Consider the following 113129-nt stretch of genomic DNA (forward strand, 5'->3'; position numbering starts at 1 on the left):
CGGGCCACGAAGCGCGGGTCGCGCAGGTCGACGCCGGCCGCCGCCAGGATCGCCGCGGCACTCCACGCTCGTCCGTCCGTCGAGGTCAGCACCCGGATCACCCCGTCGTCGGAGAGGTGGTTCCGGGCCTCACGAAAAGCGCAGAACCAGGTCCCGGCGTGCCGGACGAGGTCGGTGAACGCGCTGTGCGGGGCGCCGTCGCCGATCCGGTGTACGGCGACGACCTCGGCGGTGGTGCGACGAGTGGGTGACGACGTCATGCGCGACGGGCCTCCTGGCGCTGGTGGGCGGGACGCCCCAGGGACGACGGCCGACGGTAGCCGCCGCCGTCGACGCCCGGACGGCCGTGCGGCGAACGGCGGACGAACGATGGCGTGTCGGATAGACGTCGCTGTGGGCGGCGTCGGCGCGCGGGGCCGGGGATCGGTGGCGGCGGCCGGTCACGATGACGGTGGTCGGACGCGTCGGTCGGGAGGTGGCAGCGTGTTCGCGTCGTTCCTGCAGCAACTGGCCAGCAAACTGGTCGAGGAGATCCTCAAGAAGATCGTCGAGTGGCTGGCGCCGAAGGCGCTGGGGTCGGTGCCGCACGCCGCCTCGCCGAACTGCCCCCGCTGCGGCGGGTACGGAGTGGCCCGCTGGGCGCCCGGCGGGGTGTGGCCGCTTTTCCTCCCGTCGCTGCTGACGTTCACCTGGGGTTTCGTGGCCCTGCTGCTCAGCCTGCCGGTGCTGCTGTTCGGGGTGGTCGGCGCGCTGGTGACCGGCGAGGGAATGTCCGCTCTCGTCGCGCTGCTGGGTCTGCCGGTCTGGGCGACCGTGATGCTGCTGGGCGCGTTCGGGCTGGCCCACTACCACAGCTATCCGCCCAAGCGTTGCCACCGCTGCCACGGAAGCTGGCCCCGGCGCACGCGCGAGGAGTACCTGCGCGCGGCCCAGCCGGTGTTCGTCTGCGCGTGCGGCCAACGGCTGCGGGTGCCCCGCGCCGCCGGCTCGCGGCTGCGCTGCCCGCGCTGCCGCACCGAACACGCCACCCCGGCGGCGGCCGGCCGCTGACGGCTCAGCGGCGTTCGCGCAGCAGCTCGTCGATAACCCGCCGGGAACCGGCGGGGTCGGGACCGTCGAGGGTGATCAGCGCCTTCCACAGGGCCCAACCGCGCCCGCGCGCCCAGGTGCCCGCGTCGACGTCGAGCGCGTCCTGGAACGCGGCCCGGCTTACGCCGTGCAGCAGGGTCCAGGCGATCACCGTGTCGCAGGCGGGATCGCCGACGCCGCAGCAGCCGAAGTCGATCACCGCGGCGAGCCGTCCGTCGCGCACCAGCAGATTGGCGTACGCGACGTCGCCGTGGAACCACACCGGCGGCCCGGCCCAGGTGGCATCGAGCGCGTCCTGCCAGACCGCGGTGACCGCGTCGACGTCGAGCCGGTCGCGGTGTGTCTCGATCGCCTCACGGGTCTCGGCGTCGTAGGTGGACAGCGGTCCGCCCCGCCAGAAGCTGTGCGGGCCGGCCGCCGGACCGCCGGTGGGGTCGACGGCGCGCAGGGCCCGCAGGAAGGCCGCGAGGTCCGTCGCGAACCGGGTCAGATCGTCGATCCGCTCGGGGCGCGCGGTGTGCCCGTCGATCCAGCGGTAGACCGACCAGGGGTACGGGTAGCCCGCTCCCGGCCGGCCCTGGGCCAGCGGCACGGGGATCTCCCACGACAGCCGCTCGCCGAGCACCGGCAGCCAGCGCTGCTCCTTGGCGACCTGGAGCACGTACCCCTCGCCGCTGGGCAGCCGCACGGTCATCTCGTCGCCCAGGTGGAAGGTGCGGTTGTCCCAGCCGCCCACCTCGACGGGACGTATCGGCAGGTCGGCCCAGCGCGGGAACTGCTCGGCGACCAGGCGGCGCGCCAACGCGGCGTCGATCGGTGGGACGGCCGGCTCGTCGGGGTGCGGCACATCGGATGCGGGTTGTGCGCTCATCCGCCCGAGCCTGCGGGCTCCGCCGGCCGGCCCGCAACCGATTTGCGTCCGGTGGGGACCGGTCGGCCAATGCTCGAGACAGGTGCCGGGAGGTGCCGGGAGGTGCCGGGCGGCCTGGCCCTACCTCAACTGCCGCCTTTGCTCTGCTTCAACCCACGCAACGCCGAAGCCTCGAAAGTGTTGCGTGGGTTGAAGCAGAGCAAAGGGGGCGCAGCAGACGGTGGTGGGCCGCCGGGAAGCAGGACATCAGGCGGCGGCAGGTGTCGGCCGTGTCGGCGTCTTCGGGTTGGACCCCCTGGCCACCAGCGGCAATGCGGTGACGAGCAGGCAGGCCGCCGCCATGAGCAGCAGCGCCGGGGTGAGGCCGAACGCGTCCACCGACCAACCGCCGAGCAGCGCGCCGACCGGCAGGCCGACGAACGCCAGCGAACCGGCGATGCCGAGCACCCGGGTCTGCAGATCCGGCGGCACGCGCTCGTAGAGCGCCACCCCGAGCAGCGGGTTCACCGCCGCGATGCCGATCCCGGACACGAAGGTCACCGCGAGGACGACCGGCAGTTCGTCGCTGACCGCCAGCGCCACCAGCCGAGGTGTGCCGGCGACGGTAGCCCCGATCAGGAACGTCAACCGGCCGGGCAGCCGGGGCCCGAGCGCGGTGAACGCCACGTTGCCCAGGAGCGCGCCCGCCGAGAACGCCGCCAGCACGAGACCGAGCCCGCTCGGGCCGTGCAGCTCCCGGGCGACCCAGAACGGGATGTAGACGGCCACGCTCGCGTTGGCCACCATGTTCAGCGCCGAGACGACCACCAGCATGCCCAGCAGCGGCCGGTCCCGACCGAGGTAGCCGAAGCCGTCCCGCAGCGCGCGGAGGTAGCCCACCGGCGCCTCGGGCGTCGTCGGTGCGGCCGGCGGGCGGACCAGGAGGCCGATGAGCAGCGCGCAGATCGCGAAGCTGGCCGCGTCGATGAGGATCGCCTGGGTCACCCCGAACGCGGCGATCAGCAGACCGCCCACGGCGGCGCCGAAGAGCGTCACCACACGGCTCAGCCCGTCGTACGCCGAGGTGAGGCGGATCAGCGGTACGCCGGCGGCCTCGGCGACCGGCCGGAACATGACGTGCTTGACCCGGTCCCCGATGCCGCGCAGCGCCCCGGCCACCGCGACCAACGCCACCAGGGGTACGAAGCCCAGCCACGGGGTGAGCGCCACGACGACCATGGCCAGCGCGCTACCCGCGTCGCAGAGGATCGACGTCCGGCGCAGGCCGATCCGGTCCGCCCAGGGCGTGCCGAGGGCGCTGGACAGCAGGTACGGCAGCGTCTCGGCGAACGCGACCAGACCCATCTTGGTGGGGCTGCCGGTGGTGACCAGCACCAGCCAGGGGATGGTCACCACGGAGATGCGGGTGCCCAGGTTGGAGATCAGGTCCGCGCCGACCAGGACGACCAACTGCCGACGGGGGGTCACGCCCCGACCGCCGCCGCCCGCCGCGCGGCGTACTCGGCGCGCAGCGCCCGCTTGTCCACCTTGACCGACCGGTTCACCGGTAACCGGTCGACGAACTCCACCCCGGCCGGCGCCCACATCTCGTTCAGTTCGGCGGTCACCAGGTCGATCAGGTCCGCCGCGGTGACCGCCGCGCCCGGCGCGGGCACCACGTACGCGTACGGCACCTCGCCGACCTCGTCGTCCGGTACGCCGATCACGGCGGCGGCCCGCACCTGGGGGTGCCCGGCCAGCGCGTCCTCGATGGGCCGGCAGAAGATCGCCCAGTTCCGCCGGTGCGTGACGATCATGTCGTGCGCCCGGTCGACCAGGTAGAGGTAGCCGTCCTCGTCGAGGTGGCCGATGTCGCGGGTGCGGACCCAGCCGTCGACGAGCGTCTGCGCGGTCAACTCGGGCTGCCCGTGGTAGCCGGCGAAGCTGAGTCGGCTGCGCACCCACACCTCGCCGTCGTGGCCCGGCGGCAGCACCACGCCGTCGTCGTCCCGGATCTCGATCCGCACGTCGCCGTAGGGACGCCCGCAGGAGCGCAGCCGCTCCGGGTGCTCCGGATCGTCGGTCAGCCCGGGCAGCGCGGTGATGACGACCGCCTCGCTGAGGCCGTACACGATGCGCAGCACCGGGCCGATCCGCGCGATCGCCTGGCGCAGCCGGGCGGGCGCGGCGGGCCCGGCGCCCACGTTGAACATGAACATCGCCGAGAAGTCCGCGCCCACCAGCGCCGGATGGTCCAGCAACTCGTAGAGCATCGGTGGGGTCACGAAGGTGGAGTTGATCCCCTCGCGTTGCACGGTGGCCACGAACGCGGTTGGGTCCCAGTCGTCGCGCAGGAACAGCACACCGCCGGTGAACAGGTTGAACAGGGTGGTGATCTGGCCGCTGGCCAACCACATGGGAGAGTGCGACAGGTGCCGCAGCAGCGGGAACCCGGCGGCGCGGAAGTCGGCCGCGAGGGTGAGGATCTGGGCGTAGAAGCTCTCCGTGTGGTGCACCAGCTTCGGCGCTCCGGTGGTGCCGCTGGTCTGTAGGAACGACTCCGGGGCGGGGACCGTCGCCGGCAGCGGCACCGCGCCCGCCGGGTCCGCCGTGAGATCCGGGCCGGCGCCGCCGGGGCCCAGGCAGCACACCGGTACGCCGGGCAGCGCGGCGGCCAGCTCCGGGCCCAGGCTGGCCGGGTCGCGGGCGTCGTAGACCAGGGCGTCGGGGCGGGCCAGCCGGACGAACTCGTCGACCTCCCGGCGGGCGGTCACCGGGGCGACCCACATCGTCCGGCAGCCGAGCAGGTGCAGCGCGAGCTGGAGCAGCGGACCCTCCACGGCGTTGGCCATGGTGACCAGCACCGCAGCGCCGGGTCGTACACCGTGCCCGGTCAGCGTCGCGGCCATCGCGCGGACCCGCGCGGCGGCCTCGGTGTAGGTCAGGCGGCGGCCACCACCGACCAGCGCCTCCCGATCGCCGAAGTCGGCGAACAGGTCCAGAACCGTGTCCACATAGGTCGCGTGCCCGGGTCCGTCAGTCATCCGGCAAACCCCCATCGCAGGAAAGCGGCGGTCTCCGGGTCGGTTTCCCGGCGACGTCGCGGGCGGTGGGCGCGCGGTCGGCGACCGCACCGCCGCCGCCTGCGAGCCTAGGCCGGCCCGGGCGCGGCGGGACCGGGCCGAAGGGCGAAACCGCAGGCCCGGTGGACATTTGATCGTGTCGATCAGTCGATTGACGCCCGTCATCGGCGACGGCTAGGTTTCTGGACCATCGTCCAGCGGGAGCCGTCAGCGGACGGCCCTGGGCTGCCACACGATGGAGGTTCAATGTCGACCCCGAAGAGATGGCATGTCGTCACCGCCCTCGCGGCGCTACTGGTCACCGCAACACCCGCCGTCGTCGCCACCGCCGGCGGATCGGCCACCGTCGCCGGCCGCCCGGACCGGGGCGAGTGGGCGGGCAGTTGGGCCGCGGCGGTCACCCGGGGCAACTCGGTCGGCCTGACCAACACCGGCCTGAACGACCAGAGTGTCCGGATGGTCGTGCACGTCTCGGTGGGCGGCCCGGCGCTGCGCGTACGACTGAGCAACCTCTACGGCGAGCAGGCGGTCCGGGTCGGTCGGGCCACCGTGGCCCGGCCGAACACGGCGACCGCCGACGACGTCTCCGACATCGACCCGGCCTCGCTGCGCCCGCTGACCTTCACCGGCGCGGCCTCGGCGACCATGAACCGGGGCGCCGAGTTGCTCAGCGATCCGCTGACCTTCGCCGTCGCGGACGACAGCGACCTGGTGATCACCCTGCACTTCCCGACGCCGACCGGGCCGACCACCTTCCACGGGCAGTCCCAGCAGACGAACTTCATCGGCGCGGGCGACCTCACCGGGGCGGCGGACGGCGCCGGTTTCACCATCCGACCGAACTGCTGCTGGTTCTTCCTGTCCGGCGTCGACGTGCAGCGCAAGGGCACCCCCGGCGCGCTGGTGGTGCTCGGCGACTCCATCGGCGACGGCAACGGCAGCACCGTCAACGCCAACCGGCGCTGGCCCGACCTGCTCGCCGACCGGCTGCTCGCCGACCGGCCCGACAAGCGCACCCCGGGCGTGCTCAACCTGAGCCTGGCCGGCAACCGCCTCAACCACGAGGGCACCGAGCCGGGCGCCGGCGACTACCCCGGCTACTTCCAACTCGGCCCGAACGCGGCGGCCCGCCTCAACGAGGACGTCTTCGCCCAGACCGGGGCGCGCACCGTCGTCACCCACCTGGGCATCAACGACATCTGGATGTCCAACGACTCGTCCGAGGCCATCATCGCCACCCTGCGGCAGATCAACCAGCAGCTCCAGCAGCGCGGGCTGACCAGCCTGGTGGCCACCCTCACGCCGTACGAGGGGCACGGCGCGCCGGGGGTGTGGACGCCGGAGAAGGAGGCCACCCGGCAGGCCGTGAACGCGTACCTGCGCGGCAGCCGGGAGTTCGACGGGCTGCTCGACTTCGACCGGGTGCTGCGGGACCCGGCCAAGCCCAGCCAGTTGCTGCCCGCGTACGACTCGGGGGACCACATCCACCCGAACGACGCCGGCAACAAGGCGATGGCCGACGCCGTGCCGTTACGGCTGCTCGGCCTGTGACACCACCGGGGGCGGCGGGGTGATCCCCGCCGCCCCCGGGCACCGACATCCTGGGGAGGAGTACGTCGTGACGGTGCAGGACCTGCTCACCGGCCTCTACAGCGAAGAGGGCCGCCAGAATCCGTACCCGTGGTACGCCCGCCTGCACCGGCTCGGTCCGGTCAGCGCGGTGCCGCCGCGCGCCGAGCACCGCACCGTGGCGGCGGTGGCGGTCGGCTACGACCTGATCGACGGCATGCTGCGCGATCCACGGTGGACCAAACAGCCGCCGCCCGGCTGGGAGGAGCACGAGATCCTGCGCACCTTCCAGACGTCGATGATGTTCATCAACCCGCCCGACCACACCCGGATGCGGCACGTCTTCTCGCGTACCTTCACCCCGCGCCGGCTCGGCGCCCTGGAGCCGGTGATCCTGCGTGTCGTCGACGACCTGCTGGACAGCATGGCGGACGCCGGTGACAGCGTCGTCGACTTCGTGGCCGACTTCGCGTACCCCATTCCCGCGCTGGTGATGGCCGAGTTCATCGGCATCCCGGTGGGGGAGTTGCCCTGGTACCGGGAGCGGGTGGAGCGCATCGACGAGTTCCTGGACGTCGCCGGGAAGACCCCGCAGCGCCTCGCCGCCGCGAACACCGCCGCCGAGGAGCTGCGGGCGTTCTACCGGGAACTGCTGGCCCACCGCCGTCGGACGCCCGGCGAGGACCTGATCAGCGCCCTGGTCGAGGCGGTCGGCGCGGGCGAGGTGGAGCTGACCGAGGAGGAGCTGATCAGCAACCTGATCGTGCTCTTCAACGCCAGCTTCGTCACCACCGTCTACATGTTCAGCAACGGCCTGCCGCTGCTGCTGGCCCACCCGGGCGCGGTCGCGGCGCTGCCCACCGACGACGCCCTCGCCATCGGCTGCGTCGACGAGGTGCTGCGCCTGCAGAGCCCGGTGCACTTCCTCGCCCGGGCCGCGCCGGAGGACACCGTGCTGTCCGGGGTGCCGGTCGCCGAGGGCGACAACGTGCTCATCATCATCGGCGCGGCCAACCGGGACCCGGCGCGGTTCCCCGACCCGGACGTCTTCGACCCCACCCGTACCGGCCCGCCGTCGCTGGCCTTCGGGGTGGGCCTGCACTTCTGCCTCGGCGCGGCGGTGTCCCGGCTGGAGGGACGCCTCGCGCTGCCCCGCCTGTTCGCCCGGTTCCCCCGGCTCGCGGTCACCGAGACCCCGACGTACAGCGGCAGCCTCTTTTTGCGCGGCATCGACAAGCTGCTGGTCAGCACCGGCGGATAGGAGATCAGCATGGCCCTGCACCCGGAGGTGGCGGCCTACCGCGCCGCCCGCGCCGCAGCGGGCACGCCGCCGCTGTACACGCAGACCCTCGCCGAGGCGCGCGCCGCGGACCTGGCCGCGATCCGCGCCGGCGGCGGCGCGGTCGAGCAGGTCGCCGAGGTACGCGACGAGCACCTCCCCGGTCCGGACGGTGACCTGCCCATCCGGGTGTACCGGCCGGCCGGGTCGGGTCCGCTGCCCACCCTGCTGTACTTCTTCGGCGGCGGCTGGACGCTCGGCAGCATCGACACCGCCGACGGGATCTGCCGGCGGCTTGCCAACGCGGTGCCCTGCCAGGTGGTGACCGTCGGCTACCGGCTCGCCCCGGAGCACCCCTTCCCGGCCGCGGTGCACGACTGCCACGCGGCGACCGTCTGGGTCGCCGGGAACGCCGACCGGCTCGGCGTGGACCCGTCGCGGCTGGCGGTGGGCGGCGACAGCGCGGGTGGGAACCTCGCCGCCGCGGTGAGCCTGCTCTGCCGGACGGACGGGCCGACGCTCGCCGGGCAACTGCTGGTCTACCCGAACACCGACATCGGCGGTGAACCGTCCGGTCCGGTCGGCGACGACCCGACGCTGTTCAACCGGCACTCGGTGGCCTGGTACCGGACGCACTACCTCACTGACGAGGCGCAGGCGCGGGACCCGCTGGCGTCCCCGCTGCGCGCCGACGACCTGTCCGGCCTGCCGCCGGCCCTGGTGATCACCGCCGAGCTGGATCCGCTCTGCGCCGAGGGGCAGCGCTACGCCGAGCGATTGCGCGCGGCCGGCGTGTCCGCCCGACTCGACCACTACCCGGGGATGATCCACGGGTTCTTCGCCATGCCCGGCGTGTTCACCGACGGCCGGCGCGCGCAGGACAGCGCCGCCGCGTTCCTGCGGGACCGGTTCGGGCTGCCGGCGGACCGGGAGGCGACGCCGGCCGAGCCGGAGGGCACGGCGGTGCCCGGTGCGTGAGCCGGCGCTGGCCGACCGGCCGGTGACGTTCGCCGACTACGCGGAGCGGGCGCGGGCGGTGCTGGCACCGGACGTGTGGGACTACGTCGCCGGTGGCGGCGCGTACGAGGTGACCCTCGCTGCCAACCGGAGCGCGCTGGACCGGGTCGCCGTGCTGCCCCGGGTGCTGCGCGGCCGGGAGGCGGTGGACACCGGCGTACGGCTGCTCGGTGAGTCGTACGCGCTGCCGGTCGGGGTGGCGCCGATGGCCTACCAGCGGCTCGTGCACCCGGACGGCGAGGTGGGCCTGGCGGCGGCGGCCGGCGCGGCCGGGGTGCCGTTCGTGGCGAGCACCCTGAGCAGCACGCCGATCGAACAGATCACCGCCACCGGTGCCCCGGTCTGGTTCCAGCTGTACTGGCTGCGCGAGCAGGCGCTGGTGCGCGACCTGCTGGACCGGGTCGTGGCGGCGGGCTGCCGTGCCCTGGTCGTCACCGTGGACGTCCCGGTGCTCGGTCGACGCCCCCGCGACCTGCGCAACGCGTTCCGGCTGCCGGCCGACGTGGTCGCCGCGAACCTGCCGTACGGCCGGGACACGCTCGCCCACACCGGCGTCCCCGGTGAATCGGCGATCGCCGCGCACACCGACGCCTCGTTCGAGTCGGCCCTGCGCTGGGCGGACCTGGCCTGGCTGCGCGAGCACGTCGACCTGCCGCTGGTCGTCAAGGGGGTGCTGGACCCCCGCGACGCGGTCGAGGCGGTCCGGATCGGGGCGGACGCGGTGGTGGTGTCGAACCACGGGGGCCGGCAGTTGGACGGCGCCCCGGCCAGCGTCACCATGCTGCCCGAGGTCGTCGACGCGGTCGGCGACCGGTGTCAGGTGCTGCTGGACAGCGGCGTCCGCGGCGGCACCGACGTGCTGCGGGCGCTGGCGCTGGGCGCGGCGGGTGTCCTGGTCGGCCGGCCGCTGCTCTGGGCGCTGGCCGTCGGGGGGCAGCGTGGCGCGCAGGACGCGTTGGCGCTGCTCGCCGCCGAGGTGCGGGATGCACTCACCCTCGCCGGCTGCGCCGACACGGCGGCGGCGGGCGGGCTGCGGACGCTGACGGTGGGTTGAGCGGTGGCCGCGACCGAGCCTGCCGACCTGAGCGTCGCCGACCTGCACCCCGCCCTGGGCGACCCGGCGCTGACCTCGATGAACTTCCTCAACGAGGTGTCCGAGCGGTACCCGGCGGCGGTGTCGCTGGCGGCCGGCCGCCCGTACGAGGAGTTCCTCGACGTCGCCGCCGTGCACCGGCACCTGGACACGTTCCACCGGCACCTCGTCGACGAGCGGGGGCACTCGCCCGAGCAGGCGCGCCGGCTGCTGTTGCAGTACGGCCGGACCAAGGGCATCGTGCACCACCTCGTCGCCCGTAACCTCGCCCTGGACGAGAGGATCACGGTCGACCCGGAGGCCGTGGTGGTGACCGTCGGCTGCCAGGAGGCCATGTTCCTGGTGCTGCGGGCGTTGCGGGCCGGACCGGCGGACGTGCTGCTGGCGGTCGCGCCGACCTACGTCGGGCTGACCGGGGCGGCCCGGCTGGTGGACCTGCCGGTGTGGCCGGTCGCCGGCGGACCCTCCGGAGTGGACCTGGCCGACCTGCGGGCCCAGGTCCACCGGGCCCGGCAGGCGGGTCTGCGGCCGCGTGCCTGCTACCTGATGCCGGACTTCGCCAACCCCTCCGGGGTCAGCATCGACGTGGCCGACCGGCAGCGGCTGCTGGCCCTGGCCGTCGAGGAGGACCTGCTGCTGTTGGAGGACAACCCGTACGGGCTGTTCGCCGTCGCCGACGGGCCGCGTCCGCCCACCCTGAAGGCGCTGGACACCGACCGGCGGGTGGTCTACCTCGGTTCGTTCGCCAAGACGGTGCTGCCCGGGGCGCGGGTCGGTTACGTGGTCGCCGACCAGCGGGTGGCCGGACCGGACGGCCGGGTCGGCCCGCTCGCCGACCAGCTCGCCATGATCAAGAGCATGGTCACCGTGAACACCTCACCGATCGCGCAGGCGGTGATCGGTGGGCGGCTGCTGGAGCACGGGTGCAGCCTGGTGCCGGCGAACACCCGGGAGCGGGCCGCGTACGCCCGCAACCTGCGCCACCTGGTGGCCGGCCTGGCCGGGCGTTTCGCGGACCGACCGGAGGTGCGGTGGACGGTGCCGGCCGGCGGCTTCTTCGTGGTGGTGACCGTGCCGTTCGCCGTCGACGACGCGTTGCTGGATCGCTCGGCGCGGGACTACGGCGTGCTCTGGACGCCGATGGCGCACTTCTACGACGACACCGCGCCGGTGTGCGCGCTGCGGCTGTCGGTCAGCGCGGTGACGCCGGAGCAGATCGACGTCGGGTTGGACCGACTCGCCGCCCTCGTCACTGACGTGCTCCTGGATGGACGGTCATAATGGGCCGCATGGTTGCCTGGGAGTACGCCCTGCTCGTCCGTCGCTATCAGGGACAGGGTCGCAATTTCACCGTCTCGTTCGTCTGGTACGGCCCGGACGGGTCGCGTAAGGACATCACCGCCTACGGCGACACGGCCATCGCGCACCTCAACCGGGCCGGCCGGGAGGGCTGGGAGTTGGTGTCGGCAGCCGAGGACGTCAACAACGTCCAGGGCAGCACCGAGGTCCACCGCTACCACCTCAAACGCCCCCTGAACTAACCCCCGGGGCTCCGCCCCCCGCCGCCCCCGCGCCCGCCCCCGTCCGCGTCGATCATGAAGTTGTGGTGGTGGACAACTGTCGCCATCCCCCCGGATTCGGGCACCACGACTCCATGATCGACGCGGACTTCCGCGCGCGGCGGCCGTCAGGTCAGGTCGACGGCGGGGTAGAGGGGGTGGGGGGCCAGCAGGTCGGCCGCCTGGCGGGAGATCTTGTCGGCCAGGTCGGCGTCGAGCGTGTACTTGGCCTTGGACGGGGTGCCGTCGGCGTTGGCGCCGGCCGTGGTCTGGGTCAGCACGGTGTGGATCAGCTCCGCCGTCTGGTCCATCTCGGCGGTGCCCAGCCCGCGGGTGGTCAGCGCCGGGGTGCCGATCCGGATGCCGGAGGTGTACCAGGCGCCGTTCGGGTCCTGCGGCACCGAGTTGCGGTTGGTGACGATGCCCGAGTCGAGCAGCGCCTGCTCGGCCTGCCGGCCGGTCAGCCCGTACCCGGAGACGTCGATCAGCACCAGGTGGTTGTCGGTGCCGCCGGTGACCAGCGTCGCGCCCCGGCGCAGCAGTCCGTCGGCGAGGGCCTGCGCGTTGTCCACGATCCGCTGCGCGTAGTCGGCGAAGTCAGGGCGGCGGGCCTCGGCCAGGGCGACGGCCTTCGCGGCCATCACGTGCGGCAGCGGACCACCGAGCACCATCGGGCAGCCCCGGTCCACCTGGTCGGCCAGCTCCGGCTGGCAGAGCACCATGCCGCCGCGCGGGCCGCGCAGCGACTTGTGGGTGGTGGTGGTGACGATGTGCGCGTGCGGCACCGGGTCGAAGTCGCCGGTGAAGACCTTGCCGGCCACCAGGCCGGCGAAGTGCGCCATGTCGACCATGAAGGTGGCGCCGACCGAGTCGGCGATCTCCCGCAGGATCCGGAAGTTCACCTTCCGGGGGTACGCCGAGTAGCCGCCCACCAGGATCAGCGGCTTGAACTCGCGGGCCGCCTCGGCCACCCGGTCGTAGTCGATCAGCCCGGTCGCCGGGTCGGTGCCGTAGCTGCGCTGGTCGAACATCTTGCCGGAGATGTTCGGCCGGAAACCGTGGGTGAGGTGACCACCGGCGTCCAGCGACATGCCGAGCATCCGCTGGTTGCCCAGCTCACGGCGCAGTGCGAACCAGTCCGCCTCGGTGAGGTCGTTGACCTGGCGTACCTGGGCCTTCTTCAGGGCGGGGGACTCCACCCGGTCGGCGAGTACCGCCCAGAAGGCGACCAGGTTGGCATCGATGCCCGAGTGCGGCTGCACGTACGCGTGCGCGGCCCCGAACAGCTCGCGGGCGTGCTCGGCGGCGAGCGCCTCGACGGTGTCGACGTTCTGGCAGCCGGCGTAGAAGCGACGGCCGACGGTGCCCTCGGCGTACTTGTCGCTGAACCAGTTGCCCATGGCCAGCAGCGTCGCCGGGGAGGCGTAGTTCTCGCTGGCGATGAGCTTGAGCGACTCCCGCTGGTCGGTCAGCTCGGCGCCGATGGCGTCGGCCACCCGCGGCTCGACAGCCCGGATCACCTCGAGGGCGCTCCGGAATGCGGTGGACTCGGCGTTGCGCGACATGCGACCTCCTACGAACGTGCGGAAGGCCCAGGCGCTCGGCGAACGTCCTCGTGACGGGGCCGCTCCCCGATGGTTCTCCATCCCAACGCGCCAGTAACGGCCCGGGCCGATCCTACCGGGCCGACCCCGGCCGGCCCGGCCGACCTCCCGACGGGTGGTTGAACCGTCCCCGCCCGGGCATGGGATCAGGGGGCGTCGCGCTGGCACGGGCGCGCTGGTCCCGTCCACGAGAGGAGTCGACTCCCATGACCACACCGACCACCGGCCGGCCGTTAGCCCTGGTGACCGGGGCGTCCAGCGGAATCGGGTACGAGCTGGCCGGGCAGTTCGCCGAGCACGGCTTCGACCTGGTTGTCGCCGCCGAGGACGACGGCATCGCCGCGGCCGCCGACAAGCTGCGCCGCGACGGCGGCGCCCAGATCCATCCGGTACGCGTCGACCTCTCCACCGAGCAGGGCGTCGAGGAGCTGGTGAGCGCCGTCGCCGCGACCGGACGCCCGTTGGACGCGCTGGCGCTCAACGCCGGCCGGGGTGCCGGCGGCGCGTTCGTCGGCGGCACCGACCTGCGCGACGAGTTGGAGATCGTCGACCTCAACGTACGTTCGACGGTGCACCTGGCCAAGCGACTGCTGCCCGGCATGGTCGAGCGGGGCGCGGGCCGGGTGCTGTTCACCTCGTCGATCGCCTCGACGATGCCGGGTCCCTTCCAGGCGGTCTACAACGCCTCGAAGTCGTTCGTGCAGTCCTTCGCCGAGGCGTTGCGCAACGAGTTGAAGGACACCGGCGTCACGGTGACCGCGCTCATGCCCGGGCCGACCGACACCGCCTTCTTCGACCGGGCCGAGATGCGGGACACCCGGGTGGGGTCCGGCAAGAAGGACGACCCGGCCGAGGTCGCCGCGCAGGGCTTCGCGGCCCTGATGAAGGGTGACCAGACCGTCACGGCGGGTTCGCTGATCAACAAGGTGCAGACCGCCGCCGGCAAGATCATCCCAGACAAGCTCAAGTCCGAGCAGCACCGCCACATGGCCGAGCCAGGCTCAGCCGACTGACCCCCCGCCCCCGCCCCCGCCCTCCGCCCCCGCCCTCCGCCTCCGCCCTCCGCGATCTTGCACTTTCTGTCGCGACAAAACGACACGAAAATTCACCAATCAGCAACAGAAAGTGCAAGATCGCGGGCTGCGGGCTGCGGGCTGCGGGCTGCGGGCTGCGGGCTGCGGGCTGCGGGCGGCGGGCGGCGGGCCGGGGGCGGGGCGGCACGACGAAGGGCCCGGCGATGTGCCGGGCCCTTCGGTATGAACGCCTCGCCTCAGGCGGTCGCCGCGTCGAGCGCCTTCTTGATGGCCTTCGGCTGGGTGGGGGTACGCGGCGCGTCCGCGCGCAACGCGATCATCTTCTCGCCGATCTCCTGGAGCTGCTTACGACCCAACGCCTCGCGGACCTTGGGGAACCACTCCTGCTCCTCCTCCTCGACGTGGTGCGTGACGTTCTCGATCAGCACCGTCGTCTTGGCGACGAAGCGCTCGTCGTCGGCGTCCATGCTGGCCAGTTCGGCGCAGAGCACGTCGGCCACGTGGTGCTCCTCGTACGACTCGAGGATGTCGTCCTCCAGGTCGGGCAGGAGCCGGCGGACCTCCGGGTACATCACCTCGTTCTCCAGGTAGGTGTGCACCGTCAGGGCCTCCAGGATCGCATCGACCAGCTTCTGTCGCCGGCTCGCCGGCCCCTCCTCGGCATCCTGGAAGGCCTTGAACAGACGGCGCATCTCCTTGTGGTCCTCTTTGAGCAGGACGATGGCATCGGTCGACACCGGTGTGCCCCCCTTGTTCGGTAACTCGGCTGGTGTCGATCCGGTACCCCGAGCCCGGGAGGCGAAACAGCCGAACTCCGCTCACATCTCCTGGTCAGACGGTGGCTAGGGTACGCGGGATCTCGTCGAGCAGTTCCCGGGCCAGGAAACCGATCCGGCCGTACCGGGGGATCAGTCGTTGGCCGCTCACGGCGTGCGCGAACGCCCCCCAGCAGGCGGCCCGCGCCGGGTCGGCGCCCCGGGACAGCAGCCCGGCCAGCAGGCCCGCGAGTACGTCGCCGCTGCCGGACGTGCCGAGGCCGGCGTCGCCGCTCTCCTCGCGCCACCCGCGCCCGTCCGGGGCGGCCACGTGCCCGTAGAGCGAGACCACCGCGTCGTACCGGTGCGCCAGCTCGGCGGCCTCGGCGCTCAGGTCGTCACCGGGGTCGCGGCCGAGCAGGTGGCCGGCCTCGGTGACGTTGGGGGTGAGCACCACCGGGCGACCGGAGCCGACCAGCAGCTTCGGCTCGTGGCTCAGCGCGCCCAGCGCGTACGCGTCCAGGACCAGGGGGGTGCGCGGCCCGGCCGCCGCCAGGACGAGGTCGAGCAGTCGGCCGGTCTCCTCGATGCCGGTCAACCCGGGGCCGAGGGCCACCACGTCGGCCGCCGCGACCAACTCGCCGAGCTGGCCGGCCCGGTCGGCGGCGACCGCGCCGTCGGACGTCTCCGGCAGCCCCACCACCAGCGCCTCCGGCACCTGGATGCTCAGCGTGGCGGCGGTCGACTCGGCGAGGGCGAGCTGGAGCACCCCGGCGCCGGCGCGCAGCGCGGCCACCCCGGCGAGCAGGACCGCACCGGGGGTGAAGCGGGAGCCGCCGACCACCAGGACGGTGCCGCGGCTCTCCTTGCCGCCGGCCGGCACCGGCAGCGCCCAGTCCCGCAGCAGCGCCGGCGTGATCACCTGCACCTCAGACCGGTTCGGCATGGATCTCGTCCTCCCTGGTCGCCTCGGTGCCCTGCCGGTGCAGGTGGCCGACCTCGTTGAATCCGCCCAGCCGCAGGCTGCCCCGCTCGTCGGCGGACCAGTCGGTGATCGAGCAGTTGGCGATCACGTGTTCGCGGGTCAACGCCATCAGCTCCGGCTCGGTCAACCCCTCGATGAGGTAACGCAACAGGAAGACCAGCGCGTCGTGGCCGAACAGCAGGACCCGCTGGCCCTCGTGGTCGCGGCGCAGGTCACCGAGGAGCGTCCGCAGGCGCAGCGCCACGTCGGTCCAGGACTCGCCGCCGGGCGGTCGGTAGTAGAACTTGCCCAGCCGGTCACGGCGCTCCGCCTCGTCGGGAAACCGCCGGCGCACCCCGTGCCCGGTCAGGCCGTCCAGGATGCCCAGCTCCCGGTCCCGCAGCCGCTCGTCCCGGCTCACCGGCACCTCGGTTCCGTGCAGCGCCAGTTCGGCCGTGGACACCGCCCGCAGGTACGGCGACACCACCGCGACGTCGGGCCGTCGGTCCTCGGGCAGCCCCGCGAGCCAGCGGCCGGTCGCCCGCGCCTGCTCCTCGCCGGTGTCGGAGAGCGGGACGTCGGCGTCGCGGTGGCTCAGAGCGATCAGGTCCGCGCCGGTCTCCTCGGCCCGGGTGGCCGCCACGTTCGCGGTGCTCTCCCCGTGCCGGATGATCCAGAGCGTCGACAGTTCCGCCATGCCGACCCCCTACCCGGGCGCGGCACGGGGTAACCGTGCCGCGCCGGGCGTCGACTCAGCCGCGCCGTTGCAGCAGGGCCACGGTCATCCCGGTCACGTGGTCGACGCGGACCACCTCGTAGCGCTCGGTGAGCACGGCGGACTGCTTCTTCGGCAGGCTGGCCAGCGGTGTGTCGGTGACGGCCGGCAGCAGCACCCACAGTCGCGGCTCGTCGTGCAGGCAACGGGCGGGGTTGGTGCAGGCCGAGTTGAAGAGTTCATTGCGTTGGATCGCGGAACGCTGCTCGAAGACGTTGCGCAGCTTCACGTCCTCGGGAAGGTAGTACCGGACCCCGCCCTCGGCCGCCCACCACCAGGCGCCACCGACCACCAGCCCGTCGCCGGGTTGGTAACCGGCCTCGACCACCTGCGCCGCCTCGGAGTACCCGAACGGCGCGAACGCCCGCTTCTGCGGATAGGTGTACCAGCTGTGCGAGTACTCGGCGCGCAGTGCGAGCTGGCCGGGCACGCTCAGGGCGGCGAGCACCACCAGACCCACCACGACCAGTGGGACGCGGCGCAACGCGGCGAGACCTGCGCCGGTGAGCACCGCCCAGGCCGGCAGGACGAAGAGCAGGTACTTCGAGAAGAAGTAGTTGATGTCGCCGGTGGAGGCCAGCAGGACCACCGGCAGCGGCACGGCGGCGATGAGCGTGAACATGACGGTCCGCGCGGCGGTGTCGCGGCGCAGGTGGGTCAGTACACCGACGACGGCCAGCGCGGCGACGGCGAAGGCCAGCAGCACGGAGCCGAGGACCTGTTCCCAGACCGTCCAGGGCGCGCTGTCCGGGATCCAGCTGATCTGCCGGCCCGCCTGCTTCATGCCGCGCAGGATCACCGGGGCGGCGATGCCCACGCCGGCCAACGCGGCGAGCCCGAACCAGACCACCGACCACCACCGACGCTCCCGCCAGCAGTGGATCAGCACGGCCAGGCCGTGCCCGATCAGGAGGGTGAGCCCCACCACATTCGCCAGGCCGATACCGGCCACGGCGAGCGTGTACGGTGCCCAGCGCAACCACCCCGGCCGTTCCAACGCCCGGAGCAGGAACAGCGTGGCCGCGGCGGCGGCGAGGACGACGAAGGCGTACGACCGGGTCTCCTGCCCGAAACGGGTGACCGTGGGCACGAGGGCGAAGGTGAACCCGCCGGCGATCCCGGCTGTCTGGCCGAAGATCCGTCGCCCGGCCAGCGCCACGCACGCGGTGGCCAGAATCATGGCCAGCGCCGACGGCACCCGCAGGGTGGTCGGCCCGCTGCCGAAGACGGTGGCCCAGGCGTGCATGAACAGGTAGTACGCACCGTGCACGGCGTCGACGTTCTTCAGCATTCCCAGGATCTGGCTGGTGGAGCGGTTCGCCAGGTCGGCGGTCACCAACTCGTCTTGCCACATCTCCGGGCTGCCGAGTCGCCAGCCGACCGCGAGGGCCGCGAACGCCGTCGGCCAGAACCAGACACTGAGCGCCAGCCGGCGGACGAAGGGAAGTCGTCGGCGGGCCGGCTCGGTGGTCGGCGGGGGTGAGCCCACGTTGGTCTGCGCGGGGGGCGCGTCCGTGATGGCGGCACGGTCTGGCATCGGCGTCCAATCCGGGGGCGTGCGGTGGGCGCGACGATGATAGCCCCGGGAAAGGCGTCAGCGGAGCCGTCGTCCCGGTGCGCGAAGGCGGTGTCGCGACGACCGGCGGGCCGGTTCGCCGGTACTGGATCCGGACGCCATGCCTGATAATGTGGCCCGCGCCCGTCGCGCACGTCCACCACGCACAGTAAGGCCCGGGGAACCGATGATTGTCGACATCATGTTGCCGTACTACGGGAGCGTGCCCCTCATGCAGGCGGCGGTGCGCAGCGTGCTGGCACAGACCGACCCGGGCTGGCGGCTGACCGTGGTCGACGACGGCACCGAGCCGGGCGTGCCGGAGTGGTTCGCGCAGATCACCGACGAGCGGGTGCGCTACCAGCGCAACGAGCGCAACCTCGGCATCACCGGCAACTTCCGCAAGTGCGTCGGCCTCGCCGAACACGAGTACCTGGTGATGATGGGCACGGACGACATCATGCACCCCAACTACGTGGCGACGGTGCGGTCGGTGATCGAGCAGTACCCGGGCGTCGGCATGGTGCAGCCGGGAGTCGAGATCATCGACGCCGACGGCACGGTGGTCAACACCATCGTCGACGAGGCCAAGCGGCGGCTCTACGCACCGCGCGTCGAGTCCCGGGCGCTGATGGGTGGCGAGGAACTGGCGGCCAGCCTGCTGCGCGGCTGCTGGTTCTACTTCCCGTCGATCTGCTGGCGGACGGACGCGCTCAAGGCCGTCAACTTCCGCGAGGAGCTCCAGGTCATCCAGGACCTCGCGCTGGTGATCGATCTGATCCAGCGGGGCGAGCAGATGGCGGTCGACACCACCCTGTGCTTCCAGTACCGGCGGCACGCGGTCAGCAAGTCTTCCGCCGACGCGATCACCGGCTCCCGGTTCGACGAGGCGCGGGCGTTCTTCGTCGACGTCGCCAGGCGGATGGACGAGCAGGGCTGGCCCCGGGCGGCGCGGGCGGCCCGCCGCTACATGTCGTCCCGGCTGCACGCCATCACGCTGCTGCCGACGGCGATCCTCGCCGGCCGGATGACCGGTGTGAAGAGCCTGTCGCGGCACGCGTTCGGACCGGGCCGGTAAGCGACCACGACCAGGGGGCGGCCACGACCGTCGAACGGCGGCAGCGCCCGTGACATGGTCCACCTCCTCGTCGACACGAGCGAGGTGCCGACCGACCTGATCGAGGCCGAACAGACCGGCGGTCCGGCCGCGCAGCAGCACGCCACGCTGGCCACCGGCCGGTAGCCCACCGGCTCCGCCGCCACGTCGTACCCTCGGGGGCGTGGCCACGGCGGCGGAGGAGATCCGGGTGGGGGAGCGGCTGGTCCGCGTCTCCAGCCCCGACAAGCCGTACTTCCCGGAACGCGGGCTGACCAAGCTGGACGTGGTCCGCTACTTCCTGGCGGTCGGCGACGGCATCCTGCGGGCGCTGCGCGACCGGCCGACCATGCTGGAACGGTGGCCGCGTGGCGTCTTCGAGGGCGCGACGATCGCGACCCGGCAGACCAACCGGGGGGACGCCTTCTACCAGAAGCGGCTGCCGGCGGGCGCCCCCGAGTGGGTGCGCACCGCCCACATCACCTTCCCCAGCGGCCGGACCGCCGACGAGGTCGCGCCGAGCGAGCTGGCCGTGGTGATCTGGGCGGCCAACCTGGGCACCCTGCGCTTTCATCCGTGGCCGGTGTCCGCCCGTGACGTGGAGCGGCCGGACCAGTTGCGCATCGACCTCGACCCGCTGCCCGGCGTCGGCTTCGAGCAGGTGGTGCCGGTGGCCCGGGAGGTGAACGCGTTCCTCGCCGAGCTGGGCATGACCGGCTACCCGAAGACCACCGGTGGGCGGGGTCTGCACGTGTACCTGTCGATCGAGCCCCGGTGGAGTTTCGGCGAGTGCCGCCGGGCGGTGCTCGCGCTGGGGCGCGAGATGCAGCGCCGGCTGCCGGAGCTGGTCACCACGACCTGGTGGCGCGACCAGCGGGACCGGCCGGTCTTCGTCGACTACAACCAGATGTCCCGCGACCACACCATGGCGTCGGCGTACTCGATCCGGCCGACGCCCCGGGCGTTGGTGTCGGCGCCGTTGGACTGGGCGGAGCTGGACGACGCCCGTCCGGAGGACTTCGACGTGCTCACCGTGCCGGCCCGGTTCGCCGAGCGCGGCGACCCGCACGCCGGCCTGGACGGTGACCGGCACTCGCTGGAACCTTTGCTGGAGCTGGCCGACCGCGAGGGCCTGGAGGCGCCGCCGGAGCGGTGACCCGCCGCGGCCGGTCTACCGCCACGGGCTCTGCGTCCCGTCGAACTCCTCGAAGACCAGCCACGACCGGGTCGACAGCACCCCGGCGATGCGCTGCACCCGGTCGAGCACGACGTCCCGCAGGGCGGCGTTGTCCGGTGCCCGGACCAGAGCCAGCACGTCGTGCTCGCCGCTGAGCAGCGCGACGTGCTCGACGTAGCGCACCTGGGCCAGCTCGGCCGACACCTCCCGCCAGGTGTTCTGCTCGATCGTCAAGGCCATGTACGCCGAGGTGCCCAGCCCGGCCGCCTCCGGCGCCACCTGGGCCCGGAACCCCGTGATCACGCCGTCACGCACCAGGCGCTCGACCCGGGCGTACGCGTTGGTGCGTGAGATGTGGATCCGCTCGGCCAGGGTGCGCACCGAGGTTCGCCCGTCGCGGACCAGCTCGGCCAGGATCCGCCGGTCGACCTCGTCCATGGCTCGGGCCGATCGTCCCGCGCCGGGCGTCCGGCCCTCCTCGTCTTCGGTCTCCTGGCTCACCGATCTGTCTCCCACATGCCAAACGTCCCGCCTTCTTCGTGGATCTTGAGTCAATCATCCGTCAGGCGGAAGCATAGGCTCACCACACGTCCCAGGAGGTCCCGCCGTGACGACCACACCCCAGGCGGTCCGCAGGGCATCCCCGCGCGCCCGTCGGACGGTCACCCCGCCCGACCCGGCGCGTCCGCTGCTGCCGGCCGCCGACCCGGTCCGCCTGCTCGACGAGACCGGCACCCCGTTGCCGGCCCGCACCGACTACCCGGAGCCGCCCGTCGAGGCGCTGCGCGAGCTGTACCGCCGGATGGTGCTCGGCCGCCGGTTCGACACCCAGGCGACCGCGCTGACCAAGCAGGGCCGCCTCGCCGTCTACCCGTCGTCCCGGGGCCAGGAGGCGTGCCAGGTGGCCGCCACCCTCGCCGTCCGGGACACCGACTGGGTGTTCCCCACCTACCGGGAATCGATGGCGCTGGTTGCCCGGGGCATCGATCCGGTCGAGGTACTCACCCTGCTGCGCGGCGACTGGCACTGCGGCTACGACCCGACCGAGGTACGCACCGCGCCGCAGTGCACCCCGCTCGCGACCCAGTGCGTGCACGCCGCCGGCCTCGCCCACGGCGAGGCGTACCAGGGCCGCGACACCGTGGCGCTGGCCTTCATCGGCGACGGCGCGACCAGCGAGGGCGACTTCCACGAGGGCGTCAACTTCGCCGCCGTGTTCAAAGCGCCGGTCGTCTACTTCGTGCAGAACAACAGGTACGCCATCAGCGTCCCGCTGTCCCGGCAGACCGCCGCGCCGTCGCTGGCGTACAAGGGCGTCGGCTACGGCGTACCCAGCGAGCAGGTCGACGGCAACGACCCGGTGGCGGTGCTCGCCGTGCTCACCCGCGCGGTCGCGCACGCCCGCGCCGGCAACGGGCCGTTCCTGGTGGAGGCACACACCTACCGGATGGAACCGCACACCAACGCCGACGACGCCAGCCGCTACCGCGACGGCGCCGAGGTCGACGCCTGGCGCGACCGGGACCCGGTCGCCCGCCTCGAGACGTACCTGCGCGCCCGTGGGGTGCTCGACGACGCGGCGGTCGCCGAGATCGCCGAGCAGGCCGAGGCGTACGCGGCGGACCTGCGGACCCGGATGAACAGCCAGCCCACGGTCGACCCGCTGAGCCTGTTCGAGCACGTCTACGCCGAGCCCACCCCGCAGCTCGTCGAGCAGCGCGAGCAGGTCCGTGCCGAGCTGGCCGCCGCCCGCGACGAGGAGGGTGACGCCTGATGGCCACCACCATGGCGAAGGCCCTCAACACCGCCCTCGCCGACGCGCTCGCCGCCGACGACAAGGTCGTCGTCTTCGGTGAGGACGTCGGCCAGCTCGGCGGCGTCTTCCGGATCACCGACGGCCTGCAGGCCCGCTTCGGCGAGGACCGCTGCTTCGACACGCCCCTGGCCGAGGCCGGCATCGTCGGCTTCGCCGTCGGCCTGGCCATGTCCGGGCTGCGGCCGGTCGTCGAGATGCAGTTCGACGCGTTCGCGTACCCGGCGTTCGAGCAGATCGCCTCGCACGTGGCGAAGCTGCGCAACCGCACCCGGGGCGCGCTCAGCGTGCCGATCGTCATCCGGGTGCCGTACGCGGGCGGGATCGGCGGCGTGGAGCACCACTGCGACTCGTCCGAGGCGTACTACGCGCACACCCCGGGCCTCAAGGTGGTCACCCCGGCGACCGTCGACGACGCGTACTCCCTGCTGCGCGAGGCGATCGACGACCCCGACCCGGTGGTCTTCATGGAGCCGAAGAAGCTCTACTTCGCCAGCGCCGACGCGGACCTGCCGACGCGGACCGCGCCGTTCGGCCGGGCCGTCGTGCGCCGGCCCGGCCGCGACGCCACCCTCGTGGCGTACGGGCCGGCGGTACCGGTCGCCCTGGAGGCCGCCGAGGCCGCCCGCGAGGAGGGCTGGGACCTGGAGGTCGTCGACGTGCGCACCATCGTGCCGTTCGACGACGCCACCATCACCGCGTCGGTCCGCCGGACCGGCCGGTGCGTGGTCATCCAGGAGGCCCCCGGCTTCGCGGGTGTCGGCGCGGAGATCGCCGCCCGGGTGCAGGAGCGCTGCTTCCACGCGCTGCACGCCCCGGTGCTGCGCGTCGCCGGGCTGGACATCCCGTACCCGGCGCCGATGCTGGAGCACACCCACCTGCCCGGCGTGGACCGCGTCCTGGACGCGGTCGCCCGCCTCCAGTGGGACGACCAGCCGGATGCGCGTTGGGCGGCGGCATGACCACCGTCGAGCGGACCCAGGTCTTCCTCCTGCCCGACCTGGGCGAGGGGCTGAGCGAGGCCGAGATCGTCGAGTGGCGGGTCGCCGTCGGTGACGTCGTCGAGGTGGACCAGAGCGTGGTCGAGGTGGAGACCGCCAAGGCGGTCGTCGACGTGCCCTGTCCGTACGCCGGACGGGTGGTGGCCCTGCACGGCGCGGCCGGCGAGGTCCGCCCGGTCGGCCAGCCGTTGATCACCATCGCGCCGCTGGACGGCGGCGACGAGCCCCCCGGGCACGCCACCTACCGCGAGGAGGAGCGGGCCGGCTCCGGCAACGTCCTGATCGGGTACGGCACCGGCCACGGCGGCGCCACCCGGCGTCGACGTCGACCCCGGCTGGCCCTCGCCCCCGAGCCGACCGACTCCGCTGCGCGGGACGCCGCCGCGACCGTCGTCGACCCGGCCGACGCCGGGGCGGCGCAGGGTGCCACCCGGGTCGCGCCCGGATCGGCCGGCGTTGCCCGGTCCGACGCGGGCACGCCGACCGGGACCGGGCCAGCGTCCCACGCCGGCGGCAGCTCGTCGTCCGCCCTGGTCATCTCGCCGATCGTGCGCCGGTTGGCCCGCGAGCGCGGCGTCGACCTCGCCACCGTGCGGGGCACCGGGCCCGGCGGCGTGATCCGTCGCGCCGACGTGGAGGCCGCGCTCACCGCGCCCACCGCCCGGCTCGCCGCCGTGCCCGACCCGCACGTCGCCCTGGCCCCGGCCGGGGACGGCGACGTGATCGTTCCGCTCACCGGCGTCCGCAAGGCCATCGCCGACAAGCTCTCCCGCAGCCGGCGGGAGATCCCCGAGGTGACCATCTGGGTCGACGTGGACGCCACCGGGCTGCTGGAGACCCGGGCGGCGATCAACGCGGCGACGCCCGACGCCCCGGTGAGCATCCTGGCCCTGCTGGCCCGGATCTGCCTCAGCGGCCTGCGCCGGTACCCGCAGCTCAACGCCCGCGTGGACACCGAGGGCCAGCGGATCGTCCAGTCCGCCGGCGTGCACCTGGGGATCGCCGCGCAGACCGACCGGGGCCTGCTGGTGCCGGTGCTGCGGGACGCCCAGCGGCTCAGCACCGCCGAACTGGCCGCCGCGCTGGCCGAGACCACCGCGGCGGCGCGGGCCGGTACGCTCGCGCCGGCCCGGCTCACCGGCGGCACCTTCACCCTGAACAACTACGGGGTGTTCGGCGTGGACGGCTCCACGCCGATCATCAACCACCCCGAGGCGGCGCTGCTCGGGGTGGGGCGGATCGTGGACAAGCCGTGGGTGGTCGACGGGCAGTTGGCCGTCCGCAAGGTCACCCAGTTGAGCCTCACGTTCGACCACCGGGTCTGCGACGGCGGGGTGGCCGGCGGCTTCCTGCGGCACGTCGCCGACTGCGTGGAGCGGCCGGCGCTGCTGATCGCCGCCGTCTGACGCGTACCCGCCGAGCCCCGGCGTCGCCCGCGCGGCGTCGGGGCTCGGCGCGTGCCCCGGGGTTTCCCGGCGGTGTCACCGGGAAGTCGGCCCCGCCGGTACGCGCCGGACGCGTCGAAGGGAGCCGACAGGTGGGCGTGGCGAACGAGCTGCTACTCAACTCGATCCGGGTTCGGCGGCCCGCCGCGGCCGGCGCGCCGCTCTACTGCGACGCCCGGGAGTACGGCCTGACCGGTGACGGCGCGACCAACGACCAGCCGGCCCTGGCCGCCCTCGTGGACCGCCTCGGGGAGGGGTACGCCTCGGACGGCCGGGCCCGCGTCATCTACTGCCCGCCGGGCATCTACTCGATCCGGGACGCCGGAACGGTGTGGCGCAGCGGCGTCTCCCTGGTCGGCGCCGGCCCGGCGGCGACCCGGTTCATGCTCAGCAACGAGGGCAACCGCGCCGACCCGACCCCGCTGGCCTTCTGGACCACCGTGCAGCACGGCGCGGACCGGGACCGCCACATCGCCGACTGCACCTTCGCCGACTTCCAGATCGACGGCTCCGGCGTCGCGATGGCCGAGTACAGCTACCTCGCCAAGGGCCTCGGTCTGCAGTACGTCGTGCGCGGCGTGTTCCGTAACCTCTACATCCACCACACCGCCGCCACCGGGCTGGGCTGCGACTTCCTCCAGGACTCCCTGATCGACGGCGTGGTGGTGGTCGGCTGCGGCCGGCTGGACAACGGCGAGCAGATCGGCGGCGCCGGGATCGGCGTGGGCATCGGCGGGTGGGGCGCGGTCGAGCGCCTGACCATCGCGAACTGCACCACCCTGGCCAACGGCACCAACGGCATCTTCCTCGAACTGCAGAAGGACTACTGGACGCCACCGCGCGGCTACCGCATCGTCGGCTGCCACAGTCAGGGCAACCGGTTCGGCATCTCCGACTGGGGCGCCGACGGTCTGATCGTCTCCGCCTGCACCATGGTCGGCAACCTGGAGGCCGGCTTCGACATCTCCGCCATGGGCACCGCCGGGGTGGCCGGGCGCGGCGGGCTGGTCGCCGACTGCGTCATCGACGGCAACATCCGCGACGGGGTCAGCGTCGGCAACACCCCGGGCCCGTACACCATCCGGGGGAACCGGATCAGCGGCAACGGTCAGCACGGCTACCACGCGCACGACCTCGGCCGGGGCTACCAGGGCCCGGTGCGGGACGTCGTGATCGAGAGCAACGACTTCTGGGGCAACGGGCTGGACGCCATCCGGATCGACCACCAGATGACCGACGCGGTGCTGCTCAACAACCGGATCCGTAACAACGGACGGCAGTACGCGGAGGCCGCCAGCGGCAGCGGCGAGACCGTCCGCTACTCCGAACGGTCGGTGGTGGACCGGTCCGCGAACTGGCCGCACGACGGTCACCGGGGCAAGGTCCTGCGGGTGGGGCGGGCCGTGGCCATGGTCGCCGCGAACACCGGTGACGAACTGACCCTCGCCCCGGTGCGTCCCGACGGCATCAGCGCGTGGAGTGGGGACATCCCGCCTCCGGGCTGCGGGTACGAGCTGTCCGCCGCGCCCGAGCGGCGGGCCGGCATCACCATCGACGCGGCGTTCGACTCGGCCACCATCCGTGGTAACCGGATCTGGGACAACCACGACGATCGGACCCAGACCCACGGGCTGTGGATCACCGGGCGGGGAAGCTGCGTGGACTGCCGGGTCGAGGACAACGACCTGGCCGGCAACGCCGAGGACGGGATGTGCCTGGACACCCCTCCGGTGGGTGGACGGTGGCGCGACAACCACGTCGACAGCGACTGGGAATGAACGCCGAGGCGGCGGCGACCGGAACGTTCTCCGGTCGCCGCCGCTGGTGTGGTGGGCCCGTCAGCCGGCCAGGCCGGCCACCGGGGTCGGATCGAGCACGACCGTCGCCGAGGCGGTCTGCGGCGGCACACCGGGCTCCGTCGGCGCGTCGGTGTACTCCGCGACGAAGACGGCGGTCAGGTTGTCGGCACCGCTGTGCCCGCCGTCCACGAAGGTCGGGATGGTGCCGGAGCACCCGGTCGCCGTGGAGAGCGGGTGCCCGTGCTCGTCGTGGCCGAGCACGTAGGTGACCTTCACCCGGGAGCAGTCCACCGGCAGGTCGTCGGTGACCTTGACCTCGTACGCCACCGTCTGGCCGAACTGGAAGGGCTGCCCGGCCACCGGGGCGACGAACTCGACGACCGGCGCGGTCGGCCCGATCAGCAGCGGCAGGGTCGCCGCCGCCGACCGTCCGGTGCGGTCGGTCACCTTCAACGTCGGCGTGTACGAGCCGTTCTCCTGGAACGTCCACGACGGGTTCGCCTCGGTGCTGTCCACCGAGCCGTCCGCGTCGAAGTCCCACGCGTAGCTCAGCTTGTCACCGTCCGGGTCGGTGGTACCGGCGCTGGAGAACGCCACGGTCAGCGGGGCCTGCCCGACCGTCGGGGTACCACTGATCTTCGGGATCGGCGTCCGGTTGCCGCGCACGAAGTCGATCCGCGAGAGCTGGGCGTCCGGGTTCTCGGCGAAGTACCCGTCGCCGTACTCCAGCACGTAGAGCGCGCCGTCCGGGCCGAACTCCATGTCCATCGGGTTGTCCACCACGATCGACGGCGCCACCGGCCGGATGTCCGTGACGTCGCCGTCGGTGTCGAGGCGGAACTCCTTGATGTAGTCGCGGCTCCACTCGTAGAACAGCGGCACCCCGTCGTAGTAGGCCGGCCACCGGGTACGCGACGTGCTGGTCCCGTCGTAGTCGTACGCCGGGCCACCCATCGGGGCGATGCCGCCGGTGCCGAGCTGCGGGAACTCGGCCGAGGCGGCGGCCGCGTACCAGACCTGCGGGGCCTCGACCGGCGGCAGTTGCCGCTTGCCGGTGTTGTGCGGTGAGTCGTTCACCGGGCGCTTGCAGTTGAACTTCGGACCGGACTCGCCGGTGGCGAAGTCGTAGTCGCGGTAGGCGATCGTCGGCGTCACGCAGTACGGCCAGCCGTAGTTCGCCGGCTTGTCGACCACCATCCACCGACCGTGCCCGGCCGGCCCGCGCTCCGGGTTGGCCGTGGACGCGTCGGGGGAGTAGTCGCCCAGGTACACGTTGTCGGTACGCCTGTCGACCACGAACCGGAACGCGTTACGCAGCCCCATCGCGTAGATCTCCGGCCGGGTCTTCGCCGTGCCCGGCTTGAACAGGTTCCCGGCCGGCACCGTGTAACCGCCGCCGGGCTTCACCTTGATGCGCAGCAGCTTGCCGCGCAGGTCGTTGGTGTTGGCCGCGGTGCGCTGCGCGTCGTACGCCGGGTTGCGGTCGGCCCGCTCGTCGATCGGGACGTAGCCGTCGGAGGCGAACGGGTTGGTGTCGTCACCTGTCGACAGGTACAGGTTGCCCTTGCTGTCGAAGTCGATCTGGCCGCCGACGTGGCAGCAGATGCCCCGGTCGGTCGGCACGTCGATGATCTGCTGCTCGCTGGCGAGGTTGAGCTTCATCCCCTCCAGCTTGAAGCGGGACAGCCGCAGCGCGCCCCGGAACCGCTGCCAGTCCGCCTCGGTGCCGACCAGCGGGGCGTCCCCCTCGTTGACGTCCGGCGTGGCCGGGTCGTCCACGGGGGTGTCCAGGGGCGGGGAGTAGTAGAGGTACACCCACTTGTTCTGGGCGAAGTTCGGGTCGATGGCGATGCCCTGCAACCCCTCCTCGTCGTGCTGGTACACGTCGATGTCGGCGGCGAGGGTGTTCAGCCCGGTACGGGGGTCGTGGATGCGGACCTCGCCGGTCCGGGAGGTGTGCAGCACCCGCAGGTCGGGCAGGACGGCGAGGCTCATCGGCTCGCCCGGGAAGTCGTTGAGCGTCACCTTCTGGAAGCTGCTGTCCGGTGGCGGGGCCGGCGCGGCGGTCGCCGTCGTCGGCGCGGCCAGCCCGGCGGTCACCAGCAGCAGGGCGGACGCGAGTGCGGTCCGGTTCATCTGGTAGCCCTTCATGATGCTCAGTACCGGAGTGCGGCGAGGTAGTCGAAGCCGACCCGGGCGGTGTCGAGGGCGTCGGCGGGCAGCCGCGGCGAGGTGCCCGCGTCGTCGCGCTCCACGATGTACTCCTCGATGCCCGCCTCCCGCTCGTGGGCGAAGATGCGGCCGAAGTCGATGACACCGTCGCCGAGGTCGGCGAAGCCACCCTCGACGTCCAGGTCCTTGACGTGCACCTGACGGATCCGTCCCCGGTTCTCCCGGATCACGTCGACCGGGTCGTGCGCGCCACGCCAGGTCCAGTACAGGTCCAGTTCGAAGTGGACCAGCCGGGGGTCGGTCTGGCTGGTGAGGATCTCGAAGCCGGTCGAGCCGTCGGTCAGCGGCACGAATTCCAGCTGGTGGTTGTGATAGCCGAAGTCGAGGCCGGCCCGCTCGGCGAGCCGGCCGGCCTGGTTGAGGTCGCGGGCCAGGGCACGGTAGATGGCCGGGTCCCGGTACGGGCGGCCCTCGGCGTCCCGACCGAAGTACGGGTGGACGATCTTCTTGCAGCCCAGCGTGTTGGCGTCGGCGAGGGCGCGTTCCCAGGTGGCGGCATCGAACGGTTGCGGGATGCCGGTGTGCCCGGAGGTGGCGCGCAGCCCGGCGGCGTCGAGTGCGGCGCGGAACTCCGCGGCCGTACGTCCGACGAAGCCGGCGTGCTCCACCCGCCGGTAGCCGATGCGACGCAGGGCGGCGAGGGTGCCCGGCAGGTCGGCGGTGAGCTGGTCGCGCAGGGTGTAGAGCTGGATGCTGATGCGGTCCACCGGCACCCGACGCCGCCCGTGGGACTGGCCCGCGGCGGCGGTGTCACCGGCGGGCGCCGCGCTGGCCGGGCCGGCGAGAATCCCGGCGGCGCCGACGGCGGCGGCGGAGACTGTCGCGGCACGGAGCAGTCCGCGCCGGCTGACCGGCTCGGAGGTCACGGTCGGCTCCGAGCGGTTGGCCTGGTGATCCATGGTGGTGGTTCCTTCCTGACGGATGGCGTGCCGTCGGCAGCGGTCAACCGGCCGTCCGGACCGGGGCGCGCCGAACCGGCCGGAGGCGTGCTCCGGCGGGACGGTGAGGTTGACGCGTTATGCGCGGTCGGTGACCCGGCGGGTGGACCGCGGCCGACCCCGGCAAGGGCGGCAGGCAGGCTGATCGACGAATGGGCAACCCTCTATCTGGAACGCGACCCTACCCTTGACTCCGGACAAAGGCAAAGCTCCCTCGCGATCAGCAGAAGTTTCGCTCCACCTGACAAAAGTCCACCCACCAGGTGCGGGCGCGTGAGTCCCACACCCCACCCGCCGTGCCGATCTTGCACTTTCTGCGCCGACATACCGGGGCATTCCGCCCTTATCGGCGACCGAAAGTGCAAGATCGACGGGGGAGGGGGTCGGGCGGGGCGGGGGCTCGCGTTTTGTCCGGCTTGTTCCGTGCGCCCGGGGCGGGCTCGTCAAGATCTGCGCAACTTCGGGGATGTTGCTGTGTCCCGCGCTGCGGAGGCAGCAACATCGGGGAAGTTGCGCGGATCTTGCCCGCCCCCCCGCCCAGCCCTGCCGCCCGCCCAGCCCCGCCCGCCCTGCCGCCCAGCCCCGCTCGGCCTGCCGGGCTCTTGTGCCTGCTGTGGGAGTCGTGCGATCGGGGGCGATAGGTGGCGTCGGGGTCGGACCGGACGTTGCGGGTCGGCGGGCATGCGGACGGGCGGAGGGTGCGCACAGCCGGCAGTGGTGCGCTTTTTCGACAACCGGCGCAGTGCGGGAAAATGTGTCGATAAATGCGCGCGCGATTATCTCCGAATGCCTGAATGCTCCTGTCGAGGCGACCAGAATGTGACCGAGGGAAGCCGAAAACGGGGGGACTGAACATGACGTCTAGGCGGCGATTGACGCTGTTGGCGGTAACTATCGCAGCCGCACCGCTCGTGCTGGGCGGGTGCACCGTCGGCCGGGACTCGGCGGCCGGGCCGGCGAAGGGACACGCCGCCCCGCCGGAACTCACCGTCACACCGGGCGACAAGACCCGCGACGTACCGGTCAGCGCCGAGGTCGGCACGGTGGTCAAGGGTGGACGGGTCACCGCCGTCCGACTCACCGATGACAAGGGCGCGCAGGTCAAGGCGGAGCCGCGCGAGGACGGCTCGGGTTGGGTGCCGAGCGCGCCGCTGCAACCTCGGCGTACGTACACCGCGGAGGTGACGGCGACCGGCGACTCGGGCGCGACGACGACCCGGACCACCACGTTCACCACCATGGCCGCGTCCACGAAACCGCAGGTCACCAGCACGCTCTATTTCGTCGGCAACCGGACGTACGGCACCGCCATGCCGGTGACCGTCGCGTTCGACCCGGCAATTCCGAAAGAGGCCAGGGCGGATGTGCAACGTCGATTGTTCGTGAAGACGAATCCGCCGCAGCCGGGCACCTGGTCGTGGCTGGACGACGGAAGTCAGGTCTATTACCGGGCGCCTGATTTCTGGCGTCCGGGGACGACTGTCAGCGTCCGGGCCGGCCTCCAGGGCCTGCCGATCGGCAAGAACCTGGTGGGGGACGCCGAGCGGACCGCGACGTCGAAGATCGGCAAGCAGGTCTCGTTGGAGATCGACAACGCCACGAAGCAGATGTCGGTGCTGCGCGACGGCAAGCTGATCCGCCGCATCCCGGTCAGCCTGGGCAAGCCGAGCACGCCGAGTTCCAGCGGCAAGATGGTGATCATGGAGAAGCACGAGCGGACCACCTTCGACACCCGGGGTGAGCCGAACGGCGGCTACGTGGTCGACGTCGACGACGCCCAGCGGCTCACCTGGGGCGGCGAGTTCATCCACTCGGCCCCCTGGTCGGAGGGCGAGCAGGGCTACACCAACACCTCGCACGGCTGCGCGAACGTCTCCGCCACGGCCGCGGACTGGCTGATGGGGGTGACCCAGGTCGGCGACCTGGTCACCGTCAAGGGCACCGAGGTCGAGTTGCAGCCCGGCAACGGCTGGACGGCGTGGAACGTGAGCTGGGACGAGTTCGTCAAGGGCAGCGCGCTCCCGGTGCCGCCGGGGCTCAAGCCCGCGCCGGTCGCCCCGGCGCACCCGGGCGCGGTCGCCGGCGGGTCACCCGCCCCGGCGCCCTCGGTGAGCGGTCGCTGACACGTCCTCGCAGGCCGGTCCACCCCACCCGGTGGGCCGGCCTGCCCGCGCCCGGGGGCGGGCCCACCCGCCCGCGTCGGGGTCGGGCGTCGCAGAGGGCGCGGCCCGAACGCCCGACCTTTTCACCCCAGGGGTACGCGGGCCACGCCGGACCCGGTCAGGCTGCCCAGCCAGAGCTGGTCGCCGTGCTGTCGTACCCCGGTGATCATCGAGTAGCGCCCGGTCGGGCCGTGCAGCGTACGACGGACCGTGCCCTCGCCGTCGACCAGCGCGACCAGCCCGTAGCGGCGTGGCTGCGGCTGCAGGGCGTCGGGCAGCAGCGCGGCGAGCTGGCGCAGCCGCGGGTGCGGCAGCAGCCGTTCGGCGATCGGCACGCGGGGGCTGGGCAGGGCGATCCAGTACGTCCCGTCGCCCACGGCGCAGAGATTGTCCGGGTACGCGGGCAGGTCGGCGAGTACCCGCACCCCGCCGCCCAGCTCGACGCGGAGCAGCCGGTGGGTGGTGGTCTCCACCAGCATCAGCGCCGACTCGTCGGGCGTCAGCGCGATCCCGTTCGGGAAGTACAGCGCCTCGGCCACCACCTCGGTACGCCCACTGCCCGGGTGGTGGGCCAGCACGCGACCGTTGGGGCGGTGCTCCAGCAGGTCCCGTTTCCAGTGCGAGACCGGAAACCGGTCCGACGAGTCGGTGAAGAAGACGGTGCCGTCGCGGGCCACGGTCGCGTTGTTCGCCAGGTGCACGGGCGGCGCCGTTCCGGTCAGCTCGCGGACCGCCCCGTCCGGCGTGACCCGCAGCAACCCCCGGTACGCGTCGCAGACCACCAGAGCCTCCCCGGCCGGGTCCAGCTCGATGCCGAGCGGCCGGCCGCCGGTCTCGGCCAGCAGCCGTCCCCGGGTGCCGGCCGGCGCGTCCACCGGCCACCACCAGAGGTTGCCGTCCTCGTCGCCGCTGACGACCCGACCGGTCGGGTCGACGAGCACGTCCTCGGGCCCGACGGCTCCCTCGGGCAGGGGCAGGAGGTCGACCTGGTCGAGGCGGCGGTCGGTGGCCGCCCACACGCCGCGCAGCGGAGGCGGGACGGTGGCCGTTTCGCGGACCGGCCGGATCAGCCGGGGCGGCCGGGGTCGGGGGATCACCATCGGCTCATTCTCCAACGCCGATGTGCGGCGTGCCCGTGCGGCACGCCACCGGCCGTTCGGCCGACCCCGAGGGCCCTGGCCTGCGCCTTCAGGCGGATGGGGGGAACCCTGGGGGATGACCCTGGACGTACCCGGAATCACTCCCCGGACGGGCGAAACTGTCGGTGGTGGCGGCTAGATTTCAGGGCATGGGAGAGCGCAGCGACCGGATCGACGTGCAGGTCAGCGTGGGTGACCAGGTGGTCCAGGTGCGGGTGGCCGGCGAGGTCGACATCGCCACGGTGGCCGCGTTCCGGTCCGCGTTGTGGTCCGTGCCGGTGCGCCCGGTGGTCCAGCTCGAGCTGTCCGGGCTGCGGCTGCTCTCGGCCGCCGGGGTGCGGGCCCTGCTGGCGGCGCATCTGCGCGTCCGGGCGCGGGGCGGCGAGCTGGTGGTGGTCGACCCGACGCCGGTGGTGGCCCGCGTGTTGCGCGCCACCGGCCTGCACCGGGTGATGCCGATCCTCGAGCCGGCCCGGGTCGTCGAGGCCGCCCGCCGTGGGGCGCCCGCCGATCTGGTCGCCGGTGTCCGCCGTCCGCCGGCCGCGGCCGGTGACCTGGTGCTGGCGGCCTGACCCGACCGGGCGGTCCGTCCGAAGAGGGTGTCCGGACGTCGACTCAGACAGGGACAGGGGCCGTCCCGCGTCGCGCCGGACGGCCCCTGTCCCTGTCGATCAGCGCACGCCGAGCAGGTCGACGATGAAGATCAGCGTCTCGCCCGGCTTGATGACGCCGGCGGCGCCGCGGTCGCCGTAGCCCAGGTGCGGCGGGATGGTGAGACGACGACGGCCGCCGACGCGCATCCCGGCCACGCCCCGGTCCCAGCCGGCGATGACCTGACCGCCGCCGAGCGGAAACTCGAACGCCTCGCCCCGGTTCCAGGACGAGTCGAACTCGCCGCCGGTAGAGTGCGACACGCCGACGTAGTGGACGCTCACCAGTTGGCCGGGCTCGGCCTGCGGGCCGTCGCCCACGGTGATGTCCTCGATCACGAGGTCGGCCGGCGGCGCACCCTCGATCGGACCCACCTCGGGCTTGCCCGATCGGGCGCCTGCTGCCTGGTTCATGCGGGATCTCCTGCCGTGTCGTGGTGATGTCTGCGGTCACCGTCGATCCTGCCGGATCGCCGGTGACCGATGGCGGCACACCCCGAACCCGGCGCACACGACGGTGGCGGGCGTCACCCGGAGGTGACGCCCGCCACGCGGGGATGTTCACCGCAGCCAGGGCGCCTGCCGGACGATCGGCAGCCTCGCCCACACCTTCCCGAGGCCCAGGGTGTCACCGGCGTTGAGCAGCGCCAGGACGGCGAGCACCGCGGCGTAGATCAGGTGGTCGTCCATGAAGAGGTTGTTCTCCGGAGGCAGGACGGCGGTCCACATGAGGACCAGCAGCAGCCCGCCGGTGACGGCCGCGACCCGCATCCCGACACCGAGCAGCAGCGCGATGCCGATCCCGGCGAGGCCGGCCATGAACAGCCAGTCCGCCCAGGCGGCGCCGGCGATGTTCGTGTACACGTCCTTGAACGGGCCGGCGACCCCGAAGGTGAGGAAGCCCTTGGTGGGGCTGCCCCCGTTGATCCAGGCGTTCTTCGACTCGGTCTCGTGGCCGAGGCCGAACAGCTTGTCGAGGAAAGCCCAGAGGAAGATCCAGCCGAGCGCCAGCCGGGTGCCCGCCAGGACGTACCGGGCGGCCCTCTCCCGGGTGGTGCCGGCCGCCGGAGCGGTGGTCTCGGCGGTGGTCCGCTCGATCGTCGCGGTCATGGTGTCCACGTCCCTTCTCAGCCTCGCACCGCGCTTCCCGGTGGCATCTCCATTGGACGCCCGGTGGGCGGCCCGGCAGCAGGGTCGACCGGACCGCACCGGCCCGGGACCTTGGACCCCAGTTGGCCCGGCCGACGGACCCTGAGCACGGCCGCCGTCCGGCCGTAGCGTCGGGAGTGCAGGCACGAGAGGGAGGCCGTGATGAGGACCTGGCAGGTGGGTGACGTGATGACCCGGGAGGTCGTGACCGTGACGGCCGCGACGCCGTACCGGGAGATCGTCGACGTGCTGCTGCGCCGTGGCGTCAGCGCCGTTCCGGTGATCGACGGGTTCCGCCGGGTGCTGGGTGTGGTGTCCGAGGCGGACCTGCTGCACCGGATCGAGCGTGCCGGCGAGCCGGCGCAACGGCGGATCTTCGAGAGCCGTCGTCGCCGTGGCGCCCGGGGCAAGAGCGAGGCGTTGCTGGCCGGCGACCTGATGACGGCGCCCGCGGTGACCACCGGGCCGGACGCGACGCTTCCCGCCGCCGCGCGGCTGATGGACCACGAGCAGGTCAAGCGGCTGCCGGTGCTGGACGACCTGGGCCGGCTGATCGGCATCGTGAGCCGCGCCGACCTGCTGCGGGTGCACCTGCGTTCGGATGCCGAGATCCGCGAGGACGTGGTCCAGGAGGTGCTGCGCCGGGTACTGGCCGTGCGGGACGGCCTGGTGACGGTGGAGGTCCGGCACGGTGCGGTCACGCTGGCCGGCCGGCTGGACCGCCGCTCCGCCGTCGACCTGGCCGGTCGGCTGGCCGGCCAGGTCAGCGGCGTCGTGCAGGTGATCAACGCGATCGCCTACGAGGCCGACGACACGGCCGCCGATCCGGGCCAGTTCATGCCCGTCGCCTGAGCGGCCCGGCCGCCCTGCCGGTCTGGCCCGCGACCGGGGCCCTGACCGGCGGGTGCGCTTCGCCGGAGCGCCGACGGCCGGTGCGTCGTTCGCATAGGCTCGGGGAGCGCCGGCCGGCCGACAGCGGGCGGTGCGCCGTGGTCGATGCGGGGGGCACCGGTGGCGGAGGCGACGGTCGCGGTGCCGCCGTGGGCGTGGGCGGCGATCGGCGGTCTGCTCGCCCTGCTGCTCACGGTCGACGTGGTGGCCCACCGTGACAACCACGTCATCGAGCTGCGCGAGGCGCTGCTCTGGAGCGGGGTCTGGGTCGGCGCGGGCCTGCTGTTCGGGTTGGTCGTCTGGTGGGGGTTGGGTGGCGACCCGGCCATCGCGTACTTCTCCGGCTATCTGCTGGAGAAGGCGCTCTCGGTCGACAACGTGTTCGTCTTCGCCCTGCTCTTCGGCTATTTCCGGGTGCCACCGGGCTATCAGCACAAGGTGCTGTTCTGGGGCGTCGTCGGGGCGCTGACCTTCCGGCTGTTGTTCATCCTCGCCGGAGCGGAGCTGTTGGCCCGGCTCACCTGGGCCGGGTTCGTGCTCGGCGGGTTCCTGGTGTGGACCGGCTGGCGGTTGGCCGTACGCGGCAAGCCGGACGTCGACCCAAAGCGCAACCTGGCGGTGCGGCTGTTCCGCCGGGTGGTGCCGACGGACGCCCGGTACCACGGGGACCGCTTCACCGCCCGGGTCGGCGGGCGACGCGTGGCGACCCTGCTGCTGGTGGCGCTGATCGCCATCGAGGCCACCGACGTGGTCTTCGCCGTCGACTCGGTGGCGGCGATCCTCGCCATCACCACCACCACGTTCCTGGTCTGGACGGCCACCGCGTTCGCCGTGCTCGGGTTGCGGAGCCTCTACTTCTGCCTCGCCGGTCTGCTGCGGCACTTCGGTCACCTGCGCTTCGGACTGGCGCTGCTGCTCGCGTTCGCGGGGGTGAAGCTGATCCTGGCCGAGACGCCCGTGGGCAAGCTGCCGGTGTGGTTGACCCTCGCCGTGGTGGTGCTGACCCTGGCGGTCTCCATCTCGTCGAGCGTCGTGGCCGGCCGTCGCGCGTCGCGCTGACCCGCGCACGCCCGGTTCAGGGCCGGTCCGGCTCGATCCAGGCCGTCACGTCGAGGTGCGCCGGCCGGCAGTCGGCCGTCCTGGCGAACCGGCGCACGGCCGCGTGCACATACGGGTGGACCGTCGCGGCGCGGGCGTCGCCGGCCAGGTCCAGGTGGACCTGGACGTCGGGTCGCGGTGCCGCGCCGCTGAGCACGACCCGGGCCCGGCGCACGCCCGCTGCCTGGACCAGATCGCGTTCCAGGGCGCGGACCAGCACGTCGCTGGCCAGGCGGGTACGACCGGGACGGACGCCCGGTCGGGTCAGCACGCCCCGCAGGGTTCCCTCCGGCCTGCGTACCGTCCGGTGCAGCAGGCGCTGGCCGGCGACGGCGCACAGCAGCCCGGCGACCGCCGCGGCCAGGGTGCTCCACGGTGTCGCGAGCCGCCACGCCTCCCGCAGTCCGGCGCCGAGCAGGACCGGGTCGGCGTCGACCGTCAGCACGGTTGTCCCACCTGCCACCAGCAGCAGCCCGACGACCGTCCACAGCAGGCGGTGCGCGGCGTCGGTCATGCCGACCGCCGGTGGGGCAGCAGCCGGAGATCGACGCGGTCGGCGCCCGGTGCGGCGAGGTGGCGCAGTTCCTGCCGTACGGCGAACTCGACCTCGGCGCGGGCCGCCGGGTCGCCGGTCGCGCGCAGCCGGGGCCGCCACCGGTCGCCGTCACGTCGGACCCGTACCTGGGTCCGCCGGACGCCGGGAACGGTGTCCACGGCGTCGGTGAGTCGGCGTTCCACGCACCGCCGGTACAGGTGCCAGCCGTCACGCTGGTCGACCCGCAGCCGCACCGGCGTCCAGCGCCGGAGTTGCGCGGCCAGGACGACGAGGCCCAGTCCGACGGCCACGCCGGCCGCCGTCCGGACGCCCGGATCGTGCCAGCGGGTGGTGGTCAGCGTGTCGGCCCAGCCGGGGCGCAGGAGCAGTGTTGTCAGGCGACCCACCGCGGCCAGCAGGGCCTGCGTGGCCAGCAGGACGCCGCCGACCAGCAGCGTGACGGCCAGCAGCGCCGACGCCACCCGGTTGACGGTCGCCATGGTCAACTCCCTGGGCGTGGCGGCAGGGCGCGGCGTGGCCGGGCCCGAGTCGGGCAGCACGAGATCCCGCACCGTGATCGTCACGGCGGCCACGGCGTGCCCCGTGTCGGCGTACACCCGCGCGGCGACGGCCCGGCGGACCGCGTCGGCCAGAGCGGGTACGCGGTGGCCGTACTCGGTGACGAGGTCGAGATCGAGGCCCACGGACCGGTCGTCCAGGCGGACGGTGACCGGGCGGACGTCGCAGACGCCCGGCACCCGGCCGGCCGCGTCGACCGCGATCCGCCCGACCCGGGCCGCCGCGTCGCGGCCTGCCGCGGCAGGGCGCGGGCGGTACCTGTCGAGGCGGCGGGGAGCCGGTCGGCGCGCGGCGAGGGGCCCGAACTGGTGACGCGACATGTGCTGACCTCCCAGCCGGTGCGCTACGGGCGACCTCGCTGGATACACCTCGACGGGCCTCCCGGAACCCGCAAGATATGTGACTCAGGTCACATCATGCGGATAAGTGCGTCGTCCAAGGGCTGGTCATGGGGTTTTCGAGCAGTGTCCGGCCTTGACGTCCGACGTCGGCCGGACCACGATCCCAGTGACGAATATCGATGACGGGGGTCGTTGATGAGGAATCGGGTCATCCCGCTGGCCGTCGTGGCGCTCGTCGCCGTCGCGGGCGCTCTCGCCGTGGTCCTCCCGGCCTCCGCCGCCAGTGGGTGCGCGGCGCAGCTCGTGATCAATACCCGGCACCCGTCGATCCTGCGTGGCGAGCTCAGGGTGCACAGTGCCGGTCAGTCGCTCGCGGAGTGGACGCTGCGGTTCCCGCTGCGATACCCGACCGAGCAGGTCAAGAACGTCGACGGCGTGCGCTGGGAACAGCACGGCGGGCAGGTCACGATCCGTAACCTGCCCGGTGTCACGCTGCCGGCCGACCGGACGGTGTCCTTCCCGTACGTCATGACGCACGGGGTGGTCTGGACCGACCAGCCGCAGGACTTCACGCTCAACGGCGTCACCTGCACCACCGCCGTGCCCGCGCCTCCGCCTCCGTCGACCCCACCGCCGACCTCGCCGAGTCCGACGCCGAGCGGTTCACCCAGCCCCACCCCCGACCCGAACCGCCCGTCTGTGCGGATCACGAAGCCCGAGGAGGGTGACCATTTCTTCGCCCCGGCCACCATCACCGTGCAGGCCGTCGCCACGGCCGCGCCCGGCCGGCGGATCACCCGCGTCGAGTTCTTCGGCTGGGGCAACGGGTCGGGCACCATTTCGCTCGGCACCGACACGACCGCGCCGTACACCGTCCAGTGGCGCGACCGGCCGGCCGGCTTCTACGGCGTGTACGCCCGGGCGTACGACGACCAGGGCGCGACATCGACCAGCAACGCAAGCGGCTCGGTACGCGTGCTGACACCGGGCGAGGAGCGGCAGGCCCCGTACGTCAGCGTGGTCCGCGACCAACTCTGGGGCATCTCCCCGGTCATCGACGCGGCGGCGCCCCGACCCTTGAGGCCGCTCGTGCGCACCGGCGCGGAGGCCCGTTGCGTGCAGGGGCGCGGCATCTGGGACGGCCCGGTCGACGCCGCCGCCGTGGCCCGGCTCGTCGCCCGCGACGTGCAGGCGGTGTACCTCCCGCTCAACGAGGCATGCTGGCTCGGCCTGTCGTACGTGGACACCCGCTACGGCGGCGAGCCGTACCGGCAGGAAGTCGTCGCGTACACGCAACGGTTGAGGGCCGCCGGCATCACGCCCATCGTCGCGCTGGCCTGGAGCCACGGCCGCTACACCGGGCCGGGGGCGGCCTGCCGGGACGAACGTGCCGTCTGCGCCAAGCCGATGCCCGACGCCGCGTACGCCATCGACTTCTGGCAGAGCGTCGGTCAGACCCTCGGCACCGAGGCGGTGGTGTACGACCTGTTCGCGGCCCCGTACCCGGATCGGGCCATCGCCGACCCGGAGCTGGCCTGGACGTGCTGGCGCTGGGACGACCAGGCGTGCGCCGCGCTCGGCTATCCGACGGTCGGCATGCTGCAGTTGCTGGCCGCGCTCCGGACGGGATCCCCCGGCGTGGCGCTCGCCAGTGGCCTGGACGGCGGCACCGACCTGTCCCAGTGGGCCGCGTACGTGCCGGACGACTGGTATTACAACGTCGCGGCGGCGTGGCGGCCGGCCGTACCCGGGGACTGCCACCCGCCGACCCTGCCGCAGGCGCCGGTCGTCGTCACGGCGGTCTGCCGGTAGCGGACCCGGGCGTGGCGCTCCGGTGACGGGCGGGCCGCGCCGCCGGACCGGGTGGCCGACCGCCTAGACTCGGCGCGGTTCGACCGACCGGCGGATGGATCAGGCAGATGACGAGCAGCGACGACCGCGGCTGGCTGCGGGCGTTGCCCGCCGATGGTGGACGCGACGCGCTGTTCAGCCGCGCCGGCCACCGGGTGTACGGGCCGCGCCGGCTCAGCGAGCTGGTGCAGGGACGCCCGCCGGGAGTCACCGGCAGCCAGTGGGGCTCGGCCAGCCGGACCGCGTTCGACCTGGTGGTCTGCGCGGCCGACACGCACCGTCCGGTGGTCGCCGTGACGATCGGGCCGGTCCCGCTGCCCGGCTCGGCCGAGCAGCGCGCCGAGCGACTCACCGACGCCGTGAGCGCGGCCGTCGGCCTGCCCGTGCTGCGCATCGGGTCGCCGACGCTGCGGGCCGCCGAGCACGGCCGGCGCCTGATCGAGTACGTGCTCGACGCGCGCGCCTACGCGGCGGGCGGCACCGGCGACGAGCCCGCACCGGTGGGCTTCCGCGACATCCTCGGCCGGCTGCCCGACGGGCGGACCGGCCCGGTGAACGACCTCGGCGCGTTGGCCCGGGCGGCGGCCGTCGAGGCGTACGTGGCCGGGCAGCTCGCCGACCCGATCGTGCGCGGGCTGCACGTGCACTGGACCGACGGCCCGGCGCAGGGGTGGAGCTGGGTCCAGCCGCGACTGGACAGCTGTCTCGTCGAGCGGGTGTCGATCACGGCGCAGCGCTTCTCCTGCGGCGTCGACGAGGCCCGGCTCGCCGAGGACCTCGCCACCGTCGCGATCGGCGAACGGCTGCGCGCCGCCCGGTCGGACGGTCCGGATCTGCTCGCGCGCGTGGACCTCACCGCCGAGATCGCCGCGTTGAGCCGGCGGCGTGACGAGCTGGTGGGCGGTTTCGCCTTCGATCACCTCTGCGCGGACTGACCGGTCACTGTCCGTCGCTGGACGCTGCTCCGCACCCGATCCGATCGGTGCGGAGCATTTTTCTGTGCGTGGGTTGAACCTTCCCCGCCGTCGTCCCGTACTCCTGCGCGAATGAAGAGGATCTCCCCAACCGCGTCGACCGGGCGCGGGCGACGGTGCGGAAAGGGCATCGTCGGCCATCGACACGTTACCGGGTAGGTCGCGGTGGCCGCCGCCATGGCGTGCCATCTCACATCCGTCGGTCCGCCGAGGGCAGGAATCCACTACCGGATCGAGAAGGAGAGCAATTCGATGCGCAGGTCCACTCGGGCGCGCCGGTCACCCGGCATCGCGCGGAGCAAGCGTCTGCTGGCCGTTGTCGGCACGCTGGTGGTCTTCGGTGGAGTAGTCGCCGTCACCCAGATTTCGTCGGCCCAGGACCGGCGGACGAACAAGCCGCGGCCCGCCGCCGGGCAATGCGTGGAACCGAGCCCGGGCTCGACCGCGCCGAGCGGCACCTCGACCAGCCGTACCTGGCAGAACGGTCGGTGGGTGCGCAACCACTGGGGTGACGGTCAGGAATCGGTGGCGGAGTGCGAGGACGGCAAGGACGGCACGGTCGGCACCGGCTCGGCCATCGCCTGTCCGGATGTCCTGTCGAAGCTGCCGCAGGTGCCGGAGCGGGCGCGCGCCGAGGTCGACCGTAACCTCGCGCAGCTGCAGAGCCAGATCGCCGAGGCCGACCGCCGGCTCGCCGCCGAGGGCAACAAGGGTCAGGGGTTCATCAACAACGCGATTCTGCGGCCGTTGGCCGACAAGCGTAAGGCGGTGCTGGACCGGATCACCACCGCCATCGACCGGGTCGGGCCGCGCCCGCAGGGTCTGGCGCAACTCGCCCAGTGCCAGGTGCAGCCGACCGGCAACAACAACGGTGGCGGCAACAATGGCGGAAACACCGGCGGTGGCAACAACAACGGTGGGAACACCGGCGGTGGCAACAACAACGGTGGGAACACCGGTGGCGGCAACAACGGTGGGAACAACGGCGGCAACGCTCCCGGCGCGGGCCTCGGCGTCCTGGCCAACAACTGCGACGAGAGCAGGTTGGAGCCGCACAACGGTTTCCAGCTCGGCAACCGCTGTGTCAGCACTGAGTTCGGTGAGGTCGGCGCCGCCGCCAACAACCCGTCGCTGCTGATCACCCAGTTCCCGCAGCAGGTCGGCCGCAACCAGCCCTTCACCCTGCGGGTCAGCACCAAGAACCTGGTGCGGGACCGGTTCCTGGCCGCCGGCCAGGGTGGCTACTACGTGGAGAGCTCGCTGCTCAACGACCAGGGCCTGGTCCGGGGTCACTTCCACACCGCCTGCCGGATGCTGGACAGCCTGACCGCGCCGCCCGAGCCGCAGGAGGTGCCGGCGTTCTTCGTCGCCACCGAGGACGGCCGCGGCGGCGCCCAGCCGGACGAGGTGACCATCCAGATTCCGGGTCTGCCGGAGTCGGGCACCGCGCAGTGCTCGGTCTGGGCCGGTGACGGCTCGCACCGGCTGCCCATGATGGAGCGGGCGAACCAGACCCCGGCGTTCGACTCGATCCGCATCACCGTCAACTGATCGGCGGCCGGCCACCCGGGCGGACAGCACCCGGGTGGCCGGCCGCGCACACCGCGACGGGGTCCCACCGAAACCGGTGGGACCCCGTCGCGGTGCTGCGTGTCAGCGGTTCTTGTACGCCTCGACGACCTCGACCGGGATCCGGCCCCGCTCGGAAATCTTGTAGCCGTTCTTGACGGCCCATTCCCGGATCGCCCGGTTTTGTTCGCGGTCCATTCCCGCGCCGGTGGGTCGCCCGGGCCGCCGAACTGTCCGTGCGTTGTCCGCCGGGCCCCGACCGATCCGCCGGCCCGCATTGATGTATGGGTCCAGCGCCTTACGCAGGACACCCGCATTCTCGTCCGAGACGTCGATGGTGTACGCGACACCGTCGAGACTGAACTCGACCGTCCGATCGGCCTTCCCGCCGTCGAGGTCGTCGGTCAGCACCGTGATTACTTTTCTCGCCATTGCCGATTACTCCCTGTGTGTGGCGGGATGTGTCCAAAGTCTGACCCACCACCCGGGGAATCCGCAACAATATGCGTCTCATTCATTTCGGCGCGTCGCGATTGCGTGCCGCACAAAACAGCGAACCGGCCGTAATCGCAGGTGTCGGTGCGGTGTCAATCGGTGAGCAGGCCGGCGTGGCCGGCGACTGCCGCCGCCTCCGCCCGGTTGGTCACCCGCAGCTTGCGCAGCAGCGCGGCGGTCATTCGTTTCACCGTCCGTTCCGAGACGTGCAGTTCCTCGGCGATGTCGACGGTGCTGCGTCCGGCGGCGATCGCCCGCAACAGGCGACGCTCCTCGCCGTCGAGGTCGACGGCCGCCGCCCGGGTGGGTCCGAGCAGGGCGCGCAGCAGGTCCGCCGGCAGGACCGCCCAGCCGTCGAGGATCGCCAGCAGCGGGGGCAGCAGTTCCTCCGGTTCGCTGGTCTTCGGCAGGAACCCCTCCGCGCCGGCCCGCAGCGCCTCCAGGGCGGGCGTCGGGTCGGTCGAGCCGGACATGGCGACCACCCGCACCCGGGGCGTGGTCCGCCGGATGGCGGCCACCGCCCGGACGCCACCAGGCGGTGGCATGTGCAGGTCGACCAGCGCGAGGTCGGGATGACACCGGCTGATCATGCTGGCCGCCGCGGCGGCGTCCCCGGTCGAGCCGACCACCTCGGCGCGTCCGTCGGTGGTCACCGGAAGCAGCAACTCCAGGCCACGGACGAACAGCGGGTGGTCGTCCACGACGGCGAGCCTGAGGTTGGGGGCGTCCGGCATGTCTGGGCCGTTCCCCAGCGGGTACCGATCATGCGGGTATGCACCGATCGGGGGGAGTCGGATGGATGCGCGCACGCCACGGCTGGCAGGGCTTGTTGCGAGGATTGCGGCGGACCGGACCCGGATCGGGCAGCGCACCCTCCCCGGCCGTCGACGCCGACCTGCTGCTGCGGGTGTTGTGTCACGAGTTCCGTACCCCGGTCAGCGCGCTGACCTCGCTCACCCGGGCGCTGGCCGATGACCACAAGCCGTTGACCGCCGCGGACCGGCGGGCGGTCAGTGCGCTGGCCCGCGACCAGGCCGTCCACCTGCAGGCCCTGCTGCGCGACGCGACGGCCGGCACCGGCGCGCTGACGCCGGCCGCCCGACCGGAGGTGACCGTGCCCCTGGCCGGCCTCCTGCGCGAGGCGGCCACGCTGGTGCCGGCGGGCCGGCGTCGGGTCCGTGCCACCCGACGGGCGGCCGCCTGGCCGGTGCCGGCCGGCCGTACCCGGCAGGTGCTGGTGAACCTGGTGGAGAACGCGCTGCGGCACGGGCCGGCCGGTGGGCACGTCGGGCTCTACGCCGCGCTGCGCGGCCCCGGCCTGAGCATCGTGGTCACCGACGAGGGGCGGGTGGACGAGGGGCTGCTGGTGGCGCTGCGCCGTACCGCCCCGGCGGTCGGGATGTCCGGGCTGGGGCTGTGGATCGTGCGGCACCTGGTGGCCGTGGACGGGGGAGCGTTGCGGGCGCACCGGTTGCGCCCGCGGGGCGTGGCGCTGGAGGTGCTGCTGCCGGCGGTCCGCCCGCTGCGCTGACCCGCGCGGGACACGGGTTGGCCCGGCCGGGTCAGGGGGATGGGAATCGTCCTCGGTGCCAGCACTCCGGGGCCGAGGAGGTCGCATGTTCAGCCACGTCAAGGACCTGCAGTTCGAGGCGAAGCCGGACGCTCCGGACGCCGCGTTCGCCCGCCGTCTACAGGAGGTGCTGGGCGGCAGGTGGGGCGAGATGACGGTGGCCAACCAGTACCTCTTCCAGGGCTGGAACTGCCGACTCCCGGGCAAGTACAAGGACCTGCTGCTCGACGTCGGCACCGAGGAGGTCGGCCACGTCGAGATGATCGTCACGATGATCACCCGGCTGCTGGACAACGCGCCACTGGCGCTGTCGGACGCCATCGCGGACAACCCCGACGGCGGGGCGGTCTATGCCGCGTCGAACCCGGCGCACCTCATTCATGGCGGGGGCGGCGCGCTGCCCGTCGACGCCAGCGGGGTGCCCTGGAACGGCGCGTACATCACCGCCAGCGGCAACCTCCTGGCCGACTTCCAGCTCAACGTCACGGCCGAGGCGCAGGGCCGGTTGCAGGTCGCCCGGCTGTTCAACATGACCGACGACCCCGGGGTCAAGCAGATGCTGCGCTTCCTGCTGGCCCGCGACACCATGCACCAGAACATGTGGCTGGCGGCCATCGAGCAGCTCAAGGAGGACGGCCTGGAGGAGATGCCGGTGCCGGAGGCATTCCCGGACTCGGCGGAGTTCACCGCCGAGTTCGGCTACACCTACCTGGGTTTCTCCTCGGGCACCGACGCCGCCCCGGGGCGTTGGGCGTCCGGGCCCGCGCCGGACGGCAGGGGCGAGTTCCGGTACGACGGCAACCCGCGCGCGAACGCCCCGGAACCGGTGCTGCCGCCCGGTGACCCGCGGCTGTACGGCACCAACCCGGGCCTGGCCGGCGGTGTCGTGAACACCGTCAAGAGCAAGCTCACCTGAGATCGTCCCGTCGGGCCGGCCGTCCCCGCGCGGGCGGCCCGACGAGGCCGCCCACCCAGCGGATGAGGAGAACCGCATGTCTGTCGTCGCGCCCACCCGCGATTCCGCGGTGGTCCCACTGTCGCGTACCCGGGTGAAGTTGGTCGTCTGCACGGTGCTGACCGCGCTCGCCGTGGGGGTCGGGTTGCCCGCCCGGGTGGTCCTCGCCCTGGCGCTGACCAGCCTGGCCATCCCCGTCGCCGTGGCGCTGGCCGGGGGTGGCCGGGCGGTCCGGGACCTGCTGCTGCCGACCCGCCACCGGACGCCGGACAGTGGTCTGGGTCACACACCGGAACAAGGGGAACGCTTTGTTACTTGAGTGAGACACGCTCAACTCAACGCGATAGCAGGTGTTCGATGGCAACTCTTCCGGTACTTCCGCTGACCGACGCCGTGCTGCTGCCCGGCATGGTCATCCCGGTGACCCTCGACCCGACCACCCAGGCCGCCATCGACGCGGCACGGGCGACCGGCGACCGCAAGCTGCTGGCCGTCCCGCGTATCGACGGCGAGTACGGCCCGATCGGCGTGGTCGCCACCATCGAGAAGGTCGGCCGCCTCCCCGACGGTGAGCCCGCCGCCGTCGTCCGTGGCCTGTCCCGCGCGCGCATCGGCTCCGGCGTGCCCGGTCCCGGCGCGGCGCTCTGGGTCGAGGCGACCGAACTCGACGAACCCGCTCCCGCCGGCCGCGCCCGGGAACTCGCCCGCGAGTACCGCGCCCTGGTCACCTCGGTGCTCCAGCAGCGCGGCGCCTGGCAGGTCATCGACGCCGTGGAGCGGATGACCGACCTGTCCGAGCTGGCCGACTCGGCCGGCTACGCGCCCTGGTTGACCCTGGACCAGAAGACCGAACTGCTGGCCGCGCCGGACGTCACCGCCCGGCTGGAGCTGCTGGTCGGCTGGGTGAAGGACTACCTGGCCGAGCAGGAGGTCACCGAGCAGATCAACAGCGACGTCCGCGAGGGCCTGGAGAAGTCGCAGCGGGAGTTCCTGCTGCGCCAGCAGCTCGCCGCGATCCGCAAGGAGCTGGGTGAGGAGGAGCCGGACGGCTCGGCCGACTACCGCTCCCGGGTGGAGAGCGCCGAGCTGCCGGACAAGGTCCGCGAGGCGGCCCTGCGCGAGGTCGGCAAGCTCGAGCGGGCCAGTGACGCCTCCCCGGAGGCGGGCTGGATCCGTACCTGGCTGGACACCGTGCTCGAGATGCCGTGGAGCACGCGTACCGAGGACAACACCGACCTGGCCGCGGCCCGGGCGGTGCTGGACGCCGACCACGCCGGCCTGGCCGACGTGAAGGACCGCATCCTGGAGTACCTGGCGGTGCGCAACCGGCGGGCCGAGCGCAACCTCGGCGTGGTCGGCGGACGCGGCTCCGGCGCGGTGCTCGCCCTCGCCGGCCCTCCCGGGGTGGGCAAGACCAGCCTCGGCGAGTCGGTGGCGCGTGCCCTCGGACGCAACTTCGTCCGGGTGTCGCTCGGCGGCGTCCGCGACGAGGCGGAGATCCGCGGCCACCGGCGCACCTACGTGGGCGCGTTGCCCGGCCGGATCGTCCGCGCGCTGCGCGAGGCCGGCTCGATGAACCCGGTCGTGCTCCTCGACGAGGTGGACAAGCTGGCCGCCGGCTACGCCGGTGACCCGGCCGCCGCCCTGCTGGAGGTGCTCGACCCGGCCCAGAACCACACCTTCCGGGACCACTACCTGGAGGTCGACCTGGACCTGTCCGACGTGCTCTTCCTCGCCACCGCCAACGTGGTGGAGTCCATCCCCGGTCCGCTGCTGGACCGGATGGAGCTGGTCATGCTGGACGGGTACACCGAGGACGAGAAGGTCTCCATCGCCCGCGACCACCTGCTGCCCCGGCAGCGGGAACGGGCCGGGTTGACCGCCGACGAGGTGACCGTGGCCGACGAGGCGCTCGGGCTGATCGCGGGGGAGTACACCCGCGAGGCCGGTGTCCGACAGCTCGAACGGGCCCTGGCCAAGATCCTGCGCAAGGTGACGGTGGCGCTGGCGACCGACCCGTCGCCGGTACGCGTCGACACCGACAACCTCAGCGGCTACCTGGGGCGGCCGAAGTTCACGCCGGAGTCGGCCGAACGGACGGCGGTTCCCGGTGTCGCCACCGGGCTCGCGGTGACCGGCGCCGGCGGTGACGTGCTCTTCATCGAGGCGACGAGCATGGAGGGCGAGCCGGGGCTGACCCTGACCGGCCAGCTCGGCGACGTGATGAAGGAGTCGGCGCAGATCGCGCTGTCGTACCTGCGCTCCAACGGGCGACGGCTCGGCATCGACCCGAACGCCCTGGCCGGGCGGCGCATCCACGTCCACTTCCCGGCGGGCGCGGTGCCCAAGGACGGCCCGAGCGCCGGCATCACCATGGTCACGGCCCTGGCGTCGCTGGTCACCGGCCGCCCGGTCCGTCCCGAGTTCGGGATGACCGGTGAGGTGACGCTCTCCGGTCGGGTGCTGCCGATCGGCGGGGTGAAGCAGAAGCTGCTCGCCGCGCACCGGGCCGGCCTCACCGAGGTCATCATCCCGAAGCGCAACGAGCCGGACCTGGACGACCTGCCGACCGAGGTGCGCGAGGCGCTGACCGTGCACACCCTGGCCGACGTGGCCGACGTGCTCGCCCTGGCGCTGCGCCCGGCCGACGTCGAGGCGCTGGACGGACCGGCGCTCTCCACGGTCTGACGCTCCACATCGATGACCCCCGCCGTCCCCGTGACGGCGGGGGTCATCGATGTCCGTACTGTCTCGCGGTGACGCTCCTGCGCACCCTCCGCCGCGAGGCGGTTCCCCCGGAGGTAACCCGTGAACCTGCCGCTCTGGGTCATCCAGATCCTGCTCGCCGCCGTCTTCGCCGGCGCCGGACTGGCCAAGCTGACCCAACCCAAGGACAAGCTGCGCGAGATGATGCGGTGGGTGGACCCCGTCCCGCCGTCGCAGGTCAAGGCCCTCGGCGCGGTGGAGGTGGCGGCCGCGCTCGGGCTCGTTCTGCCCCCGCTCACCGGCATCGCCACCGTGCTCACCCCGCTCGCCGCCGTCGGGCTCGTCATCGTCATGACCGGCGGCATCCTCGTGCACCTGCGCGACCGGAAGAGGCGCGACACGGCCGCCGAACGTCAGCGGGAGATCCAGGGCGCGATCACCTGCGCGGTGCTGCTCGTCCTCGCCGCCGTGGTGGCCTGGGGCCGCTTCGGCCCGTACTCCTTCTGAGGCCCCGTACGCCTTCTGAGGGCCGCGTCGGCGACCGACGGTCGCCGACGGCTCGGCTCAGCGCTCGTCGCGGCCGCGGTCGCGGCGCACGGTGGCCTTGCGGCCCTTGATGGTGCTCTGGCGCAGCCCGGAGATCACCTCGTCGGCCACGCCCTGCGGCACCTCGACCAGGGAGAACCGGTCGGCGATCTCGATCGAGCCGATGTCCCGGCCCCGGATGCCGGTCTCGCCGGTGATCGCGCCGACCAGGTCCTGGGGGCGTACCCCCGCGCGCCGGCCCAGGCCGACGAAGACCTGGACGGTGTTGCCGCCGCCGGAGCGTGGCCGGCCCCCGCCGCGTCGGTCGCCGCCCCGGCCGCCGAACTCTCCTCGGCCCTCGCGGGGAGCGCGGACCGGGACCTGCGGGATCTCCTCCTCGTCGTCGGAACCCGGCGACGTCACCTCGTGGGCCAGTTTGACGGCGGCGAGGGCGACCTCCATCAGGTCGAACTCGTCGGTGAGGGTCTCCACGATGACCCGGTACGGGTCGAGGTCGTCCTCCAGCAGGCTCTCGCGCAGCGCCGCCTGGGTCAGCTCCAACCGGCGGGTCCGCATGTCCGCCACGGTCGGGATCTTGTCGATGGTGATCCGCTGGCCGGTCACCCGTTCGATGGTCTTGAGCATCCGGTGCTCGCGCGGCTCGGCGAGGGTGATCGCCACGCCCTCGCGTCCGGCCCGACCCACCCGACCGATCCGGTGCACGTACGACTCGGGCGCCGACGGCACGTCGTAGTTGACCACATGGGTGAGCTGTTCGACGTCCAGCCCACGGGCCGCCACGTCCGTCGCCACCAGCAGATCCGCCGTGCCGGCGCGCAGCCGGCCCATCACCCGGTCCCGCTGTTCCTGGCTCATCCCGCCGTGCAGCGCCTCGGAACGGTAGCCCCGGCCGTTCATCGTCTCGGTGAGCCGGTCCACCTCCTCGCGGCTGCGGCAGAACACGATCGCCGCCGTGGGTGACTCCACGTCCAGGACCCGGCCCAGCGCGGCCGGCTTGTGCGCGCGGGTCACGATGTACGCGCTCTGCCGCACCCGGGGCGCCTCGCCCGCGACCGGCTGTTCCCGACCGATCTCGATGCGGACCGGGTCGGTCAGGTGCTGGCGCGCCATCCCGTCGATCCGCGACGGCATGGTGGCCGAGAAAAGCACCGTCTGACGCTCGGCGGGCGCGTGCTCCAGGATCGCCTCGATGTCCTCGGCGAAGCCCATGTCGAGCATCTCGTCGGCCTCGTCGAGCACCACCGTGGCCAGGCCGCCCAGGCGCAGGGTGCCCCGGGCGATGTGGTCCAGCGCGCGCCCCGGGGTGGCCACCACCACGTCGACGCCGCTGTCGAGTGCCCGCAACTGCCGCCCGATCGGCTGCCCGCCGTAGATCGGCAGCACCCGCGCGCCCAGGTCCTTGCCGTAGCGGTGGAACGCCTCGGACACCTGCACCGCCAGCTCCCGGGTCGGCACCAGCACCAACGCCACCGGGTCCCCGCCGTCGCGGTGGGCCGGCATCCGGTGCAGCAGGGGCAGCGCGAACGCCGCCGTCTTGCCGGTGCCGGTGGCGGCCTGACCCAGCAGGTCCTGACCCTCGATGAGCGGTGGGATGGCCTCCCGCTGGATCGGGGTCGGCTCCTCGTAGCCGAGAGCGGACAACGCGCCCAGCAGTTCGGCGCGCAGCCCCAGGTCCGTGAAGGCGGTCACATCGGGGTCGCTGGCGGTCGGTGCGTCGTGCTGTGCAGGTGCGGAACTCATGTGCCAAGCCTTTCATCACCCCGTCGGGGCCGCTGCGCCGACCGGCACAACACGGCTCGCGGGCATCCCGGCGCCCTGGTGATCAAGAGGTTCGCGTCAGGAATCGTGGTCAGCCTGACGCGAACCTCTTGATCACCTGCTGGGGAAGCGGCCGGGGGAACGGCGGGCCAGCGGCGGATCACCGTTGGCGCGTCGTGGTGGCCGTGCCGCGCCGCCACCAGACCATTGCCGGCACCCTCAGCAGGTGCCCGCCAAGCAGCAGACCGTCGCCGTCGAGCAGGCCGGCCCAGAACCGCGCCCCCGCGCCGGTGATCATGAAGTTGTTGTCGTGACACGCCGAGTGAACGGGCAATAACTTCATGATCACCGGAGTGGGGTGGGTCGGTAGGGGGGCGGTCGGTAGGTTGGGTTTGTGCGTACGGTCGAACTGGTCTGTTCGCCCGGGTTGGACGTAGCTATCCGGACGGTATGGACGCGGCTGGCGGCCTCTGGGCTGCCGAGCCTGGCTCGCAACATCCACCCGACCAACCGGCCGCACCTGACCCTCGCCGCCGTGGACGATTTCCCGTCCGGCGTCGCGCATCGCCTGGCGCAGTTGTTCGACGCGGCGCTGCCGGTGCCGGTCACGCTCGACCGGGTCGTCGTCCTCGACGGCAGCGCCCCGCTGGTCTGGCTCGTACGGCCGACGCCGGCGTTGACCGCGCTGCACGCCGCCGTCTGGGACGTGCTGGGCGCGGCCGAGGGTCAGCGTCCCTGGCACACCCCGGGCGCGTGGGTGCCGCACCTGAGCCTGGCGCTGCGGTTCCGCGACGCGGACCTGCGGATGGCCCGTGCCGTCGCCGGTGGGCAGCGCCCGACCGGCGCGTTCGACGGTGCCCGCAGCTACGACGGCACGGACCGGACGGTGACAGCGCTGACCCTCCGCGCGTGACGGCACGGACAGTCCCCGCGAGCGTGGCCGACACCGCCGACCCCAGCTGCCGATCAGCCGGTTGAGGACGGGAAGGCCGACTTGCCGGTGCACACGACGATCGACCACCCCACCGTCGACTTCCGGATCGTCCCGGTGCGGCATCGCATCCCGTGATCCACCACGGCGGCGAGGCGGCGAAACAGCGGCCCTCGCCACCCCGTGGGGTCGACGAGGGACCGGACCCGTCTGATCGGTGCGCTGGTGGTCGGCGATGATGGAGCCATGAGTGGTGGCGTCGGCGGCGGGGGGATGGCCGAGCTGGCCGCCCTGCTGGCCGACGGCACCCGGGCCGGCATCTGCCTGGCGCTGCTCGACGGGCGGGCGTGGACCGCCGGCGAGTTGGCCCGACGTGCCGGGGTCGCCCCGTCCACGGCCAGCGAGCACCTCACCCGGCTGGTCCGGGGTGGGCTGCTCGTCGAGGAGCGGCAGGGCCGGCACCGCTACCTGCGCCTGGCCGGGCCGTCGGTGGCCCAGTTGATCGAGGACCTCGCCGGACACGCGCCGGCTCCGCCCACGCCGACCACGTCACTGCGCGCGGCGCGCGCCACCGCCGCCCTGGCGTACGCCCGGACCTGCTACGACCACCTGGCCGGGCGGCTGGGCGTGCTGCTGTACGACGCGCTGCTGGCCGACGGGCGGCTGGACCGATCCAGTGGGTTGGCGCTGACGCCCGACGGGTGGGCCTGGGCGGCCGGGTTGGGCGTACCGGTGGACGTGCTGCGGGCCGCCCGCCGACCGGTGGTCCGCGACTGCCTCGACTGGACCGAACGCCGCCCGCACCTCGCCGGCGCGCTCGGTGCGGCACTGCGTCGCCGCTTCACCGAGCTGGGCTGGATCACCCAGGGCGCCGGCCGGGCGGTACGCCTCACTCCGGTCGGCCGCCCGGCCCTGGCCGAGAGCCTGGGCGTGCCCGTGAGCGCCCTCATCCCCGACACGCACCCGGTGCCGTCCAGCGGCCGAGCCTGACCCGCCGCCCGCCGCCCGCCGCCCGTCGCCCGCTGCCCGCCGCGCCGCGGTGCCGGACTGTTCGGTGGGGAGCGAACGGTTCGGGTTCTACGGTCGAGCGGTGATCGACATCTGGCCTGACATCGCCCCCGTCGCGGGAACGCCGGCATGCGGCCCGCCCAGCCTCGAGCCGGACGGCGGGTGGTGCGTGACCCGGCACGCCGACGTCCGGGCGGCGCTGACCGACCCGACGTTCCGGGTGCCCGCCGTCGACAGCGGTCCGCCCGGCACGCTCGCCTGGCTGCGCGCCTCGGTGAGCAGGTTCAGCCCGCCGGAGTGGCATGCCGAGCGCCGCGCGATCGGGGTGCGCGCGTTGGCCGAGCTGGACCCGGACGAGCTGCGCCATGAGGCGGCCCGGTTGACCGTCGCCCTCCTCGACCGGGCCGGCGACCACCTCGACGTGATGCGGGACCTGGCCCGACCGGTGCCACTGCGGGTCCTGGCCGGCCGCCTCGGTCTCGTCGATCCGGCAGCCGCCGGGACGGCGGTGGCCGTCGTCGCCGCGGCGTACCACCCGGGTGTGGACCCGGCACTGACCGCGCGGGCCGACCTGGCGGTCGCGGCCCTGCTGACGCGCTGCCCGCCGGCCCCGCCGCCGGTGCGGGCGAACCTGATCGGTCTGCTGGTCCAGGCGTGCGACGCGACCGCCGGCCTGATCGGCGCCGCCGCGCACCACCTGCTGAACCCGGCCGTCGCGAGCACGGCGGGCACCGACGACCTGCTGGCCGAGGTGCTGCGCCTCGACCCGCCGGTCCGGGCCACCCGGCGGGTCACCGTCGACGCGGTACGACTGGGCGGACGCGACCTGCCGGCCGGCAGCCCGGTGCTGCTGCGCTTCGACGCGGCCAACCGTGACCCGCGGGCATTCCCCGAGCCGGAGGCGTTCCGACCCGGCCGGCCGGGTGTCGGTCTGCTCACCTTCGGCGCGGGGGAGCGTGGATGCCCCGGTGACCGGCATGCCCTCGCGCTGGCCGGCGGGGTGCTGGACGTGCTTCGAGAACGCTGCCGGCGTACCCCGGCTCCACTGCGGCACGAGCCGCACCCGACCCTGCGCGTCCCGACCACCGTGGAGGTGAGCGTCCGATGATCGAGCGTCGTGCCGCGTTCCATGCCCTGCACCACACCGGCCGACCCCTGCTGTTGCCCAACGCCTGGGACCACGCCTCGGCGGCGGCGCTCGCCGCGCATGGCCATCCGGCGGTCGGCACCACCAGCCTCGGGGTCGCCGCGACCGCCGGCCTTCCCGACGGCGCGGCGGCCACCGCCGAGGAGACCCTGGCCCTGGCCCGTCGGTTGGCTCGCTTGCCGGTGCTGCTCAGCGTCGACGTCGAGGCCGGGTTCAGCGACGACCCGGTGGAGGTCGCCGGGTACGTGGCGGAGTTGGCCGCCCTCGGTGTGGTCGGGATCAACCTGGAGGACGGGCGCTCCGACGGCACCCTTGCCGATCCCGAGTGCGTCGCGGAGAAGATCGCGGCGGTGAAGGCGGCGGTGCCGGACCTGTTCGTGAACGCGCGCACCGACACGTGGTGGTTGAACGTGCCCGAGCCGCTGCCGCAGGCTCTGAGCCGCGCCCGCGCCTACCGGGCGGCCGGCGCGGACGGCATCTTCGTGCCCGGCACCGTCGACGAGGTGACGCTGCGCCTGCTCACCGAGCGGCTCGACGCGCCGGTGAACGCGCTGTACCAGCCGGGCGGGCCGGGGCTGACCGAGCTTGGTCGGGCCGGGGTGGCCCGGGTCAGCACCGGCTCCCTGCTGTTCCGGGCCGCGTTGGGCGCCGCGATCGCCGCCGTCGACGCGGTCCGCGCCGGAGGGGGCGCCGCACCGGCGGAACTGCCGTCGTACGCCGAGGTGCAAAGTCTGGCGACGGCGGACGGCGACTGACGGTCCCCGCCGGCGCTGGTCGTCGCGTCCGTTCAGGGGTGAATCGGAGGATTGTTCGGTCAGCACCCGGTCTCGGTGATTACGGTGTTTTCAGGGCGATTTACCTAGCGTCGTGACCGGAGAAGGGACGCCGTCATGCGAGTGCCCAGCCGTAGTCCGGGGCAACAGCCCGCGTCGCCCACCGCCCCACCCCGCCGCCGGCCCGCCGGCACCGCCGCCCGACTTCCCAACGCCGCGCCCGACCTCGTCGCCTACCGGGCGGCCGTGGCCGATCTGCTCGTCGAGGTGGGGGCCCTGGCCGACGCCACCAGCACCCGGGCCCGGCAGGTGCTGATCGACGAGCGGCTGCGCGAACCGGCCCTCGCGGCGGTCCTCGACGCCACCCCACAGGGCCTGCTCGGCGCGCGCGAGACGCTGCTGTTGGAGATGGCCCGTTACCAGCCGAACGAGCGCACCTCGGCCCGCGACCTCACCGCGCTGGTCCGGATCTACCTGCTCTCCCGCATCGACGTGCTGTGGTGGCAGGACGCCCCCGTGTTCCGCACCGACGACCAGGTCAACGGCAGCGCGGAGCTGGTCGACCTGGAGTGGCTGCGCCGCCGGGACCTGCTGCGCTTCCGGTACCAGGAGCAACCAGCGACCGTGCTGGGCCGCGCCGCGCGCGGACTGCGGCGGCGGCTGCGTCCCGACGCGACCCCGCACACCGCCGGTCTGCTGTTCCGCCGCGGCCGCCGGGAGGTGGTCGCGCTCCTCAACGAACTGGGCCGGGAGTTCGCCGCCGCCGCGCCCGCGGGCACCCCGCCGCTCTGGGTGACGAGCCTGGTCCGCAGCACCGAGCACCAGTACCGGCTGCGTCGACTGGGCTACGCGGCCATGCTGCCCAGCGGCCACTGCCTCGGCTACGCGGTCGACGTCGAGCTGGCCTGGTTCACGCGGTTCGGCGCGCGCGACGCCCTCGCGGAGCTGCTGCTGGCCCGGCAGGAGGCCGGCGACCTGAACGTGATCGACGAGGGGCAGGCCTGGCACCTGTGTCTCGCGCCCACGGCCCGGCGTCGGCTGCGCCGGGCGTACGAAGCCGAGATGGGGGTCTGAGACCGTGTGCGGCATCGCTCTGAGTCTCGGCCCCGAGGCCGACCCGGCGACGTTCCGGCGGATGCTCGCCGTCCTCGCCCCACGCGGCGAGGTCACCGAGACCCGCTGCGAGACCGGACTGCTCGCCGGCACCCGCCGGCTGCGCGTCGTCGACCGCGACCGGGCCGTGCAGCCCTGGACCTCGACCGACGAGCGGTGGCTGCTCTGCTTCAACGGCGAGATCTTCAACCACGGCGAGCTGCGTGCCCAGCTCACCCGCCTCGGGCAGGTGTTCCGCACCGACAGCGACACCGAGGTGCTGTTGGCGGCCTTCCAGCAGTGGGGCGAGTCGGCGGTGACCCGGCTGCGCGGCGAGTACGCCTTCGCGGTCGTCGAACGCGCCACCGGCCGGGCCTACCTGGCCCGCGACCCGCTCGGCGTGAAACCGCTGTACTGGTCCCGGCGGCCGGGCTGCCTGCACCTCGCCTCCGAGGTCAAGGCGCTCGTCGGGCAGCACGCCCCGGTCAGCGAGGTGCCACCCGGGCACCACGGGTGGGCGGAGCCGGACGGCGCGGTGCGCCTGCGCCCGTACGTCGACCTGCTCACCATCGGTGCGGGCCTGCCGGTCATCGACGACCCGGACGAGGCCACCCTGCTCGTCCGGGCCGCCCTGACCGACGCCATCCGGATGCGGGTGGAGACCGACCTGACCGTCGGCGTCGTCCTCTCCGGTGGGCTGGACAGCTCGTTGACGCTGCGGCAGGTCCGCGACATCCACCCGGACTGCGTGGCGGTGACGGTCGGCGTGCCGGACAGCCCCGACGTCGCGTACGCCCGCCGGCTCGCCGCCGACCTCGACGTGCCGCACGTCGTGGTCGAGCTACGGCCCCGCGACATCCGGCTGGCCGACGTCCGCGAGGCCATCCGGATCTCCGAGCTGACCGAGTACGGCGACATCATCAACGCCGTCGTCTCGGTGCCGATCTTCCGGCGGCTACGGGACCTGGGCGTCAAGGTGGTGCTCACCGGTGACGGCTCCGACGAGCTGTTCGGCGGGTACCCGATGTACCGCCAGGTCGACCCGGTCGCGTCCCGCCGGCTGTTCCTGCACCGGATCCGCAACCTGTTCCGGACCGAGTTGCAACGGGTCGACCGGACCGCCATGGGGCACGGGGTGGAGGCGCGGGTGCCGTTCCTCGACCTCAGCGTCGTCGAGCTGGCGATGCGGCTGCCGCTGGACCTGAAGGTGCGCGACGGCCGGGAGAAGTGGATCGTGCGGCGGGCGTTCGCCGACGTGCTGCCCGACTACGTGCTGCGGCGGCCGAAGCACCCCATGTCGTACTCCTCCGGGCTGCACGAACGGGTCCGGCTCTACAAGCCGCTGTTCGCCCGGATGCACCGGGCGTTCGGCTACGACCTGCTGGAGCCGGTCCGCCGCGACTTCGACACCGTGCTCAGCCGGTGCGGCAACGACCTGGACCGGGCCATCGCCGACGGGCTGAACCGGCCCGACTACACCGTCCTGGAACACGCCCGCGACCTGGTCGGGGCCGCGAAGTGGAACGCGGCGCCGATGGTCCGCCGGCTGGTCGGACCCCGCCCGGTCCGCCGCTCACCGGTGGGCTGACCCCCGCCCGACGCTTGACTCTGACACCGTGTCAGGGACCAGCGTGAGGGGATCATGTTCACCATCGGAGACTTCGCCAGACTGGGCCGTGTGTCGGTGCGGATGCTGCGCCACTACGACAGCATCGGCCTGCTCCGGCCGGCCAGCGTCGATCCGCACACCGGCTACCGCTTCTACCGGGCCGAGCAGTTGCGTCGGCTCAACCGGGTGATCGCCCTCAAGGATCTGGGGCTCACCCTGGAGCAGGTGCGGGGGATCGTGGACGAGGCCGTCGACACCGCCGAGCTGCGCGGCATGCTGCGGCTGCGCCGCAGCGAGCTGGCCGCCCGGCTGGCCGCCGACACGGCCCGGCTCGCGGCGGTCGAGGCGAGGCTCCGGATGATCGAATCGGAGGGTCGGATGACCAACCAGGACGTCGTACTCAAGCAGATCCCGCCGGTCCGCGTGGCGGAGCTGACCGCCGTCGCCGCCAGCTACCAGAGCCAGGACATCGGCCCGGTGATCCAGCCGCTCTATCCGGAGCTCTTTCGCCGGATCGACGCCGCCGGGATCACCCCGTCCGGCCCGGCCATCGCCTGGTACGAACCGGCCGACGACGAGGGCGAGGCCGTGATGGTGCACGCCGGGGTGAGCGTCGGCGGCGGTGTCGCGGCGGTTCCCGGTGTGACGGTGCGGGACCTGCCGGCGGTCGGGACGGCCGCCACGATCCTGCACCACGGCTCGATGGACGACGCCGACCGGAGCGTCCAGGCGCTGGCCCGATGGATCGAGGACAACGGGTACCGCCCGGAGGGGTTCGCCCGCGAGGTGTACCTGGAATATTGCCAGGACTCCCCGGAGCAGGGCGTGACCGAGCTTCAGCTCGCCGTCACCCGCGCCTGACGGTCACGCCGGCGGCTGCCGCCCGGGCCGCCCGCAGCGCCAGGTCCGATCACCGCCAGCATCCGCCACGGCATCGGGGCAGGCTGGACGCATGACAACCACCGCCACCTTCCTCGTCCACGCCGTGCCGGCCGCGGCGCTGGAGCTCGTCCGGCGGACCGCCCGAGACGCCGCCGGCCAGCGCGTCGAAGGGCGCCTGGCCGGCGGCGGGGAGCCACTGCGCTGTTGCCTGCGCGACGCCGAGGCGGGGGAGGCGGTGCTGCTCGTCGGCTACGCCCCGCCGATTGCCGCCGTCGCGTACCGGGAGATCGGGCCGGTCTTCGTGCACACCGCCGCCTGCCCCGGCCCGGACCACGGCGGCGGCTACCCGCCGGGCTGGCGGGGACGTGCCCAGGTCCTGCGGGCGTACGACCGGCAGGGACGGATCTGCGGCGGCCGGCTGCACGACGGCGCGGACCCGGAGGCGGTGATCGCGGAGCTGTTCGCCGACCCGCAGGTGCACCAACTGCACAGCCGCAACGTGATCTACGGCTGCTTCATGTTCGTGGTGGAGCGGGCCGGCGGGTGACGGCCCTCAGCCGACCAGGAGCAGCGCGCCGACCGCCGCGAGCGTGCCGACGACGGCGAGCAGGCTGCTGGTCAGCACGAACCGCTTCACCGGCACCGTCACCCCGGCCGCCCGGCAGCGTTCGAACCACAGCAGGGTGGCCAGCGACGCCCAGGGCGCGGCCAGCGGGCCGACGTTGGTGCCGATCAGCAGGGCCAGCAGGCGGGTGTGGTCGGCGGGCGGCAGCACCGACTCACCGGCCAGGTACGCCGGCAGGTTGTTGACCGCGTTCGCCAGCAGCGCCCCGGTGCCGCCGGCCCGCACCGCGCCGGCCGCCCCGCCGTCGGCGCCCACCAGGCGGGCCACCAGGTCGTCCAGCCCGTGCCGGCCGAGGGTCTGCACCACCAGGAAGAGGCCGACCACGAAGAGCAGCAGCCGTACCGGCACCAGGGCGGGGCGCAGCGTCGCGGGGGAGCGGACCACGAAGCCGACCAGCACCAGCGCGAGGGCGACGCTGGAGGCGAGCCCGATCTCCACCCCGGCGAGGATGCCGGCGACGAACAGCAGGCAACCGGCGAGCGCGGTGCGGTGCAGCACCGGGTCGGCCGGCACGTGCCGGGCCGGTGGGACGAAGCGTCCCCCATCCGGTCGTTCCCGCCGCCACCAGGCGTACCAGAGCAGCGTCATGGTGACCGCCACGGCCGCGAGCTGCGGCAACGCCATCCGCTCGGCGTACGCCAGTGGGGTGAGGCCGACCCGGTCGGCGGCCAGCAGGTTCGTCAGGTTTGACACCGGCAGCAGCAGGCTGGCGGTGTTCGCCAGCCAGACCGTGGTGACCGCGAGCGGCCCGGCCGGGACGCGTAGGCTGCGGGCCAGGGCGAGCAGTACCGGGGTGAGCAGTACGGCGGTGGTGTCGAGGTTGAGCACGAGGGTGGTCACCGTGGCCAGGCCGCCGCAGAGCAGGAACAGCGCCGCCCAGCGGCCCCGGGAGGCGATGGCCAGCCGGCTGGCGAGCACGTCGAAGACGCCCGCGACGGCGGTCAGTTCGGCCAGCACGATCACGGTGCCGAGGAAGAGCAGCAGCGGCAGGATGCGGTGCAGGGTGGCCGTGGTCTCCGCGCCGGGCAGCAGCCCGGTCAGCGCGCAGACCGTGCCGGCCACCGCGAGGACGACGGCCACCACGTCGAGCGGGTGGGGACGCCGGCGCGCGGTCGGTTCGGGCGGGGCCGGCGGCGCGCCGGCGGCAGACTTCACAGCTGACCACGGTGACACAGCGTCCGGTCAGGTGCTCGCCAACTCCGGGTGCGGGTGACCAGGCACACCGCCCGGGCCGGGGGCCGGACGCGGCCGGGCCCGGCCCCCTCGACGGGGGGCCGGGCCCGGGTCGCGCGTCGGTGCTACCAGCTCAGGTAACCGGGCTGGGTCTGCACGTTCAGCTCCTTGAACCGGGTCAGGTTCGCCGACCAGGTCCGCCAGTCGTTCAGCTCCAGGACGTCCAGGCCCTTCTGGATGTCGTTGGAGTAGATGTTGCCGTTGTAGTAGTACGTCGACCAGGCGCCGCCGGTGAGGGCCTGGGTGTCGGACAGCGGGCCCCGCTCCCAGTAGGCGATCTCCTTGGGGTGGCGCGAGTCGGTGAAGTCCCAGACCGAGATGCCGCCCTGGTACCACGCCTGCACCATGATGTCCCGCCCGAGCACCGGGATCAGCGAGCCGTTGTGCGCCACGCAGTTCTCGGTGTCGCCGTTGGTCCGGGGGATCTTGTAGTAGCTGCGGAACTCCAGCTTGCGCGCCGCGCCACGGCCGGTGATGTCGTAGACGGCGTCCGCGCCCCGGTTGGGGCCGACGGTCTCGTTGCAGGTGGCCGCGCCGCCGCCGCCCAGCTCGTCGGTGAAGACGACCTTGGTGCCGGCGTTGTTGAAGGTGGCCGAGTGCCAGAACGCGAAGTTCACCGTGTCCCGGACCTGGGTGATCACCTTGGGCGCTTCGCGGTTCTTGATGTCCAGCAGGATGCCGTCACCCATGCAGGCGCCGGCGGCGATGTCCTTCGCCGGGTACGCGGTGATGTCGTGGCAACCGGTGGTCGCCGAGCCGGTCTCGCTGCCCGGGAAACCACCGTCCGGGAAGAGGTTCGGCGTCGAGATGACAGCCGCCTGGGTCGGCTTCTTCACCGGCACCTTGACGATGGAGATGGAGTCGTGCGGCGGCTGGCAGTCGGGGAACTCGGCCCGCGGGCTGTACGACGAGACGTACAGGTAGACGTTCTTGCGGTCCTTGCCCGGCACCAGCGTGTGGGTGTGCGACCCGCAGGCGGTCTCGACGGACTTGATGTAGCGCGGGTTGGCCTTGTCGCTGATGTCGAAGACCTTGATGCCCTCCCACGACTCCTTCACCGAGGCCGGCTGCGCCACGCTGGCGCACGAGTCGTCGCTGCGGGACGAGTCGGTGGAGAGGAACAGCAGGTTGCCGTAGACGGAGATGTCGTTCTGCGACCCCGGGCAGTTGACCTGCGCGGTGATCGTGGGCGCGCTGGGCCGGGAGATGTCGTAGATGACGAACCCGTTGTAGTTGCCGGCGAAGGCGTACTTGCCCTGGAACGCCATGTCGCTGTTGAGCGCGGCCGTCGTGTCGAACGGCGCCTGCTTGGGGAGGTTGGCGATCTGCCGCAGGTTGGGGCTGCTGCGGATCTCGTCGACGCCCGGGATGTCGCTGGCGGCGGCGGCAGGTGCTGCCGCCGGCGCGGCCTCCTGCGCGCTGCTCGGCGTCGCCAGAGCGACGCTGGTCAGCAGCAGGCCGGTCGCGGCCAGACTGACGATGCGGAGTTGTCGGAGCCGTGCGGTGGCCAACTTGATCATTGGCGGCGCCCTTCGAAAGGGGGGATGACGTTGTCGGTACCTTACCGAGCCTCGGAGATCATCGATGTGAGCTGGGTCACATATGTGTCGAGTCTTCAATGGATAGGATCGCTGCGACCTCGACCTCAGGGGAGTGTGGCATGACTGTCCGACGTGGTCGGTTACTCGCCGTCGTCATAGCGGCGGCCATCGTCGCGGCGCTGGTGGTGCTCGCCATCCGCACCGCCGGTGACCCCGGCCGGCCGGGCGCCGCCCCCGCGTCGGCGTCACCCACGCCGACGACCACGGGTCCACCACCGCCGCCGGTCCTCGTGCCCGGCCGCCCGGGGGAGTCGGTCGTCGCCCGGTCCGCGCACGAGCTGCGCGACGACAGCCCACCCCGCTACAACGCGTTGGACACCATCTACGTCCAGATGATGATCCCGCACCACCAGCAGGCGCTGGAGATGAGCGCCCTCGCGGTGGACCACGCGGCCGATCCCCGCATCCGCGCGTACGCCGACCGGATCCGCGCGGGACAGGGCCCGGAGATCAAGGTCCTGCGCGGCTGGCTCGCCACCCGCGGGCTGCCCGAGACGGCCCCCGGCCACGACCACGCCGGCATGCGCGGCATGCAGTCGCCCGAGGCGATGCGGCGCCTTGACGCCGCCCGGGGCGTCGAGTTCGACCGGCTCTTCATCACGATGATGACCGACCACCACCAGGGCGCCGTGACCATGGCCACCGACCTGCTCTCGGTCGGGGCCGACGCCACCCTCAACGAGTTGGCCACCTCGCTCGCCACCGAGCAGGCCATCGAGATCAACCGGTTGCGCGAGCTGACGCCGCCCTGACCCGCGCCGGCCCGTACGCTGGGTGACCGTGAGACGCACGCTGTTCGGCCGCCCGCTGCGCGGCATCGCCTTCGACGTGGCCGTCTCCGCCCTCGTGGCGTTCGTCGGTCTCGCCTCGGCGGTGTCCCAGCCCGGCGGCTGGGGCGCCACCGGCGTCGGCCTGGGCATGGCGGTGGCGCTGCTGTTCCGCCGCACCCACCCGAGCGCGGTGACCGTCGTGGTGGCGGCGCTCGCCCTGGTGCAGGTGATCGCCCGGTGGGGTCCGCTCGCCTTCGACGTCGCCGTCCTGATCGCGCTCTACAGCGTCGTGAAGTACGGTCGGCGGCTGCGCGACGGCGTGCTGGCCGGCGCGGTCGCCGCCGTGGGCGTGCTGCTCGCCGCCGCGCAGACCCCCGGCGTCGTCATGTGGTGGGTGACCGCGCTCTGGTACGCGCTGGTCACCGGCGCGGTCTGGCTCGTCGCGCTGAACGTGCGGACCCGCCGCCTCTACGTCCTGAGCCTCGAGGAGCGCGCCACCACCCTCGAACGCGAGCGGGAGGCCGAGTCCCGGGCGGCGGTCGCCGAGGAGCGCACCCGGATCGCCCGCGAGCTGCACGACGTGGTGGCGCACAGCATGGCGGTGATGATCGTCCAGGCCGACGGCGCCCGCTTCATGCTCGACCGTGACCCCGAGCAGGCGCGCGCGGCCGTGAAGGTGGTCGCCGACACCGGCCGCTCCGCCTTGGAGGAGATGCGCCGGCTCGTCGGGGTCCTGCGCGACGCCGGCCCCGCCGGGGCGGACGTCGTGGCCGCCGACCCGGAGCACCGCCGGTTGGCCCTGGCCGAGCTGCCCGACCTGTTGGCCCGCTTCCGCGACGCCGGGCTGCACGTCCGAGACGACGTCACCGGCCAGCCACCGGCACTGCCGCCGGGCCTGGAGCTGACCGTCTACCGGGTGGTGCAGGAGGCGCTGACCAACGCGCTCAAGCACGCCGGCGTCGGCGCCACCGTCGAGGTGCGGATGACGTACGCCGCCGACGCCGTCGAGGTCCGGGTCGTCGACGACGGCCGAGGCCGCCCGGTGGTCAGCCCGGCGCCGCCCGGCGGTCACGGTCTGCTCGGCATGCGCGAGCGCGTGACGGTGTACGACGGCAGCCTCACCGCCGGCCCCGAGCCGACCGGGGGCTGGCAGGTGCGGGTACGGCTCCCGCTACCGTCGGAGCCCTCAGCGGAGGTGATCGCGGCATGACGGTCCGGGTGGTGATCGTGGACGACCAGGCGCTGGTGCGCGCCGGGTTCAAGATGGTGCTGGACTCGCAGCCCGACCTGGCGGTGGTCGGGGAGGCCATCGACGGCGCGGACGCCCTGCGCGTGCTGGCCCGCACCGAGGCGGACGTGGTGGTGATGGACATCCGGATGCCGACCATGGACGGCGTGGAGGCCACCCGCCGGATCTGCGCCGACCGGCCGTCCGGCCCGCCCCGGGTGCTGGTGCTGACCACCTTCGACACCGAGGCCGACGCGTTCGCCGCGCTGCGGGCCGGCGCGAGCGGCTTCCTGCTCAAGAACGTCCCGCCGGAGGAACTGCTGGACGCCATCCGGGTGGTCGCGCGGGGCGACTCGGTGGTCGCCCCGTCGATCACGCGACGGCTGCTGGACCGCTTCGCCGGCCAGCTCGGCGTCGCCCCGACCGCCGACCCCCGGCTGGCCCAGCTCACCGAGCGGGAGCGGGAGGTTCTGCTGCTGGTCGCCCAGGGCCTGTCCAACGCCGAGATCGCCACCAAGGCGCACGTCGCCGAGGCGACGGTGAAGACCCACGTCGGGCGGATCCTGGCGAAGCTGCAGCTGCGCGACCGGGTGCAGGCGGTCGTGCTGGCGTACGAGAGCGGCCTGGTCACCCCCGGGCGCTGACCCGCCGTACGACCCGAGTCGTACGGCCGGTGTGCCCGTGCGCCACCTGCGGCGTACGGGGATCGAGCGCGCAGGTGGAGATCGATCCGCCCGGACCGGCCATAGCGTCGAGGGGTCCGATCCGCGCCGGCACCGGGAGCCCGCACATGATCCGCCTGACCCTGCGTACGCTGCGCGCCGAGGCGTTGCGCATGCTGCTGTCCGCGCTCGCCGTGGTGCTCGGTGTCGCCTTCGTCGCCGGCACGCTCATCGTCGTGGACGGGATGCGCGCGGGCGCGTACCAGCGGGCCGGCGCGTTCGACCGGCACACCGACCTCGGCGTCTACCCGGACGGGACCAAGCCGCTTCCGGCGAGGCTCGTCGACGAGGTCCGGAGGGTCGACGGGGTGGCCGCCGCGGCCGGTGAGCTGCTCGGCGCCGGCGGACTCCTCGGCGCCGACGGCCGGCCGGTGCTCGGGTATGCCGTGCTCGCTGCCATCCCCACCGAACCGGCCCTGCGCTCGTACGACGTGGTCGCCGGTCGCCTGCCCGAACACGCGGGCGAGGTCGTGCTCGACGCGCCGACCGTGGCGCAGGAGGGCTTCGCGCTCGGCGCTCCGGTACGCGTCGGCGGGACCGACGGGCCGGCCCGCCCGTACACCCTGGTCGGCACGGTCGACGTGGCGGGCAGCGTCCGCGACGTCGGCGGTCCGTTCATCGGTCTGGTCGGCGCGGACGCGCTCGCGCTCACCGGCGGGCGTGGCTATGACCGGATCATGGTGGCGGTCCGCCCGGGTACCGCCCAGGCGGCGCTGGCCGACCGGCTGCGTGCCACCGTCGGGAGCGCCGACGTCGAGATCAAGGGCCGCCAGCAGATCCTCGACGAGGCCGTCGAGGACGCCGTGCGCAACCTGAACCAGTTCCTGATGCTGCTGCTCATCTTCGTCGGGGTCGCCGTGGTGGTGGCCGGCTTCGTGATCGCCAACACCTTCGCGATCGTGCTGGCGCAGCGCACCCGGCGGACCGCGCTGCTGCGCCTGGTGGGCGCGACCCGGGGACAGGTCTTCCGGGCCGCGCTGCTGGAGTCGGCAGTGGTCGGTTCCGTCGCGTCCGCGCTCGGGGTGCTGCTCGGGGTGGCCCTCGCCGCCGGTATGCGGTTTCTGATGTCCCGACTGGACGTGCCGCTCGCCGGCGGGATGACCATCACCGGCTCGACCGTGCTGACCAGCCTGCTGCTCGGCACCGGGCTCACCGTGGCCGCCGCGTTGCTGCCGGCCTGGCGGGGCACCCGGGTCGCCCCGGTGGCCGCGCTGACCGACGCGGCCGTGCAGCCGGCCCGGGGCGCGGGACGTACCCGGCTGGTCCTCGGCGCGGTGGTGCTGGGCGCGGGAGTCGCGGCGCTGACCGGCGCGGCCAGCGCCGCGCAGGTGCTCCTCGTGGCCGTGGGCGGTGTGCTGGCCTTCTTCGGCATCGTGCTGTTCGGCCCGGTGCTCGTTCCGGCGCTGGTCCGGCTGATCGGCTGGCCGGCCCGCCGGGTGTTCGGGATGACCGTCGGCCTGGCCGTGGCGAACGCGGTCCGCAATCCGCGTCGGATCGCCGCGACGGCGACCGCCCTGGTCATCGGGATCGGGTTGGTGTCGGCGTTCGTGGTGGGCGCGCGCAGCACCAAGGACGGCATCGAACGCAGCGTCGACGCCGAGATCGGAACGGACTTCGTGGTCAGCGGCATCGGCCAGGACCTGCCGGCCGCGCTCACCGGTGAGCTGGCCGCCCTCCCCGAGTTGGGCGTGGTGCACGAGCAGCGCAGCGTCGTCACCGACGACATCGAGGTCCGGGCCGCCCACCCGGCGCTGGTCGGCCGCACGCTCTCCGGCGTGCTGGCCGGCGACATCGACCGACTCGGGCCGGGGCAGGTGCTGGTGCACCAGGAGCTGGCGCGGGCGCGCGGCTGGCAGGTCGGCTCCGCCGTCACCATCGAGGGGCGGGCGTTCCGGGTGGCCGCGGTGGTCGCCGACGACACGCCGGCCATGGTCGGCAGCACGGCGGCCGAGGGACACGTCGTCGAGCTGGACGACCGGGACTTCGCCGTGCTCTTCCCCCGCCAACGGGGCTTCCTGGCCGAGATCGACCCGGCCGGCGGCGTGAGCGCCGCGCAGGCCCGCGCCGCCATCGAGACCGTGCTCGCCCGCTACCCGACGGCGAACCTCATGGACCAGGGCGCGTACAAGAAGATGCTCACCGGCACGGTGGACATGCTGTTGGCGTCCGTCACCGCGCTGCTCGGCCTGGCCGTCGTGATCGCCCTCGTCGGCGTGGCCAACACGCTGAGCCTGTCGGTCGTCGAGCGCACCCGGGAGAACGGGGTCCTGCGGGCGGTCGGGCTGACCCGCAACCGGATGCGGGCCATGCTCGCGGTCGAGGCGATCCTGATGACGCTCGTCGGCGCGGTCCTCGGCATCGGGCTGGGCACCGGCGTCAGCGCCGCGGGCATGGCGCTGCTGGCCCGCCTCGGCGGGGACTTCCACGTCGTGCTGCCCTTCGGCCAGCTCGGGCTGATCCTCGGCGTGGCCGTGCTGGCCGCCCTGCTCGCCTCGGTGCTACCGGCCCGCCGGGCCCTGTCGCGGCCCGTCGTCGAGGCGCTCGCCGACCAGTGACCGGCCGTCCACGCGTGGCGACATCCGCCGGCCGGTCCCGCCGTCTTCCCCGGCGGCGGGACCGGCCAGCGGTGCCGGGTCCGGGGTACGCGCTACAGGCGCTCGACCATCTCGCCGACGCACCGGTTGCGGGTGTCGAAGACGTACCGGGCGTGCCGGGCCACCAGGTCGTAGTCGAAGCAGTCGTGGTCGGTGACCACCACGACCGCGTCCGCGGCCCGCACCTCCCGCTCGGTGAGGTCGACGACGGCGACCCCGGCGGGGATCTGGTGGGCCTCCGCGTACGGCTCGACCGCGTGCACCTCGGCGCCGAGCGCCTGCAGACGGCGGGCCACGTCGACGGCGGGGGAGTCCCGCATGTCGCCGGTGTTCCGCTTGTACGCGAGTCCGAGCAGCAGCAGCCGGGCGCCGCTCACCGCCCGACCGGAGCGGTTCAGCCCTGCCATGATCCGCTGCGCGACGTGCTCGGGCATCTCGTGGTTGATGTCGTTGGCCAGTTCGATGAACCGGAACTGCCGGCCGAGGCGTCGCTTGACCTGCCAGGACAGGTAGCAGGGGTCGATCGGCAGGCAGTGTCCGCCGACGCCCGGGCCGGGCCGGAACGGCAGAAACCCGAAGGGCTTGGTCTCGGCGGCGTCGATCGCCTGCCAGACGTCGATGTCGAGGTGGTGCGAGAGCATCGTCAGCTCGTTGATCAGCGCGATGTTGACCTGGCGGAACGTGTTCTCGATCAGCTTGGTCAGCTCGGCCACCCGGGTGGAGTCGACGGCGACGGTGCGCTCCACGAGCCGTTGATAGAAGCCCTGCACCCGGTCCAGCGACGCCGCGTCGATCCCGGAGACCACCTTCGGGGTGTTCTCCAGCCGCCACGTCGGGTTGCCCGGGTCGATCCGCTCCGGGCTGTAGCCGAGGTGGAAGTCGCCGGGGCTGGTCAGCCCGCTGGCCGACTCCAACAGCGGCCGGAGCAGCTCCTCCGTGGTGCCGGGGTAGGTGGTCGACTCCAGGATGACCGTGCAGCCCGGCCGCACGTACGGGCCGATACCGATGCCGGCCTGCTCGACGAAGCTCAGGTCCGGGGTGCCGTCGCGCAGCGGGGTGGGCACGGTGATGACGCACACGTCGAAACCCGCGGCGTCGGTGTACTCGGTGCTGGGGCGGTACCGGCCACCGGCCAGGGCACGGCCCAGCCGGTCGGTGGGGATGTCCTCGACGAACGACTCACCCGAGGCGAGCCGCTTCACCCGGTCGGCGTCGACGTCCAGGCCGACGACGTCCAGGCCCGCCTCGACGGCACGCATGGCCAGCGGCAGTCCGACGTACCCCTGGCCGATCACGACCAGCTTCTCAGCACTCACCCGGGCTCCCGCGGCAGACGGTGGAAATGACCTGCGGAGAGCCTAGAGCGGTTTTCGGCGACGTAAGTCCGTTTTGGGGATATCGGTGCTGGTGGTGCGCCTGGTCAGTTGACCACCGGGTTGTCCGGGTCGGTCGGCGCCCCGGTGGTCGGGGGCGGGTCGCTCGGCGGCGGGTTGCTCGGCGACGACGACGTCTTCGGTGGGTCGCTGGGCGGCGGCGCGGTGGTCGCGCTCGGCGTCGGCGGCGGCGGGGTGGACGACTGGCTGGGCTGCACGCTCGGCGTGGCGCTGACCGACGCGGACATCGTGGTGTCCGGAACGGTCGGCCGGTTCGGCCGGCCCGGATCGTTGGTGATCTGCTCGTTCGCCGCCGGCAATTCCTCCTGCTGCGTCGGCCCCTGCGTCGGCGCGGTCGTCGGCAGCTTGACGGCCGGATCGGTGCCGGTGTTGCGGGCCGCGCCCAGGGCCGCGCCCAGGCCGACCAGGGCGACCAGCATGGCCACCGCCGCACCGACCAGCGGCCCACGGCGTCGCGGACGTCCCGGGTCGGCTGCGCCGGCCACCGCCGCGCCGACCGGAACGTCGGTGCGGGTGCCCGGACCGGCGTCGCGCAGCGGCACCGCCGAGGCCAGCGCCGTCGGCGGCTCGCCGCCGGTCACCGCGGTGCGGGCCGCCTCGGCCATCGCCGAGCCGCTCGTGAAGCGATCCGCCGGATCCTTCGCCAGGGCCCGCGACACCAGGGCGCGGACCGCCTCCGGGATGTCGTGCGGCAGCTCCGGGGGCTCGTCGTCGAGGTGCCGGACGGCGACCTGGAGCGGATTGTCACCGGTGAACGGCGGACCGCCGGTGAGGCAGCAGTACGCGACCGCGCCCAGCGCGTAGATGTCGGTGGCGCCGCTGACCGGCCGACCGGCGGCCTGCTCGGGCGCCATGTAGAGGGCGGTGCCGGGCACCGCGTTGGTGCTGGTGATGCTGGTCACGTTGGTGGAGCGGGCGACGCCGAAGTCGACCAGGACGACCGTGCCATCCTCCTGCACCAGCAGGTTGCTGGGCTTGACGTCGCGGTGCACGATGCCGCCCCGGTGCGCCGCGCCCAGCGCGTGCCCCGCCTGGGCCACGATCGACATGGTTTCGGCCACGTCGAGGCGACCGGCGGCCTCGATCCGCTTGGACAGCGGTTCGCCCTCGACGAACTCCATGACCAGGTAGTCGGCGCGGCCGCCGTCGGGCAGGTCGTCCTCGCCGCAGTCGTACACCTGCACGATGCCGGGGTGCCGCAGGGCCGCCATGATCCGCGCCTCGGCCCGGAAGCGGGCGATGAAGTCGGGGTCGGAGACCAGTGCCGGCAGCAGGACCTTGACCGCGACCTGTCGGCCGAGGACCAGGTCGGAGGCGCGCCAGACGTCGCCCATGCCGCCTGTGGCGACACGTTCGTCCAGGCGGTACCGACCGCTGAGCACGACCTCCGATGACAACACAGCAATACCGTACCCAGAGTGGCGACCAACGGCTCGCCGCGGTGGACCCGCCGCACGGCGGTACCGGTCGGTCCGCCGGGGCGAGTTCCGGGTGGCGGGTCGGTGTGTGACGCCGCGATGACACCACGTCACAAAAACTGACACATCCCGACGTACGCCTGGCGGACCGTCACCGAGGATGGTCACCTGAGCCGGGGAGCGTCCCGGGGGCGTCGTCCGTTACCGCGGCACGCCGGTCGGACGGCTTGATAATTGTCACTCTTCCGTAATGCGATCCCAACTTGTCGCGTCGAGGGTCCCCTCCTACCGTTAGCCCGGCTCGGGCCGCCCTGCCGGCAGCGCGTCACGAGCCATCGCCGGGTGTGGATACCCTGGCCGGCGCCCGGAGGCGGGCACGAATCGGATTCGGCGGGGGGCGGTGCGGGTGCGGGAGCTGACGGGGCCGACGGTTCGCGACGCGCGCCCGACGACAGCGGGTGTCGTCCCGGACCGCGCCGGGTGGCCGCTGAGCCGCCGATGACGGGCGAACTGTCCGAAGCGGTCGTCGCCGCGCAGGCCGGGGACGAGGACGCCTTCCGGTTCCTGTACCGCAGCCTCCAGCCGGGCCTGCTGCGCTACCTGACCGCCCTGGTCGGCGCGGACGCCGAGGACGTCGCCTCGGAGACCTGGTTACAGATCTCCCGCGACCTGCCCACCTTCACCGGCGGCGAGTTCCGGGCCTGGACGGTCACCATCGCCCGTAACCGGGCGATGGATCACCTGCGCCGGTTGCGGCGACGACCGTCGCTGCCGGTACCGGTGCAGGCGCTCACCGAGTTGGCCGGCGACGGCGACACCGCCGAGCGGGCCGACGAGACGATCAGCACCGAGGCGGCGCTGGCGTTGATCGCCACGCTGCCGCCGCGCGAGGCCGAGGCCGTGCTGTTGCGGGCCGTGATCGGGCTGGACGCGGAGTCCGCCGGTCGGGTGCTCGGCCGCCGGGCCGGCGCCGTCCGGACCGCCGCCCACCGCGGTCTGCGACGACTCGCCACCCTGCTGGACCGGCCGGCCGCACCGACGTCGCCGGTCGACGCCGACGCGGACACGGCCGGCCTGCGACACACGCTGTCCGGGCTGGACGCGCAGCGCCCGCCGGCCGGCGGCGAGGTGGTCCCGACACCGCGTCGGCGGATCGGGCGTTCCCGGCGGACCTCACCTGCCGAGCAGGCGGACGGCTGACGTGAAGGGATTCCGGATGAACCCGTACCGGCCGGACCGGCATGCCGGCCGCGCCGAGACCGAACGGCTGCTCGACGCCGCCCGCGTCGACGATGCGGCCACCCCGGACGCGACCAGCGCCGATCCGGTTGCGTCCGTAGTGCCAGAGGTGTCCGGGACCGACCCGCTGGCCCGGCTGCTCTCCGCTGCCGCCGGTCCGACCCGGCCGGGGGAGTTGGCGGGCGAGGAGGCCGCGCTGGCCGCATTCCGGGCCGCCCGGTCCGCTCCGGCGTCCGCCGTGGCCCGCCGGCCGCGCCGGCACCGGCTTACCACCGGAGCGCTGGCGTGGATCGGCGCGGTGGCCGCCACGGCCACCGCGGGGGTGGCGTTCGCCGCGGCCGGTCTGGAGCAGGCACCCGACCCGCCGCCCGCGCCCAGCGTCGCGCCACCGCACACCACCGGTTCGTCAGCGACCGCCTCGACCGCGCCGAGCGTCCCGACTTCGCCCGGCCGCCCCTCGGTGTCCGTCTCGCCGTCGAGCACAGCGCCGTCCAACGGTCAGCTGCACGGTTTGTGCCGCGCGTGGCGGGCCAAGAAGCCCGAGCAGCGGGAGAAGGCGCTGCGGACGCCGGCCTTCGAACGGTTGGTGGCGGCCGCCGGTGGGGCCGCCGGTGTCGAGGAGTACTGCCAGCGACTGGTGCCCGAGACGAAAACGGCCACCCCGCCGTCGACGGCACCCTCCGCGCCGGCGCGACCGACGCCACCCGCAGACCCGTCCCCACCGTCGACACCACCAGGTCAGGCGAAGGTCAAGCCCTCGCACCCGGCCGGACCGGCCGGCGACTGAGCGTGCGGCCGGCGCGGTTCGTTCTGCCCTGCACCGGGAGACGCTTCTGTTAGACAGGGGTTGGCGGTCCCGTCGACGCTCCGAAAGGGGAGTGTCGGTGGTCCGGTCTACGGTGGCACCCGTGTTCCGGAGTTGGGGCACGGGGCACGCGGTCGTCGCACGACGAGGGAGGCTGCACCGATGGTGACGTCGCCGGAGCTGCACCAGAGCGAGATCCTGCGCGAGTCCGCCGCCGCGAACCGACACCTCGCGCGCATCTGTTTCAAGACCGGCCCTCCGACGTACACCGGCGTCGAACTGGAATGGACCGTGCACGACGCCGCCGACCCCGCCCGAGGAGTCGACCCGGCGCGGCTACGGGCGGCGCTGGGGCGGCACAGCCCCGTCACGCTGGATCCGGCGAGCCCCGCCGAGCCGCTGCGACACGGCGGCACGGTGACCCTCGAACCGGGCGGCCAGCTGGAGATCTCCACCCCGCCGCGTACCTCGACCGGCGCGTTGATCCAGGCCACCGAGGCCGACATCGCCCAGGTCACCGGTTTGCTGGCCGCCGCCGGGCTGACCCTCGGGCGCAGCGGCATCGACCCGTACCGGCGGCCCCGCCCGATGGTGGACACTCCCCGCTACCGCGCCATGCGCCGGGTGTTCGACCGGCGTGGCCCGGCCGGCCGGACGATGATGTACAGCACCGCCGGCCTTCAGGTGTGCCTCGACGTCGGCGAGCCCGAGCAGGTCGCGCCGCGCTGGGCGGCGGCGCACGCCGTCGGCCCACCGCTGCTCGCGGCGTTCGCCTCGGCCGGCCGGCACGCCGGGCGACGCACCGGTTGGGCGTCCGCCCGGATGGCCGCCTGGCTGGCCATCGACCCGGCGCGTACCCGCCCGGTGTGGGTGCCCGACGACCCCGACGACGATCCGACGGCGGCCTGGGTGCGCTACGTGCTCGCCGCGCCGCTGCTCTGCCTGCGCCGGTCCGGCGAGGACTGGTCCCCGCCACCGGGTGTCACCTTCGCCGACTGGCTGGACGGCGCGCTGCCCCGCCCGCCCACCACCGACGACCTCGACTACCACGTCAGCACCCTCTTCCCGCCGGTGCGCCCGCGCGGCTACCTCGAACTGCGGTATCTGGACGCCCAGCCGGACCGGGACTGGCGGTTGCCGCTGGCGGTGCTGAGCGCGCTGTTCAGCGACCCGGGCACCGTACGCGCGGCGTACGCGATCGCCGCCCCGGTGGCGCACCGCTGGTCGGTCGCCGCGCGTCGCGGCCTCGCCGACCCGGCGCTGGCCGCCGCGGCGGCCGCGCTGCTCGACCTGGCGCTGGCCGCCCTGCCCCGCCTGGGGCTGCCGGCCGGCGTCGACGACGACATCCACGAGGGGGTACGGCGGCGACTGGCCGCCATCCGCACGGCCGACCGGTGAGCGGCGAGAGCGAGCCTCGAAACGAAAGGGTGCAACGGTGAGCGCGAGGAGTGAGCCGGGTTTGCGAGCCCCGCAGTCGCGAACGGAGGGAACGGCGGTGAGCGCGAGGAGTGAGCCGGGTTTGCGAGCCCCGCAGTCGCGAACGAGAGGTGTAACGGTGAGCGCGAGGAGTGAGCCGGGTTTGCGAGCCCCGCAGTCGCGAACGAAAGGTGTAACGGTGAGCGCGAGTAGGACGGACCATGCCGAGGGTGAGCTGTTGCGGGGGCGGATCGCGGCGGAGTTGGCGCGGGCCCGCTCCCGTACGGCCCTGCTGACCGAGGTGGTCGACGATGCCGACCTGATGCGGCAGCACTCTCCGCTGATGTCGCCGTTGGTCTGGGATCTGGCGCACGTCGGCAACCAGGAGGAGCTGTGGCTGGTGCGCGACGTCGGCGGCCGTGAGCCGGTGCGCTGTGACATCGACGACCTGTACGACGCGTTCAAGCAGCCCCGCCGGGACCGTCCCCGGTTGCCCCTGTTGCCGCCGGCGGAGGCCCGCGCCTACGTCAGCACGGTCCGCGACAAGGTGTACGACCTGCTCGACGCGGTGCGCTTCACCGACCGGCCGTTGGTGGCCGACGGGTTCGCCTTCGGCATGATCGTGCAGCACGAGCAGCAGCACGACGAGACGATGCTCGCGACCCATCAGCTGCGCGCGGGCGACGCGGTCCTGCACGCCCCGCCACCACCCGAGCCGACCGTCCGGGTCGGCGGGGAGGTGCTGGTGCCGGCCGGGGAGTTCACCATGGGCACCGACACCGATCCCTGGGCCCTGGACAACGAACGCCCCGCGCACCAGGTGCACCTGCCCGCATACGTCATCGACGCCGCACCGGTCACCAACGGCGCGTACGAGGCGTTCATCGCCGACGGCGGCTATTCCGACCGGCGCTGGTGGAGCGCGCAGGGCTGGGAGCACCGGGTGCGCGAGCAGCTCGTCGCGCCGCTGCACTGGCGTCGTGACGGCGACGGCTGGGCGTACCGGCGTTTCGGCCGCTGGGACCCGGTACGCCCCGACGAGCCGGTGGTGCACGTGTGTTTCCACGAGGCGCAGGCGTACGCGACGTGGGCCGGCAAGCGTCTGCCGACCGAGGCGGAGTGGGAGAAGGCCGCGCGGTGGGACCCGGCGACCGGGCGGTCCCGCCGTTACCCGTGGGGCGACGACGACCCGACCGAGGCGCACGCCAACCTCGACCAACGTCACCTGCGACCGGCGCCGGTGGGCGCCTACCCGGCCGGTGCCTCGCCGCTGGGCGTGCACCAGCTCATCGGGGACGTCTGGGAGTGGACGTCGACGACGTTCACCGGCCATCCCGGCTTCACCGCGTTCCCGTACCGCGAGTACTCCGAGGTGTTCTTCGGCGACGACCACCGGGTGCTGCGCGGCGGCTCGTTCGGCACCGACCGGTCGGCGTGCCGGGGGACGTTCCGTAACTGGGACTATCCGATCCGGCGGCAGATCTTCAGTGGCTTCCGATGTGCCCGCGACGCCGGCCCCGACGAGTCGCCGCGGTGAGGTACCCGGTGCCGGGAAAGGTGCGCTGATGTGCCGTCACCTGGTCTACCTCGGCCCGCCGGTCACGTTGGCCGAGTTGCTGTTCGAGCCGGCGTACGCGCTGGTCCGCCAGTCGTGGGCACCGCGGGACATGCGCGGCGGCGGCACGATCAACGCCGACGGGTTCGGCGTCGGCTGGTATCCGGATGACGGCCCTCCGGTGCGGTACCGGCGTGCCCAGCCGATCTGGAGCGACCCGACCATCGCCGAGCTGGCGGCGGTGACCCGTACCGGTGCGGTGTTGGCCGCGGTCCGTTCGGCGACGGTGGGGATGGCGGTGCTCGACGGCGCGGCCGCGCCGTTCGCGGAGGGCCGGTGGTTGTTCAGCCACAACGGGGTGATCCGGGGCTGGCCCGACTCTATGGTGCCGCTCGCTGCCGGCCTGCCGGTGCGTGACCTGCTGACCCTGGACGCGGCCACCGACTCGGCGTTGCTGTGGGCGCTGGTCCGGCATCGGCTGCGCGCGGGGGACGACCCGGCCGAGGCGATCGGCCGGACGGTGGTCGAGGTGGCCGCCGCCGCCCCGGGTTCGCGGCTGAATCTGCTGCTCACCGACGGGCGGTGGGCGGTGGCCACCGCGGTCGGTCACGCCCTGTCGGTACGCGCGAGCACGGACTCGGTGGTGCTGGCGTCCGAACCGCACGACGACGACGCCGGGTGGCGGCCGGTGCCGCAGCAGCGCCTGGTCACCGCCACGGCGGGCGAGGTGCGGGTGCAGGAACTGCCGGCCGGGTGAGCCGGGCTACGCGGGGTGTCCGACGATCAGGAGAGGAGCGGGGAGATGAGCGCGGAACCGTTGGAGATCTACCTGGAGCCGCAGGACCTGGAGCGTGGTCTGCGGGCGGACGTCCGGGCGGGATTGACCGCCGAGGCGAAGTGGCTGCCGCCGAAGTGGTTCTACGACTCGCGGGGCAGCGAGCTGTTCGAGGAGATCACCCGGCTGCCCGAGTACTACCCGACCCGGGCCGAGCGGGCGGTGCTCGCCTCGCACGCCGACGACGTGGCGGCGCTGACCGGCGCGAAGACCCTGATAGAGCTGGGCTCCGGTTCGTCGGAGAAGACCCGGTTGCTGCTGGACGCGTTCACCCGCCGGGGCGGGCTGGGCACGTTCGTCCCGCTCGACGTCTCGGTCAGTGCCCTGCTCGGGTCCACCGCGCAGATCGCCGCCGACTACCCGGGGTTGCGGGTCCGGGGGATCGTGGGTGACTTCACCCGCCAACTCGACCGGCTACCGACCGGTGGGCGACGGCTGGTGGTGTTCCTCGGCGGCACGATCGGCAACCTGCTGCCGGCCGAGCGGGCCGAGTTCCTGACCGCGATGCGGGCGGCGCTGGAGGTCGGTGACTGGCTCCTGCTCGGCACCGATCTGGTGAAGGATCCGTCGGTGATCGTGCCCGCGTACGACGACGCGGCGGGGGTCACGGCCGAGTTCAACCGCAACGTGCTGCACGTGATCAACCGGGAGTTGGGGGCCGACTTCGACCCGGAGGCGTTCGCGCACGTCGCCCGGTGGGACCCGGAGCGGGAGTGGATCGAGATGCGGTTGCGGGCGACGCGGCCGATGCGGGTCCGCGTGCTGGACCTCTCGGTGTCGTTCGACGCGGGGGAGGACCTGCGGACGGAGGTGTCGGCGAAGTTCCGCCCGCAGGGGGTGGCCGCCGAGCTGGGCGCGGCGGGTTTCACGGCGGCGCACTTCTGGACCGACCCGCGTGGGCTCTTCGGGGTGACGCTGGCGCGGGCGAGGTGAGCCTGTTCACCCGCGCCGTCCGGCCCGCTCGCTGATCGGTTAGGCTGGTCGCGCGAAGGGGAGTAGCCCCCAATGTCGTGGTCGACATACTGGTGCGTTCCGCATCCGGCCACGCGGCCCCGGTCCTCCCGGGGCGGGCGAGACCTTCGACTCAGGCTGTCGCAGCCGGGTCGAGGGCGCCCCCGTACCTCCTCCCGGCGTGAAACGGGAAGGTTGTCATGGAGGGATTCCTCGCCGCGCTGGTCATCAGCTTCGGTGTCATCTTCGTCGCCGAGCTGGGGGACAAGTCCCAGTTGATGGCGCTGACGTTCGCCACGCGGTTCAAGCCGATTCCGGTGCTGATCGGCATCACCGTCGCCACGGCGGTGGTGCACCTGGCGTCGGTCGCCATCGGCTCGGGCCTCGGCGCTGTGCTGCCCACCGACTGGATCTCGCTGGTGGCCGGCGTGGCGTTCCTCGGCTTCGGCGCGTGGACCCTGCGCGGTGACAAGCTCACCGAGGAGGAGAAGCGCAAGGCCGAGAAGACCAGCAAGACCGCGATCGTGGCGGTCTCGGTGGCGTTCTTCCTGGCCGAGCTGGGCGACAAGACGATGCTCGCGACGATCACCCTGGCCACCAAGTACGGCTGGTTCGGCACCTGGCTCGGCTCCACGGTGGGCATGGTCGCGGCGGACGCGCTGGCCATCCTGGTCGGCCGGATGCTCGGCCGCCGGCTGCCGGAGAAGACCATCAGGTACGGCGCCGCGGTGCTCTTCGCCATCAGTGGCCTCTGGCTGATCCTGGAGGCCGTCAACGAGCTGACCTGAGCGCGGCCTAACCACCCCGGTGCCGGGTAACGCCTGCGGGTGGAGCCGGCGGAGCTGCTGCGGCACGGTGACGAGGTGCTGGTCGCCGTGGTGGAGGTGGCCGGCGCTCTGGTGATCGTCGTGGGTGCGCTCTGGGCGGCGGTGCGGTTCGTGGTCGACGGGCTGCGGCACCGCACCGCCGCCGTCTTCACCCCGATCCGTCTGTCGCTGGGCCGGTTCCTGACGCTCGGTCTGGAGTTCCAGCTCGCGGCCGACGTGTTGCGGACCGCGGTGTCACCGTCGTTCACCCAGATCGGCCAGCTGGCGGCGATCGCCACGATCCGGACGGCGCTGAACTACTTCCTGGGTCGGGAGATCCGGCAGGAGCAACGGCAGGTCGCCGAGGGGCGGCAGCAGACGTGATCACCGGACTGGTCGAGGTGGTGACCGCGCTGGCCCTGGTCGTCGGGGTCGTCACGGCGCTGTGTACGGGCGACGTGCGGGTCGCCGTACGCGTGCTGTTGGACCTGCTCACGGCGGCCGGCCTGCTTCGCCTGGCCGGGGATCCGGCGTGGGGTGGCCTGGCCTCCACCGCCGCGATCGTCGCGCTGCGGCAACTGCTCGCGGCGGCGCTGAGTCTCCCGCCGCCGTGGTCGCGGCGACAATCCGGGCCGCGCTGCGGGGACGACGATCACCGCTTACCGTGGGCGGTACCAGCGAAACAGGGAAAAGCGGGAGGATAACCACATGAGCCGGCATGACGAACCGAACGAGTACGGGTACGCCGGCGGCGCCACCGCTCCCGAGCCGCAGCCCGGCGGCAAGCCCGACGAGCAGGACCTCGCGGAGGAGGTGGCGGTGCCCGCCGACGACCTGACCGCGCCCACCGCCGACGCCCTCGCGGACGAGACCGAGGAGCGGGCGCCGCACGACCGCAGCCGCTGACCACGGCGCCCAGCGGCCCGGCCCGGTCAGTTGCGTCCGGGCCGCTGGTAGACGTCGGGCACCCCGTCACCGTCGGCGTCGAGGCGTTCCTTCTCGGCCACCCGCCGGTACGCGGCGTTGCGGCGGGCGAGCACGGCGGCGGCGAGCGCCGCGGAGATCACCGACCCGGTGAGGACCGCCGCCTTGACCCGCTCGTCGGCCGTACTGCCCGCGCCGAACGCCAGGTCGCCGATGAGCAGGGAGACGGTGAACCCGACCCCGGCCAGCAGGGCGATGCCGAACAGGTCGGACCAGGTGATGTCCTCGTCGAGTTCGGCGCGGGTGAACCGGGCCAGCAGGTAGGTCGAGCCGAAGATGCCGATGCTCTTGCCGAGCACCAGACCGGCCACCACGGCGAGCACCAGCGGGTCGGTCAACAGGGCCCCGAGATCGGTGCCGCGGAGCGTCACACCGGCCGCGAAGAGGGCGAAGACCGGCACGGCGAAGCCGGCCGACACGGGTCGCCACCGGTGTTCCAGGTGGGCGGCGAGCCCACCCGCGTCCGCGCTGCCCGAATCCGTCCGGTCGGTGCCGCCACGAGCGCGGGCCAGCACCGGCACCGTGAAGCCGAGCAGCACGCCGGCGACCGTGGCGTGCACACCCGAGGCGTGCACCAGCGCCCAGGTGGCGGCCGCGAGCGGGACGAGGGCCCACCGCCAGGTCCGGCCCCGACGTACGAGCCAGGCGAAGAGCCCGATCGGGGCGAGCGCGGCCAGCAGCGGCAGCGGGTGGAAGTCGGCGGTGTAGAAGACCGCGATGATGGTGATCGCGAACAGGTCGTCGACCACGGCCAGGGTGAGCAGGAAGGCGCGCAGGCCCTGTGGCAGGTGTGAGCTGACCACCGCGAGGACGGCCAGCGCGAAGGCGATGTCGGTGGCGGTCGGGATGGCCCAGCCCCGTAGTCCCTCTCCGCCCGTGCTGAGGAGCACGGCCACGTAGATCAACGCCGGCATGGCCATTCCACCGAGGGCGGCCACCACCGGCAGCGCCGCGCGTCGCGGGTCACGAAGGTCACCGGCGACGAACTCACGCTTGAGTTCCAGGCCCACCACGAAGAAGAAGATGGCGAGCAGGCCGTCGGCGGCCCAGGTGGCGAGGCTCAGATCGAGGTGCCAGCGCTCGCCGCCGGGCCAGGGCACCCATCCGCCGAGCCGGACGTACGCCTCACTCCACGGCGAGTTCGCCCAGATCAGCGCGACGACGGCGCCGAGCAGCAGCAGCGCGCCGCCGACCGTTTCGGTGCGCAGCACGTCGGCCAGGTATCGGGCCTCGGGCCAGGACGACCGCGAGAAGAGTCGGTCGCGGTGGGGGGTGTGGCCGGTCATGAAGGGGCTCACCTCGGGTGTCGGGACGGCAGGGATCCAATCGCCGACCAGACTTCCCGGCACACCGCTGTCGACCCTATCCGGTCGGCGGCGCCGTGATCATGCGGTGCGCGACGCGGCGATCGAGATCGGCATCCAAATCGGTTGCCGACTTTTCCGGGTACCGCCGCTGCCGAATGGCCCTTTGTCGGGTTGGTCATGCCGGGGGCGGGCTTACGGACGCCGAAAACACATAACTCCGGACATAAGCCCTATGAAGGGCTTTAATGGTTTCACGAGTTGACAGACGACCTTGGGGGTTTTCGTGAAGTTCTTTGGCGTAACCGGACCCGCCCGGAGGCAAGCCTGATGGACCTGCTCCGCCAAATGCGCCATGTGCGTCGGCACTGGTGGGTCGTACTGGTCACGATCATGGTGGCCCTGGGCGCCTCGGCGTTCCTGACCGTACGGGCCCAGCCCCGGTACGTCGCCTCGGTGACCTTCTTCGTCACCACCCCCAACCAGGGCGTCACCGACGCCTACCAGGGTGGGCTATTCCTTCAGCAGCGCGTCAAGTCGTACGCCGACCTGCTCAGCAGCGACCGTCTGGCGCAGAGCGTCGCGGCCGAGACGCCGGTCGGACTCACCGCGGACGAGGTGCAGCGCCGGGTGACCACCTCCACCGAGGCGGGCACGGTCCTGCTGCGCGCCTCGGTCACCGACACGGACCAGGCCCGGGCACTGCGGGTGAGCGAGACCCTCGCCGCGAAGTTCGTCGACCTTGTGCAGAAGGTCGAGACACCCCCCGAGGGCAAGGCGCCCATCAAGATCGAGGTGGTCAGCGGTCCGCGGGTCAGCGCGAGCCCGGTCTCACCGAAGCCGCTGCGTAACCTCGTGCTCGGCGGTCTGCTCGGGCTCGCGCTCGGTGTCGGGCTGGCGATCCTGCGCGGTGTCGCCGATGTCCGGCTGCGCGACGCCGCCGGCCTGCAACGCGCCACCGGCAGCCCGCTGCTCGGCGAGATCCCGTTCGAGGGCGCCGCCCGCACGTCCCCGCTGATCGTCGGGGACGCCGCGACGTCGGCCCGCGCGGAGGCGGTCCGCAAGTTGCGCACCAACCTGCGCTTCGTGGACGTGCACGAGCCGGCCCGGGTCATCGCCGTGACCAGCGCCCTGCAGGGCGAGGGCAAGACGACGATGTCGTGCAACCTGGCCATCGCGCTGGCCGAGGCGGGCTGGCGGGTGCTGCTGGTCGACGCCGACCTGCGCCGGCCGAAGGTCGACGAGTACCTGGGTCTGGACGCCGGGGTCGGCCTCACCGACGTGCTGGTCGGTGACGTCCAGGTCGGTGACGTGGTGCAGCGCTGGGGCGACAAGTCCCTGCTGGTGCTGCCCAGCGGTTCCGCGCCGCCCAACCCGAGCGAGCTGCTCGGCTCCAAGGCGATGGCGGACCTGCTGCTCGCGCTGCGGGAGTCCGCGGACATCGTGATCATCGACACCGCGCCGTTGCTCGCGGTGACCGACGGCGTCGTGGTGGCCGTCCAGGCCGACGGCGCGCTGCTGGTGAGCCAGCAGGGCCGTACGTCGCGGACCCAGGTGGCCGCGGCGGCCCGTTCGCTGCACTCGGTCTCGGTGCGGCTGCTCGGCTGCGTACTCAACATGGCGAAGGTCGCCAAGGCCGAGGCGTACCAGTACGAGGCCTACCGGGTGGTCGCCTCGACCGCCACGCCGTCGGTTCCGACCGACCGGGCCACCACCGCCCGACACAGCGAGGGCGCCGGGGTCAACGGCGTCGGCGACCGTACCCAGGAACTCACCCGGCTGCCCCGATGAGCGCGGCGAGGGGTCGTAGCGAGCGTTCGATCTCCTCAGCGCAGCGGCGGAAGTCGGCGACCGTACCGCCGATCGGGTCCCGCAGGTCGTCCGCGTCCGGGGCGGCGGGTTGCAGCCGCCCCCGGGCGCTGGCGGCGGCGGCGATGGCCGCCCCCAGCGGATCGTCGGCCGTGCCGACCGGCGGCTCGGCCGCCGCCGCCAGCCGGCCGAACTGGCGCAGGGTGAACGTCCGGTGCAGCGCGCCGGGCGCGAGCGAGGTGCACACCGACCGCTGCCGCCGCGTCGCGGTCAGCACCAGCGTCGCGTCGGCCAGCTGCTCGGCCCGCAGCGTGCGGCTCGCGAACGCCGCCGGGTCGCCACCTTGCTCGGCGACGACCTGCGCCGCGTACGGGTGCATGGCCAACCCGTCCATCGCGTCGGTGCCGGCGCTGGACACCAGCACCGCCCGGTCGGCCAGCAGCCGGCGGGCCAGGTACTCGGCCATCGGCGAGCGGCAGAGGTTGGCGTGGCAGACGAACAGCAGGCGGTCGGCCATCGGGAGCCCTCTCGTGGATGCGGACGCGGGTCGCCACACCGTGCGGGTGGTGCGTCGACGCCGCTCGGCGCGCGGGGCGGGGTTGCCAGCATCGTACGCGGGCCGACCCGCCGGACGCGGTGCCGCGCCGGTCGAGCCCGGTCCGCGCCCACCGGCGGTGCCCCGGTGAAGATCGGCATCCTGTCGTACCACTTCCCGCCCGAGCCGGCGTTCATCCCCGGCAGCCTCGCCGAGGAGTTGGCCGCGCGGGGGCACGAGGTCCGTGTGCTCACCGGATTCCCCGACTACCCGGGCGGCCACGTCTATCCCGGGTGGCGGCAGCGGTGGCACCACGAGACGCACAGCGACCGGCTGTCGGTCCGGCGGGTGCCGCGCGTCTCCGGCGGGGCCACCTCCACCGCGGCGCGGATGGCCAGCTATCTGTCGTTCGCCGGGAGCGCCTCGCTGGCGGCACGTCGGTTCCTGGGTGACGTGGACGCGCTCTACGTCTTCCAGTTGCCGGCCACCACGTTCGCCACCGCCGCCGTCCTGCGGCTCCTCGCGAAGGTGCCGGCCGTGCTGCACGTACAGGACGTCTGGGCCCGCGACGGCGACGAGGCGGCTGCCGGCGGCCGCTGGTTGGCCCGGATGGACGCCGCGATGACCCGCATCTACCGGTCGGCCGCGCGGGTCGCCGTGGCCGCGCCCTCGATGCGCGACCTGGTGGTCGCGGCCGGCGCCGACCCCGGCCGGGTCGATCTGGTCCTGAACTGGACCGACGAGCGCATCTTCTACCCGGCGACGCCCGGCGCGGCGGCCCGGCAACTGGTCCGCAGGGATCGCCGGTGCGTGGTCATGCACGCCGGAACCATCGGACCCCGCCAGGGCCTGGAGACGGCGGTACGCGCCGCAGCGGCGCTGGACCGGACGATGGACCTGGTCCTGGTCGGCTCGGGCGCGGACGAGCGGCGGGTCCGGGGCCTCGCCGCCGACCTCAAGGCGGAGAACGTCCGCTTCCTGGAACGGCGGTCACCCGTCGACATGCCCGAGCTGTACGCCGCCGCCGACTACCAGTTGATCATGCTGCGCGACCTGCCCGAGCTTCGTGGCATGGTGCCGGGCAAGCTCCAGGCCGCGCTCTCGTGCGCCGCGCCGGTGGTCGCGTCGGCCGGCGGGGACACCGTCGAGCTGGTCGAACGCGCCCGAGCCGGACTGTCCTGCCCACCCGAGGACTGGGCCGCGTTGGCCGACCGGTTCTGGCTGGCGGCCACCATCCCACCGCCCGCGCGCACCGAGATGGGTCGCCGGGGACGGCAGACGTACCTGCGGGAGATGTCGCTGCCAGGCGGCGTGGACCGGATCGAACGGCTGCTGCACGAGGCTGCGGGCCGCGTGCCGCAGCGGATGACGGAGCCGCGAGCGAAACTCGCGTAAGGGACGCAAATTGCCATAACGGTACGAGAGTCCTCGTAACGTGCTAAGAACGTCAGGGAATCCGACCGACTGTCCGATTCCGGCAAACAGGAGTGTGGTGTGACGGAGAGCGAACGGCCACGTCGCCGGCGAAGCCGGTCCCGGCGTCGCCGGCGCGCACGACTGCGGCGGGCCCTGCTCGGGGCCCTGGTGGTCGGGTCGCTGGTACTTGCCGCCGGCGGGTGGATCGGCTTTCGCGGGTGGCAGGCGCGCGCCCACCTGGTCAACGCCGCCGGCCTGGCCCGGGAGCTGAGCGCCCAGGTCGTCGGTGGAGACACCGATCGTGCCCTGCGGACCCTCTCCGCCCTGCAGGAGCAGTCCGGTGCCGCCCGGTCCGCCACCTCCGACCCGAGCTGGAAGCTGGGTCGGCACACGCCGGTGGCCGGTGACGACCTCGACGCGGTCCGGCTGATCGCCGTCGCCATCGACGACCTGGCCCGGCAGGCGTTTCCCAGCCTGCTGCGCACGGATCTGACCAGCTTGGTGCCGGCCAGCGGTCGGCTGGACCTGGCCCGGCTCACCTCGGTCTCGGCGGAGCTGGCCCGGGTCAACGACTCGGTGCAGGGCACCCGCCGAAACCTGGCCACCGTGCCGGCCGACAAGCTGGTCAGCCAGGTCCGTCAGGCGCTCACCGACCTCCGTGGTGAGATCGACCGGCTGGCCAGCCTCACCGCCGCGGCCGACCAGGGCGCCCGGCTGCTACCGCCGCTGCTCGGCGCCAGTGGCCCCCGGCGTTACCTGCTCGTCTCGCAGAACCTGGCCGAGCTGCGTGCCACCGGCGGCATGTTCGGCGCGTACGCGACGATCGAGGCCGAGAACGGGCGGGTCCGGATGGGCCGGCAGGGCAGCAGCGCGTCCCTCGGTCGGTTCAGCCCGGCGCTGAAGCTGCCCGCCGAGACGCGGGCGGTATGGACGGACCTGCCGGGCATCTATCCGGCCGACGTGAACCTGACCCCGCATTTCCCGACCGCCGCCGCCCTGTACCGGGAGATGTACCGGCGCAAGACCGGGACCACCGTCGATGGTGTGCTCGCCGTCGACCCGGTGGTGCTCTCCTACCTGCTCAAGGCGACCGGCCCGGTGCTGGTACCCGGCGGGGTTCCCCTGGCCAGCGAGAAGGTCGTGCAGACCCTGCTCAACGAGTCCTACCAACGGCTGGACGTGGCGCAGCAGGACGCCTACTTCGCATCCTCGGCGGCCGCGGTGTTTGACGCCTTTTTCAAGAAGAATGTCAACCCAAGGGTGTTGTTGTCCGCATTCGACCGTGCTATCACGGAACGCCGGATATTGTTCTGGAGTGCCCACCCGGAAGAACAGCGGACGTTCGGCGACAGCCGGATGGCCGGGACGCTCCCGGAACAGGACACCGTGCCGACGGTCGGCGTGTTCCTCAACGACGGCAGCGGCGCGAAGCTCGGCTACTACCTGCGGCCGACGGCGAACCTCACGGTCGGCGCATGCCGGCCCGACGGCCGCCGCGAGCTCCGGCTGCGGGTCACCCTGCGCTCGACGGCGCCGAAGTCAGGGCTCAGCGAGTCGATCCTTGGCCTCGGTCTGGCTGGCGATCCGTACACCGTCCGCACGCTGGTGTCGATCTACAGCCCGGCCGGCGGCTCCGTGCTCGACGCCCGGCTGGACGGGGCCGAGACGGCACTGGGCAGCGGCACCGAACGCCGCCGCCAGGTGGCGACGGCCAACGTCGACATCGGCCCCGGCGCCGAGCGGGCGCTGGAGGTCACCGTCCTGACGGCCAAGACCGGCGTCGGGCAGGCCGAGCTGTGGCTGACCCCCACCGCCAGCCCTTGGACCACCCAAGTTCATTCCGCACCAAGCTGTGACCAGTAGGAGGGAACCAATCATGCGGCTATCCCGCATCATCATGGCGCTCACGGTCGGTCTGGCCGTGGTGGCCGTGCCGACGGCTGCGGGGGCGCAACCGGCTCAGCCGTCGCCCAGCGCGACCACCGGCACACCCCAGCCGCCGCCGTACCCGCCGGCCGTCGCGTCCCTGACCGTCAACCGGCCGACGATCTTCCTCGGCGAGACGGTCTTGCTCACCGGCACCGGCTTCGGGCCCAACGAGACCGTCGACATCTCCGTGACGGTCACCCCCCTCGCTGCCCCGGCCGCCGGCAACGCGCCGGCCCGCCGCAGCGACGGGACCACCGTGGCGATGGCGCCGGTGGCGTACCAGGCCAGCGCACCGCTCAACTTCACGGCGTACACGAACGCCCAGGGGCGCTTCACCAAGAGCTACAAGCCCTCGGTGACGGGCCTGCTGACCTTCACGGCCACCGGCCGCGAGTCCGGCCGGACCGCGTCCACCGAGCTGCGGGTGCTGCACCGCAAGCAGCCGCTGCCCGTCACCGGTGACAGCATCGGTACGCCCATGAAGCTCGGCGGCGGCCTCGTCGGCGCCGGTGCGATCATGCTGCTGCTGACCCTGGCCTGGCGTCGCCGCCAGCGCTTCAGCGGAGCCGCCCACTAACCGGCGACCCACCAACCGGGCAGTGCCCGGACGTACCCCCGGCTGGCGCCCGTCGGATCACCCGACGGGCGCCAGCCGTCACGTTTGCGTCACCCACGCCGCGAGGTCTCGTGATCGACACGAGTTTGCTGATCTGGGGGCATCGACAGGTCCCGGACACCCCGACTTCGGCGATCCGGAGTCGATCGAGCGGTCCGTCACGGACGAGGTGGTCGTGCACCCGGTCGCCGATCCGCAGGACGGCCCCGCTGCTGGTGCCGGTGAGTCGGTGGGACGTTTGTGTCCGTTCTCGCCCGCAACGAGCGTGGTGCCTCGGCGGCCCGGGCGTCGGGTACAGCCCGATCGGTCGGTAGCCTGCCCAAATGGTCGTGATCGACTCGATTTCGCCGATCTGGGGGTGTCAACCGGCCTCGGATACCGCGACTTCGGCGATCTCGTGTGGATCACCGCCCGGACGCATCCCGCAGACCGCCGCCGACGGCCCGGTTGGGCGCTGTGTCCGGTGATGGGCCGTGTGGGGTGAGCGGGTGGGCGCGTGATCATCGCGGGTCGGGGGTCGATGCCCACCCGCGGGGGCGTGCCTGTTGGCGTCGTGTCCCTTTGCTCTGCTTCAGTCGTGTCCCTTTGCTCTGCTTCAACGGACGCACCGGCGCGCGTCCGATATCCGGACACTGGGTGTTGCGCGGGTTGAAGCAGAGCAAAGGACCCCGGGGAGTGACCCCGCACCGCCGGTCGTTGCACCCGGCCCGGCGCGACGAGCCCACCGGGCCGCCCGCCTGCGGGAATGGCCCCGGCCGTCGGGTCGTTACACACGGACCGGCCGCCACGAGCAACCGCCCGCAGGCCGCCGAGCCCCCCGGGAATGACCCCGGCCGTCGGGTCGTTGAACCCGGTCCGCGGCGCCCGAGCCCTCCGGCTCGCCGGCCGCCGCCCCCCTCAAAGACTTTGTGCAAGCGCCCGGACGAGGTGCTGAACACCCAAGTCACCGATCCCCCCGAACGGGTGACGTGGGTGTTTCCTACCCCCGAAGGAGCAACCCCCTCATGAACACGATCTTCCGCAAGAGCATGCTGTCTGTTGCTGGTCTCGCGTTCGCCGGTGGCGTCTTCGCCGGCCCCATCGCCGCCCACGCCGCCACCCCGGCCGCCGACGCCAAGCCCACCGCTGTTGCCGTGCAGACTGCGGCGAAGCCGCAGGGCGACCAGTCCCACATCACCCTCAACGACGAGCAGACCGCCAACGTCAAGGCCATCATCGCCGCCACGAAGAAGGCCGGCCTGCCCGAGCGGGCGGCGGTCATCTCGATCGCGACCAGCCTGCAGGAGTCGAAGCTGGAGAACCTGGGCCACCTCGGCGATATGAACGACCACGACTCGCTGGGCCTGTTCCAGCAGCGCCCGTCCAGCGGTTGGGGCACCCCGGAGCAGATCACCAACCCCGAGTACTCCACCACCGCGTTCCTCAAGGGCCTCAAGCAGGTCGACGGCTGGCAGGACATGCCGCTAACCGACGCCGCGCAGACCGTGCAGGTCTCCGCCTACCCCGACGCGTACGCCCAGTGGGAACAGCAGGCCACCGACCTGGTCGGCCAGTACTGGAACAGCTGACGAACACACCGATGGCCGGCACCCCACCACGGGTGCCGGCCATCGCCGTCTGCACAGCGGCGTCGTCAGCGGTGGTGATTGCGGAAGATGTCGACAAGCGCCGCCACCAGTGCGAGCGCGATGATGCCCGTGGCGAGCAGCAGCGACTTCTCGAACGCCGCCGTCCAGTCGCCGTGACTGTCGGCCAGTGAGGAGAAGAACATCGAGCCGACAGCGGCGATGCCGGCGGCGGCGCCGATCCGTTGGCCGGTCTGGAGCATCCCGGCCCCGCTGCCCGCCTGGGGGACCGGCACCTGGGCGAGAGTGAGTGTCTGGTTGGGGGCGATGACCAGGCCGCTGCCGATGCCGGCGACGAGCAGCGGACCGGCGGTGACCCAGGGTGCCGGGCTGTCCGGCGCGAGGTGCAGGGCGAGCACCGTGGCCACCAACCCGATCACCACGCCGAGCAGGCCGATGGCGACCAGGGGCCGGCCGAACCGGTTGACGATGCGCCCGCCCAGCGCGGACGCCGCGGCGGAGCCGAGCGCGAACGGGGTGATGGCGAGACCGGCGACGAGCGCGCTGTAGCCGCGCCCGTTCTGCAGGAACAGGGTGAAGATGAAGAAGATCGCGGTGAAGCCACCGAAGTAGACGAGCGCGATGAGCGACCCGAGCGTGTACGACTGGAAGGTGAACAGGCGCAGGTCGAACAGCGGTTCCCGGTGCCGCGCGTACCACCGTTCCCACAGGCCGAAGGCGACCAGCACCACCAGGCCGGCCGGGATGAGCGCCCACTTCCACGGCGTACGCCACTGCTGCTCCTGCACCAGCGGCAGCAGGATGAGCACCACGCCGACGCCGAGCAGCAGCACACCGACCGGGTCGAGTCGACGGCGTCCGGGTTGCCCGTCGGGCCGACCGGGCAGCAGCCGCCAGCCCAGGATCACCGCGACGATGCCGACCGGCACGTTGACGAAGAAGACCCACCGCCAGCCGTGCTCCTCACCGCCGAGGGCGATGAGCAGTCCGCCGAGCAGCGGCCCGACGGCGGTGGAGATGCCGATGGTCGCGCCGAGCAACCCGAACGGCCGGGCCCGCTCCGGCCCCCGGAACAGCTGTTGGATCAGCCCGATCACCTGCGGGTTGACGATGCCGGCGGCGGCGCCCTGGAGCAGCCGGGCGACGACCAGCCAGGTGGGTGAGGTCGCCAGGCCGGCGAGCGCGCTGGTCAGGGTGAACAACGCGATCCCGAAGACGAACGCGTTGCGCCGGCCCCGGAAGTCTCCGAAGCGTCCGGCCGGTACGAGCACGAGGCCGAAGGTGAGCGCGTACCCGGAGAGGACCCACTGCAGGTCGCTCGGTGAGGCGTGCAGCGCCCGGTCGATGGACGGCACCGCGACGTTGACGATGCTGACGTCGAGCAGCGTCATGAACGCGGCGACCAGCCCGACGCCGACCGCCTGCCAGCGTCGGCGGTTCTCGGCCGCGTCGACCGGCTGCGGCTCGCGCGCCGCGTTCATCGTGCCCCCCGTTGACGGTCGATCATGCATTCCTGACCGCTACCCCGACCACCGGGGGCCAACCGTCCAGGGTCACGCCATCTGACGGGCGCAGAACCGGGGGCCGAAGTCGAGGCCGGCCATCGGCGAGTCCTCGCGGTGCAGCAGACCCTTCTCGGTGAGCTGGTGCAGCGGCGCGTGTACCTGCTCCTCGGTGAGCCCGGACCCTTCGGCGATCAGGTCCGGATAGGGCACCTGGCCGCGTGCTTCGAGGGCGGTGACCGCCTCGTACACCTTCCGCTCGACCTCCGACAGCTCCATCCGCTGCATGATCTCCTCCTTCGCCCACCCGCCGGACGCGGACGGTTGCGCCGCGTCGGTTACCCCCTGCCTGCCCGAAGATGCCCACCCGTTCGGGCGGTGGCGGGCGAACACGTCCTACGCTGCAACAGTGATCGTCTGGGATCTGGTCGTCGTCGGCGCGGGCCCCGCCGGGCTCTCCGCGGCACACGCCGCGGCGCGCGCCGGCGTTCGTACCCTGGTTGTCGAGCGGGCCACGCACCCGCGTTACAAGACCTGCGGCGGCGGCCTCATCGGCACGTCCCTGGCCGCGGTGCGGGACCGGATCGAGGTGCCGGCGCACGACCGGGTCGACCGGGTGACGTTCACCCGCGACGGCCGGCGGGAGTTCACCCGCCGCAACGGTAGTCCGGTGGTGACGATGGTGCGCCGGGAGGAGTTCGACGACCGCCTGCGCGCGGCGGCGGTCGCCGCCGGGGCGCAGCTGCGCGAGCAGGTCGCGGTCCGCGCGATCGAGCAGGACCCCGAGGGGGTACGCCTGCGACTGGCCGACGGTACGACGCTGACGGCCCGCACGGTGATCGGCGCGGACGGCTCCTCGGGGGTGACCGCGCGGCATGTGGGGGTGCGCTACCGCCAGGTGGATCTGGGGCTGGAGCTGGAGATCCCGGTGCCGCCCGCCGAGCAGGAGCGGTGGCGCGGGCGGCTGTTGCTGGACTGGGGGGCGATGCCGGGCTCGTACGCCTGGGTGTTCCCCAAGGGTGACCGGTTGACGGTCGGTGTGATCGCGGGCCGGGGTGCGGGGGAGGGGACGCGTGCCTATCTGCGGCAGTTCGTCGACCGGTTGGGTCTGACCGGGCTGCCGGCGGCGCACGATTCGGGTCACCTGACCCGGTGCCGCGAGGAGGACTCGCCGTTACGCAACGGTCGGGTGCTGGTGGTGGGGGACGCGGCCGGGCTGTTGGAGCCGTGGAGCCGGGAGGGCATCAGCTTCGCCCTGCGCTCCGGGGAGCTGGCCGGAGCGGCGGTCGCCGCCGGTGACCTGGCCGGGTACGAGCGGGCGGTCGCCGAGCGTCTGACGCCGGAGATGCGGGCCGGGTTCCGGTTGCTCGACCTGTTCACCCGCCGCCCGGGGGTGTTCCACGGGCTGTTGGCGACCCCGCCCGGCTGGCGGATGTTCGTGCGCTTCTGTCAGGGCCGAGCAAGCTTCGCCGACATGCTGCGCCGCAAACCGATCCAAGCAGCCCTGGCAGTGCTGAACCACCTACCAACCCCACGCCGCCCACCCGCCAACCCCCCGTCCTAACCCGCCCCGCGAGCGCCCCGCCCCCCGAGAGCGCGCCGATCTTGCACTTTCTGCGGCGACAATTCAGACGAACCTGAGCACTTCACCAACCGTTAGTGCAAGATCGGCGAGAGCTGCCCACCCTTACCCCAGGATCCTAGGATGGTTTAGGGGGTGTGTCGGACAGCGGACCGGCGCGTCGGGCGTTCACCGTTGGACAATGACCAGGGGAGTAGGGGGCATCGCATGGCCGAGCAGCCGTTCACCGACGACGAGTACGCGTTCCTGCGCCACATCCGGTTCGGCGAGTTGCCACCCGCAGTCCGCCCTGAGGATCAGGTCGCGCTGACCGAGACCGACCCCGGACGGGACCGGCCGGAGAAGGCTGAGGACCCGGTCCGCTGGAACGTGCAGGGCTGAGCAGACGCGGACGGGCCGTGGGTGTCACCACCCACGGCCCGCCATCGGAAGAGCCGTCACACCACGGTCAGAAGACCGGCACGCCCTCGCGGACGAGACGCCAGTTGGGCTGGAAGAAGTCGTCCGGGTTGATGGTCCCCTCGGCCTGGGCCCAGTCGATGAGCAGCTGGCGGATCTCCTGCTGCGCGTTGTAGACCTGGGTCTTCACGATGCCGGGGAAGTTGCCGCCGCCGCTGCGCCGGTAGTTGTTCACCGCGACCACGAACTGCGCGTCGTCCGCGACCGGGGTGTCGGTGCCGGGCAGCACCAGGCGGGTGATGCGCTGACCGACCGGCCGGGAGATGTCGATGTCGTAGTCCAGGCCGGAGATCACGTCGTAGTTGTAGTCCGGCACCGCCGGGTCGCTGATCTGCTCCGGGTCGACGGTCGCGCCCGGGGCGACGGTGCGGAAGTACTTCGCCGAGTATTCGAGGTACGCGCGTACCTCCGCGCCGCTGAGTACGACGGCTTCGAGGGTGTTGTCGTACACGTACAGGCCGGCCACGTCGCGGATCTTGACGTCCCCGGCGGGGAAGACGGCGGTACGGCTGAACGGCGCGGCGATCGACAGCACCGGCAGGTCCGCGTACGCGGTGCCGGCCAGCGCCGCGCCGACGACCTCGGTCTGCACGTGGTTGATGAAGTCGAGGATCGGGGTGTCCTTGTAGCGGGACTCCGCCGCCGACAACTCCACGGTGGAGGTGGCGACCACCTGGTTGACGTACGCCACGGTCTTCGCGTGCTGGGCCCGTACGGCGGCGAGGACCTTCGGGTCCTCGACGACCGTGTTGGTGTTCAGCATGGTGGCGGCCTTCTTGGTGATCGTCCACCGGCCGCGCTCACGGGTGAGGGTGAAGTCCATCCGGGTGAGCCGCTGACCCCATTTCGAGGGCTCGGAGAGCAGCACCTGGGTGCCGGTCTGCTCGTTGGTGACGAACCGCTCGACCACCTCGTTGTGGGCGTGCCCGAAGAGGATCGCGTCGATCCCCGGCACCTGCTGGGCGATCAGCGCCACCGGGTTCTCGTTGGGCAGCTCCGGGCCGTAGCTGGAGGTGCCGCTGTCGCCGCCGTGGGCGGAGATCAGCACGAGGTCGGCGCCGCGGGCCCGCATGATCGGCACCCACTTCGCGGCGGTCGCGATCATGTCGTCGAAACGCAGCTTGCCCTCGACGTTGCCCCGGTCCCAGATGGCCACGCCGGGGTTGGTCAGGCCGAGGATGCCGACCCGCAGGGTCGGCGCGGCGAAGCCGAGGGAGACCTTCTTGATGACGTACGGCAGGAAGGCCGGCTTGCCGGTCGTGGCGTTGACCGCGTTCGCGGCCAGGGCCGGGAAGCCGAGCTGGCGGATCCACAGGTCCAGCAGCGGCAGGCCGTAGTTGAACTCGTGGTTGCCCAGCGTCACGGCGTCGTAGTCGATGACGTTCATGGCCCGGGCCATCGGGTGCTTCTCGCCGGTGGCGGTGATGGGCTCCTGCTTGGCGTAGTACGTCGCCAGGGGGGTGCCCTGGATGGTGTCGCCGGCGTCGAGCACCAGGGTCGCCCTGCCGCGCCGCTCGCGGCGGATCTGGTTGATCAGGGTGGCCAGCTTGGCGACACCGACATCGTTGTGCTTGCTGTCGTCGTACTCGGCGTCGCGGTAGTAATCCCAGTTGTAGACGTTGCCGTGGGTGTCCGACGTGCCGAGCAGCGTGAGGTCCCAGGTACGCGGCCGGGCGGGGCCGGCCGCCTGGGCGGGGGAGGCGGCGATCAGCGGCGCGGTGGCCGCGGCGGCGGCGACCGCGAGCACCTGGCGACGCGACGGACCGGATCCAGAGGTCATGACGTGCCCTTCCATGGGGGTTGACGCGCCTCGTGAGCGCCTCGCGCACCATAACGAGCCCCTGTCACTCCTGCCACGTCAGCCCCGGTTTCCGCAGAACGGCGTCGGGTAGGGCGCTAACCGGAGGTACCAGAGGCGAGGAGATCCCGGTGAGCCAGGACCAGCACACCCCGCAGGACCCGACCAGCCAGTACGGCCAGCAGTCCGGTCAGCCCGGCCAGCAGCAGTCGCCGCCGGGCTCGACGGCGGGTATGACGCCGCGGCCGGACCACGGCGAGGAGTCGTACCGGGGCAGCGGCAAGCTCGACGGCAAGCGGGCGTTGATCACGGGCGGTGACTCGGGGATCGGCCGGGCGGTGGCTCTCGCGTTCGCCCGGGAGGGCGCCGACGTGCTCATCGCGTACCTGGGTGAGGAGGAGGACGCCGACGCTCGCGAGACCGTTCGGCTCGTCGAGGAGGCCGGCCGTCGGGGTGTCGCGGTACGCGGGGATGTCCGCGACGAGGCGCACTGCCGGGAGCTGGTCGACCGGACGGTGCGTGACCTGGGCGGCATCGACATCCTGGTGAACAACGCGGCGTACCAGATGTCGCAGGACGAGGGCATCCTCGGCATCAGCACCGAGCAGTTCGACCGGGTGCTCAAGACCAACCTGTACGCGATGTTCTGGCTCTGCAAGTTCGCCGTCCCGCACCTGGCCGAGGGGTCGGCGATCATCAACACGGCGTCGATCCAGGCGTTCGACCCGTCGCCGCAGTTGCTGGACTACGCCACCACCAAGGCGGGGATCGCCAACTTCACCAAGGCGCTCGCGGCCGACCTGGCGGAGCGGGGCATCCGGGTCAACGCGGTGGCGCCCGGCCCGGTCTGGACGCCGCTGATCCCGGCCACCATGCCGAAGGAGAAGGTCGAGCAGTTCGGCACGGACACCCCGGAGGGTCGGCCCGGGCAGCCGGCGGAGCTGGCCCCGGCGTACGTCTTCTTCGCCTCCCAGGAGTCCAGCTACGTCACGGGCGAGATCCTGGGGGTCACCGGCACCCGGCCGACCAAGTGACGCCGCCGGCCGGGTGGTCGCCCGCGCGCCGACCGCTCGGTCTCAGCGCGGCCAGTCGGTGAAGCGCCGGCGCACCCGGGCGACGTCGTCGGGGCTCAGGCCGTACCTGCCGAACCGGGTGTCGTTCAGCCGGTCGAGGTAGCGGCCGGCGGCACGGACGTCGTCCGGGTCGAGCGCGGGGTCGACCTGCCGGGCCAGCACCAGCAGTTGCGTCACGTCGTAGTGCTCGAGCGCCGCCGCGACGTCGATGAAGTCCCGGACCTCCCGCCGGTTGACCAGCGCGGCGATCTTGTTGGCGACCAGGTCGCGGACGTCCATCACGGGGCCGAGGTCCATCACCACCGGGCTCTGCTGCCGGTCGAGTCGGGCCAGGCTGAGCCGGATCTGCCGCCCGTGGCGGCTCACCACGAAGTCCTTCATGTCCCGGCCGTACCCGTCGAACAGGTCGGCGAGTTCGCTGTCCGGGTCGGCGTCGGAGACGGTGAACCCGGCGCGTTCCAGCGCGGCGCGTACCCCGGCGGAGGCCGCGGCGGCGGCGCCCTCCACGTCGGCGAAGAGGTCCACGTCCTCGGTGGGCCGGGCCACCAGGCCGTGCGCGGCCCAGGCCACTCCGCCGCCGAGCACGAACCGGTACGGCCCGGCGGCGGTCAACGCCACCCGGGCCACCTCCCGGTAGAAGTCGTGCAGGTGGGGCGCGATCACGCCGCGCGCAGGCCGCGGTGCCGGCTCTCCCAGGCCAGGCGGACGCCCCGGGGGAGGTTGAGCAGTCGCCACACCCGCCGCAGGGTGCGTCCGTTGATGAGGGTGCGCAGGTCGTCGGCGTTGGCCGTCTCGCGCAGCACGTTCTCGTACATCCAGAGCAGTTGGTCGAGGTCACCGAGGTCGAAGGTGCGCTCGGCGTTCCACATCAACCGGACCGGCAGCTCGACCACGCCGCGGGTGGGGCCGGTCAGCTCGGTGAGCGTTCGCGCCACGACGGCCGGACGACCCGGGCGGGCCAGGAAGGCCACGCCGGTCGCGGTGGGCGAGACGGCCTGCATGGTGTCAGGGTAACGCCCGTCGGTGCGGGTGTCGCCGAGGAGCGTCCGGCGCGGGTGATGAGTTCTCGGGCCCGCGCCCGTCACAGGTGTGCCGGGACACGACGAGACGGGAGCAGGACGTGACGGGTACGGACACGCGGAGTGGGAGCGCGGGTGCGCTGGCCGAGGTCGACGAGACGGCCTTCGCGGGGCTGGCGCAGCGGCACCGGCGGGAGTTGCACGTGCACTGCTATCGGATGCTCGGGTCGTTCGAGGACGCCGAGGACACCGTGCAGGAGACGTTCCTGCGGGCCTGGCGGCGGCGGGAGACGTTCGCGGGCCGGTCGACGGTACGGGCCTGGCTGTACCGGATCGCCACCAACGCCTGCCTGGACTTTTTGGCCCGGTGCCGTCCGGAGCCGGCCCGGGGCGGCGAGGTGCGGTGGTTGCAGCCGTATCCGGATCGGCTGCTCGACGAGGTGCCGGCGGGCGCCGCGGACGAGCCGGAGGCGGTCGCGGTCGCGCGGGAGACGATCGAGCTGGCGTACGTGGTGGCGGTCCAGCACCTCGCGCCGCGTCCCCGGGCCGTGCTGATCCTGCGGGACGTGCTCGGCTGGCCCGCGAAGGACGTCGCCGACCTGCTCGGGGACTCGGTCAACTCGGTGAACAGCGCGTTGCAGCGGGCTCGGGCCGGCATGCGGGAGCACCTGCCCGCCGAGCGGCAGGACTGGACGGGGGGCGAGCAGGACGCCGGTACGCGCGAGTTGGTGCGGCACTTCACCGAGGCGAGCGTCGCCACGGACATCGGCCGGCTCACCACGATGTTGCGCGACGATGTGCGCTGTTCGATGCCGCCCACCCCGGGTCTGCACCTGGGCCGGGACGCGGTGGTGGGCGACTGGATCGCGGACGGGTTCGACCGGATGACGGGCCTGCGCGGTGTGGCGACCTCGGTGAACCGGCAGCCCGCCGTCGCGTTCTACCACTGGCGGGAGTCCGACGGCGCGTACCTGCCGTTGACCATCGACGTCCTGCGCGTCACCGGCGGCGCGATCACCGAGATCGTCATCTTCCACGCCGACCGGTTCGCGCGGCTGGGGCTGCCGGAGCGCCTGCCGGCGGGTGGTGCGAAGTGAGCGTCGCGGCCCCGACCCATCCTCCGCGCCGACTCCTCGGCCTTGCCGGCGTCGGTCTGGCGGCCGCCGTGGCGGCGATGGCCACGACCACTGTCGCGGCCGCGCTCGCCGGGGCCGCCGGTGTCGACTTCGAGATCCCCGAGGGCGGCGAAACGATTCCGCTGGCCGGGTTCGCCGTGGTGACGGGTGCCTTCTCGCTCGTGGGCGTCGTTCTCGCCATCGTTCTCGGTCGGTTCAGCGCGCGTCCCGCCGAGCGGTTCCGGTGGACGACCGTGGCGCTGACCGCGATCTCGCTGGTTCCGCCGTTCCTCTGTGGGGCCGCTGCCGCCACGGTCGCGGTTCTCGTGGTGCTGCACCTGGTCGCCGCGGCGGTGATGATCCCGGCGTTGATGTGGGGCCTGCACCGGTGGGGCCGTTCCCTCGATTAGCGAAGACTCCTCATCTGACCTATGTTCGGGGGGTCGCTCGCACGCGAGGGAGGTGTCGGGGATGGGTCTTCGGACGTTCATCGAGGGTTGGCCGGTGTACCGCCAGCTCACCGGCACCGATCCCCTCGGTCGGGGCGCGGCGGCCAAGTCGGCGCGCTCCGCCGCGCTGACGGCGCGTACCCAGGAGGCCGACAGTGTCGCGCGGTCGGTGTGCCCGTACTGCGCCGTCGGTTGTGGTCAGCGGGTGTTCGTCACCGATGGCCGGGTCACGCAGATCGAGGGTGATCCGGACAGTCCGATCTCGCGGGGCCGCCTGTGTCCGAAGGGCTCGGCGAGCAAGAGTCTCGTGACGAGCCCGCTGCGCCAGACGACGGTCCGCTACCGCCGGCCGTACGCGACGCAGTGGGAGGACCTGGACCTCGACACGGCCCTCGACATGATCGCCGACCGGATCCTCGCCGCCCGCGAGGAGACCTGGGAGGACCGCGACGAGCAGGGTCGGCCCCTCAACCGGACGTTGGGCATCTCCAGCCTCGGTGGCGCCACGCTGGACAACGAGGAGAACTACCTCATCAAGAAGTTGTTCACGGCGATGGGGGCGTTGCAGATCGAGAACCAGGCGCGTATTTGACACTCCGCCACCGTCCCCGGTCTGGGGGCCAGCTTCGGTCGTGGCGGTGCGACGGACTTTCAGCAGGACATCGCCAACGCTGACGTCATCGTCATCCAGGGTTCCAACATGGCGGAAGCCCATCCGGTGGGTTTCCAGTGGGTGATGGAGGCCAAGCGCCGCGGGGCGAAGGTGTTCCATGTGGACCCCCGCTTCACGCGGACGAGCGCGCTGGCGGATGCGTACCTGCCGATCCGGGCGGGCACGGACATCGCGCTGCTCGGTGGGGTGATCCGCTACATCCTCGACAACGAGTTGGACTTCCGCGAGTACGTCCTCGCCTACACCAACGCGGCGACGATCGTCAGCGACCAGTTCAGCGACACCGAGGACGGCGACGGCTTCTTCTCCGGCTTCGATCCGGAGACCGGCAGCTACGTGCAGGACAGCTGGCAGTACGAGGGGCACGAGGACTCCTCGGGCAGTGGGCACACCGCCAAGGAGCGGGACACGGCGGCCGGCCTGGAGCACGAGTCGCACGGTGCCGAGGTCGGCGGGCAGACGCAGCGGGACGAGACGTTGCAGCACCCGCGCTGCGTTTACCAGATCCTCAAGCGGCACTACGACCGCTACACCCCGGAGATGGTGGAACGGGTCTGCGGCATCCCGCAGGAGAAGTTCCTCGAACTGGCGCGGGAGTGGACGGCGAACTCCGGCCGGGAACGCACCGGCATGCTCATCTACTCGGTGGGCTGGACGCAGCACAGCGTTGGTGTGCAGTACATCCGCGCCGGGGCGATCATCCAACTCCTGCTGGGCAACATGGGCCGGCCCGGCGGTGGGGTGATGGCGCTGCGCGGGCACGCCAGCATCCAGGGCTCCACGGACATCCCGACCCTGTTCAACCTGCTGCCCGGCTACCTGCCCATGCCGCACCACGCCGACCACCCCACCTTCGACGAGTGGGTGGACAGCATCCGGCACCCCGGGCAGAAGGGCTTCTGGGGCAACGCCCGGTCGTTCGCCGCCAGCCTGCTCAAGGCGTACTGGGGGGACGCCGCGACGCCGGAGAACGACTTCTGCTACGGCTACCTGCCCCGGTTGACCGGCGACCACGGCACGTACCAGCAGGTCCTCAACATGATCGACGGGAAGACCAAGGGGTACTTCCTGCTCGGGCAGAACCCGGCCGTCGGGTCCGCGCACGGCCGCGCGCAACGCCTCGGCATGGCCAACCTCGACTGGCTGGTGGTCCGCGACCTCTTCATGATCGAGAGCGCGACCTTCTGGAAGAACGGCCCCGAGGTGGCCACCGGCGAGATCGTGCCCGAGGAGTGCCGTACCGAGGTCTTCTTCCTGCCCGCCGCCTCCCACGTCGAGAAGGAGGGCACGTTCACCCAGACGCAGCGGTTGTTGCAGTGGCGGGAGAAGGCCGTCGAACCGCCGGGCGACGCCCGTTCCGAGCTGTGGTTCTTCTACCACCTCGGCCGCCGGCTGCGCGAGAAGCTGGCCGGCTCGTCGCTGCCGCGCGACCGGGCGCTGCTCGACCTCACCTGGGACTACCCCACGCACGGTCCGCACGAGGAGCCGAGCGCCGAGGCGGTCCTGCGCGAGATCAACGGGTACGACGTGCCGACCGGCCGACCGCTGTCCAGTTTCGCCGAGGCCCGCGACGACGGCTCCACCGCCGTCGGCTGCTGGATCTACACCGGCGTGTACGCCGACGGCGTCAACCAGGCAGCCCGCCGCAAGTCCCGACACGAGCAGGACTGGGTGGCCGCCGAGTGGGGTTGGGCGTGGCCGGCGAACCGCCGGATCCTCTACAACCGTGCCTCGGCCGACCCGGACGGCAACCCGTGGAGCGAGCGCAAACGCTACGTCTGGTGGGACCCGGACAGGGGCGAGTGGACCGGCCACGACGTGCCGGACTTCGAGAAGACCAAACCGCCGTCGTACCGGCCGCCCGCCGGGGCGTCCGGTCCGGAGGGGATCGCCGGTGACGACCCGTTCGTCATGCAGGGCGACGGCAAGGGCTGGCTGTACGCGCCCAGCGGCGTCCTGGACGGGCCGCTGCCCACCCACTACGAACCGGTCGAGTCGCCGGTCCGTAACCCGCTCTACCGCCAGCAGGCCAACCCGACCCGCAAGTCGTACGCGCACCCGGTGAACTCGGTGAACCCGAGCCCGCCGCAGGAGCACAGTCAGGCCTTCCCGTACGTCTTCACGGTCAGCCGGCTCACCGAGCACCACACCGCCGGCGGGATGAGCCGGACCGTACGGCCCCTGGCCGAGTTGCAGCCGGAGATGTTCGTCGAGGTGTCGCCGGAACTGGCCGCCGAGACCGGGTTGGCGCACCTCGGGTGGGCGCACCTGGTCAGCGGTCGGGCGGTGATCGAGGCCAAGGTGCTGGTCACCGACCGGCTCACCCCGTTGCGGGTGGACGGTCGGGTCATCCACCAGGTGTGGCTGCCGTACCACTTCGGCTTCGAGGGTCTGGTCACCGGCGACTCGGCCAACGACCTGTTCGGCATTACCCTCGACCCGAACGTCCTCATCCAGGAGAGCAAGATCGGTACCTGCGACGTACGGCCGGGCCGGCGGCCCACCGGGCCTGCCCTGCTCGACCTGGTCGCCGACTACCAGCGGCGGGCCGGGATCACCCCGGGTGGACACGCGCCGACCGTCACCACCGACCAGGACGGGAAGGCCAGCGGTGATTCCTGACCCGAACAGCCTCTACGGGCCGCTCGATCCGGCGCCGGACGCGGGTTATGTGGACGCGCCGGAGCGGATGGGGTTCTTCACCGACACGAGTGTGTGTATCGGGTGCAAGGCGTGTGAGGTGGCGTGCAAGGAGTGGAACGGGGTCCCGGACAGTGGCTTCGATCTGCTGGGGATGTCGTACGACAACACGGGGGCGTTGACGGCGAACTCGTGGCGGCACGTCGCGTTCGTCGAGCAGCCGCGCCCGGCGGGGCACGGCGGCGCGGCGTTCGCGGGCACGCCCACCGGTACCACGGTCAGCGCGACGTCGGCGGCGGTCGCCGCCGGCACGCCCGGGTCGACCGGCACCGAGCCGGGCCTGCCATCCGGGTCACCGTCGGCCGCCGCGCGGATGGCCGACAGCGCCCCGACCGACAGCGGCGCGGGGCCGCAGTTCCTGGGTATGCCGGGGGCGCAGCCGCCGGGGCGGGGTACCGGTGTGGAGGGTCGCAGTGATTTTCGTTGGTTGATGATGTCGGATGTGTGTAAGCACTGCACGCATGCGGCTTGTTTGGATGTGTGTCCGACGGGGTCGTTGTTCCGGACGGAGTTCGGGACGGTGGTGGTGCAGGAGGACATCTGTAACGGGTGTGGGTATTGCATTTCGGCGTGTCCGTACGGGGTGATCGATCAGCGTCGGGGTGATGGTCGGGCGTGGAAGTGCACGTTGTGTTATGACCGGTTGGGTGCGGGGATGACGCCGGCGTGTGCGCAGGCGTGTCCGACCGAGTCGATCCAGTACGGGCCCCTGGAGGAGTTGCGTGACCGCGCGGCGGCGCGGGTGGCGACACTGCACGAGCGGGGTGTGCCCGAGGCGCGGTTGTACGGGCATGACCCGAACGATGGTGTGGGTGGTGACGGGGCGTTCTTCCTGTTGTTGGACGAGCCCGAGGTGTACGGGCTGCCACCGGATCCGGTGGTGACCACCCGGGACCTGCCGGCCATGTGGAAACGCGCCGGCCTTGCGGCTGTGACGATGGCCGCCGCCACGGTGGTCGCGTTCCTGGGCAGGCGGCCATGACCAACCCCACACCGCGAGTGGGCGACCGGTTCCGCCGGTTCCGCGACCGCCTGGCCACCACGAGCCCCGACCTGCCGACCCAACGGCAGGCGCAGGACGGCACCGACGTGGCCGTGCCGGCAACGGCCCACGATCGGACGCCGCAACCCGAGGAGAACGCCGCGCGGCGCTCCCGGCGCGGTCGACGCGGCGGCGCGGAGGAACTGCGGGTCCCCGAGGCCGAGTTCACCTCCTACTACGGCCGGCCCGTCCTCAAGGCCCCGGTCTGGAAGTGGGACATCGCCGCGTACCTGTTCACCGGCGGGTTGGCTGCCGGCTCATCGCTGCTGGCCGCGGGCGGTCAACTCACCCGGCGACCGGCGCTGCGCCGCGCCGGCCGGGTCACCGCGCTGGGCGCGGTCAGCGCCAGCGCCGTCTTCCTCATCCGGGACCTGGGCCGGCCGGAGCGGTTCCACCACATGCTCCGGGTCGCCAAGCTGACCTCGCCCATGTCGGTCGGCACCTGGATCCTCAGCGCGTTCGGGCCGGCCGCCGGAGTGGCGGCGATCGCCGAGACCGCCGCCTGGCTGCCCCGAACCGGGCCGCTCGGGCTGGTCGCCCGGGCCCTGCCACCGGCCGGGCACGCCGCCGGGCTGGTCGCCGCCGCCACCGCACCGGCCCTGGCGACGTACACCGGGGTCCTGCTCGCCGACACGGCGGTGCCGTCGTGGCACGAGGCGTACCCCGAACTGCCGGTCATCTTCGCGGGCAGCGCGCTGGCCAGCGGCGCGGGCGTCGGTCTGCTCGCCGCGCCGCCGGCGCAGGCCGGCCCGGCCCGCCGGATGGCGGTGGCCGGCGCGGCCCTGGAGCTGTACGGCGCGCACCGGGTGGAGACCCGTCTCGGGCTGCTCAGCGAGCCCTACCGGACGGGCCGGCCGGGTCGGCTGCTGCGCGCCGGCCGGCTGCTGACCGCCGCCGGGGTGGCCGGGGCGCTGCTGGGCCGGCGCAGTCGCGTCGCCGGGGTGGTGTCCGGAGCCGCCCTGCTGAGCGCGTCGGTCGCCACCCGGTTCGGCATCTTCTACGGCGGCGTCGCGTCCGCCCGCGACCCCCGCTATACCGTCGTGCCGCAACGCGAGCGGGTGAACGCCCGGCGGACCGAGGCGGATCCGGCGACTGACTGAGCGCTCGCACCGCCGTTGTGATCGAATGTGCGACGGAGGCGTTCAGGCGGCTGGTGCCCCTCCCGGTCTTCAAAACCGGTGTGGTCCGGGACCCGGGCCAGGCGGGTTCGATTCCCGTCCGTCTCCGCCAACGGCGGCAGGAGTGACGTGATGCGTGACGGCAGCGAGGACCCGCGGCGTCGGGTGCCCCGCACCGACACCCTCCTGGCCGATCCGCGGCTGGCGGCGGCCATCGCGACCCTCGGCCGGGACCGGGTCAAGGCCGCCGTCGTGCAGGCGCAGACGCGGGCCCGACGCGGTGAGATCACCCCCGACGAGGTACGGGACGCATCCGTCGCCGGGCTGCCCGCGCCCGGCCCCCGGGCGGTGCTCAACGCCACCGGCGTCGTGCTGCACACCAACCTCGGTCGGGCGGCGCTGTCGCCGACCGCCGTCGCGGCGGTCGTCGCCGCCGCCGGGCACACCGACGTCGAACTGGACCTGACCACCGGACGCCGGGCCCGCCGGGGCCGCGACGCCCTCGACGCGCTCGCCGCCGCCGTGCCGGACGCCGCCGCCGTGCACGTGGTCAACAACGGCGCCGCCGCGCTGGTGCTGGCGGCCACGGCGTTGGCCGCCGACCGCGAGATCGTGGTCAGCCGCGGTGAGCTGGTCGAGATCGGCGACGGCTTCCGCCTGCCCGACCTGCTGGAGAGCACCGGCGCGCGGCTGCGCGAGGTGGGCACCACCAACCGCACCACCCTCGACGACTACGCCGCCGCGGTCGGTCCGCGCAGCGGGTTCGTGCTGAAGGTGCACCCGTCGAACTTCCAGGTCACCGGCTTCACCTCGGCCGTGCCGGTGCGCCGCCTCGCCACCCTCGACGTGCCGGTGGTCGCCGACATCGGCTCCGGACTCCTCGCGGCGGACCCGCTGCTGCCCGACGAGCCCGACGCGGCCAGCACCCTGCGCGCCGGCGCGGCCCTGGTCACCGCGAGCGGCGACAAGCTGCTCGGCGGCCCCCAGGCCGGCCTGCTGCTCGGCGACGCCACGCTTGTCGAACGGTTACGCCGCCACCCGCTCGCCCGGGCGCTGCGCGTGGACAAGCTGACCCTGGCGGCGTTGGCCGCCACCCTGCACCGACCGGACACCCCGACCCGGAGTGCGCTGCACACCGACCCGGCCGCTCTGCGCCGGCGGGTGGAGCTGCTGCGCGACCGGCTGGGCGCGGACGGACGCAAGGCAGAGGTCGTCCCGGCGGTCGCCGTGGTCGGCGGCGGTGGCGCTCCCGGCGTCGAACTGGACTCGTGGGCGCTGAGCCTGCCCGAGCGGTACGCCGCGCCGCTGCGCACCGGAGAGCAACCGGTGCTCGGTCGGGTGGTGCGCGGCCGGCTCCTGCTCGACCTGCGCTGCGTGCCCGTCGACGCCGACGACGCGGTCCTGGCGGCCGTGCTGCGCGTACCCGGGGACGACTGAGCATGTTCGTCGTCGCCACCGCCGGGCACGTCGACCACGGCAAGTCGACCCTGGTGCGGGCGTTGACCGGGATGGAACCCGACCGGTGGGCCGAGGAACGCCGCCGGGGCATGACCATCGACCTGGGATTCGCCTGGACGACGCTGCCGTCCGGGGCCACGATCGCGTTCGTCGACGTACCCGGGCACGAGCGGTTCGTACCGAACATGCTCGCGGGCGTCGGCCCGGTGCCGGCCGCGCTGATCGTGGTCGCCGCCGACGAGGGGTGGATGCCGCAGTCCGCCGAGCACCTGGCCGCGCTCGACGCGCTCGGCGTCGGGCACGGCCTGCTGGTGGTGACCCGCGCGGACCTCGCCGACCCTCATCCGGCGGCGGAACGCGCCCGGTCCGAGATCGCGGCGAGCAGTCTCGGAGCGGTGGAGACGGTCGCGGTCAGCGGGTTGACCGGCGCCGGCCTGCCGCAGTTGCGGGCCGCGCTGGACCGGCTCGTCGCGCGACTGCCCGAGCCCGTGCTGGACGCCCCGGTGCGTCTCTGGGTGGACCGCAGCTTCACCGTGCGGGGCAGCGGCACCGTCGTCACCGGAACCCTGGGCGCCGGCCGGTTGCGGGTCGGCGACACCCTGGAACTGGCCGGCGCCGGCGAGCCGGTCCGGGTCCGCGGCCTGCACCGCCTGGGCGAGGCCCGACCGGAGGTGTCGGCCGTCGCCCGGGTCGCGGTCAACCTCCGGGGTACGCCCCGGGACCGACTCGGTCGTGGCGACGCGCTGCTGACGCCGGGCCGGTTCCACCGCACCGACCTCGTCGACGTCCGGCTCTCCGGCGACCCCGCCGCCGATTTGCCGGCCACCCTCACCCTGCACGTCGGGTCGGCGGCCGTGCCGGTGCGGGTCCGGCCGCTCGGCGTCGACACCGTCCGGCTCCGGCTGGCCCGCCCGCTGCCGCTGCTCGTCGGCGACCGGGCGCTGCTGCGCGATCCCGGCCGTCACCACGTCTGCGGCGGCGTACGGGTCCTCGACGTCGCGCCGCCGCCACTGACCCGCCGGGGCGCGGCGGCTGCCCGCGCGGCCGTCCTCGCCGAGCTGGACGGACGCCCCGACCTGGCCGGTGAGCTGCGCCGCCGCCGCCTGGTCCGGGTCGGCGCGCTCCGTCGGATGGGCGTGCCGGTACAGGCCACCCCGGTCGCCGGTGACTGGCTCGCCGACCCCGGGCACTGGCGGCTCCTCGGCGACCAGGTGACCGAGGAGGTCACCCGCTACGCGCGGGAGCACCCGCTGGAGCCGGGCATGCCCGTCGACGCGCTGCGGCAGCGCCTGGCCCTGCCCGACCGGGCCCTGGTCGAGGCCCTGGTGCGCCCGCCGCTGCGGGTGCACGGCGGTCGGGTCGGCACGACCGCCGTCGACACCCTGCCCGACCCGGTGGCCCAGGCCGTACGGCGGGTCCGCGCCGAGTACGCCGACCATCCGTTCCGCGCCCCGGAGGCGGACCGCCTCGTCGAACTGGGCCTCGGGCCCCGGGAGATCGGCGCGGCGGTACGCGCCGGCGCGCTGCTGCGGCTGGCCGACGCCGTGGTGCTGCTGCCCGAGGCGCTCGACGCGGCGGTCACCGTGCTGGCCGGGCTGCCCCAGCCGTTCACCCTGTCGGCGGCCCGGCAGGCCCTGGACACCACCCGACGGGTGGCGGTGCCGCTGCTGGAGCTGCTGGACCGACGCGGCGTCACCCGCCGGCTGCCCGACGACGCGCGGGTCGTCGTCGTCAGCTGAGCGCCAACCCGGCCCCCGGGACCGCCCCGGTCACCTACGGTGACGCCATGGACCCTTCGGCGGTCTGGCGGGACCGGCAGCACCAGTGGCGGATCGAGGCGTACCGCGCCCCGGATCTGCGCTTCGCCATCTACGCGACGAACGGCCCCACCGAGTCGGTGCCGCTGTGGCTGTTCGGCATGACGGCGTTGGCCCGGTGGTTGATGACGCACAGCATCTCGCTGGACGACCTGGAGGTCGACTAGGGCCTGTTGCTGAACGGCGGGCGGAGTCCGGACGGAGGTGCGCGGTGGGCGGTCAGCTCGGGCAGTTGGCGCTGGTGGCCGTCCTCGTGCTGATCAACGCCGCGCTGTCGGGCAGCGAGATGGCCCTCGTGACGCTGCGCGAGGGGCAGTTGCGGCGGTTGGGCCGGCGCAGCCGGGCCGGCGAGCGGCTGGTACGGCTCTCCCGGGACCCGAACCGCTACCTGGCCACCATCCAGCTCGGCATCACCCTGGCCGGGTTCCTCGCCTCGGCGGCCGCCGCGGTGTCCCTCGCGCAGCCGCTGGTCGGCCCGCTGGGTTTCCTCGGCGCGGCGGCCCGGCCGGCCGCGGTGCTGCTGGTGACGGTGGCCCTGACCTTCGTCACGTTGGTGGTGGGCGAGTTGGCGCCGAAGCGCCTCGCCATGCAGCGCGCCGAGCGGTGGGCGCTGCTCAGCGCCGGGCCGCTGGACCTGCTCGCCCGGGTGTCCCGTCCGGCGGTGTGGCTGCTGAGCTGGGCGACCGACGTGGTGGTCCGGCTGGCCGGCGGGAACCCGCGGGCCAGCCGCGAGGAGATGACCGAGGAGGAGCTGCGGGAGATGCTGGCCAGTCAGCGGGGCCTGTCGGCGCAGCAGCGGGAGATCCTGACCGGCGCGTTCGACATCGCCGGTCGGACGCTGCGGGAGATCCTGGTGGCCCGCCGGGAGGTGACCACGCTGCCGGCCGACCTGCCCGCCGCCGAGGGCGTACGGCTGCTCGGCGCCGCCGGGCGCTCCCGCGCGCCGGTGACCCGCCCGGGCGGCCTGGACGAGGTGATCGGCGTGGTGCACATCCGCGACCTGGTCCGCGCCGAGGTCGGCACGGTGGGGGAGCAGGTCCGGCCGCCGCTGCTGCTGCCGGTCACCCTGCCGGTCGCCGACGCGCTGCGCCAACTGCGCCAGGAACACCAGCAGCTGGCCCTGGTGGTGGACGAGCACGGCGGCATCGACGGCATCGTCACGCTGGAGGACCTGCTGGCCGAGGTCGTCGGCGAGCTGTACGACGAGACCGACCGGGACGTGCACGGTGTGGTCCGGGAGCCGGACGGGTCACTGCTGGTGCCCGGTGACTTCCCCCTGCACGACCTGCCCGACGTGGGCGTGCGGCTGAGCTTCCCGCTGTCCCGGGAGTACACGACGGTGGCCGGGCTGGTGCTGTCCCGGTTGCGGCACCTGCCGGCGTCTCCCGGGGAGACGGTGCGGTTGCCCGGGTTGACCATCGAGGTGGTGGAGGTCGCCGACCGGGCGGTACGGCGGGTGCGGCTGCGCGGCTTCGTCGCCGAACGGTGAACGGACCCCCAAAAGAGGGACAACCCGCCTGAAAAGCCACCGTACGACGGTGGCCCGCCTACGGTGCGGTACGTGAAGGACCGAGGGTTGCGTACGTTCGTCACCGTCCTCGCCGGCCTCGCGGTGATCTACTTCGGCAGCACCGGCCGCAGCCCCGAGGAGGGCCGTGGCATCTCCGGCGGGGTCATCGTCCTGGCGCTGCTCGCCGCGCTGCTGGTGTGGCATCTGACCCGACCGGGGGACAAGACCGTCAAGTGAGCGGCTCAGCCGGCGGCGACGCGGCTGACCTCGCCGGCGGACTCCTCGCCGAGCGCCACCCGGACCAGCGCCGAGGCGAGGCGGCCGAAGTCCGGCTCGTCGACCAGGGCGGCCAGCCGGTCCGGTGAGCCCGGCAGGCCCAGTCGTTTCGCGCCGGCGAGAGCCCGCCGGTCGGCGTACGGGCGCACGTCGGACCAGACCGTCTGCGCCTCGCGCAGGTAGATGTCCGCGCCGGTGGGTCCGATGCCGGGGAACTCGGTGAGCCGCCGCCGCAGCCCGGCCGGGTCGCCCTGGGCGTCGCGGTGCAGCCGCCGCAGGTCGCCGTGCCACCGGTCCAGACACAACCGCGCGCCGGTGCCCAGCATGGTGGCGGTGCGTTCGTCGTAGCGGCGGTAGTGACCCCGGCCCAGCGCGTCGACCCGCTGCTGCCAGCTCGCCGCCTCCATCGCCTGCGGCGTGCGGTAGCCGGCCGCGAACAACTCCCGGGCGGCGTCGACCGCGACGCACGCCCGGATCCGGGTGCTCAGCAGGGTGGCCAGCACCAGCAGTTGGTACAGCGGGCCGGGACGGTCGGCGAGCCGGATGCCGGCCTCCTCGGCGTACGTGTCGCCCCGGCGGTCCAGCAGGACCCGCACCACAGCTCGATCGTCACCCATCCCACCGGGGTACCCGCCCGGCGCCCGGCTAGCCCTGTCGACTGCCGGCGCGGTCGTCGGTCGGTGCGGGTGGAGAATGCGGTCCGGCCCGGCGGGTATGCGGCCGGCGGAGGCGGTCGATGCCGCCTGCCGTACCGGGAGGAGACGCTCGTGGTCAACCCGCAGCAGGAGGAGTTCCGGCGTAACGCCAAGGGAGCGACCAGCCAGGACAGCAAGGGCCCCGGACCGACCGGGCATCCGCTCAACCGTGGCTCGTCGCGCGGGGACGCCGGTCGGCCGGTGCCCAAGGGCCAGGTGTCGCCGTACGGCCCGGCGGGTGAGCCGGTCGCCGAGGACGACAGCGACAGCCGCGCCTAACCCGCGCGCCCGGACGGCCGTCGCAACCTGTTCCAGGTGGCGGCGGCCGTCAGCCCGTACGCCAGGTGCGGGATGATGTCGGAGATCCAGTCCGAGCGCCGCCAGGTACGGGGATCGCTGATGCCCAGCGCCGTGATGGAACCGTCGGTCATCGCCATGACGCCCGCGCCGAGCACACCGGTGGCCATCGGCAGTGGCTGCCGTCGACCTCCGGCGTAGAGCGCGAACGCCACGCCGGCGGCGATGCCCAGCCCGTAACCGATCAGGGGCCCGAGCCCCGAGCGGCGGGTGGCCGCCCGGGGCTCCGGTCCCAGGTCCACGTGCGCGAGGTGGGCCAGCTTGTCGACGGTCTGCTCCGGTGTGCTGCTCGCCGGCCGCGCCCGTAGCGCGATGTCGAGGAAGCCCACCACGTTCAGCGCGGTGCTGCCGACCGCGCCCGCGATCGCGCCGTCGGCCAGGTCGACGCCCCTCACTTCGGGTCGCCCGGTTCGCGTTCGCTCTTGGGCCCGTAGGTGCGCTCACCACGCACGACGCCCCGTTGGCCGCGATCCTCCTGAAGGATCCGGTTGGCGACCTGGTTGGCCTTGCCGTCGGGTACCCGGCGTCCGGAGTCGTCGATGGCGTTACGCAGGCGCGCCCGCTGCTTGTCGTACGCGTTGCTGCCCGGCCGTGGTCCTGGCATCTGCTGCCTCCTTCGTCGCCGTTGGCGTACCGCGGCCGTCTACCCGTTGGGCGGCGGACCAACCCCGGGGCGTCAGCGGGGGCCGCGCACCACCATGACGGGGCAGCGCGCGTGGTGCAGCACCGACTGGCTCACCGACCCCAGCAGCAACCCGGTCACCTCACCGCGCCCCTGCCCGCCGACGACCAGCAGTTGGGCGTCGGCGGAGGTCTCGGCGAGCACCGCGCCGGCCCGCCCGCGCGTCGCCCGGCAGGTCAGGCGCAACCCCGGATGACGTAGGGCCAGCCCGTCCAGCCAGCCGTCGAGCAGCCGCTCCTGCTCGCCGTGCAACCGCGCCTCGTCGTACACCAGGGGTTGCATGTCGCCGGGGCCGCTGCTGCCGGGATGCCGGTAGGCGTGCACCGCGCGCAGCGGCACGCCGCGCGCCACCGCGGTCTCGGCGGCGGCGTCGGCGGCGAGCAGCGACGCCGCCGAGCCGTCCATGCCGACCACCACCGGCCCGTCGGGGCGTTGCTCGCCGCGGGCGACCAGCACGGGACAGTCGGCGTACGCGCTGACCTGCACCGCCACCGAGCCGACGACGAGTGCGGAGAAGCCGCCCAGTCCCCGGTCGCCGAGCACGATGAGGGCTGCGGTGGGGGATTCGCCCACCAGCACCGCGGCGGCCTCACCGTCGATGATCTCGCCGGAGACGGTCAGCCCGGGCGTGGTCGCCTCGGCCTCGGCCACCGCGGCGGCGACCAGTTCCTGTGCCCGTTGGCGCAGGCCTGCGCCGGGCGGCGCGCCGGGGGCCGGGGAGTCCGGCACCCGCAGCAGCGGCCAGATGAATCCGTGCACCACGCGCAGCGGTCGGTGCCGGCGGACCGCCTCGGCGGCGGCCAGGCGCACGGCGCGCAGGGACGCTTGCGAGCCGTCCACGCCGACCACCACCGCCGCGCTGTCCGCCGAGTTCATCGCTCACCCCCTGCCGGGGCCAGTATCGCGGGCGTGGCGGCGCGGCGGAGCGATACCGCCGCTCGGGCCCGGTCGGTACGCTGGCGACGACTCCAGGGGAGGAGCGTCGTCGATGGGTGAACCGGACGAGCCGAGCACCGCTCGCATGATCGACTTTTGGCTCGGTGGGGAGCACCACTTCGCCGTCGATGTGGCCGCGGCGACCGCCTTCGAGCAGGCGTACGGGCCGTGTGCGCCGGTCTTTCGGGAGCTGCGGGCGTTCCTCGGCCGAGCGGTCCGAGCGATCGTCGCGCAGGGCGTGGACGGGTTCCTGGTCTTCGGGGCGGGGGTGCCCACGATGGGCAACGTGCACGAGGTCGCTCCGGACGCCACGGTGCTCTACACCGACGTCGACCCGGTGACCATCCGGTTGGGTCAGCGGATCCTCGCCGGCAGCGACCGGGCGGGCTACGGCTACGGCGACGCCACCGACATCGGCACCATCGACCCGGCCCAACTGCACCGCTTCGTACCGGGGTGGGGGCGACGGCCGGTGGGGGTGGTCTTCCTCGGGCTGGCCGCGTTCCTCGACGACGGCACGCTGACGCGTACCCTCGACGAACTGTACGCGGCGGCGGCGCCGGGCAGCCTGCTGGCTGTGGACTTCGACACCGAGGAGTTGGCCGCCCACCCGCAGGCGCTGGCGATGATGGGGCCGGCGTTCCGGATGCGCCCGCCGGCGGCGTTCGCGCCGCTGCTGGGCCGGTGGACACCGACGGCGGACGGGATCGTCCCGGTGCACCGGTGGCGGTCCGCCGGGGTGCCGGTCGACGTGCCGGACGCCTTCCACGGCGTCCTGGCGACACGGGGCGCGGACTGACCCGCGACGACGGGTTGTCCGGGCGCGTCCGTATGATGCTTGCCCTGTAGCAAGTTTCTGGAGGGACGACCAAGCATGGTGGACGCGCCGGACGGGGTGTCGCGCGCGCTGCGCGAAGCCGCGCCCGACCAGTTGGCGGAGGCGGCGGACCGGGCGATCCGGGCGGCGTTGGGCGCGGTGCGCACCGACGTGTTCGTCGCCGACTACCGGATCAGCGGGCTCTGGCCCGTGCTGGATCCGGACCTGCCGGCTGCTGGGGCCCTGGCCCGGCACACCGTGGCGCAGCGCTGCTTCTCCAGCCAGCAGCCGGTGCGCGACGGTCTCGAGGACGGCGCGTGCCGGCTCTACCTGCCCCTGACGGTGTGGGGGGAGCGGTTGGGTGTGCTGCTCATCGAGTTGCCGACGGTGCCCGGCCCGGCGGTCACCGGCCGTGCCGCCGACATCGCCGGCGACCTGGCGGTGGCGATGCGGGCCGCGGACCGGGAGACCGACCGGTACCGGCGGGCCCGTCGCCGGGAGCGGCTCAGCATGGCCGCCGAGATGCAGTGGGACCTGCTGCCCGGGCGCAGCGTGGCACACCGCTACTTCCACCTGGCCGGGCAACTGGAGCCGGCGTACACCGTCGGGGGAGACCACTTCGACTGGTCGCTGGACGGTGAACGGCTCACGTTGACGGTGCTCAACGGGGAGGGCAACGGCCTGGCCGCGTCGCTGCTGACGGCGGTCACGGTGAACGCCATGCGCAACGCCCGGCGCTCGGACGGCGGCCTCGTGGAGCAGGCGGAGCTGGCCTCGGACACGGTCTACTACCAGCACCGGGGCCGCCGGCATGTGGCCACGCTGCTGCTCGAGCTGGACATCGTCACCGGGCGGGTACGGGCGGTCGACGCCGGTTCGCCGCACCTGCTGCGGATGCGCGGCGCGACCGTCGAGCCGATGACGCTGGATCAGCAGTTGCCGCTGGGCATGTTCGCCGAGACCCGCTACGAGGTGCAGGAGTTCCAGCTCGCGCCGGGTGACCGGGTCTTCGTGGTCAGCGACGGGGTGTGGGCGGCCGAGCCGGCGGGGCGGGAGCCGTACGGGCAGCGGATGATGGCCCGCTCGTTGCGCGCCACTCGGTTGCAGCCGGCGACCGAGGCGGTTGGTACGGTGATGCGCGAACTACACGCCTACCACGCGGATTCCGATTTGCGCGACGACGCCGTCGTCGTCTGCCTCGACTGGCATGGTCCGCGTGGGCGGGATGGCGGATGAGAGTCGCCGCCACCGTCCCGGGCGGGCAGCAGCGCGACGACGGCAGGGGACATCGGGTGGAGCGACCGACGGATCTCGCCGCGGCGATCAACGCGGCCGCAGAGACCCTGATCGCCGTGCTCGACTCGGCGGCGTCGCGGCATCAGGTGCCGCCGACGCAGTTGCGGGTGCTGATGCTGATCAGCGGCCGGCCGGAGACCAACGTCAACGGGCTGGCGGAGCTGCTGGACGTGGTGCCCTCGTCGGCCAGTCGGCTGTGCGACCGGTTGGAGGCGACCGGCCTGTTGCGGCGGGTGGCCGACCCGCGCGACCGGCGGGAGGTGCGGCTGGTGCCCACCGCTGCGGCGCTGACGCTGCTGCGGGAGCTGGCGGAGCGGCGCCAGCGCGCGGTGCAGGCCGTGTTGGACCGGATGGCGCCCCGGGCGCAGCACGACCTGCTGGCGTCGCTGTTGGCGTTCGGCCGGGCGGCTACGCAGACGGTGCCGGAGCAGCAGACCGACCAGGCGGCCGTCCAGACGGCGTGACGTCTTCCACTAGTGTCCTAGGACGCTCTAGCGGTGGTGATCCACACCACAGTGCGGCACCACCGCGCCGAGAGCGCGCGGCGCCCGAGGCCCGCCCGGGAGCCCGATATAGTGGCAGCGCACTCAGCCGGCCCGCGATCACCGAGATCGCGGGCCGTATCAGGGCAGAGGTCCCGTCCCGGGGCCGCAGGGGAGCCGGTGCTTACCGGCCCGACAGCGCGTACGACCTCCGCCGCGCCCGATCTCGGCCTGGCGTCGGTGCGTGCCGTGAAGGAGGTTCGGTGTCGCGTCGGCCGGCTCAGGCAGAGCACCCGCGGGACACCGGCGACCAGGCGCCCGGCGACCAGGTGCTCACCCTGCCCAACCTGATCAGCTTCGGACGGCTGCTCGGCGTACCCCTGTTCCTCTATCTCTTCCTGGTGGCCCGGGCGGACGTCGCGGCGGTGGTGGTGCTGGCCATCGGCGGCACCACCGACTGGGTGGACGGCTGGATCGCCCGCCGGCTGCGGCAGGTGAGCCGGCTCGGTGAGCTGCTCGACCCCCTCGCCGACCGGCTCTACATCCTCGCCACCCTGCTCGCCTTCACCGCCCGCGAGGTGGTGCCGTGGCAGTTCACGGCGGCGCTGCTGGCCCGGGAGTTGCTGCTGCTCGGCTCGCTGGCGGTGCTGCGCCGCTTCGGGTACGGGCCGCCGCCGGTGCACTACGTCGGCAAGACCGCCACGTTCCTGCTGCTCGCGGCGTTCCCGGTGCTGCTGCTGGCCACCGAGTGGGATGCGGCGGCCA

107 protein-coding genes, 1 tRNA gene and 1 riboswitch (2 of these 109 only partly in view) are annotated in these 113129 nt (G+C 73.0%); of the genes, 72 read left to right on the forward strand and 36 right to left on the reverse strand.

Translation table 11 applies throughout. The features are described 5' to 3' along the window. Positions 1-260, reverse strand: partial view of an exo-alpha-sialidase gene (locus ACN263_RS13695; protein ID WP_422740184.1) — the beginning only. 682 nt of this gene lie to the left of the window's left edge; 260 of the gene's 942 nt are visible here — the first part of the coding sequence; the start codon lies at positions 258-260; its stop codon lies off the left edge, out of view. Positions 261-483: 223 nt separating this feature from the next. Here ACN263_RS13695 and ACN263_RS13700 point away from each other — a divergent pair, with 223 nt between their 5' ends. After that, positions 484-1050, forward strand: a complete 567-nt coding sequence (locus tag ACN263_RS13700; protein WP_422740185.1) for a hypothetical protein — start codon at positions 484-486, stop codon at positions 1048-1050. Positions 1051-1054: 4 nt separating this feature from the next. Here ACN263_RS13700 and ACN263_RS13705 read toward each other — a convergent pair whose 3' ends face one another. The 3 genes from ACN263_RS13705 to ACN263_RS13715 all read right to left on the reverse strand — a co-directional run bounded on the left by ACN263_RS13705 (position 1055) and on the right by ACN263_RS13715 (position 4983). After that, on the reverse strand, positions 1055-1960 hold the full coding sequence (locus tag ACN263_RS13705) for an aminoglycoside phosphotransferase family protein (protein ID WP_422740186.1): 906 nt from the start codon (positions 1958-1960) through the stop codon (positions 1055-1057). 246 nt (positions 1961-2206) lie between these two features. Next, a complete protein-coding gene (locus tag ACN263_RS13710; RefSeq protein ID WP_422740187.1) occupies positions 2207-3427 on the reverse strand; it encodes an MFS transporter in 1221 nt (406 codons plus the stop codon). Then, positions 3424-4983, reverse strand: a complete 1560-nt coding sequence (locus tag ACN263_RS13715) for an AMP-binding protein (protein WP_422740188.1) — start codon at positions 4981-4983, stop codon at positions 3424-3426. The genes ACN263_RS13710 and ACN263_RS13715 overlap by 4 nt, the downstream gene beginning before the upstream one ends. Positions 4984-5268: 285 nt before the next feature. Between ACN263_RS13715 and ACN263_RS13720 the strand changes: the two genes are divergently transcribed. The 6 genes from ACN263_RS13720 (at position 5269) to ACN263_RS13745 (ending at position 11521) form a co-directional block, all read left to right on the forward strand. Beyond that, positions 5269-6573 carry an SGNH/GDSL hydrolase family protein gene (locus ACN263_RS13720; RefSeq protein WP_422740189.1) on the forward strand — a complete coding sequence of 435 codons (1305 nt, stop codon included), beginning with the start codon at positions 5269-5271 and terminating at the stop codon, positions 6571-6573. Between the two features lie 67 nt (positions 6574-6640). Next, positions 6641-7852, forward strand: coding sequence for a cytochrome P450 (locus tag ACN263_RS13725; protein ID WP_422740190.1), 1212 nt, complete (start codon positions 6641-6643; stop codon positions 7850-7852). 9 nt (positions 7853-7861) lie between these two features. Further along, the gene (locus tag ACN263_RS13730) at positions 7862-8848 is read left to right on the forward strand and encodes an alpha/beta hydrolase (protein WP_422740191.1); all 987 of its coding nucleotides are present in this window, start codon (positions 7862-7864) and stop codon (positions 8846-8848) included. Continuing rightward, positions 8841-9941: an alpha-hydroxy acid oxidase gene (locus ACN263_RS13735; RefSeq protein ID WP_422740192.1), complete on the forward strand. Its 1101-nt coding sequence runs from the start codon at positions 8841-8843 to the stop codon at positions 9939-9941. Before ACN263_RS13730 ends, ACN263_RS13735 begins: the two co-directional genes overlap by 8 nt. Positions 9942-9944: 3 nt before the next feature. Next, entirely contained in the window at positions 9945-11261 is a 1317-nt protein-coding gene (locus ACN263_RS13740; protein ID WP_422740193.1) for a PLP-dependent aminotransferase family protein, read from the forward strand. Beyond that, the gene (locus ACN263_RS13745) at positions 11261-11521 is read left to right on the forward strand and encodes a hypothetical protein (RefSeq protein ID WP_007460594.1); all 261 of its coding nucleotides are present in this window, start codon (positions 11261-11263) and stop codon (positions 11519-11521) included. The genes ACN263_RS13740 and ACN263_RS13745 overlap by 1 nt, the downstream gene beginning before the upstream one ends. A gap of 146 nt (positions 11522-11667) precedes the next feature. Here ACN263_RS13745 and ACN263_RS13750 read toward each other — a convergent pair whose 3' ends face one another. Further along, positions 11668-13104 (reverse strand): glycine hydroxymethyltransferase, encoded by a 1437-nt coding sequence (locus tag ACN263_RS13750; protein WP_422740194.1) that lies wholly within the window; start codon positions 13102-13104, stop codon positions 11668-11670. 18 nt (positions 13105-13122) lie between these two features. Further along, positions 13123-13212: riboswitch (ZMP/ZTP riboswitch) on the reverse strand. Between the two features lie 137 nt (positions 13213-13349). Between ACN263_RS13750 and ACN263_RS13755 the strand changes: the two genes are divergently transcribed. Beyond that, positions 13350-14156 (forward strand): SDR family NAD(P)-dependent oxidoreductase, encoded by an 807-nt coding sequence (locus tag ACN263_RS13755; protein ID WP_422740195.1) that lies wholly within the window; start codon positions 13350-13352, stop codon positions 14154-14156. A 257-nt stretch (positions 14157-14413) separates the two neighbouring features. Here the strand turns inward: ACN263_RS13755 and ACN263_RS13760 are convergent, their stop codons facing one another. The 4 genes from ACN263_RS13760 to ACN263_RS13775 all read right to left on the reverse strand — a co-directional run bounded on the left by ACN263_RS13760 (position 14414) and on the right by ACN263_RS13775 (position 18208). Continuing rightward, positions 14414-14914 (reverse strand): hemerythrin domain-containing protein, encoded by a 501-nt coding sequence (locus ACN263_RS13760; protein WP_422740196.1) that lies wholly within the window; start codon positions 14912-14914, stop codon positions 14414-14416. A gap of 94 nt (positions 14915-15008) precedes the next feature. Further along, complete coding sequence (locus ACN263_RS13765; protein WP_422740197.1) at positions 15009-15878, reverse strand: NAD(P)H-hydrate dehydratase; 870 nt, start codon at positions 15876-15878, stop codon at positions 15009-15011. Continuing rightward, positions 15862-16593: a histidine phosphatase family protein gene (locus tag ACN263_RS13770; RefSeq protein WP_422740198.1), complete on the reverse strand. Its 732-nt coding sequence runs from the start codon at positions 16591-16593 to the stop codon at positions 15862-15864. Before ACN263_RS13770 ends, ACN263_RS13765 begins: the two co-directional genes overlap by 17 nt. Before the next feature lie 55 nt (positions 16594-16648). Further along, positions 16649-18208: a glycosyltransferase family 39 protein gene (locus ACN263_RS13775; RefSeq protein ID WP_422740199.1), complete on the reverse strand. Its 1560-nt coding sequence runs from the start codon at positions 18206-18208 to the stop codon at positions 16649-16651. Between the two features lie 205 nt (positions 18209-18413). Here ACN263_RS13775 and ACN263_RS13780 point away from each other — a divergent pair, with 205 nt between their 5' ends. Both ACN263_RS13780 and ACN263_RS13785 read left to right on the forward strand, forming a co-directional pair. Further along, a complete protein-coding gene (locus tag ACN263_RS13780) occupies positions 18414-19304 on the forward strand; it encodes a glycosyltransferase family 2 protein (RefSeq protein ID WP_422740200.1) in 891 nt (296 codons plus the stop codon). A 202-nt stretch (positions 19305-19506) separates the two neighbouring features. Then, positions 19507-20478 carry a DNA polymerase domain-containing protein gene (locus ACN263_RS13785; protein ID WP_422740201.1) on the forward strand — a complete coding sequence of 324 codons (972 nt, stop codon included), beginning with the start codon at positions 19507-19509 and terminating at the stop codon, positions 20476-20478. A 15-nt stretch (positions 20479-20493) separates the two neighbouring features. Here ACN263_RS13785 and ACN263_RS13790 read toward each other — a convergent pair whose 3' ends face one another. Beyond that, on the reverse strand, positions 20494-20937 hold the full coding sequence (locus ACN263_RS13790; RefSeq protein ID WP_422740703.1) for an Lrp/AsnC family transcriptional regulator: 444 nt from the start codon (positions 20935-20937) through the stop codon (positions 20494-20496). 169 nt (positions 20938-21106) lie between these two features. On the opposite strand from ACN263_RS13790, the gene pdhA reads away from it, so the two are divergent. The 4 genes from pdhA (at position 21107) to ACN263_RS13810 (ending at position 26536) form a co-directional block, all read left to right on the forward strand. Next, positions 21107-22273, forward strand: a complete 1167-nt coding sequence (pdhA, locus tag ACN263_RS13795) for a pyruvate dehydrogenase (acetyl-transferring) E1 component subunit alpha (RefSeq protein ID WP_422740202.1) — start codon at positions 21107-21109, stop codon at positions 22271-22273. After that, the gene (locus ACN263_RS13800) at positions 22270-23274 is read left to right on the forward strand and encodes an alpha-ketoacid dehydrogenase subunit beta (RefSeq protein ID WP_422740704.1); all 1005 of its coding nucleotides are present in this window, start codon (positions 22270-22272) and stop codon (positions 23272-23274) included. The genes pdhA and ACN263_RS13800 overlap by 4 nt, the downstream gene beginning before the upstream one ends. Further along, positions 23271-24719 carry a dihydrolipoamide acetyltransferase family protein gene (locus ACN263_RS13805; protein ID WP_422740203.1) on the forward strand — a complete coding sequence of 483 codons (1449 nt, stop codon included), beginning with the start codon at positions 23271-23273 and terminating at the stop codon, positions 24717-24719. The genes ACN263_RS13800 and ACN263_RS13805 overlap by 4 nt, the downstream gene beginning before the upstream one ends. A 137-nt stretch (positions 24720-24856) precedes the next feature. Then, entirely contained in the window at positions 24857-26536 is a 1680-nt protein-coding gene (locus ACN263_RS13810; RefSeq protein ID WP_422740705.1) for a right-handed parallel beta-helix repeat-containing protein, read from the forward strand. Positions 26537-26596: 60 nt separating this feature from the next. Here ACN263_RS13810 and ACN263_RS13815 read toward each other — a convergent pair whose 3' ends face one another. Both ACN263_RS13815 and ACN263_RS13820 read right to left on the reverse strand, forming a co-directional pair. Beyond that, a complete protein-coding gene (locus ACN263_RS13815; protein WP_422740204.1) occupies positions 26597-28693 on the reverse strand; it encodes a PQQ-dependent sugar dehydrogenase in 2097 nt (698 codons plus the stop codon). 20 nt (positions 28694-28713) lie between these two features. Beyond that, positions 28714-29688 (reverse strand): sugar phosphate isomerase/epimerase family protein, encoded by a 975-nt coding sequence (locus ACN263_RS13820; protein ID WP_422740205.1) that lies wholly within the window; start codon positions 29686-29688, stop codon positions 28714-28716. A gap of 893 nt (positions 29689-30581) precedes the next feature. Here ACN263_RS13820 and ACN263_RS13825 point away from each other — a divergent pair. After that, complete coding sequence (locus ACN263_RS13825) at positions 30582-31850, forward strand: Ig-like domain-containing protein (protein WP_422740206.1); 1269 nt, start codon at positions 30582-30584, stop codon at positions 31848-31850. 122 nt (positions 31851-31972) lie between these two features. Here ACN263_RS13825 and ACN263_RS13830 read toward each other — a convergent pair whose 3' ends face one another. After that, complete coding sequence (locus ACN263_RS13830) at positions 31973-32989, reverse strand: SMP-30/gluconolactonase/LRE family protein (RefSeq protein ID WP_422740207.1); 1017 nt, start codon at positions 32987-32989, stop codon at positions 31973-31975. Positions 32990-33177: 188 nt separating this feature from the next. Here ACN263_RS13830 and ACN263_RS13835 point away from each other — a divergent pair, with 188 nt between their 5' ends. Then, entirely contained in the window at positions 33178-33600 is a 423-nt protein-coding gene (locus tag ACN263_RS13835; protein WP_422740208.1) for an STAS domain-containing protein, read from the forward strand. Positions 33601-33699: 99 nt separating this feature from the next. On the opposite strand, the gene ACN263_RS13840 is transcribed toward ACN263_RS13835, so the two are convergent. Together ACN263_RS13840 and ACN263_RS13845 are read right to left on the reverse strand one after the other, a co-directional pair. Continuing rightward, on the reverse strand, positions 33700-34092 hold the full coding sequence (locus tag ACN263_RS13840; protein ID WP_422740209.1) for an FKBP-type peptidyl-prolyl cis-trans isomerase: 393 nt from the start codon (positions 34090-34092) through the stop codon (positions 33700-33702). Between the two features lie 147 nt (positions 34093-34239). Next, positions 34240-34797, reverse strand: a complete 558-nt coding sequence (locus ACN263_RS13845) for a hypothetical protein (RefSeq protein ID WP_422740211.1) — start codon at positions 34795-34797, stop codon at positions 34240-34242. 192 nt (positions 34798-34989) lie between these two features. Here ACN263_RS13845 and ACN263_RS13850 point away from each other — a divergent pair, with 192 nt between their 5' ends. Both ACN263_RS13850 and ACN263_RS13855 read left to right on the forward strand, forming a co-directional pair. Then, positions 34990-35679 (forward strand): CBS domain-containing protein, encoded by a 690-nt coding sequence (locus tag ACN263_RS13850; protein ID WP_422740212.1) that lies wholly within the window; start codon positions 34990-34992, stop codon positions 35677-35679. A 144-nt stretch (positions 35680-35823) separates the two neighbouring features. Then, entirely contained in the window at positions 35824-36777 is a 954-nt protein-coding gene (locus tag ACN263_RS13855) for a TerC family protein (RefSeq protein ID WP_422740213.1), read from the forward strand. A 16-nt stretch (positions 36778-36793) separates the two neighbouring features. Here the strand turns inward: ACN263_RS13855 and ACN263_RS13860 are convergent, their stop codons facing one another. Both ACN263_RS13860 and ACN263_RS13865 read right to left on the reverse strand, forming a co-directional pair. Then, positions 36794-37330 carry a hypothetical protein gene (locus ACN263_RS13860; protein WP_422740214.1) on the reverse strand — a complete coding sequence of 179 codons (537 nt, stop codon included), beginning with the start codon at positions 37328-37330 and terminating at the stop codon, positions 36794-36796. Beyond that, positions 37327-38250, reverse strand: a complete 924-nt coding sequence (locus ACN263_RS13865) for an Asp23/Gls24 family envelope stress response protein (RefSeq protein ID WP_422740215.1) — start codon at positions 38248-38250, stop codon at positions 37327-37329. The genes ACN263_RS13860 and ACN263_RS13865 overlap by 4 nt, the downstream gene beginning before the upstream one ends. 216 nt (positions 38251-38466) lie before the next feature. Here ACN263_RS13865 and ACN263_RS13870 point away from each other — a divergent pair, with 216 nt between their 5' ends. The 3 genes from ACN263_RS13870 to ACN263_RS13880 all read left to right on the forward strand — a co-directional run bounded on the left by ACN263_RS13870 (position 38467) and on the right by ACN263_RS13880 (position 42647). Next, entirely contained in the window at positions 38467-40083 is a 1617-nt protein-coding gene (locus ACN263_RS13870) for an Ig-like domain-containing protein (RefSeq protein ID WP_422740216.1), read from the forward strand. Between the two features lie 107 nt (positions 40084-40190). Continuing rightward, positions 40191-41057, forward strand: a complete 867-nt coding sequence (locus tag ACN263_RS13875) for a hypothetical protein (RefSeq protein ID WP_422740217.1) — start codon at positions 40191-40193, stop codon at positions 41055-41057. Between the two features lie 291 nt (positions 41058-41348). Next, complete coding sequence (locus ACN263_RS13880) at positions 41349-42647, forward strand: hypothetical protein (protein WP_422740218.1); 1299 nt, start codon at positions 41349-41351, stop codon at positions 42645-42647. Between the two features lie 102 nt (positions 42648-42749). Here the strand turns inward: ACN263_RS13880 and ACN263_RS13885 are convergent, their stop codons facing one another. Then, on the reverse strand, positions 42750-43097 hold the full coding sequence (locus ACN263_RS13885) for a histone-like nucleoid-structuring protein Lsr2 (protein WP_422740219.1): 348 nt from the start codon (positions 43095-43097) through the stop codon (positions 42750-42752). 155 nt (positions 43098-43252) lie between these two features. After that, the gene (locus tag ACN263_RS13890) at positions 43253-43861 is read right to left on the reverse strand and encodes a response regulator (RefSeq protein ID WP_422740220.1); all 609 of its coding nucleotides are present in this window, start codon (positions 43859-43861) and stop codon (positions 43253-43255) included. 98 nt (positions 43862-43959) lie between these two features. Here ACN263_RS13890 and ACN263_RS13895 point away from each other — a divergent pair, with 98 nt between their 5' ends. From ACN263_RS13895 to ACN263_RS13915, 5 genes are all read left to right on the forward strand, one after another. After that, on the forward strand, positions 43960-44691 hold the full coding sequence (locus tag ACN263_RS13895) for a sensor histidine kinase (protein WP_422740221.1): 732 nt from the start codon (positions 43960-43962) through the stop codon (positions 44689-44691). 85 nt (positions 44692-44776) lie between these two features. Next, positions 44777-45646, forward strand: a complete 870-nt coding sequence (locus ACN263_RS13900) for a manganese catalase family protein (protein ID WP_422740222.1) — start codon at positions 44777-44779, stop codon at positions 45644-45646. Between the two features lie 76 nt (positions 45647-45722). After that, positions 45723-46004, forward strand: a complete 282-nt coding sequence (locus ACN263_RS13905; protein ID WP_422740223.1) for a hypothetical protein — start codon at positions 45723-45725, stop codon at positions 46002-46004. A 38-nt stretch (positions 46005-46042) separates the two neighbouring features. Continuing rightward, on the forward strand, positions 46043-48373 hold the full coding sequence (lon, locus tag ACN263_RS13910; RefSeq protein WP_422740224.1) for an endopeptidase La: 2331 nt from the start codon (positions 46043-46045) through the stop codon (positions 48371-48373). Between the two features lie 120 nt (positions 48374-48493). Next, positions 48494-48898 (forward strand): DoxX family protein, encoded by a 405-nt coding sequence (locus ACN263_RS13915; protein ID WP_422740225.1) that lies wholly within the window; start codon positions 48494-48496, stop codon positions 48896-48898. A gap of 57 nt (positions 48899-48955) precedes the next feature. On the opposite strand, the gene ACN263_RS13920 is transcribed toward ACN263_RS13915, so the two are convergent. Further along, on the reverse strand, positions 48956-50677 hold the full coding sequence (locus ACN263_RS13920; RefSeq protein ID WP_422740226.1) for a DEAD/DEAH box helicase: 1722 nt from the start codon (positions 50675-50677) through the stop codon (positions 48956-48958). A 178-nt stretch (positions 50678-50855) separates the two neighbouring features. Next, on the reverse strand, positions 50856-51038 hold the full coding sequence (locus ACN263_RS13925; protein ID WP_422740227.1) for a hypothetical protein: 183 nt from the start codon (positions 51036-51038) through the stop codon (positions 50856-50858). Positions 51039-51089: 51 nt separating this feature from the next. Here ACN263_RS13925 and ACN263_RS13930 point away from each other — a divergent pair, with 51 nt between their 5' ends. From ACN263_RS13930 to ACN263_RS13965, 8 genes are all read left to right on the forward strand, one after another. After that, positions 51090-51608 (forward strand): 2'-5' RNA ligase family protein, encoded by a 519-nt coding sequence (locus tag ACN263_RS13930; RefSeq protein ID WP_422740228.1) that lies wholly within the window; start codon positions 51090-51092, stop codon positions 51606-51608. 264 nt (positions 51609-51872) lie between these two features. Next, positions 51873-52616, forward strand: coding sequence for an ArsR/SmtB family transcription factor (locus tag ACN263_RS13935; protein WP_422740229.1), 744 nt, complete (start codon positions 51873-51875; stop codon positions 52614-52616). 100 nt (positions 52617-52716) lie between these two features. After that, the gene (locus tag ACN263_RS13940) at positions 52717-53742 is read left to right on the forward strand and encodes a cytochrome P450 (protein ID WP_422740230.1); all 1026 of its coding nucleotides are present in this window, start codon (positions 52717-52719) and stop codon (positions 53740-53742) included. Then, complete coding sequence (locus ACN263_RS13945; RefSeq protein WP_422740231.1) at positions 53739-54536, forward strand: isocitrate lyase/PEP mutase family protein; 798 nt, start codon at positions 53739-53741, stop codon at positions 54534-54536. The genes ACN263_RS13940 and ACN263_RS13945 overlap by 4 nt, the downstream gene beginning before the upstream one ends. A gap of 135 nt (positions 54537-54671) precedes the next feature. Continuing rightward, positions 54672-55628 (forward strand): DUF5715 family protein, encoded by a 957-nt coding sequence (locus ACN263_RS13950; RefSeq protein ID WP_422740232.1) that lies wholly within the window; start codon positions 54672-54674, stop codon positions 55626-55628. Positions 55629-55632: 4 nt separating this feature from the next. Then, complete coding sequence (locus ACN263_RS13955; RefSeq protein ID WP_422740233.1) at positions 55633-57234, forward strand: asparagine synthetase B family protein; 1602 nt, start codon at positions 55633-55635, stop codon at positions 57232-57234. Between the two features lie 54 nt (positions 57235-57288). Next, entirely contained in the window at positions 57289-58116 is an 828-nt protein-coding gene (locus tag ACN263_RS13960) for a MerR family transcriptional regulator (RefSeq protein ID WP_422740234.1), read from the forward strand. A 91-nt stretch (positions 58117-58207) separates the two neighbouring features. Then, positions 58208-58684, forward strand: a complete 477-nt coding sequence (locus ACN263_RS13965) for a DUF1203 domain-containing protein (RefSeq protein WP_422740235.1) — start codon at positions 58208-58210, stop codon at positions 58682-58684. A 6-nt stretch (positions 58685-58690) separates the two neighbouring features. Here the strand turns inward: ACN263_RS13965 and ACN263_RS13970 are convergent, their stop codons facing one another. Continuing rightward, entirely contained in the window at positions 58691-59917 is a 1227-nt protein-coding gene (locus tag ACN263_RS13970; RefSeq protein WP_422740236.1) for an SLC13 family permease, read from the reverse strand. A gap of 143 nt (positions 59918-60060) precedes the next feature. After that, complete coding sequence (locus ACN263_RS13975) at positions 60061-61515, reverse strand: LVIVD repeat-containing protein (protein WP_422740237.1); 1455 nt, start codon at positions 61513-61515, stop codon at positions 60061-60063. 140 nt (positions 61516-61655) lie between these two features. On the opposite strand from ACN263_RS13975, the gene ACN263_RS13980 reads away from it, so the two are divergent. The 4 genes from ACN263_RS13980 (at position 61656) to ACN263_RS13995 (ending at position 66871) form a co-directional block, all read left to right on the forward strand. Next, positions 61656-62348: a DUF305 domain-containing protein gene (locus tag ACN263_RS13980; RefSeq protein WP_422740238.1), complete on the forward strand. Its 693-nt coding sequence runs from the start codon at positions 61656-61658 to the stop codon at positions 62346-62348. 22 nt (positions 62349-62370) lie between these two features. Beyond that, positions 62371-63576: a sensor histidine kinase gene (locus ACN263_RS13985; RefSeq protein ID WP_422740239.1), complete on the forward strand. Its 1206-nt coding sequence runs from the start codon at positions 62371-62373 to the stop codon at positions 63574-63576. Next, positions 63573-64238, forward strand: coding sequence for a response regulator (locus ACN263_RS13990; RefSeq protein WP_422740240.1), 666 nt, complete (start codon positions 63573-63575; stop codon positions 64236-64238). Before ACN263_RS13985 ends, ACN263_RS13990 begins: the two co-directional genes overlap by 4 nt. Positions 64239-64384: 146 nt before the next feature. Beyond that, positions 64385-66871, forward strand: coding sequence for an ABC transporter permease (locus tag ACN263_RS13995; protein WP_422740241.1), 2487 nt, complete (start codon positions 64385-64387; stop codon positions 66869-66871). A 92-nt stretch (positions 66872-66963) separates the two neighbouring features. On the opposite strand, the gene ACN263_RS14000 is transcribed toward ACN263_RS13995, so the two are convergent. Next, complete coding sequence (locus ACN263_RS14000) at positions 66964-68226, reverse strand: nucleotide sugar dehydrogenase (protein WP_422740242.1); 1263 nt, start codon at positions 68224-68226, stop codon at positions 66964-66966. Between the two features lie 104 nt (positions 68227-68330). Beyond that, complete coding sequence (locus ACN263_RS14005) at positions 68331-69704, reverse strand: serine/threonine-protein kinase (protein ID WP_422740243.1); 1374 nt, start codon at positions 69702-69704, stop codon at positions 68331-68333. A 516-nt stretch (positions 69705-70220) separates the two neighbouring features. On the opposite strand from ACN263_RS14005, the gene ACN263_RS14010 reads away from it, so the two are divergent. The 10 genes from ACN263_RS14010 (at position 70221) to ACN263_RS14055 (ending at position 78235) form a co-directional block, all read left to right on the forward strand. Further along, complete coding sequence (locus ACN263_RS14010; protein WP_422740244.1) at positions 70221-70922, forward strand: RNA polymerase sigma factor; 702 nt, start codon at positions 70221-70223, stop codon at positions 70920-70922. A gap of 16 nt (positions 70923-70938) precedes the next feature. Next, positions 70939-71748, forward strand: coding sequence for a hypothetical protein (locus ACN263_RS14015; RefSeq protein WP_422740245.1), 810 nt, complete (start codon positions 70939-70941; stop codon positions 71746-71748). Positions 71749-71928: 180 nt separating this feature from the next. After that, positions 71929-73164: an ergothioneine biosynthesis glutamate--cysteine ligase EgtA gene (gene egtA, locus ACN263_RS14020; RefSeq protein WP_422740246.1), complete on the forward strand. Its 1236-nt coding sequence runs from the start codon at positions 71929-71931 to the stop codon at positions 73162-73164. A gap of 217 nt (positions 73165-73381) precedes the next feature. Then, positions 73382-74719 (forward strand): ergothioneine biosynthesis protein EgtB, encoded by a 1338-nt coding sequence (gene egtB / locus ACN263_RS14025; protein ID WP_422740247.1) that lies wholly within the window; start codon positions 73382-73384, stop codon positions 74717-74719. Between the two features lie 28 nt (positions 74720-74747). Beyond that, the gene (gene egtC, locus ACN263_RS14030; protein ID WP_422740248.1) at positions 74748-75494 is read left to right on the forward strand and encodes an ergothioneine biosynthesis protein EgtC; all 747 of its coding nucleotides are present in this window, start codon (positions 74748-74750) and stop codon (positions 75492-75494) included. A 45-nt stretch (positions 75495-75539) separates the two neighbouring features. Next, positions 75540-76505, forward strand: coding sequence for an L-histidine N(alpha)-methyltransferase (egtD, locus tag ACN263_RS14035; protein WP_422740249.1), 966 nt, complete (start codon positions 75540-75542; stop codon positions 76503-76505). 218 nt (positions 76506-76723) lie between these two features. Then, complete coding sequence (locus tag ACN263_RS14040; RefSeq protein WP_422740250.1) at positions 76724-77311, forward strand: TMEM165/GDT1 family protein; 588 nt, start codon at positions 76724-76726, stop codon at positions 77309-77311. A gap of 39 nt (positions 77312-77350) precedes the next feature. Beyond that, positions 77351-77713 carry a DUF1622 domain-containing protein gene (locus ACN263_RS14045; protein WP_422740251.1) on the forward strand — a complete coding sequence of 121 codons (363 nt, stop codon included), beginning with the start codon at positions 77351-77353 and terminating at the stop codon, positions 77711-77713. Further along, positions 77710-78033, forward strand: a complete 324-nt coding sequence (locus ACN263_RS14050; protein WP_422740252.1) for a hypothetical protein — start codon at positions 77710-77712, stop codon at positions 78031-78033. Before ACN263_RS14045 ends, ACN263_RS14050 begins: the two co-directional genes overlap by 4 nt. 4 nt (positions 78034-78037) lie before the next feature. Then, positions 78038-78235, forward strand: a complete 198-nt coding sequence (locus tag ACN263_RS14055) for a hypothetical protein (RefSeq protein ID WP_422740253.1) — start codon at positions 78038-78040, stop codon at positions 78233-78235. A 26-nt stretch (positions 78236-78261) separates the two neighbouring features. On the opposite strand, the gene nhaA is transcribed toward ACN263_RS14055, so the two are convergent. Then, on the reverse strand, positions 78262-79599 hold the full coding sequence (gene nhaA / locus ACN263_RS14060) for a Na+/H+ antiporter NhaA (RefSeq protein ID WP_422740254.1): 1338 nt from the start codon (positions 79597-79599) through the stop codon (positions 78262-78264). Positions 79600-79965: 366 nt separating this feature from the next. Here nhaA and ACN263_RS14065 point away from each other — a divergent pair, with 366 nt between their 5' ends. Continuing rightward, on the forward strand, positions 79966-81408 hold the full coding sequence (locus ACN263_RS14065; RefSeq protein WP_422740255.1) for a polysaccharide biosynthesis tyrosine autokinase: 1443 nt from the start codon (positions 79966-79968) through the stop codon (positions 81406-81408). On the opposite strand, the gene ACN263_RS14070 is transcribed toward ACN263_RS14065, so the two are convergent. After that, positions 81389-81943 (reverse strand): low molecular weight phosphatase family protein, encoded by a 555-nt coding sequence (locus ACN263_RS14070; RefSeq protein WP_422740256.1) that lies wholly within the window; start codon positions 81941-81943, stop codon positions 81389-81391. The genes ACN263_RS14065 and ACN263_RS14070 overlap by 20 nt on opposite strands. A 165-nt stretch (positions 81944-82108) precedes the next feature. Here ACN263_RS14070 and ACN263_RS14075 point away from each other — a divergent pair, with 165 nt between their 5' ends. From ACN263_RS14075 to ACN263_RS14090, 4 genes are all read left to right on the forward strand, one after another. Continuing rightward, positions 82109-83356, forward strand: a complete 1248-nt coding sequence (locus tag ACN263_RS14075; protein ID WP_422740257.1) for a glycosyltransferase family 4 protein — start codon at positions 82109-82111, stop codon at positions 83354-83356. Between the two features lie 99 nt (positions 83357-83455). Next, positions 83456-85240, forward strand: coding sequence for a DUF4012 domain-containing protein (locus tag ACN263_RS14080; protein WP_422740258.1), 1785 nt, complete (start codon positions 83456-83458; stop codon positions 85238-85240). A 13-nt stretch (positions 85241-85253) separates the two neighbouring features. Then, the gene (locus tag ACN263_RS14085) at positions 85254-85883 is read left to right on the forward strand and encodes a hypothetical protein (protein WP_422740259.1); all 630 of its coding nucleotides are present in this window, start codon (positions 85254-85256) and stop codon (positions 85881-85883) included. Positions 85884-86926: 1043 nt separating this feature from the next. Continuing rightward, entirely contained in the window at positions 86927-87490 is a 564-nt protein-coding gene (locus ACN263_RS14090) for a hypothetical protein (RefSeq protein ID WP_422740260.1), read from the forward strand. Between the two features lie 65 nt (positions 87491-87555). On the opposite strand, the gene ACN263_RS14095 is transcribed toward ACN263_RS14090, so the two are convergent. Further along, positions 87556-89019 (reverse strand): MFS transporter, encoded by a 1464-nt coding sequence (locus tag ACN263_RS14095; RefSeq protein WP_422740262.1) that lies wholly within the window; start codon positions 89017-89019, stop codon positions 87556-87558. A 42-nt stretch (positions 89020-89061) separates the two neighbouring features. Next, the gene (locus tag ACN263_RS14100) at positions 89062-89298 is read right to left on the reverse strand and encodes a hypothetical protein (protein WP_422740263.1); all 237 of its coding nucleotides are present in this window, start codon (positions 89296-89298) and stop codon (positions 89062-89064) included. A gap of 121 nt (positions 89299-89419) precedes the next feature. Here ACN263_RS14100 and ACN263_RS14105 point away from each other — a divergent pair, with 121 nt between their 5' ends. Both ACN263_RS14105 and ACN263_RS14110 read left to right on the forward strand, forming a co-directional pair. Beyond that, a complete protein-coding gene (locus ACN263_RS14105; RefSeq protein ID WP_422740265.1) occupies positions 89420-90574 on the forward strand; it encodes a geranylgeranyl reductase family protein in 1155 nt (384 codons plus the stop codon). 225 nt (positions 90575-90799) lie between these two features. Next, the gene (locus ACN263_RS14110; RefSeq protein ID WP_355053659.1) at positions 90800-90973 is read left to right on the forward strand and encodes a hypothetical protein; all 174 of its coding nucleotides are present in this window, start codon (positions 90800-90802) and stop codon (positions 90971-90973) included. A gap of 67 nt (positions 90974-91040) precedes the next feature. Here the strand turns inward: ACN263_RS14110 and ACN263_RS14115 are convergent, their stop codons facing one another. Continuing rightward, complete coding sequence (locus ACN263_RS14115; RefSeq protein ID WP_422740266.1) at positions 91041-92831, reverse strand: bifunctional metallophosphatase/5'-nucleotidase; 1791 nt, start codon at positions 92829-92831, stop codon at positions 91041-91043. A gap of 149 nt (positions 92832-92980) precedes the next feature. On the opposite strand from ACN263_RS14115, the gene ACN263_RS14120 reads away from it, so the two are divergent. Then, positions 92981-93883, forward strand: coding sequence for an SDR family oxidoreductase (locus tag ACN263_RS14120; protein WP_422740267.1), 903 nt, complete (start codon positions 92981-92983; stop codon positions 93881-93883). 42 nt (positions 93884-93925) lie between these two features. Here ACN263_RS14120 and ACN263_RS14125 read toward each other — a convergent pair whose 3' ends face one another. Continuing rightward, complete coding sequence (locus ACN263_RS14125; protein WP_422740268.1) at positions 93926-94585, reverse strand: nucleotidyl transferase AbiEii/AbiGii toxin family protein; 660 nt, start codon at positions 94583-94585, stop codon at positions 93926-93928. Further along, positions 94582-94923, reverse strand: a complete 342-nt coding sequence (locus ACN263_RS14130; RefSeq protein ID WP_422740269.1) for a hypothetical protein — start codon at positions 94921-94923, stop codon at positions 94582-94584. Before ACN263_RS14130 ends, ACN263_RS14125 begins: the two co-directional genes overlap by 4 nt. A 119-nt stretch (positions 94924-95042) precedes the next feature. Between ACN263_RS14130 and ACN263_RS14135 the strand changes: the two genes are divergently transcribed. From ACN263_RS14135 to ACN263_RS14185, 11 genes are all read left to right on the forward strand, one after another. Continuing rightward, entirely contained in the window at positions 95043-96038 is a 996-nt protein-coding gene (locus tag ACN263_RS14135) for an RNA polymerase subunit sigma-70 (RefSeq protein WP_422740270.1), read from the forward strand. Continuing rightward, positions 96035-96466, forward strand: coding sequence for a DUF6069 family protein (locus ACN263_RS14140; protein WP_422740271.1), 432 nt, complete (start codon positions 96035-96037; stop codon positions 96464-96466). The genes ACN263_RS14135 and ACN263_RS14140 overlap by 4 nt, the downstream gene beginning before the upstream one ends. Positions 96467-96527: 61 nt before the next feature. Further along, on the forward strand, positions 96528-99800 hold the full coding sequence (gene fdh, locus ACN263_RS14145) for a formate dehydrogenase (protein WP_422740272.1): 3273 nt from the start codon (positions 96528-96530) through the stop codon (positions 99798-99800). Next, a complete protein-coding gene (locus ACN263_RS14150; protein ID WP_422740706.1) occupies positions 99793-100860 on the forward strand; it encodes a 4Fe-4S dicluster domain-containing protein in 1068 nt (355 codons plus the stop codon). The genes fdh and ACN263_RS14150 overlap by 8 nt, the downstream gene beginning before the upstream one ends. Then, the gene (gene nrfD, locus ACN263_RS14155) at positions 100857-102020 is read left to right on the forward strand and encodes an NrfD/PsrC family molybdoenzyme membrane anchor subunit (RefSeq protein WP_422740273.1); all 1164 of its coding nucleotides are present in this window, start codon (positions 100857-100859) and stop codon (positions 102018-102020) included. The genes ACN263_RS14150 and nrfD overlap by 4 nt, the downstream gene beginning before the upstream one ends. A gap of 34 nt (positions 102021-102054) precedes the next feature. After that, a tRNA-Sec gene (locus tag ACN263_RS14160) sits at positions 102055-102150 on the forward strand. 20 nt (positions 102151-102170) lie between these two features. Next, a complete protein-coding gene (selA, locus tag ACN263_RS14165; RefSeq protein WP_422740274.1) occupies positions 102171-103475 on the forward strand; it encodes an L-seryl-tRNA(Sec) selenium transferase in 1305 nt (434 codons plus the stop codon). A gap of 2 nt (positions 103476-103477) precedes the next feature. After that, complete coding sequence (gene selB / locus ACN263_RS14170; protein WP_422740275.1) at positions 103478-105235, forward strand: selenocysteine-specific translation elongation factor; 1758 nt, start codon at positions 103478-103480, stop codon at positions 105233-105235. A 47-nt stretch (positions 105236-105282) separates the two neighbouring features. Beyond that, a complete protein-coding gene (locus ACN263_RS14175) occupies positions 105283-105480 on the forward strand; it encodes a hypothetical protein (RefSeq protein WP_145781709.1) in 198 nt (65 codons plus the stop codon). A gap of 44 nt (positions 105481-105524) precedes the next feature. Continuing rightward, positions 105525-106802 (forward strand): hemolysin family protein, encoded by a 1278-nt coding sequence (locus ACN263_RS14180; protein WP_422740276.1) that lies wholly within the window; start codon positions 105525-105527, stop codon positions 106800-106802. Positions 106803-106874: 72 nt separating this feature from the next. Further along, a complete protein-coding gene (locus ACN263_RS14185) occupies positions 106875-107060 on the forward strand; it encodes a hypothetical protein (RefSeq protein WP_355244916.1) in 186 nt (61 codons plus the stop codon). Between the two features lie 5 nt (positions 107061-107065). Here ACN263_RS14185 and ACN263_RS14190 read toward each other — a convergent pair whose 3' ends face one another. Then, complete coding sequence (locus tag ACN263_RS14190; protein WP_422740277.1) at positions 107066-107716, reverse strand: hypothetical protein; 651 nt, start codon at positions 107714-107716, stop codon at positions 107066-107068. 150 nt (positions 107717-107866) lie between these two features. On the opposite strand from ACN263_RS14190, the gene ACN263_RS14195 reads away from it, so the two are divergent. After that, complete coding sequence (locus tag ACN263_RS14195; RefSeq protein ID WP_422740278.1) at positions 107867-108073, forward strand: hypothetical protein; 207 nt, start codon at positions 107867-107869, stop codon at positions 108071-108073. Here ACN263_RS14195 and ACN263_RS14200 read toward each other — a convergent pair. From ACN263_RS14200 to ACN263_RS14210, 3 genes are all read right to left on the reverse strand, one after another. After that, the gene (locus ACN263_RS14200; RefSeq protein ID WP_422740279.1) at positions 108070-108546 is read right to left on the reverse strand and encodes a hypothetical protein; all 477 of its coding nucleotides are present in this window, start codon (positions 108544-108546) and stop codon (positions 108070-108072) included. The two genes, ACN263_RS14195 and ACN263_RS14200, sit on opposite strands and share 4 nt — an antisense overlap. Then, entirely contained in the window at positions 108543-108755 is a 213-nt protein-coding gene (locus ACN263_RS14205) for a phosphatidylethanolamine-binding protein (RefSeq protein ID WP_088948250.1), read from the reverse strand. The genes ACN263_RS14200 and ACN263_RS14205 overlap by 4 nt, the downstream gene beginning before the upstream one ends. Before the next feature lie 72 nt (positions 108756-108827). After that, the gene (locus ACN263_RS14210; RefSeq protein WP_422740280.1) at positions 108828-109709 is read right to left on the reverse strand and encodes a universal stress protein; all 882 of its coding nucleotides are present in this window, start codon (positions 109707-109709) and stop codon (positions 108828-108830) included. A 112-nt stretch (positions 109710-109821) separates the two neighbouring features. On the opposite strand from ACN263_RS14210, the gene ACN263_RS14215 reads away from it, so the two are divergent. From ACN263_RS14215 to ACN263_RS14230, 4 genes are all read left to right on the forward strand, one after another. Continuing rightward, entirely contained in the window at positions 109822-110568 is a 747-nt protein-coding gene (locus ACN263_RS14215; RefSeq protein ID WP_422740281.1) for an SAM-dependent methyltransferase, read from the forward strand. A 75-nt stretch (positions 110569-110643) separates the two neighbouring features. Beyond that, entirely contained in the window at positions 110644-111822 is a 1179-nt protein-coding gene (locus ACN263_RS14220; protein WP_422740282.1) for a PP2C family protein-serine/threonine phosphatase, read from the forward strand. 56 nt (positions 111823-111878) lie between these two features. After that, positions 111879-112346, forward strand: a complete 468-nt coding sequence (locus ACN263_RS14225) for a MarR family winged helix-turn-helix transcriptional regulator (RefSeq protein WP_422740707.1) — start codon at positions 111879-111881, stop codon at positions 112344-112346. Positions 112347-112627: 281 nt separating this feature from the next. Next, positions 112628-113129, forward strand: the 5' portion of a protein-coding gene (locus tag ACN263_RS14230) for a CDP-alcohol phosphatidyltransferase family protein (protein ID WP_422740283.1). The gene runs 131 nt beyond the window's last position; only the first 502 of its 633 coding nucleotides appear in the window; its start codon is at positions 112628-112630; its stop codon lies off the right edge, out of view.

Origin of the sequence: Micromonospora sp. WMMD729 (assembly GCF_049315225.1) — a bacterium.
Classification (GTDB): domain Bacteria; phylum Actinomycetota; class Actinomycetes; order Mycobacteriales; family Micromonosporaceae; genus Micromonospora.

Bases quoted from the DNA above. Each gene is read 5' to 3' on its own strand.
- ACN263_RS13705 (WP_422740186.1), bottom strand. From the start codon at position 1,960: ATGAGCGCACAACCCGCATCCGATGTGCCGCACCCCGACGAGCCGGCC.
- ACN263_RS13715 (WP_422740188.1), bottom strand. From the start codon at position 4,983: ATGACTGACGGACCCGGGCACGCGACCTATGTGGACACGGTTCTGGAC.
- ACN263_RS13720 (WP_422740189.1), top strand. From the start codon at position 5,269: ATGTCGACCCCGAAGAGATGGCATGTCGTCACCGCCCTCGCGGCGCTA.
- ACN263_RS13730 (WP_422740191.1), top strand. From the start codon at position 7,862: ATGGCCCTGCACCCGGAGGTGGCGGCCTACCGCGCCGCCCGCGCCGCA.
- ACN263_RS13745 (WP_007460594.1), top strand. From the start codon at position 11,261: ATGGGCCGCATGGTTGCCTGGGAGTACGCCCTGCTCGTCCGTCGCTAT.
- ACN263_RS13750 (WP_422740194.1), bottom strand. From the start codon at position 13,104: ATGTCGCGCAACGCCGAGTCCACCGCATTCCGGAGCGCCCTCGAGGTG.
- ACN263_RS13755 (WP_422740195.1), top strand. From the start codon at position 13,350: ATGACCACACCGACCACCGGCCGGCCGTTAGCCCTGGTGACCGGGGCG.
- ACN263_RS13765 (WP_422740197.1), bottom strand. From the start codon at position 15,878: ATGCCGAACCGGTCTGAGGTGCAGGTGATCACGCCGGCGCTGCTGCGG.
- ACN263_RS13770 (WP_422740198.1), bottom strand. From the start codon at position 16,593: ATGGCGGAACTGTCGACGCTCTGGATCATCCGGCACGGGGAGAGCACC.
- ACN263_RS13775 (WP_422740199.1), bottom strand. From the start codon at position 18,208: ATGCCAGACCGTGCCGCCATCACGGACGCGCCCCCCGCGCAGACCAAC.
- ACN263_RS13780 (WP_422740200.1), top strand. From the start codon at position 18,414: ATGATTGTCGACATCATGTTGCCGTACTACGGGAGCGTGCCCCTCATG.
- ACN263_RS13790 (WP_422740703.1), bottom strand. From the start codon at position 20,937: ATGGACGAGGTCGACCGGCGGATCCTGGCCGAGCTGGTCCGCGACGGG.
- ACN263_RS13805 (WP_422740203.1), top strand. From the start codon at position 23,271: ATGACCACCGTCGAGCGGACCCAGGTCTTCCTCCTGCCCGACCTGGGC.
- ACN263_RS13815 (WP_422740204.1), bottom strand. From the start codon at position 28,693: ATGAACCGGACCGCACTCGCGTCCGCCCTGCTGCTGGTGACCGCCGGG.
- ACN263_RS13820 (WP_422740205.1), bottom strand. From the start codon at position 29,688: ATGGATCACCAGGCCAACCGCTCGGAGCCGACCGTGACCTCCGAGCCG.
- ACN263_RS13825 (WP_422740206.1), top strand. From the start codon at position 30,582: ATGACGTCTAGGCGGCGATTGACGCTGTTGGCGGTAACTATCGCAGCC.
- ACN263_RS13830 (WP_422740207.1), bottom strand. From the start codon at position 32,989: ATGGTGATCCCCCGACCCCGGCCGCCCCGGCTGATCCGGCCGGTCCGC.
- ACN263_RS13835 (WP_422740208.1), top strand. From the start codon at position 33,178: ATGGGAGAGCGCAGCGACCGGATCGACGTGCAGGTCAGCGTGGGTGAC.
- ACN263_RS13840 (WP_422740209.1), bottom strand. From the start codon at position 34,092: ATGAACCAGGCAGCAGGCGCCCGATCGGGCAAGCCCGAGGTGGGTCCG.
- ACN263_RS13850 (WP_422740212.1), top strand. From the start codon at position 34,990: ATGAGGACCTGGCAGGTGGGTGACGTGATGACCCGGGAGGTCGTGACC.
- ACN263_RS13855 (WP_422740213.1), top strand. From the start codon at position 35,824: ATGCGGGGGGCACCGGTGGCGGAGGCGACGGTCGCGGTGCCGCCGTGG.
- ACN263_RS13860 (WP_422740214.1), bottom strand. From the start codon at position 37,330: ATGACCGACGCCGCGCACCGCCTGCTGTGGACGGTCGTCGGGCTGCTG.
- ACN263_RS13865 (WP_422740215.1), bottom strand. From the start codon at position 38,250: ATGTCGCGTCACCAGTTCGGGCCCCTCGCCGCGCGCCGACCGGCTCCC.
- ACN263_RS13870 (WP_422740216.1), top strand. From the start codon at position 38,467: ATGAGGAATCGGGTCATCCCGCTGGCCGTCGTGGCGCTCGTCGCCGTC.
- ACN263_RS13875 (WP_422740217.1), top strand. From the start codon at position 40,191: ATGACGAGCAGCGACGACCGCGGCTGGCTGCGGGCGTTGCCCGCCGAT.
- ACN263_RS13880 (WP_422740218.1), top strand. From the start codon at position 41,349: ATGCGCAGGTCCACTCGGGCGCGCCGGTCACCCGGCATCGCGCGGAGC.
- ACN263_RS13885 (WP_422740219.1), bottom strand. From the start codon at position 43,097: ATGGCGAGAAAAGTAATCACGGTGCTGACCGACGACCTCGACGGCGGG.
- ACN263_RS13895 (WP_422740221.1), top strand. From the start codon at position 43,960: ATGCGCGCACGCCACGGCTGGCAGGGCTTGTTGCGAGGATTGCGGCGG.
- ACN263_RS13900 (WP_422740222.1), top strand. From the start codon at position 44,777: ATGTTCAGCCACGTCAAGGACCTGCAGTTCGAGGCGAAGCCGGACGCT.
- ACN263_RS13905 (WP_422740223.1), top strand. From the start codon at position 45,723: ATGTCTGTCGTCGCGCCCACCCGCGATTCCGCGGTGGTCCCACTGTCG.
- lon (WP_422740224.1), top strand. From the start codon at position 46,043: ATGGCAACTCTTCCGGTACTTCCGCTGACCGACGCCGTGCTGCTGCCC.
- ACN263_RS13920 (WP_422740226.1), bottom strand. From the start codon at position 50,677: ATGAGTTCCGCACCTGCACAGCACGACGCACCGACCGCCAGCGACCCC.
- ACN263_RS13925 (WP_422740227.1), bottom strand. From the start codon at position 51,038: ATGAAGTTATTGCCCGTTCACTCGGCGTGTCACGACAACAACTTCATG.
- ACN263_RS13935 (WP_422740229.1), top strand. From the start codon at position 51,873: ATGAGTGGTGGCGTCGGCGGCGGGGGGATGGCCGAGCTGGCCGCCCTG.
- ACN263_RS13945 (WP_422740231.1), top strand. From the start codon at position 53,739: ATGATCGAGCGTCGTGCCGCGTTCCATGCCCTGCACCACACCGGCCGA.
- ACN263_RS13950 (WP_422740232.1), top strand. From the start codon at position 54,672: ATGCGAGTGCCCAGCCGTAGTCCGGGGCAACAGCCCGCGTCGCCCACC.
- ACN263_RS13960 (WP_422740234.1), top strand. From the start codon at position 57,289: ATGTTCACCATCGGAGACTTCGCCAGACTGGGCCGTGTGTCGGTGCGG.
- ACN263_RS13965 (WP_422740235.1), top strand. From the start codon at position 58,208: ATGACAACCACCGCCACCTTCCTCGTCCACGCCGTGCCGGCCGCGGCG.
- ACN263_RS13975 (WP_422740237.1), bottom strand. From the start codon at position 61,515: ATGATCAAGTTGGCCACCGCACGGCTCCGACAACTCCGCATCGTCAGT.
- ACN263_RS13980 (WP_422740238.1), top strand. From the start codon at position 61,656: ATGACTGTCCGACGTGGTCGGTTACTCGCCGTCGTCATAGCGGCGGCC.
- ACN263_RS13990 (WP_422740240.1), top strand. From the start codon at position 63,573: ATGACGGTCCGGGTGGTGATCGTGGACGACCAGGCGCTGGTGCGCGCC.
- ACN263_RS13995 (WP_422740241.1), top strand. From the start codon at position 64,385: ATGATCCGCCTGACCCTGCGTACGCTGCGCGCCGAGGCGTTGCGCATG.
- ACN263_RS14010 (WP_422740244.1), top strand. From the start codon at position 70,221: ATGACGGGCGAACTGTCCGAAGCGGTCGTCGCCGCGCAGGCCGGGGAC.
- ACN263_RS14015 (WP_422740245.1), top strand. From the start codon at position 70,939: ATGAACCCGTACCGGCCGGACCGGCATGCCGGCCGCGCCGAGACCGAA.
- egtA (WP_422740246.1), top strand. From the start codon at position 71,929: ATGGTGACGTCGCCGGAGCTGCACCAGAGCGAGATCCTGCGCGAGTCC.
- egtC (WP_422740248.1), top strand. From the start codon at position 74,748: ATGTGCCGTCACCTGGTCTACCTCGGCCCGCCGGTCACGTTGGCCGAG.
- egtD (WP_422740249.1), top strand. From the start codon at position 75,540: ATGAGCGCGGAACCGTTGGAGATCTACCTGGAGCCGCAGGACCTGGAG.
- ACN263_RS14040 (WP_422740250.1), top strand. From the start codon at position 76,724: ATGGAGGGATTCCTCGCCGCGCTGGTCATCAGCTTCGGTGTCATCTTC.
- ACN263_RS14055 (WP_422740253.1), top strand. From the start codon at position 78,038: ATGAGCCGGCATGACGAACCGAACGAGTACGGGTACGCCGGCGGCGCC.
- nhaA (WP_422740254.1), bottom strand. From the start codon at position 79,599: ATGACCGGCCACACCCCCCACCGCGACCGACTCTTCTCGCGGTCGTCC.
- ACN263_RS14065 (WP_422740255.1), top strand. From the start codon at position 79,966: ATGCGCCATGTGCGTCGGCACTGGTGGGTCGTACTGGTCACGATCATG.
- ACN263_RS14070 (WP_422740256.1), bottom strand. From the start codon at position 81,943: ATGGCCGACCGCCTGCTGTTCGTCTGCCACGCCAACCTCTGCCGCTCG.
- ACN263_RS14085 (WP_422740259.1), top strand. From the start codon at position 85,254: ATGCGGCTATCCCGCATCATCATGGCGCTCACGGTCGGTCTGGCCGTG.
- ACN263_RS14090 (WP_422740260.1), top strand. From the start codon at position 86,927: ATGAACACGATCTTCCGCAAGAGCATGCTGTCTGTTGCTGGTCTCGCG.
- ACN263_RS14095 (WP_422740262.1), bottom strand. From the start codon at position 89,019: ATGCATGATCGACCGTCAACGGGGGGCACGATGAACGCGGCGCGCGAG.
- ACN263_RS14100 (WP_422740263.1), bottom strand. From the start codon at position 89,298: ATGCAGCGGATGGAGCTGTCGGAGGTCGAGCGGAAGGTGTACGAGGCG.
- ACN263_RS14110 (WP_355053659.1), top strand. From the start codon at position 90,800: ATGGCCGAGCAGCCGTTCACCGACGACGAGTACGCGTTCCTGCGCCAC.
- ACN263_RS14115 (WP_422740266.1), bottom strand. From the start codon at position 92,831: ATGACCTCTGGATCCGGTCCGTCGCGTCGCCAGGTGCTCGCGGTCGCC.
- ACN263_RS14130 (WP_422740269.1), bottom strand. From the start codon at position 94,923: ATGCAGGCCGTCTCGCCCACCGCGACCGGCGTGGCCTTCCTGGCCCGC.
- nrfD (WP_422740273.1), top strand. From the start codon at position 100,857: ATGACCAACCCCACACCGCGAGTGGGCGACCGGTTCCGCCGGTTCCGC.
- selA (WP_422740274.1), top strand. From the start codon at position 102,171: ATGCGTGACGGCAGCGAGGACCCGCGGCGTCGGGTGCCCCGCACCGAC.
- selB (WP_422740275.1), top strand. From the start codon at position 103,478: ATGTTCGTCGTCGCCACCGCCGGGCACGTCGACCACGGCAAGTCGACC.
- ACN263_RS14175 (WP_145781709.1), top strand. From the start codon at position 105,283: ATGGACCCTTCGGCGGTCTGGCGGGACCGGCAGCACCAGTGGCGGATC.
- ACN263_RS14190 (WP_422740277.1), bottom strand. From the start codon at position 107,716: ATGGGTGACGATCGAGCTGTGGTGCGGGTCCTGCTGGACCGCCGGGGC.
- ACN263_RS14205 (WP_088948250.1), bottom strand. From the start codon at position 108,755: ATGCCAGGACCACGGCCGGGCAGCAACGCGTACGACAAGCAGCGGGCG.
- ACN263_RS14210 (WP_422740280.1), bottom strand. From the start codon at position 109,709: ATGAACTCGGCGGACAGCGCGGCGGTGGTGGTCGGCGTGGACGGCTCG.
- ACN263_RS14215 (WP_422740281.1), top strand. From the start codon at position 109,822: ATGGGTGAACCGGACGAGCCGAGCACCGCTCGCATGATCGACTTTTGG.
- ACN263_RS14220 (WP_422740282.1), top strand. From the start codon at position 110,644: ATGGTGGACGCGCCGGACGGGGTGTCGCGCGCGCTGCGCGAAGCCGCG.